Source organism: Magnetococcus sp. PR-3, assembly GCF_036689865.1.
Classification (GTDB): domain Bacteria; phylum Pseudomonadota; class Magnetococcia; order Magnetococcales; family Magnetococcaceae; genus Magnetococcus.
On sequence record NZ_JBAHUQ010000020.1, the window covers coordinates 1 to 110,689 of the forward strand.

Below are 110,689 nucleotides of genomic sequence, written 5' to 3' on the forward strand. Positions count from 1 at the left end.
ATGATCGCCATAGCGCTTAGTGGGGTGATATGCCGTAGGGTTGATCATGCTTTGCTCGGTTGATGGTCTCTCCCTTATCTTTATACAGATTACGGCATTCGGTGCTTGGGGACCAAACAGCCGCACACTGTCAAAGCACACAGAGGGGATGGTAAAACAGACAAGCAACCATGTTGGTTGGCTCTCTTAACCCGTGAGTGGGCAATTTTTAAACCGCTAAAAGTGGTGTGACAAGCTGAGGCACTTAAGGCTTATGTGGGGCAGGGTGATATCTTAAACCCTTTAATTAAGACAAAGATGCCATATGATTACATAGCCCCAAAGTTTGGGCATGAGGCATTGAGTTTGCAAGATGTCTCTATTACGGATGTAAAGGGAGGCTTTTTAGATCCTGATGGCGTGGTGGCTTGTCGTGCGGTGCAGAAGATCGATGGCTTGGTTTAACTGTTGAATATTAATGCCATTACATGCCATATGGGTGGCATATAAACCGTGTTATCTTAAGCTTGTTTTTTTAAGTGTATAGATGTTTAAGTTTTTAAAAAGCAGTGAGATATTAACAGAGTAAACTAAGTTATCGTGTTCTGGGTTTGTGTGGTTTGAACGGTGCTTATTGCCGTAGGTCGTATGCTGACGAGAATAATCAGATACCCTCATAATACGGATAGGGGTTGATATTTATCCCTCTCTAATTATGATGCAGATGTTGCTTCATCATCGGTCTGTTTTTAAGCAGCCGAAATGTATGGTTTATGCAAAAAGTGAAGGTTATTTATGAAATTGTCGATCATCGTTCCTTGCTATAATGAAGAAGCAACCATTCTGGAACTCATTCAAGCGGTGCGCCAAGCTGAGTATCCGGATAAAGAGATTATCGTGGTTGATGATGCTTCGACAGACTCAACACGTGCCATCCTTAAAGAAGCGGTTGCGCCTATTGTGGATCAAATTTTTTATCATGAGGTCAACCAAGGTAAAGGTGCTGCATTAAGAACCGGTTTTAAAGCCGCCACGGGTGATATGGTGATTGTGCAAGATGCCGATCTGGAATATGACCCCCAAGAGTATGGATTGCTGGCCAAACCGATTCTCGATGGTAAAGCAGATGTGGTTTATGGCTCCCGGTTTATGGGGGGGCAGGCCCATCGGGTGGTCTATTATTGGCACCGTGTAGGCAATGGTTTTTTAACCTTTTTATCCAATATGTTCACAAACTTGAACCTCACCGATATGGAAACCTGCTTTAAGATGTTTCGCAGGGAAATTATCCAGTCGATTGATATTGAAGAGAACCGGTTTGGTTTTGAACCAGAGGTGACGGCGAAGTTGGCTAAAACCCACTGCCGTATTTATGAAGTGGGTATCTCTTACTACGGCCGAACCTACGCTGAAGGTAAGAAGATTGGTTGGAAAGATGGTTTTAGGGCTATTTACTGTATTGTAAAATATAACCTGTTTAAGTGATTCTTGAGCTGTATGGTCCGAGTAGCTAGCCCGTTAAGTTTTTGCCTTGCCGTATTCGTGTATGAATCTGTTGAAGGGTGCTTAGTTGCTGACCAAAGTTGGTACAGCCGCGACACATCCAAAGGTGCACCTTTAGGTTGAGTTTTTCCCAACCCGACAGTGGCCGATCTTGCTTTTCGGACAGGAGTTGCGTTGTTGCTTTGCAGCTTAGCATGATGCTCTCTCCCCGCTGAACCAGCTTTCATCCAGGCAGCCACGTAATTTGACACGTGCGCGGTGCAGAACTACGTAACAATGGTTGGTGTTTAATCCTGTTTGCTGACAGATTTCATGGACATCCAGATCTAAAAACTCACGCATCATAAATACTCTGGAGGTATGGGGGGCAGGTTGTCTAAACAGGCGTTTAAGGCAGACCAAAACTGCTGTTGCTCCAAGCTCTCTTCCGGATTATGCCAGTGTTGTGGTTGGGTCTCTTCTCTCCAGTTGTTGGATGGGGTGAAATGTGCATTAAAATCAGCATCTAAAGCCTCCCCTTCCTTGGTTAATTCAGAAAATTGAATCTCCCTTTTTTTGCGGCGTAGTTGGTCACAAATTTTGTTTCTAAGAATACTGAACATCCATGTTTTAAGGGTTGCCTGGCCTGCGAAGCTGTGTTGATTGGCCAGTGCAGCAGATATGGCTTCCTGAACGATATCCTCCGCCAGGGTAGGGTCGTGTAGTTGCAGCAGGGTAAACCTCAGCATATCTTGATGAAAGGCACCCATTTGTTGTGCTTGATGCATCTCTTCTGTTGTTTGCTTTGCCACCATGCCACCTTTACAAAGGGTGTTGTACCCTATAAATAGACCCACCTTTATAAAGGTGGCATGTGCCTATAGAAAATACCACCTTCATCCATGCATGATGCTTAGACTCTGGTTAATCGCGGGTAAAAATCATGTCATCCCCCGCACCTTTATGGCAGGCAATGCACCCTTTATCAGACCCTTTGGCAATACGTCCGGCCAGCTTCATACCGGCCGGGTTTAGGTGTAGGGAGCCGTTGGGTTTAAATTTAGCCCAAAACCAATTTTTATGGTCTGTGTCATAGCCTTTTTCCCGCTTAAACATCACGGTGACGGCACCTAGATATTTGGCGCGGTTATCTTTAACGGCATCCATATCCACACCAGATGGTCCATAGTTTCTTTTAACAATCGCACGACCGGTATATCCGTTGATGGTGACCGTAGCATCCATGGTTTCTAAAATCGCACCATGCGGCTCCATGCCATCATATGGAGAGCCGTTAATCATCTCTTTGCCGACTAAGCGGTTCTGTTCCAAAGCCATCCATAAATCTTTTGCGTACTGAACGCTATCAGGTCCTGCAAAAGCTTTTTGATCTCCAGCTTGTGCCAATGAGGTCAGGCCAATAAAGCCTATGGCCAGTAGTGTGTGAGTCACTGTTTTTTTCATGAGATTAGCTCCTTGTAAGCACACCATTAAACAAGCTCAAGGCTTGGTTAGTGGCACTGTTTGCATTAAGCGCTCGTTTAAAAAGTCATGTAGATGTTTGGTGTCTGCTTGAGTGGGCACTCGGTTTAGTGTTTGCCAAACCGGTTGTGTTAACTGTTTCAGGAGTGCATAGGTGTCTAACCGGGAATCATCATTGTAATAAGAGAAAAAACTACTGGCCTGAACAGAGGCCTGTTGGCAGTGGAAAAAGCCAATATTCTGAACCAGGTGTTTGTGTTTTCCATCCATATTGAGTTTGATAATTCGGCCAAGTTGAGGAAACAGAGCTTGATTGTGTTGCTGTTTATAGCGGTCGGCTTGTTGATCAAGGTTCCAACGTAAGGGGTTAATCAACAGTAACCCGGCTATAAGCTTAGGTTGTTGAGTCGTTGCGAGCCTTGTGACTTGATTGGCCCCTCGACCAATGCCACCCAGGTAGATGTGACGTACACCTTGCTGTGTAAGCCATTGTATCCATCGTTGTAGCTGGGGTAAGGCATCTAAATGGTGGTGTTTATGTGTGTCCTGACATGGCGCAAGTCCTGTGCGATCTGGATCATTCAAGCGCAAATTGATACGCAGCACAGCAATGTCTGCTTGCTCTAGCTTCTCTGCCCACATTAAAACCTGTTGATCATGCATGGATCCCAGGGAGTCATGGAGCAGCAGGGCCAGTGCTTTTTTTTGTTCAAACTGTGTTGAAATCATTCCATAAAGAACGTCACCATCTCTGTGAAGTTTTATAGGGGTTTGAGTCCACCCCAAAGTGGTGTGAAAAAGTGTAAGGCTCAACACGATGGAAACAAGGTAGGGGAGAGATCGGTGTTGATCAGTATGCCGCATGGATATCCTCCCGTGTAACAGGACTATTTTTAATGAGTGATGATGCTCTTGTGAAATCGGTAAGGGCCTTTATTGTTTAGTCGTGATACATCCTGGTTTCTTACACAAACATGAAAAAAAAATTCTCATTTCGTTTCTTGGGTCTGTTGATGACCGTAAAGAATGAAAGAAAATGTAAGTAAATAGTTGTAAGTGTATGAATTTAAAGGGTGTGTGTTTAGTGGTGGCGTGTGAAGGTAGGGTTTCTCTTTTAGGGGGGCAATAGGATGGATGTCTGTGAAAAGGCTCAGCCAGCCTCTCTTATCTATGATTGGTAATCCTATTGAAAAGTAGGAAAGGTTGGAAAAAAGTGAAACCTAAAGCATGGCATGACTCCCTACTGGGATTTATAAAGCAGTTTGCGTATAATTTAATATTCACCTCTTTTCTTCGCTGTCAGTTAAAAGGGTTTATATGACGCATCTTATCCCAAAGATCGTGATCCTCTTCGTTTTGTTCCTCGGGACAACGGCACACGCAACTCCTTTGGTGCATGAGCCCATTCGGCCAATCCCCTTACACATGGGTGCGTTAGATCCGGAAATGGTGGCCTTGGGGGAACGGCTGTTTCATGACACCCGACTCTCCAAAGATGGCACCTTAAGTTGTGCATCCTGCCACCCTGTGGATGATGGGGGCATGGATGGAACGCAGGTATCTGTGGGGATAAACGGACAAAAAGGGGGGATTAATGCCCCGACTGTGCTCAACGCAGGGTACAACCTTGCGCAGTTTTGGGATGGACGGGCGGCTTCGTTAGAGGCGCAGGCCGTTGGTCCAGTGACTAACCCCATTGAGATGGGGGCAAGTTGGGAAGGGGTCTTCAAGCGTTTGGGCCAAGATAAAGCATTGGTCAAAACGTTCCGGGTCCTTTTTCCCAAACAGGGCATGACCAAAGCGTCCATCGCACAGGCTATTGCAACCTATGAGCGCACGCTGATTACCCCAAATGCTCCTTTTGACCAGTATCTTAGGGGAGATAAGAATGCGGTGACGCAAGATGTAAAAGAGGGGTATCAACTCTTCAAATCTTACGGTTGTGTGGCCTGCCATCAGGGCATTAATGTCGGTGGTAATATGTACCAGACCTTTGGCCTGTTTGGTGACTATTTTAAAACCCGTGATTTTCCTGTCTCAGTAAGCGATTTTGGGCGGTTTAATGTCACCGGGCAGGAAGAAGATCGCTATGCCTTTAAGGTGCCTTCATTACGTAACATAGGCTTAACAGCGCCCTATTTTCATGATGGCACGGTTAACTCCCTTGATCTGGCGGTACAGATCATGGCGCGTTACCAGTTGGGGCGTAGGCTCAATGAGGATCAAGTGCTCAAAATTGTCGCTTTTTTACATAGCTTGACAGGCACACAGCCGGAGGCACCTCAATGAGATTTTCCTCCAGCGGAGTATGGTTGGCCATCATGGTGGTGGCTGCTGGGGTGATTGTTATGATCACCATGCTGACCTTTACCCGGCAAATTGACCAGTCACAGCACCGTGCACTACAAAGTCGTTTACAGCAGCTGTATCGGTTGGATGCATCTATGGATCAGTCCTTAGGCTTGATCCAGCATGGCTTGCTTAATCATTACGATGAACTGGCGCAAATTACGCAGCAGGTGCAGAAGCACTTAGAGATGTTAAATCCCAGTTTGGCGCGCAGTGGGTTGAGCCAAAGTGATGAAATGAATGCGCTGTATCTGACGCTTAAAAAAAGCTGGCAGGATAAAATATGGATGGTGGAGCGGTTTAAATCGGATCAGGCCGTGCTACGGAACTCCTTACAATTTTTTCCGCAGGCGCTGATGGAGATATCCAATCAGTTGGAAAAAAACCGTTTGGAACATACAGGGTTTAAAAATGATGAAGCCACGGTTTTGGTTAAGTCTTTAACCCAGTTATTGCGTTATATCTTGATCGGAAGTCGTGCAAACCAAGAAAAAGATGTGCAATCGCTCGATCAGGAAAATGCCTTGATCACCAATCTTTTAAAAGGGCATGAATCTCCACTATCACAGCGTATTCAAAATTTAATGGAGCATGGGCGGTTAATTAAAAAGTATCAAGCGCGGGTGGACCGTTGGAGTATTGATGCGGTACGACAGCCCACAGAGCGACAGTTGGACCACTTGGCAGAGAGTTACTATGTCTCTTTTGAGGGCGATTTACGCCGGGCGGATCAATTGCGACTATGGATGTACTTGCTCACGGTGGTTCTATTGGGTGTGGGTGCATTGGTGGTGCGTAAGGCGATGTTGCTGCGTCAAGCCCACTCTCAGCAAGAGGCTTTGGTGGCACAACGTACCACAGAGCTGCGGCGGGAGCTTTTGGAAAGGCGTAAAGCGGAGGAGCGTTTTCGTTCGGTAGCTGAATCCGCTGGTGATGCCATTTTAGCCGTCGACCGTAATGGACGGATCTCCTTTTGGAACCGAAGTGCGGCTTCCATTTTTGGTTATAAGTTCAGTGAGGTTAAAGGGCGAAGTCTGGAGATGTTGATCCCTGAACATCAACAGGACTTTTATCACCGTTTTCTGGCGGAAGACCTAACCTATGAGACGCTTGTTAATCCTCATGATGTCCAGTTATTGGAAGCGCTAAAATCGGATGGAAGCGCATTTCCTGTGGAGGCCTCTCTGGCGAGCTGGAAAACGGGTGGTAAGCGCTCTTTTACCTTGGTTATTCGTGATATTACCGAGCGTAAAGCTATGGAAAACGAGCTCCATGCCACATTGAACTCGTTGGATGCCAAAGTTGCGGAACGTACCGCTGAGCTGCAAAACCGGATGGATGAGCTTAACCGAACACGTGATCAATTGGTCAGTAGTGAAAAAATGGCTTCTATCGGTCGTTTGGCGGCAGGTGTGGCCCATGAGATCAATACACCGATTGGTATTGCGGTTGGTGCGGCATCTCAAAATCGTGAAACGGCTGAACGTATTTTGACCATGTTGGAGCAAGAAGAGGTGGATGAAGCGCTCTTGGTCAAGGAACTCGAGAGTGTTGATGAGCTGGCAAACTTGATTACCGGTAGTATGGATAAAGCCGCTAAGCTGATCCGTGCCCTGCGCCGCTTTACGCATGCTTCTTCAGACCAGGGGCGTGAACACTTTGACATGGTGCAGACACTCCATGGTGTGGTTGAGCCTTTTTTACCTTCCTTAGAGCAACAGGGGGTCGAGCTGCGTTTGGAGATGCCTGATAAGCTGGAGGTGGTGAGCCGTAAAGATCTGGTGCAGGAAATTTTTACAGATCTACTCAGCAACAGTCTGGTTCATGGCTTCTCTGAGCAGCAGGGGGGGGTGGTGGAAATCCAAATTTCCTATAGGGATGGGGCTGTGCATCTCTGTTATAGGGATGATGGCGTGGGTATTGAAAAAGAGGTCCAGAACCATATCTTTGAACCCTTCTTTACAACGCGTCATCCTGAGGGCCGTTATGGGTTGGGGCTCTATTTTATACAGACCTTAGTGCAGGGACAGTTGCAGGGCCATATCCAATGTCACAGTACGCCAGGGGATGGCGTCATGTTTGACTTCTACTGGCCGTGTGATGAGCTTGCATAAGCGTTCTCGCGCATCCATCAAAAAAGCCCCCCAAAGCCTAAGTTTTGGGGGGCTTTTTTAATCTGCATTGCATTTTGCAATGCATGGGTCTAAATCCTGCCGGTATGTGTAAAAAATATGGCATACAAGAGAGGGGGCGGGGCTGAAACGGGTTAATATTTTCCTTATGGTGCACAGTTAATGTGAATTGAGTTCGAAAAAGAGCGACTTTTTGTTCAGAACTTCGACCTACTATGTAAAGGGTGTAAGTATCTGAGTTGGTGAAATCAGGTATCTATTGTTTCTCTGTATATGTATGTAAAGTCACAGATAAAACCAAGATAAATGCTGTGGATTTGTCATGTTTATGTAGCTTTTCGACCCATTTATCGAGAACAAAAACGTATGATGTGCTTTTGTTCGAACATTAATGGTATGCTGATTGCATAATAGTGTTGGTAAGCGCGTTGGTTCACCCGCGCTAGGAAGTCATTAAGAAAGGTTTGTATGACAACGTTATCAAGGAACGCACCCACTCTGGGGTGAAGGGGCCTATTGCAAGTAGGTCCCAGGTGCTCAGAGCATGCCGCGGAAGGGGTATGGTTCGGGTCAATGTTTGGCGCCTAGGGAGGCCTATTATGAAGTACGTCGTTGAGTTTTTTGATGGACATGATATCCGAGGCATGTTGGTAGAAAAAAACTTCATGCATGATATTATGGATCGCATCACGCACTGTGACCCTGAAGAGGGCATGATCGTTCTGGATGTGACACCTGAAGAGGTTTGGCGTGATCGTTTTGTGGCGCACCCACCTCATTTTGTGAATACACGAGTGCTACCTGTAGATCGTTTGATGGTGTAAATGTCAGACCTATAGGTTTTTCTTAAAAGATAAATATCCGTCCATTGGGGCATGATATGGTTATCTATGGTTAACCGGTCCACCGTTGAGGTGTGGCCGGTTTTCTGTTTTAAAAGGGTTCGATCCTCGGGGTTTTAAGCAGATACGTTTAAAAAATAGATAAAAACAGCATCGAGCGTCATTGTTAGCTTGCGCCAGCACGGGGAGTGGGTGAGAATGCGCTGCAACAAATCTCTTTCTCTTTTTTGTCATAGCCGTTGGTTATGCGTTTATATCGAGGAGAGATCGCCAGTCGTTCTCCTCTTTAGTTAGCTGGAAAGTGATGAAGAGAAATACTGGAATTCATAGAGATACACGTTTTCCCAAAACTCCTTCTCCCGGGTTGAAATTTTTATAGGAGAGGAGTGAGAGGTATGGGGTATGGAACTCACAAGAGTATACCATCATCGCTCCACCCACTCTCGGCATGAAGGGACTTCCCCTTGGCCATGCCTACTTCCCATGATCTTAGAAATATGTCCAATAAGTACATACCATAACGTTGCGAAACACAGCGACTTGTTGTGGATGGTAAAAGCAGCTTAAAATAGACCACAACCTAAGTGACACAGAGTTTTTCTGTGTCAGCCATTGTCTGTTAACGGAGCGGTTATGTCTGTCAACATTCTCATTGTCGAAGACGAGCGGGACCTGGCCAACACGCTGGAATATAGCCTTAAACAGGAAGGGTTTAATGCACGTGTCGCCCTGACTGGTGAGGAGGGTATGCGTATCGCCACAGTTGAACGCTGGCCAGATCTGGTTCTGTTAGATCTCATGTTACCTGGGGTCTCAGGAATTGAGGTTTGCCGCCGTATGCGTGAGGAGGAAGGTACCCGGACAATGCCGGTTATCATGCTTACCGCACGTGGAGAAGAAATTGATAAGGTAATGGGCTTTGAGGCTGGGGCGGATGATTATGTCGTCAAGCCTTTCAAGGTTAGGGAGCTGGTGCTGCGTATTCGCGCTATTTTACGCCGGGTACAGCCCGAACAAGAAGAGAGTGCATCGCTGGTCACCTTTGGCCGGTTAAAGGTGGATCTGGAAGGGCACCGTGTCTGGGTTGATGAGGAAGAGAGCAACCTTACAGCCATGGAGTTTAAGCTACTTACAACCTTCTTGGCGCGTAAGGGGCGGGTACAAAACCGAGATACCCTGCTGAACGATGTCTGGGGGGTTAATGCCTTTGTGCAAACCCGTACGGTGGATGCACACGTTAAACGATTGCGGGAAAAACTGGGTCCTGCGGGTAAGTATATGGAGACCATTCGGGGTGTCGGATATCGCTTCCGTGATCGGCCTGATGGAGATGAGATGTCGTGACCTTTGGTATTCGCGGCAAGCTGTTTTTAGTCTCTTTTGTCCTGATCCTACTGGTTGGTGCATCGGTAGGCCTGTTGTTGGAACTGGCTTTAGGTAACTGGTTGCAGGCGCAGATCCGTGGGGAGCTGGAAAATTATGCCCGGCTGGGTGTAACCGCAATGGCCGAAGACCGCCCTGACTATTCTATGACAGATCTGGATAGGCTGGCCGACAAGCTTGGGCGTTTGACCCGTGCCCGGGTTACGATTGTTGATATTGATGGTCGGGTCATGGGGGATGCCCGTGTGGCCCTGGCTGCTTTGCCGGGGTTGGATAACCATGGGGATCGTCCAGAAATTCTACAAGCCCATAAAGGGGGGCATGGCGCCTCTATTCGATACTCCAGTACTCTGAAAAAAGAGATGTTCTATGTGGCGCTGCCCTTTCAGTTAAAGGATGGGCAGATGGGGGTTGTGCGAATTGCAAAACCCATGGCACAGCTCAGCCCGATCCGTAATCGCCTGAGAATGATGTTGGGGTTTGCGGCTATTTTGGCTGTTTTGGCCGCGATGGGGGTGAGCGCCCTGGCTGCCCACTACAGTACCCGCCGGTTCCGAAAACTCATGGCTCAGGTGCATGCGATCTCTAGTGAAGCGCTGAGTAGCCCTAATTTAATTGAGTTGCAACCCGGTGATGAATTGGGCTTGTTGGGGGCCTCTTTCCGTAGCATGGCTATGGAGTTGCGCAGAAATGTTTCATCGGTTACGCGAGAGAGACGTTTGCTGCAGGGGGTGTTGCATGGCATGGCGGATGGCCTTTTAGTGGTGGATGATCAAGGTCATGTGGTCATGAGCAACCCCGTTGCTGAGACGTTGCTCGGGGTTGGTGATGAACATGTTGGAGAGTCACTACAACGTATTTTGAGTCGTGAAATTTATGAGCAGCTCACTCAGGTCTTGCAGATGGAGCTCTACATTCCTGGGAGTGTTGAGCTGGTTCTGACCAGTGATGATGAGAGTCGCTATATTCAAGCACAATGGACCCCTATGGATGAAGATCGGGGTTACATTTTGGTTTTTCACGATAATACGATTCTACGTAAACAGGAGCAGATCCGGCGAGATTTTGTGGCCAATGTTTCCCATGAGCTGCGTACACCCATTAGTATTCTGCAAGCCAATGCAGAGACCCTGTTAAATGGTGCACTGCATGATAAAGCCTATGGTGTGCAGTTGGTCACCGCGATCGAACGTCATGCGATCCGCCTATCTCAGATTATTTCCAAACTCTTAGATCTGGCCCGGTTGGAGTCCAACGAACTTATCTTTAAAAATGAACCGGTCAATATTAGCTCCATCGTTAATAACGTTCAGGAGCATATGCGTCCGTTGGCCAAAGAGAAGAACATCACCTTCTGGAGTATGGTTAAGCCTGAAGTGGTTTGCATTGGTGATCGAGAAGCCATTGAAGAGGTCTTAACCAATCTGGTTTCTAATGCGGTGAAGTATATTCCCGAAGGAGAGCAGATCTCTGTTGCCTGCCAAACCTTAGATGGTATCACTCGGATTGAGGTTAGTGACACAGGAACAGGCATTGACCCAAGCCATCATGCACGGGTTTTTGAGCGCTTTTATCGGGTGGATAAAGGGCGGTCGAGAGATATGGGGGGGACAGGCTTAGGGCTGTCCATTGTTAAGCAGATGGTCCGCAAAATGGGTGGGGATGTTGGGTTGGAGTCGGTAGAGCCCCATGGTAGTCGGTTTTGGTTTACTTTGCCTCAAATAGCGGAAGGGCGCACCAGTGAGCGACCATCAACAGGGCACCCCGCTATTTTGGCGGATAGCTCCCCTATGGATTTAGCTGGGCATGAAGTGCAGCAGGATTTTCATGTTGCCCGCTCTGATCGGTGATTTTTTCACAAGATGTGATGCATAAAAAAGCCCCTGTTGATAAACAGGGGCTTTTTTTTAGAGTCGCTGATCACTTTGCTCAGGAGGGTAGAGCGACTTTAGATCATAGAAAACAGATGTTTCCTTACACAGAGCTTTGATCCAGTCAATGCCTGCTTGTTCAAACTGTCGGTGCGGAACCGCCAGCACCACGGCATCATAATCCCCATGTTTTACCTCGGACAGGGTGGTTACCCCGTACTCTTCCTTGGCTTCTTCAGCATTAACCCAGGGATCGTAAATTTCGACTTCAGCCCCATAGTCACTCAGTTCACGGATGATGTCCACGACACGGGTGTTACGCAAGTCTGGGCAGTTCTCTTTGAATGTTAAGCCGAGAATTAAGATGGTTGAACTGGCCACACAGAGATTTTTGCGGGTCATGAGCTTAATGACCTCACTGGCCACATAGGTTCCCATACCATCATTTAGCCGACGACCTGCCAAAATCATTTCGGGATGGTAGCCGATCTCTTGGGCTTTATGGGTCAGATAATAAGGATCAACACCAATGCAGTGCCCACCAACCAAACCGGGGCGGAAGGGGAGAAAGTTCCATTTGGTTCCCGCTGCTTTTAGAACCTCTAGGGTATCAATCTCTAAGCGATTAAAAATCAACGCGAGCTCATTGATTAAGGCAATATTGACATCGCGCTGGGTATTTTCAATCACCTTAGCTGCTTCTGCCACCCGAATACTGGAGGTAAGGTGTGTTCCAGCTTCAATGATGGCACCATAAAGCTGATCAACCCACTGCGCCACTTCAGGTGTGGAGCCGGAGGTTACTTTAATGATGGTTTCAAGCCGGTGTGTTTTATCTCCGGGATTGATGCGTTCTGGACTATAACCGGCAAAGAATTCTGCATTGTAACTTAAACCGGACTGTCGAGCTAAAATAGGAACACAGACTTCTTCAGTTGCCCCAGGGTAAACGGTGGATTCATAAATGACCACATCCCCTTTATTCAGGACCTTCCCGACAGCCTCTGAGGCTGAAATTAAAGGGGAAAGATCTGGGCGCTGATAAATATCAATCGGGGTTGGGACTGTAATAATATAGGTGTTACAGTGCGCAATGTCCTGTAACTCGGCACTGTAGGTTAAGTGCTCAGATTGCGCCAACTCTTCTTGGCTGCACTCTAGCGTGCTGTCTTGCCCATTTTGCAGCTGGGCGACACGCTCTGTACGTATATCAAAACCTACCGTGGGGTATTTTTTTCCAAATGCCACAGCAAGGGGGAGGCCCACATAGCCCAGGCCAATAATGGCAATTTGTGGTGTATGATTCACAGTTCACCTGTTTTTTTTGTTAAAAAACGATACTTTGCGATCTTAATGCCGACCAGATTCATGTTATCCTATTTTCTAGGTAAAATAAGCTGGTCCTGTTGAGAAGGCATACTATGCAGGTTCCAAGCCTACCTGCACCAGTAGAAAAAAGTCTGTTCCAAAAATGTTATAAAAGCATCATTAAGCTGTAAAACCAGTTCGGCATGCTCACAGTAAAAGGTGTATCTCTTTATCTGCTACAGGTCTAAGGAGTGACAGCGATTATGACGATGGGTGTGGGTCTTATCGGTTTTGGTCCTTGGGGTGAGGTGCTCTTAAAAGAGGTCACCGCTCATCCTGCTTTTTCTATGGCTGCTGTACATGATCGCAATACGGCTCATCAGCAGAAGCTACAAGAGATGGGGCAGGCGGATTTATTGTTGGAGAGTGCCCAGGCATTAATTCAACACCCTAAGGTGGATTTAGTCCTGGTGGCCACCCAGGTTAGTGAGCATGCCAATCTGGTTTTTCAGGCTTTAGCTGCTGGTCGGCATGTGTGGGTAGAAAAGCCGATCTGTGAGCACAGAACAGAAGCCAAGGCGATGCGAATACAGGCAAAAAAAGAGCAACGGGTTCTTTTCGTTGATCATACCCAGCTCTACTGTCCTGGTTTTGATCGTGTACGCCAAATGGTGCGGGATGGTGCGTTGGGGCGTGTTCGGCAGGTACGTACTTGGCGGGCAAACTTTGGTCGCTTTGCCAAGGATTCGGATGTCCTGGGTGAGCTGTTATACCATGATATCTACTTGGTTCAGTCCTTATTTCCCAAGGTAGAGTTGCTGCGTCTGTCAAGTTCTGGCAGTGATTTGATGATTCATGGACAATGGGATACCGTGAATGTCTCTGTCATGCTGGCAAACGGCGTCATGGTGGATATGATGGCCAGCCAAACGCACCCAGAAAAATCGCGAAGTATGACTATTTTGGGTGAGAAGGGTGGCTTGGTCTGGGAAGATTCCCCCCATTCAGAGATCCGTGTTTACCGACATCAGGTTGAGCAGCTGGCGCATGGGGATCGTTTGCAGGTTCTTCGGGATAAGGAACCCCTTTGTATCGACCCGCCATCAACACCTTCCCCCATACAGCGGGCCCTTGATCATCTACTTACCTGTATCCAGCGTGGTGAGCAGCCTGATTCAGGCGTGCCAGAAGCTGTTGAGGTCCTAAACTGGATGCGTCGCATACGGGGTACCTGTGCTCATAGTGGCTTTTGATGTTGTATCATGGCATGCAGGTCATCATGGCGCTCTCTTTCTCTAAAAAAGAGACCTCTTTTTGTCTTATATTCAAAACAATCCTTTCCCGGCTAGAGCAGTTCCATTACGCTTGATCCTAATCAGGTGACAACCCCTCGCGAAGGGGTACCATGTGATGCTTATGATGTGGCATAAATCACTGCTTTAACAAGATTGGTCTGTATGGATAAGATACGTATTCAAAAAGAGGACTTTTCTGTCCAAAATGAGGTGGATGCCCTGTTAACCGCCAATCCAAAAATTGGTGGCGTGGTGACCTTTATAGGAACCGTTCGGGATTTTACTTCATCGGATGCCGTTACGGCGCTAGAGCTGGAGCACTATCCTGGAATGACCGAACGGGAGTTGGAGCGTATTGTCGCTGCAGCCCATACCCGTTTCCCTGTTGAAACCATTCAGGTGATTCACCGGGTGGGTTATCTGGAAGTTGGTCAGAATATTGTGTTGGTGGTTGCTGCAGGTTCACACCGTGCAGAAGCGTTTGATGCGTGTCGTTATGTCATAGACCATTTAAAAGTCCGCGCCACTTTATGGAAAAAAGAGATCACCCCTGACGGTGCCCATTGGGTCGAGAGCTGTCCTGGTTGTGAAGCTGCAGCCAGTCAATGGGAAGACCTTAAAAAAGAGACACACCACACCCATGCAGTTGAAGCAATAGCGGAACAAGCACATAGCCATGCTCACCATGGGCACAGCCATGACTCAGGCCATCATCACGCACATGACCATGCACATGATCATCGTGACCATGGTCCAGGGGTTGCCTCCTGGCCAGGTTTGCGGGTGGGGATTATCACACTCTCGGATAGCCGAACCTTGGCCAATGATAAAAGTGGCGATGCTTTGGAAGGGGCTGTGCTGAGCTATGGCGGACGTATGGTCAAACGGCATTTAATGGCGGATGACCAGGAGAAGCTGGCAAGCTGTTTGACCCAATGGGCTGACCATGAGGGTGTTGATGTCATTCTCACCACTGGTGGAACGGGGCCCAGCCCGAGAGATATCACACCGGAAGCCACACGTCAGGTGTGTGACCGGGAGCTTCCAGGGTTTGCTGAGCTTATTCGTATTGCAGGGTTGGAACAGACCCGAAATGCCGTTTTTACCCGTGGTGTTACGGCATATCGTGGTCTTACCTTGGTGGTCAACTTGCCAGGGAGTACCCGTGGAGCTCTACACAGTTTGGAAGCTATTGCTGATCTGGTACCCCATGCCTTGAGAATGGCTGCGGGTGCAGGCCACTAATTCAGTTAGAGGAACGTTGAATGATCCCCTTCGAAGAGGCTAGGGCTCGGGTTCTGGCAAGTATCACCCCCATAACAGCGACTGTTGTCATTCCCGTACACGACGCACTGGGACGGGTGATGGCGAAAGATGTACAAGCTTCTTTTCCCGTGCCCAACCATGATAACTCGGCCATGGATGGGTATGGCATTCGTCATGCGGATCTTAAGGATGAGGGTTCTGTCACCTTGCATGTGTGCGCAGACCTGCCTGCGGGTGACCGAATTACTGACCCTATTCAGTCTGGGCAGGCGGTGCGTATTATGACGGGCGCACCCATACCACCAGGTGTGGATTGTGTGGTTATGCAAGAGGTTGTGGCGCGGGATGGTGATCATGTTGCCATACCCGCTGGGCAAGCTTTGAAACAGAACATTCGCCCTGCTGGTGAAGATATTGCCCAGGGTAGCACCTATTTAAAGCAAGGGGTGCGGTTAACACCGGCCCACTTGGGGTTGCTCACATCCATGGGGCAGGCCAGTGTGGAAGTGATGGTACGGCCACGGGTTGCTGTATTGAGTACGGGCAATGAAGTGGTCCATGCGGGTAACCCCTTACTACCGGGTCAGGTCTACGATAGCAACCGAACAACACTGCTCACAGCCTTGCAAGCGTTGGGTGTGGAGGTCATTGATCTTGGGTTGGTGGGGGATGACCGGGATGCTATCCGATCTGCGCTGGAGCAAGGTGGTCAGCAGGCCGATGCGGTGATCAGCTCCGGGGGTGTTTCGGTTGGGGATTATGATCTGGTAAAAGCGGTACTTAAAGAGCTGGGGCAGATTGATTTTTGGAAAGTTAATATGAAGCCCGGTAAACCCCAAGCCTATGGTGCGCTGGGTGATGCGCGCTTTTTTGGTCTTCCGGGTAACCCTGTTTCTGCCTTAGCGGTCTTTCTTTTGATCGTACGTCCTGCTTTGTTGAAAATGATGGGGATTGAGAGCGATATACCGCCGCTGCTTAAATTACCCCTGAGTGGTGGCGGCTTAAAGAAAAAGAATGGCCGTATGGATTTCCAGCGTGGGGTTATCCAGTATGATGCTGATCGTCCTTCTGTCTGCTCTACTGGACGTCAGGGATCGGGCATTTTATCGAGCATGGCCGCGGCAGACAGTTTTATTATTTTGCCTGCCGAACCTGTTGATTATGCCGATGGTGACCTGGTTACTGTTCAACGCATCGACTACTGAGGATATGTCATGGGAAACTTAACCCATTTTGATGAAAATGGCGCCTCCTGCATGGTGGATGTGACAGAAAAAACGGCGACGGAACGTATTGCCTTAGCCGCGGGTCAAATTAGCATGCGCCCTGAGACGTTGGCCCGTATTCTCCGTAAGGGGTTTGAAAAGGGTGATGTGCTGGAAGTCGCACGCTTAGCAGGGATTATGGCCGCAAAAAAGGTAGATGGACTCATTCCGCTCTGCCATCAAATCAATTTAACCTCTGTCAAAATTGGTTTTGAACCAGATGAAACCAATAACTGTGTTGAGATCCAAGCACGGGTCAAGTGTACGGCACCAACTGGGGTTGAAATGGAGGCGTTAACCGCCGTTAGTGTGGCTGCCCTGACCATTTATGATATGTGTAAGGCCATGGATCGGGAGATGGAGATTGGTGCTGTTCGGCTACTTGAAAAGTCCGGTGGACGTAGTGGCCATTTTATTCGTGATGCTGAGGGTTAAAGGTAAAGATTATGCCGCTGGTGGATCGTTATAACCGCACCATCTCTTATCTACGGGTATCGGTCAGTGAGCAGTGCAACATGCGCTGTAACTACTGCCGCGTGCCTGATCAAGAGACTCAGGTGCGTGACCAGTGGCTTAGTTTTGCTGAGCTGACCCGGTTACTTGGCCGTTTTGCCCATTTAGGGATTGGGCGTTTTCGTCTGACCGGGGGGGAACCCTTGGTCCGTAAAGATCTTTCTCAACTGGTGGAAAACCTTAATCTTCTGCCCGGTATTGAAGAGATCTCGCTCTCGACCAATGGTTTACTGCTACCGCGCTTTGCAAAAGATCTTAAGCGTGCAGGTATTGGCCGTGTCAATATCTCTTTGGATAGTTTAGACCCCCAAGGGTTTCAGAAAATCTGTGGGGATGTGGGCACCCCAGATGAGGTTAAAGCAGGTATTTTAGCGGCTGTAGAGGCTGGGCTGACACCTGTTAAAGTCAACATGGTCGTGATGGGAGGGGTCAATGATCATGAGATCCCTAACATGGTCGCTTTTGCCAGAGAGTATGGGTTGGTTTTGCGTTTTATTGAGACCATGCCCATTGGTGAAGCGGGTCAGCAGGTCATGGGTAGCTATCTATCCAGTGAAGAGATATTAGAGCGGGTAGCTCTGGCCGTTGGTGCGAAGGACCTTATTCCCGTAACGGGCTTTAAAGGGCCTGGACCAGCCCGTTACTACCGTATTGGGGACGCTGAGGTTGGTGTTATTTCAGCGATGTCTCAGCATTTTTGTGAGACCTGTAACCGTATGCGTCTAACCGCAGATGGTCAATTGGTTCTCTGCTTGGGGCAGCATGATCGTGTGGATCTAAAAACACCTCTGCGTCAGGAGGTTAGCGATGAAGAGCTTGATCGTTTGATCTTGGCTGCAGTTGATGCCAAACCCAAAGCACATGATTTTATGGATTCAGCCTCTCCCCATGCCATGACCTCACTGGGGGGGTGAGGGCTAGCCTCCGCAGACCGGGCAGTCTTCGAGTGGGCGCATGCCGATGGTATGAAAACGCCAACTATGTAAGTCCACAAACGTAATTCTGTTAAGGTTCTCTTCTGAAATATCCGCCAGTTGGCGTATGACCTCTGCAGCCTGCATGGTTCCTACCATACCTGCGGCAGGTCCCAGTACCCCAGACCGTGCACACGGTTGTATTTCATCCATCGCCTCTGTTGGTGGGTAGAGACAGCGGTAACAGGGGAGACCTGATCGATACCCCGCAAAGGCTGCAACTTGCCCTTCCCACCCCATGACAGCACCGCTCACCAACTTTTTCTTGTGTATGACGCATAGCTCATTGATGGCATAGCGTGAGGCAAAGTTATCGGTTGCATCCACCACTAAATCAGCCGCTTCTATGGCATCAATCAGAGCTTGGCCCTCTAACCTATGGGGGAGGGGCGTGATCTTAATATCAGGGTTAAGGGCTTTAAGTGTTCGGCTGGCAGAGTGGCTTTTGTTCTCACCGCAAGCGCTGTTTGGGTGAATGATCTGACGTTGCAAGTTGGATAGCTCAACATGGTCGGCATCCGCAATCGTCAGGTGACCGATACCACTGGCTGCCAGATAAAGGGCGGCTGGAGCGCCTAAACCACCTGCGCCTACTATGAGGACATGAGCGTTTAACAGAGCTTGTTGCCCATTACCGCCAAGATCCTTAAGTAGAAAATTGCGCGCATAACGCTGGAGTTGATCATCACTAAACATGGTGTTTCCATTCCTGCTTTATCTACAAAAAAGCCACCATGTGATACACATGGTGGCTTTTCATCAGATACGCACCCTATCAACAACGGTCAGTTGCAAGGCTGTGTTTTTCATATCTGTTCACCCGTTAAAGGGTTACTCGTACTCTTTGTACTTACTGACCACCACACCACAGATTTTGGCTTCATCTTCCATGGGCATAATGGGGTAGCGAGGGTTGACTGGCTTTAGGTAACGACGTCCACCATCGACAGCAAGCTGTTTAAAGGTTACATCATTCTCCATAGGCAAGAAGACAACCACAAATTGATTGTTTTTGGGCTCAGCTTCAGGGTCAACAACAATGATATCGCCTTCAGAGAACTCTGTAGACATTGAGTCGCCCTGAACTTTCAGTGCGAAGGAGCGGTTGCTGGCAAAGTGAGGTACAGGCGCATGACCTAAGGGCGTGTCCGACTCCATAGCCTCTTTGTCTTCAGGCCAGAACTTAGCGTCACTCCATGAGATAACAGGTGCTTGAAGGAAATCCATAGCCCCTGTGTAATAGGGGGAGCCAAGATCAGAAGCTTGATGAGCGCCTCTGGATCCACCTAGTATCATGTCTCCTTCACCTGTTTCCAGCCAAATAGGATTAACCCCACAGGCTAGAGCAATGGCAACGGTGCGGCGTGAAGAACGAGAGCGTCCACACTCTAGTTTGTGAATGGCTGTTTGGCTGATGTCAACACGGTCAGCCAGTTCCTTTTGGGTAAAACCCGCATATTCACGGGCCGTGCGAATTCGATCTTTGAGTGTCATGGCTTTTACTACTGTACTAGAGTTAGTTTTCAAGAGCGTCTGCGAAAGAACACAGTTAAGGTTCAATAGTGTTCGCAGTTCTCAGGTTCTTTGCCTTGAACTACAAGGCGAACAGAGTAGATAAGGCCACTTTTTACGGTGATCGGTGTGGGCTTGCTCAGTTTTTTAAAATACCACACAGCCTGTATGTCTACTCTTCCCATGAAAATCGGTTGTTCTTACGCATCGTCCACAAAAATAAGCTTGGTTCATGTTGTAAGGCATCTCAACCTGATCATGTTGACCCTGTTTGAGAAAAACTAGCAATGCCGCTGCATAAACAGATTATATATAAAAAAGTCTAAAAAAAATAACAAGATAATGTTGCTTTAAGGATTCCATTGAAATTAGGAAGGGGGTGTTCCATTACTGCTATTAAAACATAGCATATATAGATTACACCTTTAGATTATTGCATATCTGGAATTATTGAAACAAAAAAAACGACTTAAAAAGTATTGCAGTAGCTAAGAATCAGAATATATGACTTTGTGTCATTTTTTGTCACAGTAGTCACGGTTTGTAAGTTTTTTTGGTGTCGGGTATCCCTTAACCCCATAGTTCATGCTCACAGGCATATAACCTTGTGTAAGCTCAACCTCTTACGTTCTTCCAAAAAGACTTCGTAATGGTTAAAAAAACAGGATTGTTCACCGAGCAAACAACGACTCTGCTTATTAATGTTCGTCTGCTGCTTATATGGTGAGCTTATGTCAATAATTGAAAGGTCAAGAATGAAGAGAAGTTTTCTTACATAACGTTTGAGCCTGACCGTAAAAAAAAATTCCCAACTTACGGTGTTTGCGCGGACGATGCAAAATGTGCATGGGGGGCGTGGTCTATTTATGCGGTTTGATAAAACAGTGCTAGCTTAAAGTAAAGGCTTGGATATATCTCAGTCTTATCAAACACGCATATGTTGCCTGAAATGACGCTGCCTGTCGAGATAAAAAAACAGAATAATGTTGAAAAAATAATAGCTTTGGAATTATTGCAAGACGATATGTTGGGTTTGGTGGGGTATGAATCGTGCGGGGTATGTCAAAACGTCATAAGATGTAGAAGACTCCTAAATGTAAGTCATTCATGAATGGCTGGTAAGGGCGAAAGGTGCATAAGACGATCTGTATAGGTAAAGGCTGGGTGAAGTAAGGGTAATCATAGGGTGTAGCGAATGACGGTTACTTTTTTACGTAAAGGTTTAGCCTTAGGATTATCCCTGTTTTCTCGTTAGACTAGGTCTATCTTTTTGGATGTGAATAGAGGTGAAGTTTGCAAGAGATATCGGATATTGAGATCTATATTGGTTTTACGGCATTAATAACTGGGTTATTGATCGGTGTTGTTATTGTCTTTTATACGTTGCGTACGGGGGCTCCGCCCATGCCGTCTTCGCCAGTTATGCGACGTACCTTGCGAATGGTGTTGCCCAAAAATCCTCAAGGGGATGTGGTGGAGCTAGGAAGTGGATGGGGGGGGTTGACACAGCAGCTTGGAGAAGCATATCCCAATCATACTATTATAGGTCTTGAACTCTCTCCTCTGCCATGGTTGATCAGTCGCCTTCGCAGTCTGTTAGTGGGGGCCCGTCATGTGCAGTATTTGCGTTGTGATTTTCGCGTACACCCTATCGATCGTGCCGGTTTGATCGTTTGCTATTTAAATCCAGAGGTCATGCAAAAAATTGAGCCTTGGCTATGGCAGGGGGTCGCTAAAGGGAGTTGGATTGTCTGTATTGGGTTTGCTTTGCCAGGGCATCAAGCCATCAAGCAAGTTCATGTTCCAGATATCCATGCCAGTCAAATTTTCCTTTATCAGCGTTAATCGTCCTTATGAGGACAGTGCTCGATAAAGGGCAAAGTGAGTTTTTCAGATGGTTGAGCAAGCTCCACGACCTTTATTCTGTCTGGGCCGTGGTAGTGAGCAGTGGTCTATTAGCTCTTCGTGCGAAGCTCTGCGAGTTTGCGTGTATCGTGAAGAAACCATGCTTCCTGACTAGAAGATGAAAGTAAGCTTTTGATGCATTGGCGTTTCCATTCTGAGAGATTTTGGTTAACAGAATAGTATATCCAGACACCCTGCCGCCGTCGGTCCAGCCAGTTATTTTTATAGAGAGCACCTAAGTGCCGAGAGACCGTGCTTTGTGGGTGTTCCGTCACTGTCATGCATTCATGAACACATATTTCCCCAGCGTGAAGCATAAGCATAAGCAAACGAACCCTTAGGGGCTCGGAGAGTGCCTTGAAGGTTTCTGCAAGGTGAGTTAAAGATGCTGGCATAGTCTCTCTCATAACCTCATTATCCCCCTTTTTATTCATGCTTGTAGCCTGTCTACAAAGTGGTAGTTGTTTTTTCAGGCGTGTGTTGTCAAATCTGCGAGCCTGAGCTTTGCAGTTTTTTGTGCGTGTCCCTTTTGGGCTTTAATAAAAGCGCTTAGGTTGAACTTGGCGATCGAGATGCCACCCCCTAAGTAACCTGGATTGGAGTTCTAGGCGCAAAAGAGAGTGTTCTTATCTCTTCTTGCGATTCGTAAGATAGGCACTCATTTCCGAGGAACTCTACAAATATAGGCATATAGTACGTGATCTTTATTGCAGATGCAAAAGGATGTATCATAAAAATGGTAGATGAATAGGTTCGAATATTATAAAAAGCCATAAACAGCATTTTGAATAGATTTTAAAGGGTACTGGAAAATGTATAAGGCAAGTTGTTGGAATTCTGTATGTTGTGTTTTCTGGGTGCTATATAATAAGGCATCGCCTCATTTTGGTTAGTTTCAAAAAATGTGCGAGTATGCAGAATTTTGTTGTAAAAGGGGATAGCAAGGTTTGTCTCGATTTTCATTTCGAGTGGGGCGATCCTGTTGTTGCTCGTAGGCCCATGTTAAACTATGCGTTACTCTGTTTTTTACCCTCCTTGTGGAATAGATCGTATTGCTGGGGGGGGTGGTGTAGAGCGATAAATTGAGCAGAAGTCTCAATGTCGAATCATGGGATGTTAGGAAAGCTAGGAAAGCGTGAAAATGTCTAGAGATCAGAAAAACAGCCGCCTCTCTGTAGAGCTTGTACCCCGAGATCCAGAAGTGTTGAAAGATGAACTGCTCCGCGTACATCAACACTTTCCCCAAATAACGGCCATTAATATTCCTGACTTGGTTCGTTACCCCATTCGTAGTTGGGACGGTTGTGTGCTGGCACGTCAACATTTTAAGACGGCAATTCCCCATATCCGTGCTATGGATATGCCTGAAGATGATACGCTGCCCATGCTTGATACATTAGATGCGCATGGTATTGATGAGGTTCTAGTCATCAGCGGGGATGAGCCTGAAGAGGGCCAAGAGCTTAAAGGTCCCAATGCGCTGCAAATTATCAAGCGGTTCAAAAAGCTGGCACCACATATTAAAGTTTATGCTGCTCTTGATCCCTACCGTACTAATATCCAGCATGAACTAGACTATGCGCAGCAAAAACGAGAAGCTGGCGCCGACGGTCTGTTTACACAGCCTTTTTTTGATATGCGGTTAATGCAGATCTATGCAGACCAACTGCAGGGATGTTCTGTTTGGTGGGGGTTGTCTCCTGTTGTGACGGAGCGTTCTAAAAGTTACTGGTCTCGTGTGAACCGTGTGGTATTTCCGGCATCATTTGAAGCCAGTTTAGACTGGAACCAGTCGTTTGCGCGTGATGTTTTGGCCATGGCTGAGCAGATGGAGCAGCATCTCTATTTTATGCCTATCCGAGTTCCTGTTGAAGATTATCTCTCTGGTGTTTTACCTGATCCTGAGTAGCATCTCCTTCATGGTGTTGCAGCGCACTCCTTTTGAGGGTGGTTTGCCGTGTGACCCATACGGATAAGGGTGACCTCATGCTCTGCTTGCTCAATAGTCTCTACCCACATGCTGGGCTTTTGTCGTCAAGGGTCGTGTAGGGTGGGAATGTGATTGTGGTAGGCGACCCGCTCTTTAGGGTTGGTGCGTCGTGTGACCTATGCGGATTAGGACGACCCCGTGCTCGACTTGCTCAACAGTCTCCACCCACATGCTGCGCTCTTGAAGTCGGGGGTAGAGTAGGGCAGGGATTCGATTGTGGTAGACAATCAGCTCCATATCTTTAGGGAGTAGGGCTGTGGCCTCCAATATTTTTTGCAATGGCTCTGGTGGTGGTAGTTCCCGAACATCAAGAACGGTATGTACTTTGGGGTTGTTGAGCCAAGCTGGATCGATGGGTGATAGGCCACTCGCTGGGGTCTCCATCGGTTTACACGGATGGCATGGAGCTTGGTCAGGAGCCGGTGAAAAGTTCTTGTCAGACATGGTTTCTCCCACAATAAAGGTGGGGGCATTATGCAAAATGTCCATTTATTGGACAAGGGAGCTTTTGTTAAGAGTCTGGATTTATGTATGAGTTTCACAGAATCTTTTCTGTTAATACCCGTTGTTTCAGGTGAATATCATGAGCGACCCTCTTGCGCCGTCACAGTGTGCCCCCCCCGTGCAACCCTTTTTTATGCAGCTAGCTGGACGTCGATGCCTTGTGGTGGGGTCAGAGGGTGAAGCCGTAGAAAAATGCGAGCAGTTGCTTGCTGCGGGTGCCCATGTGGTGTGGCAGTCAGAGTCATCCTCCGAACAGATGCAGTTATTACGACAGAAGTACCCTATCGAGTGGGTTCAGGGTCCTTTTGAACTTGAGCTGCTTGATGGTGTGTGGCTGGTGTTGTGTAGTGGTACAGAGCCTGCGCTTTTGCCGGAATTATATCGTGCCTGTGAAGAGAGACAGATTTTTCTCAATGTGGTTGATGTTCCAGCGTATTGTAGTTTGATTTGGCCCGCTCAAATACAGCGAGGTGTTGTCTCTATCGCCATTTCTACGGGGGGGAGTAGTCCCGCTTTGGCTCGATGGATCCGCCAGCAGATTGAAATGGTACTGCCTGAGCCTCTCGGAGCTTTAGCGCTGTGGTTAAAAGATCAAAGAGGGCGTGTAAAGCATCTGTTAACAGAAAGTTTTAAGCAGCGTGCTGGCTTTTGGTCGGGTTTGTTTAAGGCGGGCTTGGTGGAGTGTTATCTGCAAAATGGCCCTGAAGCAGCTCAAAAGCGAGTTGATACGGCTTTAGAAAAAGAGGAAGGGCGTCGTTGAGTTAAGATGACTCATCCTCAGTTAAGGCCACGCAAAAGCGGTTTCGGCCATCTTGCTTGGCGCGATACATGGCAGCATCGGCTGCGTTAAGTAGTGTCTTGTTGCGGGTGCCATGAATGGGGTAGAGGCTAACCCCAATACTGGTACCAACTTGGAAGGTGTGTTTACCAAAATTCACCGGTTTTTGGATGGCGTGAATTAATTTCTGGGCCACACCCATCACCAAGTGTTCCTCCCGTATCTCAGTGAGAATGGCAACAAACTCATCACCACCAACTCGAGCGGCCGTGTCAGATTGACGAAGTTCATGGCGCAGTCGAGCTGAAATTTCCCTTAAAACGGCATCCCCTGCTTCATGGCCATAATTATCATTAATCGGCTTGAAGTGGTCGAGGTCCATATAAAGAACAGCAATTTTGCCTTCATAACGGCGTGCTTTTGCGACAGCCTGTTCTAAACGGTCTTCAAGCAAAGAGCGGTTGGGGAGCCCGGTTAAAGGATCGTGGTGGGCTTGGTGTTTCAGTTTTTCTTCCGCAATTTTACGGGTCGTAATATCTGAAAACAGGCCAACGTAGTGGGTAATCTGAGCGTTGCTGTCTTTGATGGCGCTAATGGAGAGCCACTCAGGGAACTCCTCCCCATTTTTACGTTTCCGCCAGATTTCCCCCTGCCAACGCCCATCTTCGTCAACACTGGTCCAGATCTCTTCATAAAAGTGTTCATCATGACGATCTGAACGTAAAAGGTTGGGGCCTTTGCCAATAACCTCTTCTCTTGTATAGCCGGTTATATAGCTGAATGCAGGGTTTACATCAACAAAGTAACGATCAGGACCTAAGACAAGTAAACCTTCCTGGCTGTATTCAAAGATTTTTGCTGCCAGTTTTAGGTTTTCTTCTTTTTCACGCTTATCGCGAATGTCTCTAAAAGAGAGAACACCGCCTGAGAGAAAGTGCCCATCAAGAATGGGAGCGGCATTAAAAGAGATGGGGATTTTTTTTCCGCCACGGGTCCGAAACAGTGTTTCTCCACTAATCTGTTCGGTTTCACCACGTAGGGCTGAGAGCATGCGTCGTGCGTGCGCTTGGTCTGTGCTGCTCTCAAACCGGTCTGGTACCAGCATATCTGTTAATGTACTGTTAATCAGATTCTGTTCATTAAAGCCCAGCAGCTTCTCACCGGCTGGATTCAAAAAAACAATGCGTTGTGCATTGTCAACACTTAAAAGCCCTTCACCAAGTGAGGCGGTGAGATCTCTAAGGCGTTTTTCACTTCGGCGGACTTGTTGGTTGGCCATCTCCAGTTTAATGATGGAGCGTAGGCGTGCGAGGAGCTCGACCCGACGTATTGGTTTGGTGATGTAGTCGGTGGCGCCCTCTTCAAAGGCATCGGCCAAATCCCTGGCCCGGTCATTACCTGTTACCATAATAACAGGGATGTTCTGGGTTGTTGGGTTGGCTTTTAATTGCCGTAATACAGATAAACCATCCATATCCGGCATCATGACATCCATAAGGATAATGTCAGGAAGGCCCTGGTGTAGAGGGGGAGGTGGCGTTGTCACCTCCATGGCCGGAAGGCTTACGCCCAGTGAGCGCAGAAGTGTTTTGCCTGAGTCATGCAATTGCAGTTCGCCGTATCCTGCTTTGGTGAGGATGCGCTTGAGGAGAAGACGATCATCGGGGGAGTCGTCAACAATAGCAATATACACGTTAGCTCTTGACTTTAGTTAGGTGTTATTCGTAGCTAATTTCAACACGCTCAAGATAGTCAATTAACTCGGCCAACCCACTGGCGATCCCATCTTTGTTAGAGGATTTGGCTGAAGTTTCAATGCCACGCCCAATTTCAGTGATTTGATCAAAACCGTAACCTGCTCCGGAGCCTTTCATGCGGTGACCTAGGATGCTGGCATTGTCAAAATCATCTTCCTGCAGGCATTTATGAAGATCTTTGATATCTTTCTGCCGATTTTCCAGATAGCCAGGCACGATATCTTCAAGATCTTCGTCAATGACTACTTTAATTGGGTCGGCCATGTCATCTCCTCCTAAGACTGTGGCGCAAGGCACAGTACGACGTATATTTCATGGTGATAGACTGTAACCCTTTGTCAGATTTGGGTTTTTTTATCGTCCATGCACGCTAGGGTAAAGCCCATATAGGTAGTTTTGAAGGAAGACTCCTCTTCCCACCCCCACAGGATAGCCAAAAATTTAAGGCTTCGCTAAGAAAAACTTTTTCTAACTGTCATGACCTTAGCTGAGCTTTGCGTACCTAGCGTATGCGGGTCACCTGGATAAAAAGGCAGGGTATTAACGTTTGTGTATGTTCTGTGACGCGGGGTTGAAACCATCAAGGCAATTTAGGGACTATTTGCAACAGTGGAGGAAGATATAAATGCTTTAAATGGGTGGTGTTGATTAAGTCTACCTGTATGGGGCGCTATGCGACGTTGGCCTATGGGTATATGACACGTATTAGTTTTGTAACGGGTCGTAACGTTAGTCGAAGAATCCAGCTTTTAAGGCATTGATAGCACTGGTTAGTATAAAATTGTGGTGATAATCTATTCTTAATTCATTTTCAAGGCTGGAAAAACAAAATGAAAGGTGTATGATTTTACAATAGGGGCGGTCAAAATAAGGTATCATTGTTTAATTATGGGTTGAACCCAACGTGGGGTTCATGTGTTTTAGTTTAACCAACGGTAAACAATGGTACACTCAGTCTGACTGAAGGTTTGATTATCTTGTGTTACTTAAGAGGTCGATGAAGGGCTTATGTCGAGCGAAGGTCAAATTCTTGTCTGTGATGATGATCCGGATATCCTGCGCTTGGTAGGTGACTACCTAGAGCAAAGGGGGTTCCGTGTAAAGCTGGCAGACAATGGCAGAGAGATGAAGCAGATTCTGGAGCAAAGTCAAATTGACATTGTGGTCCTGGATCTTATTCTGCCAGATGAAGATGGTCTGGAGTTGTGCCGTGAGCTACGTGCACGATCCAATCTGCCGATCATTATCCTCAGTTCCAAGGGTGAGCAGATGGATCGCATTATCGGCCTGGAAATGGGTGCCGATGACTATGTGGCCAAACCCTTCCACCCCCGTGAACTTTTGGCGCGGATCAAAAGTGTTTTGCGCCGCGCGCGCTCATTACCAGAATCCATTCTGGATAATCCTGAACAGTATACCTACCACTTTTCTGGTTGGACGCTGGATGGTCCTTCGCGGACGCTTTATGCTCCTAGCGGTGATAAAGTTGTTCTAACAGGGGGTGAACATGCCCTGTTACGGGTGTTCTTGCATCACCCCAATCGTGTGTTAAGTCGGGACCAGATCTTGGACCTGACCTACGGCAAAGAACAAGAGCCCTTTGGGCGAACCATTGATATGCAGGTAAGTCGTCTTCGTCGGCGCTTGGTCGATAATGCTAAAAATCCTTCATTGATTAAAACGGTTCGCAATGCTGGTTATGTGTTCTGTTCCCGTGTCAGTATTGAACTTTCTAGTGAGGCTGTTGCGGCATCCAACTAAAGATGCAGTGATGGACTTAAGAAGCATAGAGCAGGGCCATCCGACACCGGGTGGCCCTGCTGCGTTATGGTTACGGAAAAAAGGTGGCGTTATGCGTGCTTTGGTACAGCGGGTTTCTGAAGCGTCTGTTGAAGTTGAGGGAAGTGTTGTCGGGGCTGTCGAGCAAGGGTTGTTGGTCTTGTTGGCCGTAGAAAAAGGTGATCAGGAAAAACAACTGGAAGGGATGATACGTAAAGTTGCTCGTCTTCGTATTTTTGCCGATGAGGCGGGGAAAATGAACCTCTCGGTTAAGGATATTAATGGTTCTGTGTTGGTTGTTTCTCAATTTACGCTTGCAGCAGATATGCGCAAAGGGTATCGCCCCTCTTTTGGTAATGCTGAACAACCGGATAAAGCCGAGCAGATGTATCTTGCGTATTGTGAGCGCCTGGAGAAGGATGAGGGCGTCCGTGTGGCCAGAGGGGTGTTTGCTGCGGATATGCAAGTGAAGTTGGTTAACGATGGTCCAGTCTCTATCTGGTTGGACCTACCTGCTGAGTCTCAGGGGTAACCATGTCGACCCCAAAGCAAGCCGACCGTCATATAACACAGTGGAAATTTGCTGTGGATCGTGGTGGAACTTTTACCGATGTTGTGGGGTTGGCACCGGATGGCCATGTGCGACCTGTTAAGCTGTTATCTGAATCTCCCTTATATCCCGATGCAGCCATTGAAGGCATACGGTTGTTGCTAAAGCTCAAAGCCGGTGAGGCTTTACCTGCACATGAAATTGCCTGGATTAGGTTGGGTACCACGGTGGCTACCAATGCGCTGTTGGAGCGACAAGGGGCAGAGGTTGGTTTGTTGATTACAGAGGGCTTCCGAGATCTGTTGGCGATTGGTGACCAGCGGCGTTCTGACCTCTTTGCCTTGGCCATTGAACAGCCTGAACAGGTCTATCAATGTGTGGCTCAGGTTTCTGAACGGATGACTGCAGAGGGGATTTCGCAAAAGGCACCAGATTTAACGGAGGTCACAAAGCAGCTTCACCGGTTTAAACAGCAGGGGATCACATCGGTTGCTGTGGTGTTGATGCATGGGTGGCGTAATCCGGCTCATGAGCAGCAGGTTGCTCAATGGGCTCAAGAGATGGGGTTTTCTCAAGTCACGACATCTCATCAAGCACTTTCCGTTATTCAGATGACAGGTCGTGGTCAAACCACTCTGGTTGATGCTTATCTCTCCCCCGTGCTGTTACGCTACGCGCGTCGTGTACAAAAGCATACAGGGCATATTCCTTTACATTTTATGAGTAGCGCAGGCTCGCTGTTGCCCCCAGATCACTTCACCGGTAAAGATGCCATTTTATCGGGACCTGCAGGTGGTGTATTAGGTGTGGCGACGGTTGCTGAGCTGAAAAAGGAACCTCAAGTCATTGGTTTTGATATGGGGGGTACATCCACCGATGTCTGTCACTATGCGGGTAGTTTGGAAAAAGTCTTGGAAGTTGAGACGGCCGGTATCCGCTACCAAACCCCGATGTTACATGTAGAAACTGTGGCTGCAGGTGGGGGCTCTGTTTTGCACTTTGATGGCCGCCAGTTAAAGGTAGGCCCTGACTCTGCGGGGGCTATGCCTGGGCCCGCCTGTTATGGGCGGGGTGGGCCGTTGGCCATTACCGATGCCAACGTGGTTCTAGGGCGCGTACATCCTCAATTTATGCCCAAACTCTTTGGGCCAGATGGTTGTGCCCCTTTGAATGTTCAAGCCGCTCGGCAGGGGTTTGTGCGCCTGATGAAAGAGATCCAGCAGGCTGGTGGCGAGGTCTCCTCCATCGAAGCTTTGGCCTTGGGCTTTATTCAGGTGGCCAATGAGACCATGTGCCAGCCTGTGCGTCGTTTGGCCATTGCTCAGGGGTTGGATCTCAAACAGCATGCCTTGGTCGCTTTTGGGGGGGCTGGCGGACAGCATGCGTGTGGTGTGGCCTCAGCTCTTGGTCTAAAACGGGTCCATCTACACCCTTTGGCCGGACTGCTCTCGGCTTTTGGTATCGCACACACACCACATCGCCGTCACCATGTAGAAAGCGTGCTTTTACCTCTAAATGAGGTGGGGTTGGAGCAAGCCATGCAACGTGGGCAAGATGTGGCTGAGGTGCTGAAAGAGCAGCTTCATAAAGATCCGGCATGTGGCCTGGGTGAGGTGGATGTTGAGCTGGTCGGGGCATTTCGTGTTGTGGGTGGCGATGCTACTTTGATGTTGCCAATAACCTCAGAGCTTGGCGATATGGTCCAAGCATTCCACCAGGCTTTTCAAGGTCGGTTTGGATTTGTGCAAGCCGATGTGGATTTGGAATTGGTGCATCTTGAAGTGACAGTTGAGCGGCCAACGAGAGCACCGCAGTTGCCAGTAGAGAAGGTTGATCAGGCAGCCTTAACGCCGATTGAGCAGGTTTCAGTTTGGTTTGATGACAAAGGCCCGCAGACAACCCCTGTTTATGCGCGGGATCTGCTACCCATCGATCAACAGGTCGAAGGGCCTGCACTGGTTGTAGAAGCTAACTCAGTCTTTATTCTGGAACCCGGTTTTACCATGGCGTGTGATGCTCAGCGGGTCCTCTCTTTTCAGGCGTGTGGTATCGCTGCCCAGCAACCAGAACATCAGCGTGGGCGAGATCCCGTTACGCTGGCACTGTATAATCACCGTTTTCAGTACATTGCAACCCGTATGGGCGAGACGCTGGCCCGCACGGCACACTCCGTCAATATTAAAGAACGTCGTGATTTTTCCTGTGCCATTTTTGATGGTAAAGGCCGGCTGGTTGCGAACGCACCCCATGTTCCGGTACACCTGGGGGCGATGGGGGAGAGTATACGGCATCTGACTCTGGGTGTTGGGGAGGGGCTGGAGCCTGGCGATATCTATGCCAGCAATGATCCAATGGGTGGCGGTTCTCATCTCCCCGATATCACAGTGATGGCCCCTTTGTTCTTACCAGGGTTACAAGCGCCCACTTTTTTTGTGGCTGCTCGGGGGCATCATGCAGATATCGGGGGGATTGTTCCGGGTTCCATGCCCCCTTTTGCCCGTCTGTTGGCTGAGGAGGGGGTGGTGCTTCGTCATCTTCTTTTGGTCCGTGCAGGTGTGTTTGATCAAGAAGGGGTGACCCAGGCATTGACACAAAGTGCCTATCCCGCACGTAACTTACCGGAACGGTTTGCGGATCTTCAAGCACAAGTCGCGGCATGTGTGGCAGGGGTAGAGAGTCTTCAAAGCTTATGTACCCAGTTTGGGGTGCAGCACGTTTGCTTTTATATGGACCAAATGCGTGAGAATGCGCGCTTTGCCATGGAACAGGCTTTGGAACCCTTTTTTAAAGGGGCCGCCGCCAAGCACTATGCCTTCCAAGATACCATGGATGATGGTGCTGTGATTGCGGTTCGTATGGATCTTTTTCGCCAAGAAGGCAAGCCACGGGCACGGATCGACTTCACCGGTACAGCCGGACACCATCCCGGTAACCTAAATGCACCGCCAGCTGTTGCTCGGGCCGCTGTTCTTTATGCCATGCGGCTGCTGATTGAAGAGGATATTCCTCTGAACGATGGATGCATGGAGCCCATTGATCTTATTTTACCCATAGGTTCTATGCTTAACCCCAATGAAGATGTCGCTGTATCTGGGGGTAATGTCGAGACCAGTCAAAGAGTGGTGGATGTTGTTTTGGGGGCTTTGGGTGTGGCTGCGGCCTCTCAAGGTACCATGAATAATGTGCTGTTCGGGCGGGTCGATGGGCAAGGTGGGCAATACTATGAGACCATCGCGGGGGGCAGTGGTGCCACAGCCTTTAAAAATGGGGCAACCGGTGTACAGGTGCATATGACCAATACACGGATCACAGATCCTGAAGTGATGGAAGTGCGCTTTCCCTGGGTCCAGGTTTTAGGGTTCCAGTGGCGTCATGGCTCTGGAGGGCAGGGGGCTTATTGTGGTGGAGATGGTGTGATCCGTGGTTTCCGTTTTTTAGAGCCTGTGACGCTCTCTTTGGTTTCTGAGCGGCGTTTGTGTGCACCTTTTGGTTTACAAGGTGGGGCCGATGGAAAGCCGGGGCAGCAATGGGTAGAAAACCGGGATGGTCAACGTTCTCACCTGCCAGGCCGTGCCCAGGTTGTGGTACAGGCTGGAGAGTCGGTGTGGATAGAGACGCCCGGTGGTGGCGGTTTTGGAACAAGATAGTCTGTTGGTTTGAACGAACAGACCACGGCTTACGCAAAAACCCCATGAAAAACTTTTCTTAGCTTTCATCAAGCCGTACACTTAGCCGGTTTGCGCCACATAGGGCAAATGGTGTTCTCTTTTTTTGCATGATTTTAAGGGGCTGTGATCGTGAGTCGATCTTCCATCCGGGTATGGCCGGGCAATCCATTTCCATTAGGTGCAACATGGGATGGCCGTGGTGTTAACTTTGCGATTTTCTCTGAGCATGCTGAACGGGTGGAGTTATGCCTGTTTGGGCCGGATGGTTTTCGTGAAACAGCCCGCATTCAACTGTTGGAGTATACCAACCAGGTATGGCATGGCTATCTGCCAGACATTCGGCCGGGCCAGCTCTATGGTTACCGGGTTTATGGTCCATATGATCCTGAAAACGGGCACCGCTTTAACCATAACAAGCTCTTGCTGGACCCTTATGCCAAGCAACTTAATGGTCAGTTGCAGTGGCACGAGGCTCTGTTTGGTTACCGTTATGACGATCCCTTGGGTGACCTGAGCTTTAGTGATCTGGACAGTGCCCCCTATATGCCCAAGTGTGTGGTGGTTGATACCGCCTTTACCTGGGGCGGGGAGCACACCCCTGGTACCGATTGGTTGGATACAGTTATCTATGAGATGCATGTGCGCGGTTTTACCATGCAGCATCCCAAGGTTCCACAAAATCAACGGGGTACCTTTGCAGGGCTCTGTTCTCCTGACGTTGTAAACTATCTTCAAGATCTGGGGGTAACCTCGGTTGAGCTGCTCCCTGTGCATGCCTCGGTTGATGAGTGGCACTTGGCACAGAAGGGGCTCTCAAACTACTGGGGCTACAACACCCTGGCCTTTTTTGTTGCCAACCCCCGTTTTGCCAGTGGCCCGGATGCGATCCGTGAGTTCAAAACCATGGTACAGGTGTTTCATGAAGCGGGGATCGAGGTGTTGCTGGATGTGGTCTATAACCATACCGCAGAAGGCAACCATGAAGGTCCAACCCTGAGTTTTAAAGGGATTGATAACAAGGCCTATTACAAGCTAGAGCCCGGTTATAACCGCTATTATCGGGATTTTACAGGGTGTGGTAACTCCTTTAACCTGCGTCACCCAAAGGTCTTGCAGCTGGTGATGGACTCCCTGCGTTATTGGGCCGGTGAGATGCATGTGGATGGTTTCCGTTTTGACTTAACCACCACTTTGGCCCGAGAAGCGGATGGCCATTTTGATCGTCATTCCGGTTTTTTGGATGCCATTGCGCAAGATCCACTGCTCTCCCGTAAAAAAATGATTGCAGAGGCCTGGGATATTGGTGATGGCGGTTACCAGGTTGGTAATTTCCCACCCGGCTGGGGGGAGTGGAATGATCGATATCGCGATGCAATACGTCGGTATTGGAAGGGAGACCAGGGCATGGCGGGGGAGGTAGCTTCCCGTTTGACTGGCTCGAGCGATATGTTTAATCACCATGGTCGTCGACCCTGGTCCAGCATCAATTTTGTGACGGCCCATGATGGTTTTACACTACGGGATCTGGTCTCCTACAGCCATAAACACAACACGGATAATCTAGAGGATAACCGTGATGGCCGCGATGCCAACGACAGTTGGAATTGTGGGGCTGAAGGGGAGAGTGATGATCTGCAAATACGCACATTGCGCATGCGCCAAATGCGTAATTTCTTGACGACCTTGATGCTCTCTCAAGGTGTACCCATGTTGGTCGCTGGGGATGAGCAGGGGCGTACGCAAAATGGTAACAACAACCCCTACTGCCAGGATAACGACATTAGCTGGGTGAGCTGGGATGAAGAGGATCATGAAGCTCAGGAGCTGTTGGCTTTCACCCGTTTTTTAATCAAGTTGCGCCGGGAGCATCCTGTCTTTAGAAGAAACAGCTATTTTGATGGTCAAAAAATCACAGGTTTGCAGGTCAAAGATGTGGTTTGGATGCGTCCTGATGGCCGTGAGATGGAGCAGCACGACTGGGATAATACCCATACCCTCTGTCTGGGTATGTTGCTTTCAGGCGAGGCGGGTGAAAAGTTCTTATCCCGTTATGGTGCTGCGCAGGTTGATGACACCTTCCTACTGTTGCTGAACAGTCATCATGAACCTTTGGATTTTCAACTGCCAGAGGTAGATGATGGCAGTGGATGGACCCGGCTGCTGGATACCATGGAGCAGGGGGCTGGTTTAGGAGATCGACAAGCTGGAACCATCAGCAAATATAAAGTGGGTGGACGTAGTGCCGTGCTGTTTACCCTAGCGCGGCGGGAGCGTGCGGTCTCCGTCAAGCCTAAACCAGCTGCCAGTGGAGATGAACATGAACTGCTGGCTAAGCTATCTGAGCAAGCAGGTATTGAAAAAGGCTACTGGACGGTCTTTGGCGAGTGGTTCAATTTACCCGATGCTTCACTGCGCAGCTTTTTGGCAGCTATGGGGCTGGCGGCGGATAACCGCGATCAGATCTTAGCCAGTTTCTCAAAGCTGGAAGAGGAGCCTTGGCGACGGGCTATGCCACCTGTGGTGATGAGCCGCTACCCCAGTGCCGGAGTGGATATTCCCATCGTTGTCAATACAGAGATGGTGGATGAAGCCCTGGAATGGGTGTTGGTGGATGAGCAGGGGAAGATCAAGCCGGGCAAGGTGGTACCCAATGATCTGGCTTTAGATGGTGAGCGGCTGATGGATGGTCACCGTCTGGAAAGACGCATCTTCCACCTTTATGAAAAGTTGGAAGTTGGCTACTACCGCTTTGAACTACATGGTGCAGGTTTACCGGATGGAGATTTTGCCAGTATGCGGTTGGTGGTGGCTCCAGAGCGTTGCTACCTCCCTGAAAAACTGGAGGAGAATGATGGCCGTATTTGGGGCTTTAGTCCTCAGCTCTACGCACTTCGTTCCAAACGGAACTGGGGTATTGGTGACTTTCAGGATCTGACCAAGCTGGTGGAGATGACCGCCAAACAGGGGGGTGGGGTTATTGGGTTGAACCCATTGCATACGCTGTTCTTAGAGCGTCCTGAGCAGATAAGTCCTTATTCACCCAACAGTCGGCACTATGTTAACCCGCTCTATATTGCCCCAGAGTTGGTCCCGGAGATGGCCAACTGCCCTGAGGCGAAGACACGGTTAAAATCTCCTGGTGTACGCAGGCTGCTGCATAAACTACGTGAAACCGAGATGGTGGACTATGCCGAAGTCGCGGTGCTTAAGCTCTCTATCATGCGGTTGCTATTTGATGTGTTCCGTCAAGCCCACCTTTCACCGGATGATGGGTGTGTTACCACCGAGCGAGGTCTGGCCTTTAAGCAGTTTGTTAAAGGTGGCGGTGAGTCGCTGTGCCGATTAGCGACCTTCAATGCATTGGCCGAGCATTTTGCCAAGAGTGGAGAAGATATGGGGGGGTGGCGTAGTTGGCCCAGCCCCTACCGACGTCCTGATTCTCCTGAGGTCAAGCGCTTTACCCAGAGCCATGAAGAGGAGATCTACTTCCAGCTCTACCTCTACTGGATTGCCGATGATCAGTTGCAAGCGGCAAAAGGTCGTGCGCAAGAGCTTGGCATGCCGGTAGGCCTTTATGCCGATATGGCGCTGGGTGTGGATCCTGATGGTGCTGATTTCTGGAATGAGCAGAGTGCCTATGCGGGAGATATGCGTATTGGGGCGCCTGCAGATCTGTTTAACCCTAAGGGCCAAAACTGGGGGTTGCCACCCTTTGATCCTCGCACTTTGCGGGAAGAGGGTTACCAACCGTTTATTGATGCGTTGCGAAACACCATGCGCCATGCAGGCGCGATCCGTCTGGACCATGTGATGAGTCTGGCCCGACTGTTCTGGGTGCCTGTTGGAGCACCTGCGACAGAAGGGGGTTATGTTCGCTACCCGGTAGAAGATCTGTTGGGGCTGGTCGCCTTGGAGAGTCAGCGGAATCAATGTTTGGTGATTGGTGAAGCTCTGGGTACAGTACCTGAAGGATTCCGAGAGAAGTTAGCGGATAACGGTATTCTCTCGTACCGACTACTCTATTTTGAACGGGCGGAGGAAGGTCGCTTCCTCCAACCACAAGAGTTTAATACCCGCTCATTGGTTGCAGCTACCACCCATGATCTGCCCACCTTTGCAGGGTTCTGGGAAGGGGTGGATCTTGGTGTTAAAGAAGAGTTGGAGCTCTACCCCCGTGCAGACATGGCCGAGGAGTTCAGAGGTCAACGCCACCATGATAAAATCAAACTCATGGAGGCTTTGCGAGAAGCTGGTATTCCCTTTGAGGCTCTGGAGGAAGATGCTGACGTGACCCCTGAGTTCATTCAGGCTGTTTACCATATGTTATCGCACACGCCTGCCCATCTACTTATGGTGCAGCTTGAAGATGTGCTTGAGCAGCGTGATCAGGTTAACTTGCCTGGTACTGTGAATGAGCACCCGAATTGGCAGCGGAAATTGACGGCAACCCTGGAGGAGATGGAGAAAGATGCCCGCTTTAAAGCTTTAACTAAGATGCTTAAACAAGCGCGGCCACCCCTTTCATAATCCTTGCAAACGACAGCTCTGACCCTTTTGGAAGTGTACAATAGAGGGAGCGTTTTGTGATGAAACGCTCCCTTTCATTTTTTTGGAAAGGTGCATTCAACAGAACCCTTTATGCAACTGTTGTGTGACAGCTTTTCGAAAAAACACTGTTAAGGCTATTGAACGCTTGTTTTCATCGCATTTTTAGCCTAAAAACGGTTAGAGGGGCTTAAACATTGGTTGAGCTTTCTACAGAATGAAAAGTGTTTATTACGGGGTTAAAGGTCACACGGTTTGATCTGGATCTGATCTGTCTGTTGACAAGCAGGTCTATAATCCCTGGTAAAATAAAGATGAATGCTTGGAGCTGGCAGGTTCCAAATCGCATGGCAGGTTGACGATCCAAGGTAGGGATCCATAAAGATAGTGGTTTCTATAGAATTGGAAAGCCACATAGTTTTAAGAAATCAAGGGAGTGACGATATGATGACTCAGCATAAATCCGGCAGTGTACAAGAGTTGGCTTACCAGATTTGGGAAGAGCGTGGCTGTCCCCAAGGTGAGGACATGGACCATTGGTTAGAGGCTGAGCGTCGTATGGATGCACAGCAACAACCCGCCAAGCCTGTAGCCAAAAAGCCGGCGACGCGTAAAACCACGACAGCAGCCAAAGCCGCAACTTCTGCAGCCAAGAAGCCTGCGGCTAAAAAGCGTACAGCTAAAACTGCCAGTACAGCAGCTAAGAAGCCAGCCGCCAAAGCCGCCAGTACAGCAGCTAAGAAGCCAGCCGCCAAAGCCGCCGCTTCTACAGCTAAAAAAACCACAGCAAAAACGACGACGACCAAGCGTACAGCAGCCGCTAAAAAGCCCACAACCAAGGCTGCACCCTCCGCCGGTTAAAATCAAAACAGTCGCTGTTTTTAAAAGCCCCTTCTTTTAAGGATAAAGAAGGGGCTTTTTAGTGGAAAGAGGGATTGTTACAGCGGGTTCACAAAAAACTTAACATGATCTCCGAGCTGTCAATGGTATGGGTTACCTTACGGGTTAACAGCTGCTACGCCCCTTCGAAAATGCAGACAGGTTATTAAAGGTTTGAATATGAATATCATCATGGTGGCGTCAGAGTGCGCACCAGTGGCCAAAGTCGGGGGGCTGGGTGATGTGGTGCACGGGTTAAGCCGTGAACTGCATTATCGTGGGCATGATGTCTCAATTATTCTCCCAAAATATGATTGTATGCGTTATGACCATGTATGGGATCTTGCCATCTATTATGAGAATTTAGCCGTACCATGGCATGGTGGTTTGGTCTCTTGTAACGTTTGGTTTGGTCATGTGGATGGCTTGAAATGTTACTTGATTGAGCCCCTAGGCAAGGAACAGTTTTTTAACCGTGGTACCTACTATGGCTTTTGGGATGATGCCCTGAGGTTTGGCTTTTTTTCACGGGCGGCGCTGGAGTTTTTATATAAAGCCAATCTACGTCCAGATATTATCCACACCCACGACTGGCAGACAGCACTACTGCCCGTCATGCTCTATGAGATTTATGAGCCTTTAGGGTTGGATCATCAAAGGGTATGCCACACCATTCATAATTTTAAACATCAAGGCACAACAGGGCATGACATCCTTTATGCCACAGGGTTAAACCGGCCTGACTATTATGGTCATATTGATCGTATGGGGGATGATTTTTCACCAGGTGCCATCAACCATACCAAGGGGGCTGTCACCTATGCCAACTTTGTTACGACGGTCTCTCCTCAGCATGCATTTGAAGCTCGGCATACAGAGCATGCCCATGGGTTAGGGCATACCTTACACCGTTTTCAAGATAAATTTGGGGGGGTGCTGAATGGTTTGGATTATCATACCTGGAACCCGCAGACAGATCCCTATATTCGGGCCCATTATGATGGCGGTCAGCTCGAGCGTAAGTCTGAGAATAAGCAGGCATTGCGTGAGCGGTTGATGTTACAGTCCACCCATAAACCAATGGTGGCCTATATTGGGCGATTGGATACCCAAAAAGGGGTGCATCTCATCCGCCATGCTCTGTTCCGAACCTTGGAAAAAGGGGGGCAGTTTGTGTTATTGGGCTCGGCATCTGAGCGGGGCATCAATGATGACTTCTGGAGCTTAAAGAACGATCTTAATGATAATCCCGATTGCCACCTGGAAATTGGGTTTGATGAAGGACTGGCCCACCTGATTTATGCTGGGGTGGATCTGCTTGTGGTGCCCAGCTTATTTGAACCGTGTGGCTTGACCCAAATGATCGCACTACGCTATGGAACCGTACCAGTTGTACGCCGTGTTGGAGGGTTGGCCGATACGGTGTTTGATTGGAACCATAGTGATCTTCCCCCGACCAAGCGTAATGGCTTTGTCTTTGATAATGCCGATTATGCTGGGTTGGAATCAGCCCTTGATCGGGCCATAGCGCTGTGGCAGCAAGATCCCATTCAGTTTCAAGCACTCATGCAGGCTGGTATGCGTTATGATCATTCGTGGAAGTTACCAGCTGAGCACTATTTGAACATCTATGACTACATTAGCTGTTGATCGGGCTTAGGCCCTGTTCTTTAGAAGGTAAATGCCATGACACAGCCTCTCACCGAATCCATGCAACGTTTGGCCGATGCCCGCCACCATGATCCCTTTGAGCTACTGGGAGGTCACGCTTTAGGTCATGGCAAGCTATTGGTGCGGGTCTTTTTACCCTATGCCGATCAGGTACGTATCCTGGCGCGGGATTCTCAATCTGTCTTGGAAATGACCCGTTTGGAAGGGAGTGATTTCTTTGAATGGCAGGGTAGCGATACGGATATTGATGAGAGTTACCGCCTGTTATGGAAAGATAAGTGGGGGTATGAGCACCTTAATCGGGATCCATATGCCCAAAAACCGATGATCAGTGAGTTTGACCTACATCTCTTTGGTGAAGGTAACCATACGCAAATTCAGAATTTTCTGGGTAGCCATGTCATGAGTAATGATGAGGGGGCAGGGGTTTGTTTTTCTGTCTGGGCACCCAATGCTGAGCGTGTCAGTGTGGTGGGGGATTTTAATCACTGGGATGGTCGTTGTCATCCCATGCGTGTTCTACCCGATAGTGGTGTGTGGGAGCTGTTTATCCCGGACATGGAGCCCGGTGGTTATTACAAGTTTGAAGTGCGGGATCGGGAAGGAGCCATACATTTAAAGACCGACCCCATGGCCCGTCAATTTCAGCTACGTCCAGAAACAGCCTCCGTTATTGTCCCGCCTTCTCCCTATGCATGGAGCGATGATGGGTGGATGCAAGCACGTAAAAAATGGGCATGGCAGGATGCCCCCGTTTCCATTTATGAACTGCATCCAGGCTCCTGGCAGCGGGGGTGTGAAGGGCAGTTTCTAAACTATAGAGAGATGGCCCACCGTCTGGTGGCTTATGTTCAGGAAATGGGTTTTACCCATGTGGAGTTAATGCCCATTACAGAACACCCTTTTGATCTTTCGTGGGGGTATCAAGCAACGGGTTATTTTGCACCAACCCGCCGCTTTGGGCGTGAAGATGATTTCCGCTATTTTGTGGATTATATGCATCGCCATGACATTGGTGTAATTTTAGATTGGGTGCCCGCTCATTTTCCCAAGGATGCCCACGGCTTAGCCCGCTTTGATGGTACCCCCCTCTATGAGCATGCAGATCCAAGGCTTGGTGAGCATTTGGATTGGAATACTTACATCTTCAATTTTGGTCGTAATGAAGTAAAGAGCTTTCTTATCTCCAGTGCGTTGTATTGGCTGAATGAATTCCACTTAGATGGCCTTCGGGTTGATGCTGTGGCCAGTATGCTCTATCTGGACTACTCCCGTGAGGAGTGGGTTCCAAACATCTATGGCGGGCGTGAGAATATTGAAGCGGTTGAATTTATGCGCCACCTTAACTCTGTGGTGGGTCAAGAGTGCCCTGGTGCTTTGATGATTGCTGAAGAGTCCACCAGTTGGCCCAGTGTCACCAAGCCACCAGAGGTGGGCGGCTTGGGGTTCCATATGAAATGGAACATGGGGTGGATGAACGACTCCCTGAGCTATATGGCAGAGGATCCTATTCACCGTAAATACCACCACGATAAATTGACCTTCAGTCTCTATTACGCTTTTAGTGAGAACTTCCTGCTACCTTTCTCCCATGATGAAGTGGTACATGGTAAAGGCTCCATGGTGGGAAAAATGCCAGGGGATGAGTGGCAGCGGTTTGCTAACTTGCGTGTGCTCTATCTTTATCAGTTTACCCACCCAGGAAAAAAGCTGTTATTTATGGGGACTGAGTTTGGCCATGGTAATGAGTGGGATTCGGCCGCGACGCTGGACTGGAGCTTGTTAGAACATGATTTTCATAGTGGGATGAAGGGGTTGGTTGCGGACTTAAACCACCTGTATGTACAGAGTGCTGCCTTACACAAAGCAGACTTTGGGTGGGAGGGGTTCCAATGGTTGGATGCCAATGATGGTGAGCAATCCATTGCTGCGTATGTGCGCCAAGATGGCGATGAACATGTGGTGGTGGTGATTAACTTTACCCCAGTTGTGCGCCGTAACTATCGCTTAGGTGTGCCGCAGAACGCGATTTATCATGAGGTGCTTAACAGTGACTCTGAATATTATGCCGGTTCCAATGTGGGTAATGGGCCCGATCCTTTACAGGCCCAAGAGCTGAGTTGGCATGACCAACCATACTCCATTGAGATCACGTTGCCCCCCCTGGCAGGGATTATCTTTAAACCAGAGAGCGGATGACGGTAGATTAGCCTCCCCCATACGTCACGAAAAAAGGCCCCCCGACAACTCGGGGGGCCTTTTTTCGTGACGTACCAAGGGTCGTTTCATGGAGTGGTGCAGGGTATTAACCGGGTCAGCTCTGTTGGTAGGGTTTTAACTTCTCAAGCAGTAGCGGCAAGACTGTTAAGTTTGCAATTAATGCAACCAGCATCGCACAGGCGGTCAAGAAGCCAAAGTAGATGGTTGGCACAAACTGAGACAGGGTGAGAACAGAAAAGCCAATGGCAATGGTTACAGTGGTGTAATACAGCGCCCGACCAATACTACTATGGGATCTTCTAACCGCCGCAGGGTAGTCGCCATCTTTTTGAATTTCATGACCAAACCGGTAAATATAGTGAATGGTGTCATCCACACCAATACCAATACTGATGGCGGCAATGGTAATGGTCATAATATCCAGTGGTATGCCCAGTGCGCCCATGCTACCCAGTATCAAGGGGATGGCAATTAAATTGGGAACGATGGCGATCAATGCTAACTTAACCGACCGGAAAAGGATCATAAACATAACGAGAATCGCCCCCATAACAGCACCTAATGTGGTGATCTGGGAGTGAAACAACGATTGCAGCATATTATTATAGAGTACCAGCATACCACTGACGTGGACTTGCTCTGGCTTTAACCCCACTTCATCAACCAACCCTTTGCGGATATCTTTTAACAGCAGATCACGTTTAAGGTTTGGATCGGATTCATAAACTCTGACAGAGTAGCGCAACTGGTTGCCATCATCTGACAGGTACGGTGTAAAGAGTGCGCTCTTTACTTCTGGCGTCAGTTTTTTATGGATGACCGACAGCGTAATATCATCCGGTAGCTCCCCCTCATTTAAATGAGAGAGTACCTCAAAGGTGGAGGATAAAGAGATAACCTTGCCACTCTCTTTCAGTCCATCTAACCATTGGTGGATTTTATCAACCTCAGGTGCCATGAAAGAGTTATACCAGTAACTACTCCCAGTGATACCTGCATCCTGGCTTAAGCCCGCTGCGCCCCAAAGTGAGTCTCCCGTACCATCCCCCCACAGTTCATCAACGCCCTCTTTAAAGACGTCACCTACGGCCTCAGCCGCATCGGTGACCATGTCTGGCACAAAAGATGAGGAGGGATCAGATCCCATAGGCTGATCCGTCTGCTGTTGTACCGGTGGGTCGATAATGACATCAACCGACATCGTACCACCCAGAGCCTGATCAATAAGCAGCATGCCCTGATGAATTTCCGTATCGGACTTAAAGTGATCGATAAAACGGTTTTCTACAGAGAGTTGGCTAATACCAACGACACCAAGACCAACTAAAGCTACGGCGCCAGCCATCATGCGCCATCCCAGCTTTTCAATCATGCTGGGAAAAAGCGCCATGACACCACCTGTGACATCAATACGCTTTTTAGGGGGCATTAATGGTAAGCGGGCAAGCAGGGCAGGGAAGAGGGTAAAATTCAGCACCAAGGCGACGGTTAAGCTCAGGCACATCATCCAGCCAAAATCGATGACTGGGCGTATACCACTGACCACCAAGGAGCCAAAAGCAACCATGGTGGTGATCACCATGTAAATGCAGGGGGTCGCTTTGCTGCGTATGGTTTGTTGAATTAACCAGCGTTGATCTTCTTCTGGGTTTTCTCGGTGAAGTTCCTGATAGCGTACAATCAGGTGAATGGTCAAAGAGAGGACAAAGATCAGCAGTAAGGCCAAAAAGTTGGAGGAGACGACGGTGATGGGCCAATCCAGCAGGGTCATAAAGCCGGTTGTTATCAAACCGGTTGCCGATGCTGTAATGACGGCAATGCCAACCCAGCGTAACCGCCCAAAAGCGATGGCCAAGATAAGACCCATGACGGCTAAAACGGCTACTCCAAAGATACGCAAATCACTCTGCACATAACGCATGATGTCGGTCACGATCATGGGTACGCCGCCCAAATACATCTGTGCAACCGTACGGTGTTCATCAAGTAGAGTACGGATATGATCAATATCCTGCTGCTCTTGTAGAACAACCTTCTCTTTGTGGGTTTTAAAGGCGGCCGTGACTTCAATCAGTTCTGCAGCCTCTTCGTCCGAAAGTGCCCCTTCCATTTTTTTCACACGCAGGCTTTTTCGCTGGGCATGAAGTCTCTGGTAGGTGGCATCCCGTAAAAAGTTGACTTGAATGGCGGTTGTTTGTCCGTCAGCGCCCACTAAACGATCTTTATAGAGCGGGCTGCTACGGAGCTCTTTTTCGGCCAGTTTAATGTCTGTACGGGTATCGTCCAGAGTACGGATACCCGTGTCCAGTTCAGCAAAACTGATGGGGGGGGATTGGATAAGAGGAACATCCAGGATCGAGACAACCGATTTGACCCGGTCCATGCTGTCTACATCGTTACGCAGTTTGCGTAAGTCAGCAAGCGTTGCTGGATGAAACAGAGGGCGATTTTTTGGGGTGTAGGTAATCACCAAAAAATCATCACCACTATAGCGGGCTGCCATGGCTTCGTAATAAGCCAGATCGGCATCATTCTCCAAAACCAGAGAGTCTGTAGAGATATCAATCTCAAGATCTTTGGCAAACCAACCCAAAACCACGGTCAGGCACAAAATAATGGCCAAGGTGATTGGGGTACGGTCAAGAACCGCTTTTTCGTAGAGTTTCAGCGCTGATGACATGCAGGGGCCCTCCCGACCCGATGCAATAAACCTATAATAGATTAAAACAGTGAATTATTGGCCATAATCCATAGCTATTGCAATGGTTGGCAATGTATCTAAAGCATAAAATTGAGTAATAATGGCTAAGTACCAATACCCACAAAAAAAGGGGTGGCATAGTCGCCACCCCTTTTTTTGTTTTATGTTGCCCGGTATCGCTTAGCGCTGCAGTTGCATGGGTTTGACTTTCCAAACATTTTCCGCATAAGTACGCACGGTCCGGTCAATGGAGAATTTCCCCATATTGGCCGTGTTTAGAATGGCCATACGGTTCCATTTGTCCTGATCTTTATAAGCCGTCTCTACTTGCTCTTGGCAAGCAATGTATGCTTCGTAATCGGCCATGAGTAGGAAATGGTCACCGCCAAACAGCAGGTTATTGTACAGATCGCTGTAACGGCCTGGATCATCCGGACAGAAGAAGCCGTCACGAATCATCTCCATAACCCGGCGCAGCTCAGCGCTCTTTTCATAGAAGGTGTTGGGATCGTAACCACCTGCTCGTAAGTCGTTGGCTTCATCCGCGGTCATGCCAAAGATGAAGATGTTGTCATCACCCACCTCTTCTTTGATCTCAATGTTGGCGCCATCTAGCGTACCGATGGTTAAAGCACCATTGAGGGCAAATTTCATATTACCCGTGCCAGAGGCTTCCATACCGGGTGTGGAGATCTGCTCTGAAAGCTCAGAGCCTGGCATGATGATCTCAGCCTTTGAAACATTGTAGTTGGGCAAAAATACCATCTTCAACATACCCTTAACCGCAGGGTCGTTGTTAATGGTGTTACCGACATCATTGATCAAACGAATAATCTGTTTGGCAATATGGTAACCAGGGGCTGCCTTACCACCAATGATGACCGAGCGAGGAACCAGATCTGTCTCTATGCCATCACGAATACGCATGTAGCGGGTGATCACATGCATGACGTTGAGTAGCTGGCGCTTGTACTCATGAATACGTTTAACCTGTACATCAAACATGGAGTCTGGGTTTAGATCGACACCTGTTTTATCGGCAATCAATTGGGTTAAACGAATTTTATTATCCCGTTTAATCTCGTGGAATTTACGGCGGAAGGCCGCATCATCAGCCAGGGGGGCGAGTTCCGTTAATGCTGGCAGGTCAGAGATCCATTTTTCACCAATGCTCTCCTTGATCAAAGCCGAGAGACCTGGGTTAGACATGTTTAACCAGCGGTGTTGGTCAATACCATTGGTGACATTGGTAAAGACATCCTGGCGCATCTCTTTAAAGTCTTTAAACATGCCTGCTTGCATCAGGCGCGAGTGCAGTTCAGCCACACCGTTGACAGAATAGCTGCCCACAATACAGACGTGTGCCATGCGTACACGTTTATTGACATCATCAATCAGTGACATGCGGCTTAGGATGTCGCTATCACCCGGGTAGCGGTGTTTAACTTCTTTAAGGTGCTGGTGGTTGATCTGATAAAGAAGCTGCAGATGGCGGGGCAGAACATGCTCCATAATCGCAATGGGCCATGTTTCCAGCGCTTCAGGCAAGAGGGTGTGGTTGGTATAGGTAAAGGTTCGACGGCACAGCTCCCATGCCTCATCAAAGCTCATGTGATAGTCATCACAAAAAATACGGAGAAGCTCAGGCACAGCCAAAGATGGGTGGGTATCATTCAGGTGGATAACCACCTTCTCCGGGAACTGTTGAATATCCCCATTTTCCAGTGTAAAGCGCTCCAGAATATCTTGTAGGGAGGCGCTGACAAAGAAATACTCCTGCTTCAAGCGCAGCTCTTGACCGCGAAGGGTGGAGTCGTTGGGGTAGAGAACTTTGGAGAGGTTTTCTGAAACCGCTTTATCCTTAACGGCCTCAACATAGTTACCCTCATTAAAGTAGCTCAGATCAAAGTCACGAGTGGCTCGAGCAGACCATAGGCGCAAGTTGGTGGTGCTTGGCGTTTTATGCCCAGATAAAGGTACATCAAAGGCCAGTGCGACAACATCTTCGGTATCAACCCATTGGCAGGTGTCATTACCCTCAGCATCTTTAAAGCAAAGGATCTTGCCGTTAAAACGTACCCGGTATTTGACGTTGGGCTGCTCAAACTCCCAAGGGTTACCATAGCGCAGCCAGTGCTCGGGATGCTCTACCTGCATACCCTCTTCAATGGATTGGCTGAACATACCGAACTCATAACGAATGCCATAGCCCATACCGGGATAGCTTTGGTTGGCAATGGAGTCCAAAATACACGCGGCTAGACGGCCTAAGCCTCCGTTCCCCAACGCGGCATCGACTTCGCAACCTAGTATCTCATCCATATTTTGGTCGAACTCTGCCAACGCTTCCCCTAATAACGTATGCAGGTCCAGGTCTAGAATGGTCCGCATTAAATTGCGGCCAATCAGGTACTCCATGGAGAGGTAATAGACGCGACGGCCTTTTTCATCACGCAAGTGACGGTTCTGGCGAATACCCCGCTCACTCAGTACCCCACGTACAAAATAGACCACGGCATAATACCAGTCGCGATCACTGGCAATTTCAGGGTCTTTGCCCACATCGTGGACCATGTAGTTAACCAGTTTTTCCTTGATGAAGGTGGCGTTCCAATCGGATCGGTCATGTTCATGTACCGAGGATTCGGAAAGTTGCTCGTCAAGTGTCATGAATTCTCTCTCAAACCGGGTTGCGGTTGTTATAACTATGGTTGGGTTTATTCTGATAATGATCCGTAGATCTTTATAGAATCGGGGGTGCCCCAGATTCATATAGGTGCATATAAGCGCGTGCGGCTTTGCGCCAGCCAAAATCCATATGCATGGCTCTTTGTTGGGCCTTTTTCCAGAGTGTTTTGTTGCGCATACAGCCCATAGCATGGAGCATGGTGGTAAGCAGGCTCATGCCATCAGCATGTTCAAATTGAAACCCAGTTCCATGCTCTTCAGAGTGGATGTTCTCTACGCTGTCTGCCAACCCCCCAGTCCGTCTTACGAGGGGTAATGTGCCATATCGCATGGCATAGAGCTGTGTTAGACCACATGGTTCAAAGCGCGAGGGAACCAGTAATATGTCCACGCCAGCTTGAATGCGATGGGCGTGGGTTTCGTCATAACCAATATGCACCGCAATTAAATGGGGATTTTGTGCAGCCAGTTCTCGCAAGCGATCTTCATAGGCCAGATCTCCACTACCCAGAACCACCAGTTGTGCGCCTGCACTGAGGGCGGCTGGTACCGCTTCTAAAACCAGATCAATCCCTTTTTGGTCGGTTAAACGACTGACCATTCCAAACAGTGGTCGATCATCTTCTTCAATCAAGCCCATCTCTTTTTGAAGTGCGCGTTTATTGTGGATTTTCTCATCCACCTTATCCGGGGCATAGTTATGGGCAATTAAAGGATCGGTTCTTGGGTCCCATGCGCCATAGTCGATGCCATTGAGGATGCCGTGCAATTGGTGTGCCCGGTCTTTAAGTAGGCCCTCCATCCCAAAGCTATAGGCAGGTGTGCAAATTTCATTGGCATAGGAGGGGCTGACCGTGGTTAGCCAATTGCTGTAAAAAAGACCCGCTTTCAAAAAACTAAAATTCCCATGAAATTCAGCACCATATACATGCATGGCGCTGGTCGGTATGCCAATTTCATGAATGACCTTAGCGGGGAAGTTACCCTGGAATTGTATATTATGGATGGTCTGGATTGTCTTGCAGTGGCGATTACCCGAAAAATGCAAATAAACGGAGGCCAGTCCAGCCTGCCAATCATGGGCATGAAGGACATCTGGCCGCCAGCCCAGAAAACCACCCGCTTCTGCAATTAAGGCAGCGACACGTGAGAGTGCGGCAAATCGAATGGCATTATCCCCCCAGTCCAGGCCATCATGACTTAAATAGGGGTTGCCCGGTCGATCATAGAGGGTCGGGATATCCAGCGCCCATATAAACACCTCACTATCGGGAAGATATCCTGGTACCAGCCGTACATCGCCATGCCCAAATAGTTCTCCAAGTACAATGGCTTGACCTTTATGACGCATGCCCTCTAGAACACTTGGATACCCAGGCACAAGCACGCGCATATCAACGCCATGTTCCATCAATGCCGCCGGTAGAGCAGCCGCGACATCACCAAGACCACCGGTCTTGATTAAAGGGTAGATTTCAGAGGTGACAAAAAGTACACGCATTACAAGGGTTCCATCGGCCATGTTAAAGAGCTAAGGGATTGATCATAAGGATCTTATGGCTTTGTCAAAATGAAGCCGAATCTTCGTCAAGTTTGCGCCATCTTAAACCCCGCTTGCAATGGTGTAAATGATTGAGCTTGAGCTGCTCATGCCGTTTATCGTAGGTGTCATATTGTGTCGCTGCTTATCTTTGTTGCGCAGTGCTTGAGAAATAGGCGTGGCTGCGGGTAGTGATGATTATCTTTTAGCCTCTTTTTGATGCCTGTTTGTAAGCGCGCATAGAATGAAAGAGGTGTAGTGATACGCTTTATGTATGAAACGCTTGTGACAAAGATTTTGCGGTATGGCAAAAATACGGTTGCCTAAGGTAATGATGATTGCTTTTCAGCAGTGATGAGGCGATAACTCATCTGTTACACTGTTCTTCGGGTATGATGGGTATGATCCCCAAAAAGCCGATTGGGTGTATGTGAGCTCGATGGTCTGATACCAATTTGGGTATTGGCTTTCTTTAGACTGTTTGGAGAGGTAAACATGGCAGAGCAACGCAGTGATGGTGGGGCAAACCTGAACGAAGCCATTCGTCAGAGTTTGATTCTTGTGCTGGCGGGTGGTCGTGGAAGCCGTTTAAAAAACCTCACTGATACAGAGGCTAAGCCTGCGGTGGCCTTTGCGGGTAAATTCCGTATTATTGATTTTGCTCTATCCAATTGTGTGAACTCAGGTATGCGTCGTGTAGGGGTGTTGACCCAATATCGTGCGCATAATCTTATTCAGCATGTTCAGCGTGGCTGGGGATCTTTTCGTGCGGAATTTGATGAATTTGTGGAGGTCTGGCCTGCTCAGCAACAGACGGCTGCTGAGTCTTGGTATTCAGGTACGGCTGATGCGGTGTATCAGAATATCGATCTTATAGAGAGTCATGATCCTAAATATGTGGTGATTTTAGGGGGTGACCATATCTATAAGCAGGACTACAGCAAAATGTTGGAGCACCATATTCGCAGTGAAGCTGCGGCGACGGTCGCCTGCTTGGAGGTCCCCGTGGATCAGGCTCGTGAATTTGGTGTTATGGATGTCGATGCCAATGATCAGATCATTAACTTTTTAGAGAAACCGGCTGAGCCACCCGAGCTACCAAGCCGTCCTGGCTGGTCACTGGCCAGTATGGGGATCTATATCTTTAATCGTGATCTTTTGGTTGAGCAGTTAAGAAGAGATGCTCTGCTTGAGGACTCTTCCCATGATTTCGGTAAAGATTTAATTCCCTATTTGGTGCCTAAGGTCAAAGTTATGGCCCATAGCTTTTCTAAAAGCTGTGTGGGGTTGGATACCAAAAATGAACCTTACTGGCGTGATGTTGGGACATTGGATGCCTATTGGGAAGCCAATATGGACCTGACCCATGTCACACCAGAACTGGATCTTTATGATCCAAATTGGCCAATTTGGACCTATCAGGTTCAGCGCCCTGCGGCTAAGTTTGTGTTTAATGATGATAAGCGCCGCGGATATGCCGTGGATAGTTTGGTCTCTGCCGGGTGTGTTGTGTCTGGATCAGCGGTGGAGCGTTCCTTGCTGTTTACCGATGTTCGTATCAACTCCTACTCTGTCGTGACCGACTCTGTCATTTTGCCCCGGGCGGATGTTGGGCGAAAATGCACTTTGATTAAATGTATCGTCGGACCTGATACGGTTATTCCTGATGGTTTGGAAATTGGTGTTGATCCTGAGTTGGATGCCAAACGTTTTTACCGTACAGAGGGCGGGGTAACCTTGGTCACTAAGGAACATATTGATAAGCTTACCTAAAAAGCTTTTGAGATCACGTGGTTTAAGGAAGAGCTCAGCAGAAATGCTGAGCTTTTTTATTAAGTGGTGAAAATGGGTGGTATTTTCATTGCTGTATAGTGATGAAAAAGGTGACGGGCTAACGACGAATTCTCTTTGAAACCACCCCTAGTATGGGGAATAATAAGGAAAGGGCTCACTTCGTAGCCCTTTTTGTGTGTCTTGAGCCAAGGTTTGCTCGGGCTTTCGGTTGCCGCAGATAGGCTGCGGTGGTGCTTGGCAGATGCGACTGCTTGTTGAGAGCAGGAGCGTTGTTGAAATAGAGCGGTCAGAAAACATGTCTAACGTTGTTATTGTCGGCACCCAATGGGGTGATGAGGGCAAAGGTAAAATTGTTGATCTGCTTACTGAGCAGGCCGACATGGTAGTGCGCTTCCAAGGGGGGCATAATGCGGGCCATACCCTGGTTGTGGAGGGCAAACAGTATATCTTGCATTTGATCCCTTCCGGCATTATTCGTCCCGGTAAGCAGTGCGCCATCGGCAACGGTGTTGTGCTTGATCCCGATGCTTTGCTGTCAGAAATGAGTAAGCTCAGTGATATGGGGGTGGCGATTTCTCCGGAAAATTTAAAAATTGCCGATCGCACCAATCTTATTCTTCCGTACCACAAGGCGCTGGATCTGGCTCGTGAGAAGAAGAAGGCTGCGGGTAAAAAAATTGGTACAACAGGGCGTGGTATTGGTCCTTGTTATGAAGATAAATCTGCCCGTCGCGGAATTCGTCTGATCGATCTGTATAATCAGCCTCTCTTTGAAGAAAAACTTAAAGAGAACCTAGACCTGGTTAACTTCATGCTTGAGAAGTATTACGATGAAGAGGGTTTCCAGATGGAGACCATTCGTGATGCTTATCTGCGCATGGGTGAGCAGATGGCTCCCTACTGTGAAGATCTGGCACCATGGCTTGAAAAAGCCCAGGCCGAGGGCAAGAATGTTCTCTTTGAAGGGGCGCAAGGTGCCTTGTTGGATGTTGATTTTGGTACCTACCCTTATGTGACCTCTTCGAATACCAGTTCAGCCGGTGCTTGCAGCGGTAGTGGTGTTGCTCCTGGCCAGCTGGATTATGTTTTGGGTATCGTAAAGGCGTATACGACACGTGTGGGTGGTGGTCCTTTCCCCACTGAGCTGCATGATGCTGATGGTAAATACCTGGCCACCAAAGGGCATGAGTTTGGTGCAACGACTGGCCGACCCCGTCGCTGCGGGTGGTTTGATGCTGTTGTGGTGCGCCATGCGGCCCGTGTAAGTGGCATTAATGGTATGTGTATTACCAAACTTGACGTGTTGGATGGTATGAAGGAGATTCGTCTCTGCACAGGGTACCGTATCGATGGTGAAGAGACCGGGTATGTCCCCGCAGATACCGTCAAGTTAGACCGGGTTGAACCGATCTATGAAACCATGCCCGGTTGGGATGGTTCTACCGTCGGTTGTAAAGATTGGAATAGCCTGCCCCAGGAAGCGAAGAACTACTTGGGTCGCTTGGCGGAAGTAGTCGGTATTCCTGTGAGTATTCTTTCCACAGGACCTGATCGTAATGAAACGCTGATTCTGGAAAATCCCTTCCATGCCTAGCATGTAAAACATTGAGCTAGATCAATGGTTTTTAGAAAGCCCACATGTGCGAACATGTGGGCTTTTTTGTGTGATAAATTGATAGAATAGCCCCAGTATATAGAGATGGGCTGATACGGAACAATCCGCCAAAATCCTGCATTAGTTGTAACAAGCTACGGGAATGGTTGAAGAAAAAAAGTTCATTTCTAAGTGGAATCATAAAGGCTTCTGGGATATGCTCATTCAAGGGAAAAATAGTTCCAAACGCGTATAATGCAAGGGGTATTCAATGATGCAACAGGTTGGTGTAAAGCAGTGGTTGGGTATGGCGGCGCTGGCTGTAGCTCTTATGGTGACGGCTCCTGTTCAAGCTGGTGGTAAGCCTGAGGTGCCTGGTTCACTGGCAGGTGTCAGTATTGTAGCTGCTGATGAAGTGCTGGCTGCTATGGAGGGTGGAGAAGCTTTTCTGCTCGACTGCCGTAAGGTTTCAGGCTTCGAGGGAGGCACAGTACCAGGCTCTGTAAATTGTCAGGTCTCTTCTGGCAAGGCCAGTTTGGATGATGCCAATGTGGATGCAACAGCCGCTAAGCTTAAGGGTGAATGTTCTGACCTTATGTCCATGGCTAAGGATAAAGAGATCATTACATTCTGTAACGGTCTAACTTGCTGGCGTAGTCCTAAAGCCGCATTGTCGTTGACCAAGCTGGGTTTTACCAATGTTAAATGGTATCGCTTGGGTATGAATGACTGGAAAGCTCAGGATCTTCCAATCGAATAATCCTGTCGTTTGCTGTCTTACAAGGAGGGAGTATTATGCTCCCTCCTTGTAACGGCTGTAATAGCACAATTTTTTTTCTAAATTATTCTTTTTTTTCTTTGATCACCTGTTAGGCCCTATTTTGCGGAATGGGGAGATTGGGTTGTGCTGTCTGCGATTGGTGCGTTGAAAGACGTATGGCCAATGGCTCGAATATCGTTGTGTCTGTTTTTCAAGGTTTGAGGTCTGGTACTCTATGCAATTCTTTAAGAATCTCTCGTTACGCATCAAGCTCTTGTTGACGATTCTCCTACCTCTTGTGGTGATTCTTCTCATCACCCTCTATTTCTTGCAGGATATGCAAGAGGACGCCATTGATCGTATGTTGCTCGGTAAGCAGGAGGCCTACGCCAAAAGCCTGCAAAGCTTGATAACAGCACGTGGCGATACCCTTATGCGTATTGCAGACCTCCCCCGAAAAGATAAGAAACTGATCCGATCTTTGAAAAAAGCGGTACCCGCTAAGGTTAAGCAGCAGGCCGATAGTGTCTGGAACCTGATGAAAAATGAAAAACGTGGCTCCATGTTTTTCTGGAACAGCAAGCGTTCTCCATCTGTCATTGCCAGTTACTATGAAAATAAAGGCACGAATGAGTCTTTAAATTTTTCGGCACCCTTGTTGGCGCAAATTGATCAGGCCAAGAAGAAAAAGAAGGTGGTCGGTATCGAGCAGTTCCCGGATGGCAAAGTTCGTTTAATGCAAATATCCCCTTATTATAATAAGAGAAATAAGGATAAAAATGACAAACGCGGCACCTATAACATGGTGGTGTTGGGTAGTGATTTAGAGTTGATACAAGCGGACTTAAAAGCGCTGTTAGGGGTCTCAAAAGTATCTCTGGTTAAAGTGGATGGTACGGGTCAGAAGGATTCAGCCGAGCTTCAAGGGCAGATGGCTGTGGTTGATTTGGTGCTAAAAAATGTCAATAACGCCTCTATTATTGCCATGCGGGTCGAAGAAGATGTCTCCCACTTTTTAAATGATTATCACCATGTGATGATCAAAATTAATGGGGTTATCTTCGCCATTGCCATTTTGGCTGCACTCATTGCCATATTCTTGACCAAAAGTCTTGTACAAAGAATCCGAGCTATTAATGCCCTTTTGCAACGGGTTGGGCAGGGACATGTGACAGGTTCTGTCCCTGTGAGTTGTGAAGATGAGGTCGATGCCATTGGGCGTGGTGTGAACCAGATGGTTGAAGGGTTGCGGGGCAGTATTGGTACGCTATCCGTTCAGGCCGATACCATTGCTGCTTGTGCTGATGGTTTGGTCACGCTTCGTGATCAATTAGAAAGTGATGCAGGTGCTCAGAGTGGCATGATGGGTGAGGTGGTCACCCATAACGGTGATTTGGTGGATGCCTTTGGGCGTATTGAGTCGGCGATGGAAACTGTTGAGCAGCGTGCCGAAGAGACTTCATCGGCCGCGGCAGCGTTGTCTGGAAATGTCCAGGATATTGCCCATACCTCAGATATGGTCAGTCAAAATATTAATACCGTTGCTGCCGCTTCTGAAGAGATGCACAGCAACATGACAGAGGTCAAAACCAACCTGGAGCTGGTCAACCAGTCTGTTGGTGAGACAGGGGATAATCTACACGGTATGGCCGAAGCCGTTTCGCAGGTGCGTCGTCTGTGTGATGAGGCTGGCAAACAGGCTAAAAATGCCAATACACGGGCACAGAACACCCATACCGTAGTCGATCAGCTCAACAGCTCTGCTGACGAGATTGGTAAGGTCGTTGGTATTATTAAGAATATTGCCGATCAAACCAATATGCTGGCATTGAATGCCTCCATTGAAGCTGCGGGTGCCGGTGAAGCGGGTAAAGGCTTTGCTGTGGTGGCCAATGAGGTTAAAGAGCTGGCCAGTCAAACGGCAGATGCAACGGCGATGATCTCCAAGCAGATTGGTACCATTCAAGACAACACGGGGCAAGCCTCAGAAGCTGTGATGGAAATTGCCAATGCTGTGAGTGAAATTGATCACTCCCTGAATAACGTGACCGAAGCGGTTGAAGAGCAAGAGGGACTAAGCCGTAACGTGGTTGACCACATGAAGCATCTCTCAGAAGCTTCTGATGCTGTGATGCGAAATACGGATGAGCTGGATATGGCGGCCCGTGAAATTGCCCGTTCCACAGCAGAAGCTGCAGCTGGGGCTTCGCAGATTGCCGTGACCTCTTCGCAGGCTGCTGAGTTTGCGCAAAATGTGGCCAGCCAGAGTGAAGATACCCAGCGGGTAACCAGTGAAGCCAAGACGGTGGTTTATCAGACCAATGAATCCTCCCGTTCTGTGGCTGAAGTGGTGGCCAGTGCGCTACGCCTTAACGGCTTTGTTTCGGCCTCTATTCACGGTTTTGCCAAGATGACAGGTGCCATTGAGGACTCTACCTCAACCCTCCATAAAGCTCAGTCACGGTTTGATCTGGGTCAGGTACCATTTGATCTTCGTCGTATTAAAAGTGGGTTAATGCGCTGGCAGTGTCAGGGGCAGACATTGAGTGAGGGCCGGATGAAGCAGGAGGATGCTGAACAGGCGGCTTCACGTTTCAAACAAGAATCTGTCGGAGATGTGTTGTTACCCCAAGTTAGAGATATGTTGGACAGTGGGGCCTTGCATGAGTTGGATCAGCAGGTGGGGCAGCTCTCAGAGATGTTAGATCAAGCCAGTAAGGGTTCGGAATCCAGTGATGACTTTATTGATGCGTATGATGAACATCGTGCTCAGCTGTTTAAGCAGGTAGATACCCTGTATCAGAATAAGATGGAAACATCATCAACATGAATACATGGTTCTGCACAGGCTTGAATGAGGCATAAAAAAGCACGCACTTGAAAGAGTGCGTGCTTTTTTTTGTGTTTATAATTTGTTCTTGAATGATTTTTTTATTCAAGAAGATCTTGCAATTGTTCGAATGAGTATTAAATAATCGTAGTTCCATTGTTTGGTTCTTTGCTGGATCACGACAATGCAAAAGATGGCATTTTGCCGTCACATCCTGATGTTTGTTTGGGCCAGGATGCATCTTTATGTGAGGGGGAGCGCTACATGGGTCTCAATGCCACCAAGGTTCTATTAATTACTGACACGCCCATGCTCAATAAAATCATCTCATCCGCTGTGGCGGATGATGAGCGGTTTAATGTTGAGGAACTCTCTTCGGATAGTGATGGTTTTTTTGAGCAGATTGTTGAAATTGTGCCGGATCTCGTGTTCTTACGCACAGAGTTGAAAGGTACCAATGGTATTCAGGTTTGTGAGTCCATTAAGCGCCATAAACTTCTTGGGAAATGCACGAAGGTTGTCTTTCTTTCCGGTAATCCTCAAATTCGTGAACAAGCCATTCAGCACCGCGCCGATCAATTTTTGACCTTACCCTTTCAAAAGGATGATGTGGTTCAGCTGGTTGACCTTTTGGTCCCACCTGTACCGACGGTGTTGTATGTGGAAGATAGTGACCTGTTCCACCGCGTGGTTGTACCACCTTTGCGTGAAGAGGGGTTTCATGTTGTTGAAGCCTGGGATGGTCGTGAAGCACTGACGTTGGTTGATACCGCAGACGTTGATATCATTGTGAGTGACGTGGAAATGCCGGAAATGGATGGGTTAACGCTTTGCCATAACGTGCGTTCGACAATGGTTCAAGATATCCCCATTCTGTTGCTTACCTCACAGACCTCTGAGGAGGCCATTGCCAAAGGGTTTGATGCCGGAGCAGATGATTATTTGGCTAAGCCTGTGGTGGTCCCTGAGTTGGTATCCCGTATTCGCAGGCTGTTGAGCTCTAGTGCGGAAGCGGAACGTCCCGAGCGTATCTTGGTTGTAGACGACTCAGAGATGATTCGTACCACCTTGCGTAATGCCCTAACGGCCCAGGGATTCCGGGTTGATGAAGCTGAAGATGGTTTGCAAGGTTTGGGGATGGTTATGAAAAATAACTATAGCCTTGTGATCTCTGACTATGAGATGCCCAATCTTGATGGACTTGAGATGTGTGTGCGGATCCGAGGTAGTGAAAACAAGCAGCGCGCTAATCTGCCCATTGTTTTTGTGACCACACGGGATTCAAAAGCAGACATGGTGAAAATCCGTTCCATTGGCATTCAGGCCTTTATCTCTAAGCCATTTGTTGGTGACCGGGTTGTCGCTGAAGTTGAGCGGGTTTTGGCCGATCGTCGTTTGGAGCAGCAGCGTGCTTCCTTCCGCAACTACCTCAGTCACCTCTCTCACCATAAAATTGTTGACCTTTATGACGATGAGGGTGGGGTTTCTGATGATCAGTTCCGTACGCTGCTCTATCTGGATATTGTTGGTTTTGGGCAGATTTGCCGTAGCCTCAATGCCAAAGATCTAGTCACGTTCTTAAACCGTTATTTTGATCTGGTTTGTGAAGTTATGGTTAAGCATAACGCAACAGTGGATAAGCTGATTAATGATGGTTTGTATGTGTCGTTTGATCGGCAAGATGATGGCGCGCATCGTGCGGTGACGGCTGCTTGTAAGTTGGTAGAAGCCTTGCCTAAGATCCATAGTGAAACAGGCCAGACCTTTAAAGTGCGTATTGGTATTAATGCAGGTCGGATTGTGTTGGGTAACATTGGTAGCCACTACCGTGATCGTAACTTTACGGTGATTGGGGATAATGTCGAGTTGGCCTACCAAGCTGCCCGCTCTGATAAAGAGGGCAACCAGGTTGTGATTACAGAATCTGTACGCAAACTACTGGATGAAAAGCTGGAAGTTCGTGAGTATGGCACCCAAGATATTCATGGTGAGAGTGCCATGCCGCTGTTTGTTGTGGATAAGCTAAACGAAGCATACAACGATTAGTGGGTAGCTGTTTTGGCGAGAGCATTGTATAAGGGCGTTGCTCAGCAGCGCCCTTATTTTATAGGGTATTGATGTCTGCTAAGGTTAAATGGCTGTATTTAAGAAGGAAACTGTTTGGTGATGAAAGAGGAAGAGGTTTTGGTATTGTGGAAGGCGCAGGTAGATCCGCCTATGGTGGATCGTTGCCCTATGGGGTGGAGGAAGCATCTGTTTATTGTCTTTCAGGATGTCTGTCATACGTTGCAACTGCCTAACTCTGAGTCCCATGCTTTTTTGAACCATTTGATTGTGGCGATCAACGCTTGGTGTGGTCCTTATCCAGACCCCTCTTTGTTACCTTGGGTCGTTGGGGTTCAGCGTTATCGTCCAGAGGTCTATCAAGCTTTCTCTCAAAACCGGCCCGACAGCTTAGATCCTGCTTGGTCTATTAACTGCAAAACCTATGGTTTAACCTGTGCCATTTATCATGGACTAACAGGGGATGCCAACCCCATGCGTATGCGTGAGCGGATGTGGGAGGCGGAAGATCTGATTGAGGAGTATTACGAAACCCACGGAGGGCGCTGTATTGGGCCGTTTGATGGGCGTAGTACCGAAGAGATCTACCAGATGTGTGGCCATATTGAAGATATGTTGCACTGTCTGGATGGTTTGGCTCTGCGTAAGCCTGAACTTGTTGTGCCTGTGGTGGCTGACCAAGTTTAAACAGATCGTGGTGGGAAGATTAAAGGGGGTGGGCATGTGCTCACCCCCTTTTTATATGTGCTTATTGTGTGAAGAGAGGGTCGACAAAGTTAACGATCTCTTCTGCCAAGGTATCCCCATCAAGGTCAGGGAAAAAATGCCCGGCTCCGTCAATAATGCTGAGTTTAAAGTTCTTAGAGAGCTTGCTGCTCTGTAATGTTGGGAGCAGGTCTGCAACGACACGATCTTCACTGCCCACAGCAATCAAGGTGGGTACGGCAATGTGTTTGAGTAGATTGGGGGTATCTTTGCGTGGATCAGCTTTGTAGTAGCTCACAAAGCTTCGCGGGGTGACTTTGGCATCCTTACAATAGATAAAGCCTGGGGGCTGTATGAGGGCGTCTCGGCTGACGCTCTGTTTGCTAAACAGCAGTGCTTTACCCAGCCAAGTCATTAAATCCCCATTGAACCGTTCCTTATAACTGAGCATGGCTTTTTTCATGCTCCAAGTGGATGGAGCAACCAAAACAGCGCCTCGAATAACGGGGTCAACCTGTTCTGTCAGATACCATGCCACTTGGCTTCCGCCACGGGAGTGCCCGAGTAGGACAATTTTACGAATGCCCTGATGCTTAAGCCACTGTACCCAAGCGCTAATTTCTCCGACGGCCTCTTCATGGGTATGCCGGTGAGGATGCTCACACTTATAGCTGCCATGGCGGTTGCTAATACCTAGGCTTAAATTAATCGCCAGGCTGTTCCATCCTGCCTCTTCCAATAGAGATTGGGTGGACGCAATCATCTCCATGCGGTTGTGCGCTAATGTACCGTGAACCATGAGAAAGGCGACATCTTTATGAGCGGTCTCAGGTGATTTAAGAAAGTGGGCATTGAGCTCAATTCCGTTATAGGAGAGTGAGACATCTTTGCCGGCTGTTTCTCCCCAGGAGGGAAGGAGCAGGACAACAAGAAGTGTTATAAGTTGGGACAGGGGCTGAAAGCGCATGGGAGTCCTCATCACAGTCAGATCAAGAGCCGTGCAAGCAAACGTGACTCAGGTAGGTTCGACTTTTTTAGTTTATCTACGATACATCATCAGTGCTGGGATAAAAATAGATGGCCGTATGTCACGTGGTTTTTTATCAGCGTCTGGCATAATTATCTATTCGACAGGGAGATTGAGAAACAGGCATTTCGCTATGAAAAAAGGTTCTGGTCCATTGAAAAACCGGTTACAGTAGGTAGACCTCAGATCAAAGAATATGGTCATTTGCTTCTGTAAAGTGGAAGCAGGTGAAATTGGGGTGTGTCACCTGCAAACCCGTTAAGTTAAGTCTTAGCTTGCTCTCTATCACGTTAAGGTAATACAGATGATTGCTTCGTCAGATGAAACTGGACATATCGAAGGACGTTCTACCACGCGCATCGATATCGAGGTGCCTGCGATTTTGATGCTCGGTAATAACCATCAAATGCAGGGTTTGACACAGAATGTCAGTTTTTCAAGTGTACGCCTTGAGTGCAGGCAGGAGCTAGAGAGTCGCCATATCGGGGAGGTGTGTCGTATTCAGTTGCAACTCCCTGCTGAAGAGGGGCAAGAGTGGGTTGAGTTAGAGGCTAGGATTACCCGGCAAGAAGAGGCCTCTATCGCCATTCAGTTTACCCATACAGATACCAGCAGTTACCGAAAGCTAAAAGGGTTGTTGACGCGACATGCCGAAAACCCAAACCAGCTTATTCGTGAGATGGGGCGTCATCCTGAACTCTCAATGAGTGTGGTTCATATTGGCTTTATGAAAGAGGAGTTGTCCGATTTTATTACGGATTCGGTCAATGAGATCTTTATCGCCTTTTTAGCGCAAGATGTGGATAAGGGTCCTACTGTCATCAAGCAGGACTTTGAGCAGTATGAGCCACCAGATGCTGAAGCAACGGCAGTGGTCAATTTTAATGGCGCACTTACAGGGGGTATTCATCTTTCAGCCCCCATGCATGTTGTAATTGAGCTGGCCAACACGTTTAGTGGTGAAGAGGCGACCAATATTCGTGACCCTATGGTTGGTGATGCCTTCGGTGAACTGGCCAATCTGATTACCGGAGGTGTGCAAACACGTCTTTCCTCTGAGTTTGAAAATATTAACCTGACCCCTCCGACCGTCGTGTTTGGTAAAGACTATGGCATTATTTACCAGAGTGATTTGCATAGTGTGAAGCAGTATTTCATGACACCAATTGGCCCCTTCTTCGTGGAGTGTTTTTTCGCTTCTACTTAAGGTTGTCCCCCGTCACTACTTAACGAGAGCAGGGTTCTGCATAGGCTTATTCTGTCCGGTCTATCTGCTCAAAGATGTATTGATAAAAACATCACTCAGGATTGTGACGCCTTGCATGGTGTTTGTATGTGAAACAGATTTTTATTCTGTAAACCAAGAGCTTTCCTGGATTGATATGCGTCAATGACAGATTCCCCCCATCTTGACAGGATGCTGCATCGAGTGACTGCATATGTCATATATTAGGTGTTGCACAGACTTCTGTATGGAAGCGTGTAAGATTCGGAATAAGCATGGAATGGATGCGGGGGGAAAGCATGCAAGCGTGGCGTCAACAGGTTTTTCAAGAGCCGGTTTTTTCACAAAGTCCGATCTTTACATCGTTGACCACCCAACAGCAGGCCTACCTAGAGCCCCATGTGGAACGCATTGCACTGGAGAAAAAAGGTGTGTTGTTTCATGAGGGGGGGCAAGCTAATAACTTTTACGTGTTGCGTAAAGGTTTAATCAAGCTTTTCCGTCTCTCAGAAAATGGCACAGAAAAAGTGCTAGAGATCATCCGTCCGGGTGAAAATATTGCACTTGCTCTGATGTTCCTCAACCGGCCGGCCTATCCTGTTACAGCGGAAGCGCTGCAAGCCAGTGAAGTTTATCAATTACCCAATGCGCCATTTATGGAGATGTTGCACCAATCTCAGGAGACCTGTTTCCGTATTATGGGTTCTCTATCTGTACGTATGCATATGTTGGTGGCAGAGATTGAAAGTCTGAGTTTAAAAAATGCCCCTCAGCGCTTTATTGATTATGTTATGAACCGCGTGGATGCTGAGATGCTGGCCCGCAACCAAGGAACAGTATCATTGGGTGTTCCCAAACATGTTCTAGCTTCCAAGCTCTCAATTAAGCCTGAGTCTCTTTCTCGTTTAATGCGCCGACTGAGTGATGAAGGGTTGATACGTGTGGAGCGTACAGATATTCATATTCTTGACTGTCGCTCTCTGCGAGATGCCTATTACAGCCTTGGCGATAACCGATAAGCTCTCTTCTCTTTAAGATCGTTTGGCGCTTCTAAGCCGATTCTATTCTGCTCTACCTCGCAAGATCGCGACGGTAGCGTACGCATATCTTCACGTGCATCAGCACTGACATCGTTTTACATAAGAAAATTGCATAGTTTGCGATCCCATCACTGGTGTTCATCGGTGATGTGCGTAACAATGCTATGTTGCTTTTTAGCTGAAGCTGCTTCAGCTAAATGTGTCGCTTTGGATTTTGCCAACAGGTGAATACCTGTGAGTGGTGTACCTGCGTCCCTGTGTGGGGAAAAAAAGGTAGGCCGGGCGATAGTAAAAGGTGGCAAGCCTGCCCGGCCTACCCGAAAGTAGGTACCTCGGTCGGGAGCAACTCCAAGGTACCGTCCTCCGGCTCAACCAGTCTGGCAGGACCGGTTCGTCACGGGAGCCGAAGGAATCTTCAACAGTACACCTGCCTTGAGCTGGGTACTGAGTCTGAGCTGTTTGCCGAGACGATGTATTAAAAGCAACAGCTGGGCCATAAATGTAAAAGACTGAAATCATGGAATATATAAGCAAAAATCCCCGTTTATCTTTTGTTGCCACCTGTTTTCGTCAAAACAGTGACGAGATCTCTGCGTTTTCTCCTGTTCTTCGGTCTTTTTTGGCTGTTTGTTTACTGGTGGGCTTGCTTGTGGGCGGCGCAAAGCCTGTTTTTGCGGAATCAACACTCCTAAAAGGAGACCGCATTGTTTTAGATGGAGCGGTTTCTAAAAAAAAGGGGGCTGTGCAAAAACTGTATAAAAACGCCCTTAAGTCCAGTAAAAATCAAGAGAAAGCAGCCTCTTTTATGCGCCTTGGGCATCTGGCTTGGCATGGTGTTGGGCAAAAATTAAATACCACCAAAGCGCTGGAATACTGGCAGAAGGCTTATCAGCTAGGTCGGTGGGATGCCGCTTATCTCATTGGCAAGCATTTTCATCGCCCACCCATTAAGCAGACTCCTGATCTTGAACGGGCTCATGTTTGGTATGAGCGTGCCGCTAGGGGAGGGCACGGGTTAGCTATGTATACCCTTTGGCTTTTAGACCGGGAGCGGCAGGGGGGGATGGCAGGAAGTGCCAAACAGTGGTTGATACAAAGTGGTAAAGCGGGTGAGCCTTTAGCGATAAGCAAGCTCTCTTCAATGGCAGATATGGCTTATGATGGAAAAATTGGCGGAAAAAGTGCCGTTGAATGGTTGATCTTGGGGGCTTCGGTTGGGGATCCTCTCTCGCGTATGGCATTGATTGCACGTCCTGAACGTGACAACTTGCCCTCACGTGTTGTCTTGGAATCATGGGCTGAAGAGGCTGTTCGCTTGGGAGAGTGGGGGGCTGTGGCCCTGCGCGACCGTTTTCGTCAATCACCACCCACGCTTGAGCCGAAGCCAACAAAAAAAGAAGATCCCAACCGCATGACGCGGGCCCAACTTGAGGCTGCGTTGGCGAACAACTCCAAGGCGCAACAAAAGAAGCGTGTCAAAGAGGCCGATACTTCCGTATCAAGAGTGAATAAGCCGCCGATGGCAACTTTGCCTAAAACACCACTAAACGATGTGGTCAAAAGCTCTGCACCTAAAAAAATAGAACCTAATGTTGCAGTGGAAGATGTTCAATCGACGGTCGTCACAACAGCACAACCTGCAGCGCCCACGCTCAAACCCAAGGTATCGGTTAAACCGCCACAACAAGCATCGGTCACACCAACCCCCAAACTGGTAACGGTGGATGGTAAATCCTATGAAGGTCTTTCATGGGCTCAGTTGATGCGGTTGGCAAGACGTGGGGATGCGGAAGCGCAATTCCGCTTGGGGCAGTCTTTACGGGATGAGTCAACGTCAGCCCGTAGTATTGATGATGGTTTTAAGTGGCTAAAGAAGTCGGCGAAGCAAGGTCATGTTCAGGCACAGAACAGTCTTGGTTATATGTACTCTCAAGGTATTGGAACCCGTGTTGACTTTCGTAAAGCTCTAAAATGGTATGGAGAAGCCGCCAAACGTGGTGATGCCCTAGCCCAGTTTAATGTGGGGCATATGCATTTTCGTGGCAAAGGTGTTAAAGCCAACGCAGGTAGTGCTTATGGTTGGTATGTCAGTTCGGCCAAACAGGGGTTTGCCCCCGCACAAACGGCCGTTGGCTATCTGTTAGAGAACGGTCTTGGTATCGATAAGAGCAGCGAACAAAGTATGAAGTGGTATACCCGGGCAGCCCGTCAGGGGTATGGCGCGGCCCATAATGCCATCGGTCGCTTTTTAATTGGGCGTGATGCAAACAATATGGAATCAAGGCGACGGGCCATTATGCATTTTCGTTTAGGTGCATGGGAAGGTGATGATGTGGCGCGAATTAACTACGACGCCTCCATTAAAGGGATGTCACGTGCACAGTTGGCACGTATTGATGCCCTGGCTAAGGTATGGAGAGACCAGTAAATACGGCTTGTATAAGCGCCTTTTACAATGGTGGATAAGAGGACTAAACTAGCGGTACCAAAGGCCATAAAACAGGATATACCGATCTTCTCTTGATTGGTGTGGATGTATGGAATCATGCCAGGGATGGAATTAGGCGCAGTTATGGATAAACGTAGAGATTGTTGGGCTTGGATTGGGCTGCTTCTAGGGCTTGTGCTTCTGTCTGGTCAGGGACATGCGGCACCGCCATCTGATAGGGCTCTGCAGCGTGAGACTGGGACACGCATGATGCTGTGGCCACACGGCGTCAAACTCCCTTCCGATCGCACGACTCTACTGCGGCTAGCCAACCAAGGCTTTCGTCGTGCTCAATTCTTTATGGGGCTTTATCTGGATTATGGTATCGGCGGCAAAGCTCAGCCCTTTGAGGCTTTTCAATGGTACAGCCGTGCGGCAGGACAGGGGAGCCTTTGGGCATCCATTAAACTAGGCGATCTCTATTTCCGGGGGCGTGGTACCGCTCGAGATAGCCAAAAGGCTCAGCAGTGGTACAAGCGAGCTGCCGATGCAGGGCAGCCTGTCGGGCACTTGGCCATGGCCATGGTGCAGATACGCGGTGTTGCGGATAAAAGTGATTGGGCCAAGGCCTTAAAACACCTCAATAAAGGGGTGGTTGCTGGTCTGCCGGAAGCCCATACAGCATTATGTCTACTGGGGGTGCGACATGTCGTCGCTTCTGAACTCCCTGCCTCTCAAACAGAAAATCACTGCCGACGTGCTGTGGACGCTGGCCAACCCTTTGCCGCTTTTTTAATGGCACAATGGCTAGAAGAACAGCTTACGGAAACCAATGCATCCCCCTTAAAGAAAAAAGTCGCTTATTGGTATGAGCGCGCGGCGTCAATGCCGGTCATAACCATTGACGCTAAGCCCCAGGCTCAGATGTTATGGCAAGAACGGTTCCCCATCTCCTGGATTGAAGTGATGGAGCCTTTGGTTAGTGCCAACCGGGCGAGTGTGCCCCGCGCCGCTTACCGTACTGGTTTATCGTTGGTAAACCATGGGCAGAGTACCCAAGCTAAAAGTCGTGGTGTCCGTTGGTTACAAAAAGCGGCTGAACATGGTGATGCAAACGCACAATTCCGCTTAGGGCTGGCCTATGCCCAAGGCCAAGGTGTTATCCGTAATCAGGAGCAGGCTATCTATTGGTACACCCTGGCTTCGGAGCAAGGGGAAGCGGCCGCTCAATTCAATCTGGCATTGCTCTATTACCAGGGTGATCGGATTGATCGTGATTTTCATAAGGCACGACAGTGGTTCGAAAAAGCATCGGAACAAGGGGATGGCCAAGCACGGGATCATCTTGGGGATATCTATCGGCATGGTCGAGGAACGCCCATTGATATAGCCCAAGCCATGAAGTGGTACCGTTATGCGGCAGAGCAAGAAAATGTCTACGCATTAACCTCTTTAGGTGATCTGTACCAGGGTGGAGAAGGGGTTAGTGCCAATGCCTCAGAGGCTGCTCGTTGGTACCGTAAAGCGGCGGATTTAAACCACGCACCTGCTCAAGGCAACTTGGCTGATCTACTTCGCCAAGGTCTTGGTGTGGAGAAAGATCTCTTCAAGGCAGCTATGTGGTATGAAAAAGCTGCCAAACAAGGCGATGTGGTTTCACAGAACTGGCTAGGGACCCTTTACCTGGAAGGGGATGGTGTTGATAAGAACCCTGAACAGGCTGTCTACTGGTATGGCAGGGCTGCTGATCAGGGTTATGCTTTTGCACAAAACAATTTGGCGGTCTTACTGCGTGATGGGCATGGAATAAAAAAAGACCTTAAACGTGCACGCAAACTCTTTCTCTTCGCTGCTAAGCAGAACAATGCAGATGCACAAAATAGTCTGGGTGTGTTGTATGAACAGGGGCTCGGTGGCAAAACGGATACAGTTGAAGCCGCGGCTTGGTACCGAAAAGCGATTCAAAATGGTAATAAAGGCGCACGTTTCAACTTAGGTATGCTCTATTACCGCAGCCGTCAATTTGGTAGCTTAGATGAAGCGCTAAAACTTCTTGAAGACGCGCGTGCATTGGGGTTAATGCAGGCTCAAACAGCATTGGCCAGGATCTACCTTACACAAAAAAGTGCGCGCTATAACGCCAGTTTAGGTAAGCGATACCTGCGAGAAGCTGCCGAGCAAGGTAGCGCAGATGCCCAGGCTCTACTGGGGGTGCTTTTAACCTTTAACACGCCCTTAAAGCAAAATTATCCCGAAGCGGTGCAATGGCTAAAAAAAGGTGCCGAGGGTGGTAGCTCTGAGGCACAGTTTCATCTTGGATATATGCTTCACCTAGGTATTGGTGTGGCTCCAAACACCCGTCGTGCTGTGTTTTGGTATAAAAAAGCAGCCGGACAGGGGTTTGCGGAAGCAGCCAATAACCTTGGGACACTCTATTTTCAGGGGAATGGTGTTGACCGGGATGTGTACAAGGCTGTGCAGTGGTACAAGCGTGGTGCCAAACTCGGACATGTGCCAGCTTGGCATAATCTAGGTAACCACTACCGGCATGGTATTGGTGTGGGCGTGGATGCACGGGTTGCCAGACGTTACTTTGAAAAAGCGCACCAGGCAGGATTTGTTCCTTCCAAGTTAGCACTGGGTGAAATGCTGGAAAAAGGTGAAGGTGGATCGGCCTCACTCAAACGTGCTGAAGGTCTGTTTGGGGTCGTGGCTCGTGCGGGCAATATGGATGGTAAATACCGCTTAGCCCGCCTGTATTTAACCCATGGTCCAAAGGCTAAACGAAGTTATGCCATGCGCCTACTTAAGAAAACAGCACGAATGGGGCATCCGACGGCCCAATATGGTTTGGCGGCCCATTACCTGAAAGAGTCTGATCTAGAGGCTGAGGTAACGGATAAAATTAAGCAAGCTTATACCCTATTGTTGGCCAGTCGACGTGGAGGCATTGCAGAAGCCGATGCACTTTTGCAAAAGCTGGATAACAAGCTGCCAGAGACGATTCGTAAGGGTTTGATCCACGCATTTGAAAGTGATAAAGCAGAATTATAAAATGGTACGTGTGCCCTATATAGACAAGCTTGATGTGTGTTGGCACAATAAGTGGATCTGCTTGTCGTTAAGTCTTGTGGGGTCTGCGTGACTCATAAAGGAGTGAAGGCAATGAAATGGCACTGCCCTATCTGTAGTTATGTTTATGATGAGGACGAAGGTATTCCGAGCATGGGTATTGCAGCAGGCACCAAGTTTAAGGATCTTCCTGATGACTGGGTGTGCCCTGAATGTCCAGCTGGTAAGGATCAATTTGTACCGTATGAAGATGATGACCTCTATGATGGTGAAGTCGTGGAGTTGGATGGAGATGATTGGTAAAGATCAATTAGCATCGTATGTTGTGTAATCGAGCACATCAATTGTATTTCATGGTCAAAGGGGTTATCGCGTGCGCGGACATAAACGTAAGCATATCTTAGTAACCGGTGGAGCTGGTTTTTTGGGGTCTCATCTGTGTGAACGGTTGCTTAATGAAGGTCATGAAGTGATCTGTGTGGATAATTTTTTCACAGGTGATCGTGATAACATTCTCCCCATCTCTGAACATCCAAGGTTTGAGTTTATTCGCCATGACATCACCTTGCCTATTTATTTAGAGGTTGATGAAATCTACAACTTGGCTTGCCCAGCGTCCCCCATTCACTATCAGGTTGATCCGGTGCAAACCACCAAAACCAGTGTTCATGGTGCGATCAATATGCTGGGATTGGCTAAACGGGTTGGGGCCAAAATCTTTCAAGCGTCAACCAGTGAAGTTTATGGCGATCCGTCGGTACATCCTCAAGTGGAATCCTATTGGGGAAATGTAAACCCCATTGGGCCACGTGCTTGTTATGATGAAGGTAAGCGGTGTGCTGAGACGCTCTTTTTTGATTACCACCGTCAACATAACCTCCGTATTCGTGTCGCACGAATTTTTAATACTTATGGTCCCCGTATGCACCCCAATGATGGACGGGTGGTATCCAACTTTATTGTTCAGGCTTTAAAGGGTGACCCTATTACGTTGTTTGGTGAAGGGCAGCAAACCCGATCTTTCTGCTATGTGGATGATTTGATCGAGGGTTTTGTGCGCTTTATGAATACGGATGATGATGTGGCTGGGCCCATTAACCTTGGTAACCCTAAAGAGTTTACCATTCAGCAGTTGGCTGAACTGGTGCTTGAGTTAACAGGCGCGAAGTCACAATTAATACATAAGCCTTTACCACAGGATGACCCTCAGCAGAGACAGCCCAATATCAGCTTAGCCAAACAACATTTGGATTGGCAGCCCAATATTGAGTTGCGTGAAGGTCTTACCCATACGATCCGCTATTTTGAAAGCTTGCTGAGTAAAGGTGATTTGTAAAAATGCGCTTTCAGCCCATGTGATAAGGATAGGCATGGGCTGAAAAATAACCTCACACAATCCCTGGGGGGGGTAGGAGAGGCGTCGAGGTGAATCCATTACTATTAAAAGCTAAAGCAGGTTTGCGCATGGTTACGCCGTTAACGGCTGTGGTGCTCACCCTGGCTCATGTGTGGCAGTCTTTCTTTGCCATGGGTGAGAGGGATCTGTGCTTCACCGCTCTGGCCGATTATGGTTCTGCTTCATACGTTCCTTGTCTCGCCTTACGGAATGGCTCAGTGACAGAAGTTGCTTGTCCCCCTGACTTCTCTTCTCAAGCTAAACCCGCAGATTGTTTTTATGCCTCTGAGCATGCTCTCCCCAATGTAGTACATGCAGCCCCCCATTCATCTCTTGTTCATCCCTTCAGATCTACACATAAATCTTTGGTGTCGACTTTATGGAGCATGATGTAATGCCAGATCAGATTGTACCCATCCATCCAGCAGGCGGTATTGATTCAGATTTTTTGGATGGTATGTCTGTTGGGACCCTTACGGTACAGCTTGTCGATCATGGCATGGATCTCCATATGACCCTGACAGGATGGAACCCGGCGTTCAAGAAACTGTTTTCCAATCACTTGATTGGAGAAGAGACGCAAGAGCCTGAGGAGATTCTACCGGGGATATGGAATCGCTATTTGCGTGATGCCGTTGTTCAACAATGGAAGCAGCAGTCAACAAAAGAAACGTCCGAATTTATTCAGTTGATTGAAGATAGGCGGTTACATTTTCAACTGTTCAATCTTAATCCGGCACATGTAGGTATAACCGTTGTTGATCTTTTAGAGATTGAGCAGACAGCGCTACAAAATCAAGCTCTGCTCCAAGCGCGTTTGGATCTACACCAACAAACAGAACGGGCCTTAAGATTAAAGATTGAAGAGGTCGAAAAAGGTCAGCGGCTTCAAGAGGTCATCTTCAATATTACCAAGTTGTCTTTGACGAGCAAGCCGTTAGAAGAGATCCTTAAGCAGTCGCTTAAGATGTTGTTAATGCTACCGGAGTTTAATGTCCTACCAAAGGGAGTGATCCTGCTTGCCAATGAAAAAGCCAAGCAGTTGGAGTTGGTAGCTTCGCAAGGTATTGAATCCACCCCCGTGGCACAAATATGTGCCACTGTACCTTATGGTAGCTGCTTATGTGGTCGTGTTGCTTTAGCGAAGGAAGATGTAAGTATTTCGACAGATAGTCGGCTAGAGAGTGGGCACGATGTACAGTTTGAAGGGATGGAGCTGCATGGTCATGTCCATATTAAAATTCTTGGTCAAGGTGGAAAAATGGTTGGGGTTATAACCCTGTATCTACAACCAGGCTACACACCCAGTGACCAGGAAATATCCATGCTGCGTACCATGGCCAATACCATGGCTGGTGTCGTGGAGCGTAAACATGCCGAGGAGGCTGCTGAAGCTGCTGCAGCCGCTAAGCAGGAGTTTTTGGCCAATATCGGTCATGAGTTACGTACTCCCCTGCATGGGATTTTGGGCTTTGCAGAGAGAGGCGTAAAACGGTTGGATCGGGGTGAATTGGCGGCCGATAAACTAACGCGTTATTACAAAAATATCCTTAAAGGGGGGCAGCGGCTTCTCTTACTGCTCAACGATTTATTAGACCTCTCCAAGTTGGAAGCAGGTCGTATGCAGTTTAATCTGGCATGGCATGATCTTAATCAGTTAATGTTAGATGTATGTGAGGAGTTTCAACCGCTTATTGAGGCTAAAAACATACAGGTCAAGTGCGGTTCTCAGCTGGAAGATGGCCAGGTTATGATGGACTCAATGCGTATTCAGCAGTTATTGAGTAATTTGCTCTCTAATGCCATTAAATTTACCCCGGAAGAGGGCTTGATCGAACTTAATCTACGTCACATAGAGATGCGCGGTGGACGTCGGGCCAATGATCCTGAGATGGTGCATGGAATTGAGTTGACGGTTGAAGATAGTGGAATGGGAATTCCTGACGGTGAGTTAGAGGCCATTTTTGATAAATTTGCACAATCCACACGAACAAATACTGGGGCAGGTGGAACGGGTTTAGGTCTAGCCATTTGTCGTGAAATTGCCACCAACCATGTCGGCACGATCCATGCTGAGAATCGTGATGGTGGTGGAGCTCGTCTTGTCTTTGCCCTGCCTAGAGGATCAGACAGACGTCATGACGAGCCTGTTACCCATGATATAGAGCGTGTTGAATAATCGAGTTTTGCGTATAGCGGATCGTTTTTGTGTGCGGGGGGCGGGGAATGTCTGAAAAAGGTGTCATATTGGCTGTGGATGATGATCCGCTGAACCTGGAGTTGATTGAAGAGCTCCTGGACGAAGATGGATATGCGGTACATTTGGCGGAAGATGGGCAACAGGCTTTAGACTGGCTTGCAAAAAATCCAGAGTTAGCCGATGTGGTGCTGCTTGATCGTATGATGCCAGGTATGGATGGTATTGAAGTACTCAGGCAGATGAAAGAGTCTGATCTTTTAGAACGCATACCGGTCATTTTCCAGACCGCAAAGTCCAGTGAGGAAGCTGTCCGTGAGGGTTTGGCGGCAGGTGCCTATTATTACATTACCAAACCTTTTGATGAAGAAGCTCTTTTGGCTGTGGTGGCGACAGCGTGTGAAGAGCATAGAGCCTATACACATCTTCAAGAAGAGGTGCGTAAGACCACTGGTGGATTAAAATTAATGCGCCATGGTCAGTTTGAATTGAAGACGCTGGATCACGTTGTGGACTTGACGGCTCTTCTTTCTAACCTCTGTCCTGACCCCGCTTCGGTTGTTGTTGGTCTCTCTGAGCTTTTGATCAATGCCGTTGAGCACGGTAATCTGGGTATTACTTACAAAGAAAAAAGTCAGTTAAATTTGCAAGGTCGCTGGCATGAAGAGGTTGAAGCGCGTTTAGAAATGCCAGAGTACAAAGAAAAAAAGGTCAATATTGAGTATGGACGGGATGAGACCCAATGCTACTTTTTGATTGAAGATGAAGGCCAGGGATTTAACTGGGAGCAGTATCTGGAGTTCAGTCCGGATCGTGCTTTTGATACCCATGGTCGAGGTATTGCCATGTCAAAGATGATGAGCTTCAGTAAGTTAACCTATCTGGGGAATGGTAACACCGTACGCGCAGAGATTATCTTTTAAGAGCCAACGCCTAGGACTGTCCGTTTGCGTTAAGACGGGCCGTTCTTTTAAGGGCCCTTTCTATATCTTTTCCCCGTAATACGCACTAGGTAGGATCCCCTCTCTCGCTAAATCCGAACAAAATATCACTTAAAATAATGAAATAATTAAAAATAAGAGTAAGGTTTGTATCATTCATCATGATAAATACATTATTGGGGTGGATTGATTGCTCTGCCGCAATCAAAGTAGGGGTAACGAGGATGTCGTATCACGCAAACAGGAAGTAATTGTTACGTTCCTGTCATTGAAGCTCCCTTTAAAACAGCATTTCGGTGGCTATGATTTGGCCGTTCTATGCTTTGACCTCTCTTGCTATCGCGTGAAGGGTCAGTATGGATCGGTTGTAAAGCGACGTGTTAACGCCCGCTTTTATAGGTATATCTTTGTCCACACGGAAAGGTCTAACGCCGTCATGATTCTTTCGGCATTAACCGTCATCATCGTACTACTGTTTATTGGGGTTATCATGGGGCGCCGTCGTGCGCATACCATGATCGAGGGTAGACACCCTAGTGAGTTGCATTCGCGGCCGAACTACCATGGTGTCTATGTGGGGATGTATGCAGCCCTGCCTGGTCTATTAATCCTGATTATTTGGCTGCTTTTTGAGCCTGATCTGGTTCAAACCATGGTGATGAGCAACTTCACCATACCTGAAGGGCCTACCATGGATGACCAGATCATGGTTATCATGAATAAGGTCAAAATCCTTGCAGGGGGTGGTCAGCTGATGGGGGGGGTGGATGCAGCCGTTATGTCTGCATCGGAGCATTATAATAGCCTAAAGAGCACCAGTTTATTTGTGCTTGTTGGCAGTTTATTCGTCGTGCTTACAGGGGCGATGAACTATGCCTATAAAAAGCTGGAGCCTCAATACCGTACGCGTAACCGAGTTGAGCATGTTGCCCGTCTCGTTTTAATCTCCAGTTCGACACTTTCTATCTTGGTCACCGTAGGAATTGTTCTTTCTCTACTCTTTGAAGCGACCATGTTTTTTAACAAAATTCCTGTTCAGGATTTTTTGTTTGGCTTGCACTGGAGCCCCCAAACAGCATTGCGTGCGGACCAAGTTGGGGGATCAGGTTCCTTTGGAGCGATTCCCCTCTTTGCCGGGACACTCATGGTGACCCTGATTGCTATGCTGGTAGCTGCTCCCATTGGCCTATTGGCCGCAGTCTATATGTCAGAGTATGCCACGCCTTTTATTCGTGCCTGGATAAAACCCATCTTGGAAATTCTCGCTGGTGTTCCAACGGTGGTTTATGGCTTTTTTGCCGCACTGACGGTGGCACCATTTCTCTCCCAAACAGGTCGTTCCATCGGCTTGGATGTCGCTTCAGAAAGTGCGTTGGCAGCAGGTTTGGTCATGGGCATTATGATCATTCCATTTGTCTCTTCTCTCTCTGATGATGTCATCAATGCGGTCCCTCAAGCGCTCCGTGATGGTTCTTATGGTTTAGGTGCGACCAAGGCTGAGACCATTAAACAGGTCATATTACCCGCAGCGCTGCCTGGGATTGTCGGTGCGCTTTTGTTGGCCATCTCCCGTGCCATTGGTGAGACCATGATTGTAGTTATGGCAGCTGGTGCTGCTGCCAAACTCTCTGCCAATCCCTTGGAGGCCATGACCACCGTGACGGTTCAAATTGTTACGCTGCTGGTTGGTGATCAGGAGTTTGATAGTGCTAAAACCCTTTCTGCCTTTGCGTTGGGTTTAACACTTTTTGTGGTGACCTTGTTCTTGAACTTTATCGCCCTGCGCGTCGTGCAGAAATACAGAGAGCAATATGACTGATCAACGTACATCTTTTTCAGACCCAAAAACCCAAGGTCTGCTTAAACAGCGTCATGCTGCTGAAAGGCGTTTTCAGTATATGGGCGTGGGTGGAATTTTAGTGGCGATGGCTGCGTTAATTCTGCTTTTAACCACCATGCTTGGTAACGGCTTTACAGCATTTCAACAGACCCAAATCAAGATGAAAATTCATTTTGATGAGCAGCTCATTGATCCAGAGGGTAAACGGGACCCGCAAGCTCTGCGTGAGGGGAACTATCGAAAACTGTATATCAATGGTCTTTATGCTCAGTTTCCTGAGGTAAAGGGAAGGTCTGCCAAGAAGGTTCTTAAAAAGACGCTTCTTAGTAGTAGTTCCCAATATGTTTTACGTGATCTGGTTATTGCCCAGCCAGAGTTAATGGGGACAACCCGTGAGCTATGGCTGGTTGCCACGGATGATGTGGATATGTACATCAAAGGGTACTTTAGCAAAGATGTGCCGGAGAGTGACCGCCCGATTAAAGATCTCACCATCGCTTGGCTAGAGCAATTGCAGGATGAAGGACGATTAGAGAAAAAATTCAATCATGATTTTTGGACAAACGGAAGCTCTCAGGATCCTGAACAAGCCGGTATTCTGGGGGCATTAGTGGGTTCGGGATTAACACTTTTGGTGACGTTTTTGGCTTCTTTTCCCGTTGGTTTGGCAACCGCTGTTTATCTTGAAGAGTTTGCCTCCAAAAACCGTTGGACCGACCTGATTGAAGTTAATATTAACAATCTCGCGGCGGTTCCTTCTATTGTCTTTGGTCTGTTAGGTTTGGCTGTTTTTCTTAATGTCATGCATATGCCCCGATCTGCCCCTGTTGTTGGTGGGCTGACCTTGGCCTTAATGACCCTGCCAACCATTATCATTGCAACACGTGCGGCCCTAAAGGCAGTTCCACCATCCTTACGGGATGCTGCACGAGGGTTGGGTGCGTCCCCCTTACAGGTCGTGATGCATCATGTGGTTCCTCTGGCCATGCCGGGTATTTTGACGGGGACCATCATTGGTATGGCTCAAGCGTTGGGTGAAACCGCGCCGCTGCTGATGATTGGTATGGTAGCCTTTTTGGTGGATATCCCTAGTGGTCCTTTAGATGCCGCGACAGTTATGCCTGTTCAAATATATCTGTGGGCAGACAGTGCTGAGCGTGGCTTTGTGGAAAAAACAGCCGCAGCGACTTTGGTCTTATTGGGCTTTTTGGTTTTGATGAATCTGCTGGCGGTATTGCTCCGTAAAAAGTTTGAGCGCCGTTGGTAGATATTGCGGCTTATACATGACAGATAACTGTGATTTCAACAGATAGGAAAGCGATAAACATGCTCGCAGAAGCGCTAAACAATAGTGAGGCTGAAATCCCCAAAATGCTGGCTCAAGATTGCGGAGTCTTTTATGGTGATAACAATGCCTTACGTGGGATTAATCTTAGTATCCCTCCACGACAAGTGACCTCGCTTATTGGTCCTTCTGGCTGTGGCAAAAGTACCTTTTTACGCTGTTTAAATCGTATGAATGACACCATTGAGGGGTGCCGTGTTGTCGGTAAAATAACCCTGGATCGTGATGATATTTACGACAAACATGTGGATGTTGTGCAGTTACGGGCACGGGTAGGTATGGTCTTCCAAAAACCAAATCCGTTTCCAAAGTCCATTTATGACAACGTCGCTTATGGCCCTCGTATTCATGGTTTGGCACAAAATAGCCAGGAGTTGGACCAGATTGTCATGGAGTCACTGGAGAAAGCTGGCTTGCTAAAAGAGGTGAAAGACCGTCTGGATTCACCTGGCACTGGGCTGTCTGGTGGACAACAACAACGGCTTTGTATTGCACGGGCCATTGCGGTGAGTCCAGAGGTCATCTTGATGGATGAACCCTGTTCTGCTTTGGACCCCATTGCCACAGCAAAAATTGAAGAGTTGATTGATGAGCTTCGTGATAACTACACCATTGTTATCGTGACGCACTCAATGCAGCAAGCGGCACGGGTTTCTCAGCATACCGCTTTCTTCCATTTAGGGGATTTGGTGGAAGTAGATGAAACGGAAAAAATCTTTACCAACCCCTCCGATGAGCGGACCCAGGGGTATATTACTGGTCGCTTTGGTTAAGTAGGGAAATCATGGAGGGAATTATGCGTAAACACACCATACAAGCTTTTGATGAAGAGTTGAAAGAGGTCAACGCACTGGTTATTAAAATGGCCAATGACGTACACACTCAGTTAAAGCTTGCCATTGAATCCGTTTCTACTTTGGAATCTGAAGATGCTCTGCATGTGATAGAAAAAGATCAAAATATTGATCAGTTAGAGTGGGATGTTGAAAATCAGGTTATTCGTATTCTTGCTTTGCGTCAGCCCAAAGCAGATGATCTACGGCGTGTCGTATCGATCATGAAAACGGCCACTGACTTGGAACGTATGGGGGACCTGAGTGCCAATATTAGCAAGCGTGCGTTAGCTTTGATTCAAAACCCTCCAGGATCAGGGATTAGTGCTTTAAATATGATGGTCCGTTCTGTCCAGGGCATGATCGAGATGGTCATGGAGGCTTTTGAGCGTGGTGATGCTGAACTGGCCATGAAAGTATGGCGTAAGGATATTGAGGTCGATGAGTTGTTTAATAGTGTTTTCCGGGAATATCTCACTTATATGATGGAGAACCCCCGTAACATCTCCCCCTATACCCACCTTCTATTCATTGCAAAAAATGTAGAGCGGATTGGTGATCATGTGACCAATATTGCGGAAAATGTGTACTACATTATTGAAGGGGAGCATATGCATGGTAAGCGCCCTAAAGGTGATGTCACCAGTTCAACGGTCGTTACCCCATGAGCTGAGTATGGCGTCTTGGTTTTTATGCCATAGCTAAGTTGATGCATGTATAAGAAAGACTGCTATCTCTAATAGGGAAGCAGTCTTTTTTGCTTTTTATAGTTTAAAATGGAGAGGTTGAATTAAGGAGATTTTTTAGTAAAAAACATTTGCGTTTGTAAAAATGGAAAGTGCATGATGGAGTGTGAAAGCTAAATAGCATGTATTCATCGTACAGTATGATGGTTTTTGCAGCTTTCAATTTTATTCTTAACCGTAAAGGACCGCACATCACTGGATGGGGGAAAGTCCTGTGTGTGCGGATAATATAGATCTGAGCTGAAGCTCAGGTCCTATCTGGGTGTCGATGAGGAGATGCAGATGTTGAAAAAGCTGACAGCACTGATTGCAGGTATGGGTATGGCCATGATGTCCATGAATGCCATGGCAGAAGGAGAGGGGGGCGGTCCTGCACCGGATACGGGTCTAGAGGTTAACATTACCCGATCAATCGGCTCTGTGGAGGTTAAACACGGTGCTGGTATGGTTAAAGTCTTGCGTAATCAGGATCAGGCTGCAGTTATTGATGCAGGCTTTGCGAAGACCTCACGGAAGTGCCCTCCTTTCTGTGCAATGCCTATGGATGTTGCGGATGGTGTGCGTACCATTGGTGAGGTTGAGGTGATCGAATTTATGACCTCATACGTTGCAGATGGAACCGGTTTATTGGTTGATGCACGTACCCCAGACTGGCACGCTAAAGGAACCATTCCTGGCTCCATCAACATCCCTTACACCGATGTTAGTCCTCAACTGGGCGCGGATGAAGTTGCTATTGAAGAAGCTTTAGCTGAGTTTGGGGTTGAGGATGGCAACTTTGCCAACGCTAAATATCTTGTTCTGTGGTGCAATGGCCCCTGGTGTGGCCAGTCCCCAACCGCCATTAGAGGTCTACTCGAAGTGGGCTACCCCAAAGAGAAGCTGATCTATTATCGTGGTGGTATGCAGATGTGGAAAATGTTTGGTTTGACCGTGGTTGCTCCTGCTGATGAGTAAGGCTTCATCCGTGGTTTAGGTTTTAAAAAGGCTTCCTTTCTGAGGAAGCCTTTTTTTATGGCCCCTTGGCTTTATATGGTTCTTAGGTTGGCTGATTCTACATCGATATCGTCTGTGCAGCTCTCCTTAGTCGGGTAAGGTTTAACGTGTCATTGTTGGGTTGCATGGATCAAACGGTAGGGGGCATCGCATCAGGGCAAGGTGTGGTGTTGAGGGGGGGGGAGATCAATAGGTCGGTCGTTGGTCCGTTTGAATAGGGTCGCAACAGAGGGCGCTTCGTGATGAATATCGATTGGCTAGATCGTTCCAGCTTTGCCGTTTGAAAAGGGCCCCTGCTTTTTTGTTTTCGTAATAAAGCGTTTTTTGTAGGAGCGTACTAAGTATGTGTATCCGGTTTGTCGTACCATATCTGTGCACTTGCCCTGGTGGGCTTGAATCATAAAATTAATATAGATTATGTGGTTAGCTGTATTTATCAAATCTCTTTAAGTGTGGTATGGAATAAGACTGACGGCTAGGCTGTGGTCTGAAAATGCTCATGCTGTTTGGGCGCCATAAGGTTACAAAAAAAGGGTGGCCTTGCATGGCCACCCTTTTTATTCATTCCGAACACCCTCTGAACTTACATCTTTAAGGGGTTCAAATTTTTAGCATCCATCATGAACTTTTTACGCTCAGCTGCTGGCATAGGGATAAGGCCTTTGTCAGCGAGGTAGCCTTCATCTCCCCAGGCTTGTTCACTGGAGAACGCTTTTAAGTACTCCTGAATACCTGGAACCAGCCCCACATGCTTCTTTTTGACGTAGAAGAAGAGAGAGCGGGAAACAGGGTATTTGCCATCGGCAATATTTTCAAAAGTAGGCGGGGTGTTTTTAATGAAACTTCCCTGCACCTTATCGGAGTTTTGCTCAAGGAAGCTATAGCCAAAGATGCCCAGTGCCATGGGGTTGGCTGACAGCTTTTGAACGATCAGGTTATCGTTCTCACCAGCCTCTACATAGGCACCATCTTCACGAACGCCGTGACACAAAGCTTTGTACTTCTTTTTATTCTTCTTCTTCATAGCTTTGATGCTTGGAAAAGTCTTACAGCCACCTTCCATTGCCAACTCGGCAAATGCATCACGTGTACCAGAGGTTGGGGGAGGGCCAAACACGACAATCGGGGTGTTGGGTAGCGTGTTGTTGACCTCTTTCCAGGTCTTATAGGGGTTAGCTATAAGATTTCCACTGGCATCTGGTACCATTTTAGCCAGGGCCAGAAAAATATCACGCAGGGTCACGTTCATCAAAGGAGAGGTTTTGGCATTGGAAAGCACAATCCCATCATAGCCAATTTTAACTTCGATGATCTCTTTGATATCGTTTTTGGCGCAACGCTCGATTTCAGACTTTTTGATCCGACGAGAAGCGTTGGTAATGTCAGGATGGTCAAAACCCAAACCAGAACAGAACAGTTTAAGGCCCCCACCAGAACCTGTTGATTCAATCACAGGGGTTTTAAAGGCGGTGGAACGACCAAACTGTTCCGCCACAGTGGTTGCAAAAGGAAAAACCGTGGAAGAGCCGACGATACGGATCTGGTCACGGGCTTCAGCTTGAGTAGCAGCCATGGCCATACTAACCATAGCAGCGGCAACAAACAGCTTTTTCATGTAGAACTCCCTAGTTCGAAAAAGGACGTAATGACGATTTTAACGTGCTATTGCAGCCACGGCTACAACTGCTGCTGAACATAGGGTAAGCGTGTGATATCGTAGCATAATCATTGTAACGTTTTGGTTAAGTAAGGTGGGACAGTGTGTGAATAAGAAGTGCTCTTCTTGTAAATGAAAATTGAATGAATATCGGGTATTAAATACAAGAACGCTCTGTGTCTGTTATTGGCATGCGGATAAGTTGACATCCAATAAGGTGGAGAGCACCGCTTTTTTACCAGGATGAATTGGCCTGTTATTCGAGAGAAATTCTTGTTGAACAGACAAAAAAAGAGCAGCCCATTGGGCTGCTCTTTTTGGTGCTGCTTGATCTTCGCTGTTGGATTAGACCTTTTTTGCGGCTCTTTTACGCTCATGCTCCAACAGAAAACGCTTACGTAGGCGAATGGTCTTAGGGGTTACTTCAACCAGCTCATCATCATCAATAAACTCCAGCGCTTCTTCCAAGGTAAACTTGATCGCTGGTGTCAGGTTGATGTTTTCATCACTACCAGCCGCGCGGATGTTGGTTAATTGTTTGGCTTTCATAGGGTTGACGACTAGATCTTGAGCACGGCTGTTTATGCCGATGATCATGCCTTCATACACTTTTTCACCAGGACCCGTGAACAAGCGTCCACGCTCTTGCAGGTTAAAGAGTGCAAAGGCGACCGTTTCTCCCAAATCTTTGGCAATCAACACGCCACGTGAGCGCTGACCAATGGACTCTGTCACATAAGGGCCAAAATGGTCAAACACGTGGTACATTAAACCATTACCTGAGGTCATGGTACGGAACTCAGTGAGGAAGCCAATTAAACCACGGGCAGGTATCATATAATCAATTCGTACCCGGCCACGGCCGTCTGGGACCATGTTGACCAAGTCACCCTTGCGTTCACCCAGGGCTTCCATCACTTTACCCTGGCTATCTTCATCGATATCCACGGTCAGCTGCTCGTAAGGCTCTTTTCTCTCACCATCAATCTCTTTGACGATGACCTCTGGGCGGGAAACCCCCAGTTCAAAGCCTTCACGACGCATATTTTCGATCAGAATACCCAGGTGCAGCTCACCACGCCCGGCGACCCTGAATTTGTCTGGGTCATCCAGCTCTTCAACACGCAGAGCAACATTGGTCTCCAGCTCACGAAGCAGACGGTCACGTAGCTGACGGCTGGTTACAAATTTACCTTCACGACCGGCTAAGGGGGAGTCATTCACCTGGAAGGTCATACTTACGGTTGGTTCATCAACCGACAGCTGAGGTAAAGGTTCCAAGGAGTCGGGATGGCAAATCGTTTCAGAAATGCGCAATTTCTCGATACCGGTAAAGGCGATAATATCCCCGGCTTTAGCTTCAGGGACCTCAACCTTATCCAGCCCAAGAAAGCCAAATAGTTGCAGCATGCGCCCATTACGTTGGCTGCCGTCGCCATCGATCAGGGTTACGGGGCTGTTGGTTTTAATGGTTCCGCGTTCAATACGGCCAATGCCGATAATGCCCACATAGCTGTTATAATCGAGGGCTGTGACCTGCATACGGAAGGGGCCATCAGGATCAACGTCTGGAGGAGAGACATTATCAACGATGGCTTGGAACAGCGCATCCATGTTGTCGGTCTCTTCTGTGGGATCTTCTGTGGCAAAGCCGCGCAAAGCAGAGGTGTAGATAATGGGAAAATCCAACTGCTCGTCGGTTGCTTCCAGCTTATCAAACAGATCAAAGGTTTGATCTTGAACCCAATCAGGACGGGCGCCATCACGGTCAATCTTGTTGACAACCACAATGGGCTTCAACCCTTGAGCAAAAGCCTTTTGGGTCACAAAGCGGGTTTGGGGCATGGGGCCTTCCACCGCATCTACCAGCAGTAGAACACAGTCTACCATGGAGAGTACCCGCTCAACCTCACCGCCAAAGTCGGCGTGTCCAGGGGTATCCACAATGTTAATACGGTAACCGTTCCAGTAGATGGCCGTATTCTTGGCCAAGATGGTAATGCCACGCTCTTTTTCAAGGTCATTAGAGTCCATGACCCGATCAGTGGCTTCACCGCGCTGTTGAAGGGTTCCAGATTGCTGCAGCAGTTTGTCCACCAGGGTGGTTTTGCCATGGTCCACGTGGGCGATGATGGCAATGTTGCGCAGTTTTTCGATGGGGTAGACGTCCTGGGACATGGGATGGGGCTCCGCTGCAGATAGCGTTATGGCGAAAAACCCACTCTTGTACTCTGATTTAAGCCATTGGTCAAAGAGAAAGCGCTTGAGGGTCTGTTTATTGTGCCAAACCCTTATGGATTGAGTAGGTGTGTATAAAGATCTTCCATTTGGGTTGCCATGGCATCCAGGCTTAACGGTTCGACTGTGGCACGGGCTGCCTTGCCCACGTTGGTGTTGCGGGTGGTATCACACATACTGAGTAAATGCTGTGCCATGGTTTCTATGTCCAGGGCATCACAGAGCCAGCCATTGTGACCGGACTCGATCAGATCCATAGCACCACTTTTGGTGGAGCTGAGCAGGGGTAATCCACACGCCATGGCTTCTAAGGCAACGTTGGGGAAGGGATCGTATAAAGTGGGCAGTGCAACACCATCCGCAGCACCATAAAAAGGGCGAACATCTTTTTGTGGGCCGCAAAAGCGTACTCTGGCAGATAGGCCAAGTTTTTTAGCCAGTGTTTGATAAGCAGACCTTTTTTTATCTTTACCAACAATAAGTAAGTAGGCCTGCTTCGGCATTTGAGCTAAGGCTTGGAGAAGGGGGCCAACCCCTTTGCGCTCAAAACCCGATCCAACAAAAAGAAAAAGAGGTACATCCTGAGGAATTTTCCACTGCTCTCGTACGGAGTGACGGTGTTCTTTTAGGTCTGGATGAAAGCGGTCACTGTCAATACCTGAATAGATGACATGGAGTTTATGGGATGGCATGTCAAAGTGATCCATCAACTCCTGCTTTACCATGGCGGAGTTACAGACAACGGCTTTAAGCTGTTGGCTATTAAAGAGTCGAGATTCAGCATCTAAGATATAACGATGATAGGGCATACGGTCTGCCCAAGCTGCTTTCCAGCCCATAAAGCGTTTTCGCTGTTTTAACCACTCTCTATGTACACCATCTCCTGCGCGGTAAAGATCACAACAAGGTATGCGCTCATGCGATTGCACCAGGTCGTATTTCTCATTCTTTAAATGGTTGCAGACAGCCTGTGCAAATCCACGATCCCGCCCGGTTCGGGTTATATATTTGGGGTTGATCAGGTGGCGATTCGCATGTTCTGGCCAGTCACGAGCCAGCATGGTGATATGCACTCCGCGCTGTGCTAGGGCATCTACTGCGCGTCCCAGGAAACGCTCAGCACCACCGAAGTCGGTATATCGCTGTCGTATAATGGCCACACGCATGATGAAATCCTTCAGTCAGGTATAAAAAGGTGTCTTAGCATACTCTTAAAGATCTGTAGGGGCTATATGCCACAACATCATAGGGTGTGAAAAGTGTGTGGTTATGTTTAGTTGCATAAAAAAAGTGCAAGCCATAATCTTTAAAAGATTGAAGCCGTTTTATTGTGAAAATAGGCTGGGGTAGGGGGTGTGTTCTCGTGTTGTTTCATCTCACCTGGCTCTCCTTTATCTATCAAAAAAGTGATGCGTAGGATGGATGCTTATTGTTCCTGAAATTGCGGAGACTTTTGAAGATACTTTTGTCTGACTATACGTGGTACATTGTTCCTGCTTTAAATAAATGTAGCGGAAAAATTGAGGCAGCTGTATGTAACAGTTGCATGACTTTTTTCCGATGCTGTGATGAAAAGCTTGGTGTCTTGTGGCTGTTTTTCATGTTATGATGCAGCGTTTTATGCTTGATTAGGGTTAATAATTACCCGGGGCTTTCATAGCCAAGGTCTGTTGAGCCTTCTTACCTTATGAGGGTCACATTCTTTAAGACGGGTATTGTTTCAACATTTAGATGTTGATTGAGAGTTGGAATGGGTCGCCAGTTAATCATACTCCGACATGCAAAATCTGCTTGGGATACGGATGCACCGACGGACTTTGAACGTCCGTTGGCTAAACGTGGCCGTCGAGATGCGCCACGTATGGGGCGTTGGGTCGAGAAACAGGGCATGACACCAGATCTGGTTATATGCTCTCCGGCTGAGCGTGCCAAACAGACGATGGTGGCGGTTGCCAAAGAGCTGGGCATAAAAAAGAAACAGCTTGTTTGGGATGATCGTGTCTACGGTGCATCCCTAGAAGATCTGATTGAAGTTCTCAGTGAGGTTGGTAAAGGCAGTAAGCGTGTCATGCTGGTGGGACATAACCCGGGCTTGGAACTGCTGCTCTCCTATCTGGTCGGTCCCAATAAACAGAGTGGCATGTTTGGCTTTGGCCTCATTAAAACGGCAACAGTCGTACAGTTAGAGATGCCAGAGCGGTGGGAAGAGATCAGTGCGGGTTGTGCCAAGCTTAAACAGATCATGAGCCCTAAAGAGCTTAAGGATAAGAAAGAGAAAAAGTGAGTGGAGTCCTTTTCTGTCCCCCCCTTTCCGGATGAAAAGCTCCGTCAGGAGCATCTTTCACGTCTGATCGACTATCTTAAGATCCCCTCCGTCTCTGCTGATCCAAGCTATGCTGAACATCTACAGCGCTGTGCGGCCTATACGGCAGACCAGTTGCGTTGGGCGGGCTTGTCTGAGGTTGAGCTTTTAAGCATTCCTGGTGCGCCCCCTTACGTGGTTGGGCGGCGTATGGTTGATGAGAGCCTCCCCACTGTTCTGATCTATGGTCACTATGATGTTCAGCCAGAAACACCAGTTGAGCTATGGACCACACCTCCTTTTGACCCTGAAATTCGGGATCAGCGGCTCTTTGCCCGTGGTGCAACAGATGATAAAGGGCAGCTGTTCATGCATGTTGCTGCCATTGCTCATTTGCTGCGTTGCGGTGTGGATATCCCCTACAACATTATTTTTCTGGTGGAGGGGGAGGAGGAGATTGTTAGCCCTAACCTGCAAAGGTTCCTCGCCAGTTACGGTGCCTCTCTTAAGTGTGATCTCTTGGTGCTTTCTGATACCGCGATGTGGGATGAGGGGCGTCCGGCCATCACCACCAGTTTGCGTGGTATGGCTTTAATGGAGCTGACGTTAAGTTCAGCAAAACGTGATCTGCACTCGGGCACCTTTGGTGGTGCTGTGGCCAACCCTCTGGAGATGATGAGCCGCCTGTTGACCTCGCTTAAAGATGACGAGGGGCGTGTGTTGGTTGAGGGGTTCTACCAGGGTGTTTTACCGGTTACCCCCACGATTGCCGATGAGTTGTCTCTCATCCCTTTCAATGAAGCCCTGTGGCGTCAGGAAATTGGAATAAGCGAGAGTTGGGGTGATCCTGATTATAGTTTGCTTGAACGGCTCTGGATGCGCCCAACCTTGGAGATCAATGGTCTGTGGGGTGGCTACAATGGTGATGGTGTTAAAACGGTCTTACCTGCTCAGGCCCATGCCAAGCTTTCCATGAGGCTGGTGCCCAATCAGGATCCTGCCCATGTTCTCTCTGTGGTTGAGCAGCACCTTTTGGCCCATCTGCCACCACATGCCCATTTAGAGGTAAAGCAACTGCCGGGTTCCGGGCGTGGTATCCGAGTAGATGGTTCACACCCTGTGCTGCAGACGGTCCGTCGTGGCTTGGAAGAGGCTTTTGGTGAAGCACCCTTACTGATGGGGGAGGGGGCCACCATCCCAGTTGTCGCAGCGTTGCATGAAGCCCTGGGAGCTTTACCTGTCCTCATCGGTTTTGCCTTGCCCGATGCGAAGTGCCATGCCCCGGATGAAAATATCCACTTGCCAACGTTGCATACAGGTATTGAAGCTTTAATACGCATCTATAGTTATTTTTCTGGCGATCTGGTGCAAAAATAGGCAGTTGAAGTGCGCCTGTTTTTGTTTATTAGAGCATTAGCATGATCAGATGAAGATCGAATCTTTTTATTGGCGGAAAAGCTTGATTTTTGCTAGTTTAAAGCTTGCTGAAAAACAAACAAACCAACAAAAAAAAACAGTGTTGTTGTATGGGATCTGTGCTTTTAGCTTGCATTGACCTATGAAATAATGGTAAAAATTTCACTGCAACAGCTTATAGCGGCACCCTGACAAAAATGTGGTTTAATAATAAAATCAAAGCTTAACCACAAAAATCAAAATACAGGGGCCGATAAAGAACCCGCCGAGAGAAACCGGGTCAGCAAGAGTCGCACATACTCTATTTTTAAGGCTTATAGGCCGGACAAAGGGTCTCCCATTTTTGGGAGGCCCTTTTTGTTTTCTATCTGCTCTCAAAAGCCTATGGTCTGTCTTTTAAGGTGAGGAAAAGCCCAAAAGCATACCAAGTAAGAATGATAATAAGTATAAGTACGAGTTGATTGGTTGTTTTAAGGATAATCTCATACTTTTTTTAGGGTGAATATGTAAGGTGTTGGTTTTTTTGGAGTATGCCCCCCCTTGCTTCATTTTTCTCTTGTCGAAGTGAAAGGGGGGGGGCGGATGATTTTTAGGTTTTTGGGTTATGTTCTAACTGAAAAACGGTCAATGTCTGATTTAGCCCAACACCAATATTTGCCATGTGGTCGGCATGGTTCTTAACGGATGAACTGATCTCCGAAAATTGCTCAGCTGTTTGTTCTACCATGGTAACCATGGTTTGTAGGTTTTTGGTGTTATCTGCAACGTGATTGACATTTTCTGTAATGGTGCCACTGCCGTGGGAAGCTTTGGCCACACCTTGCGTTACTTCAGATACCGCATGAGAAATTTCACTGACGTTACGGGTCACTTCGTTAATCCCCTGTGAAACCTCACTAAGGTTGGTGCTGGACTCTGTCATACGCTGCGCGGCCTCCTCCATGCGGTCTGCGACTTCATTGGTCTGTTGAGCAATGTTACCAATGGAGCTGCTCACACCATCCAAAGTGGTGTATTGCGTATCAATGGAGAATGCAATCTCATCATTACCATGACTTATGCGACGAATACGGCCCAACATTTCATTGCTGGCTTGGTAGGCCTCATTACTGCCTTGTTGTATGGCTTCAATATTCTGCGCAATGGTTTGGGTTGCATCTGAAGTTTGGCTGGCCAGCTCTTTGACCTCATTAGCGACCACAGCAAAGCCTTTACCGGCTTCTCCTGCACCAGCAGCTTCAATGGAAGCGTTAAGGGCGAGCATGTTCGTCTGGTCGGCAATGTCGTTAATAATAGCAATGACTTTGCCGATGTTTTGGGTGGAGTCCTTCAGGCCCTCTAAAATGTGCGCCGCTTTTTCTGCATGTTGTGCAGACTCTTGAGAATCACCAGCCGTGGTCTGACATTGGGCCCGGATATCGTTCAAGGTACCTCGGATCCCTTCAATGGCTGAGGCCACTTGATTAACCCCTTCTTTACTCTGGTTCATGGTGTCCTGCACAGCACGCATGGTGTTGTTGGCCTCTTCAGAGGCACCGGCAACCATGGTGAGGTTGGTTGAAGCTTCTTCCACAGCTGAGGTTATGGTGCTCATATTGACACTCATCTCCTCTGCTGCTGAAGCGATGGTGTTTAGATCCTGAGATGCGGTTTCACTACTGTGGACGATGCTTCCCACCCGGTCAAAGACCGAACGGGTGGCTTCAGAGGCCTCGTTAGAGCGATTGTTCAGGTGTGAAGAGCCATCGGTTAGCTCAAGGGATAGGTTCGATAGCTTAGAGGCATCCCCACCCAGCTCAGTGGCGTATGCCACCAATGTGTGCACCAGTTTGGCTAAGTTGTCTGTCATATGATCCAGTGCATCGGCTAACTCGCCGATTTCATCTTTTCTACCCAGCTTCATACTGCAGGTTAAATCGCCTTTAGCAATGCGGCTAGCGATGGATGCACAAGCCATAATGGGATCAACAACAGAGCGGGCAACCATAAAGGCAAGGGCTATGGCGATAGAGATGGCAACAACAGTCACCATGAAGAGGATTTTTTTGGCGGTTTGAATTTCAGCCTCAACACGGGCCATGCCTTCATCCATACTGCTGTGCACAAACTCTTCCGCTTGGTCGGCACTGTTTATAAAGGCCTCAAAGGTTGCATCAAACTTTTGGTCCATACTGCTGCCAGCACCCATTACAACCAAACTCTGCTTATACCGTGTATTGGCGGTGGTTTTAAGCATTTTGGCCGTCTGACTTAACTGAGCGTTTTTGGCTTCAGACCATGGTTGTTCGGTTTTTTGAAGTAACTGCTCGGCTTGGCTAAATTGAGCCAAGACCTCCTGTATCTTAACTGCTTCGTCCCCAGCCAGGAGCTCTTCCAAAAACAGGTGAGCATCTGCCAGATAGTATTTTGCCAGAGCCGCTTTTAGTTGTTGAGTTGGGTGCGTTGTGGCAGAGGGGTGTGAGATTAAAGCATCAATCCCTGTTTGTAAGGACTCATACTGAGCATCAAAGGATTGGTCCACGCCACTCCCTGTTACTTGGGTATTGGCCATGGCATCGAACCGTTCTTGTGCAATGGTTCTGAATGTGATGAGCTTTTTTTGGACCTCTTGCATCTTGGCAACAACGCGTGGATCTTCAGTTGGGTGAAAGTGCCCTTCATCATTCTTCCCGCCGTTAATGATGGCATTGGCATACCATGAACTGGCATCCAATAACGACCAAGCTTCGTCGATGTTTTCTGTTGTATCACCCGATAAAATTTCTTCGATCAACAAATGAGCTTCTGTCGCGGTTAGCTTGACCTCCATGGCGGCATCCCCCAAAGGGGCCAGTTTAATGCCAACTTCGGTACCATGATGGCCGACCAGGTCGGTGTAGTGAATGCCAGCCATGCCTGTGATGGCAGTGACAAAAGCCATGATAAGATAGGTGATCAGGAGCTTACGGCGTAACTGCATATGCGTTATGAACGATAGCATGACACTCTCCATCTGTTTGAATATGAAATTCAGGAGGGTCATGCTCTGAATCTCAATGATTTTTAGATGCTCTCCCCCCGCTCCCTGTTGATTTGACTAAAAAAAAAGAGAAAGAATCCTAGAAAAAATGGATGTTAACTCTGTCATTAGCCATAAAAACATCTATGAAGTGAGGATTTTAAAACGTGTATAATGTGAATTTAAGACGTATCAATCTCTTGCTGCTGTCTGGCGTAGGTTTTGGCATATTTCATAAAGCTATTAAAACAACCCACAGTAATATGGACCAACCCTGGTAGACCATCCTGAAAGCCGCGTCTGATCAGATAGAACTTAATGAATCGGAACAGAGGGCTGAGATAAATTTTATGTGCTGCGATCGGTTTGCCTTGGGCAAGCTGTTGGGCTTGGAGCGTTGTATAGCGATTCTGTTTGCTTAAATAGCTTTCCAAGCTCTCTTCAGAGTGGTGCAGGATATCCCCTTTGAGCCTTCCGACTTGGCCTTCTGTCTGTACATGTTCATGAACAGGGTCTTGGCTCCAGTGGGCTTGATCTTTGTGGAACAGTCGTAGGTTGGGGTCTGGGTACCCTTCTCCATGACGTAACCAGCGACCCATAAAGCGGTTGCAGCGGGGCATGTCATAGGCATGTAGGGGCGGCGGCAGCGAAGAAAAAAGCTGATCAATGCTGGTGTGTAGCTCGGTCGATATGCGCTCGTCAGCATCCAGGCATAGAACCCAATCTTGCGTGGCCTGTTGTGTTGCAAACTGTTTTTGAGCGCCAAACCCTAACCACTCTTGGTGAATGACCCGTGCGCCATAAGCTTCAGCCAATGCCTGTGTGCCATCTGTTGAACCGGAGTCAACCACCACGATCTCTGAGCATGAGGCTAAAGAGTGTAAGCAAGGTTCCAGTTGATGAGCCGCATTTAAGGTAATAATTACCCCACTAATCGGCCATTTATGCGTCATGGTTCGCCTCCATGGCCTGGGTTATGGCTTGTACAACCGCTTGGGGGGGAAGTGTTTCAAAACAGGGGGGAGGGTTGATCCCCTGTTGTTCAGCCGGTAGTGGACAAACACGTTTCATGCAGGGGGCACAGGTGCGTTTGGATCGTAAAAGTACCCCATCTTGCCCTGCTACTCCAGAGTAGTCAGGGTTTGTGGCGCCATAAAGAGTGACATGGGGGGTGTTCAAAGCCGCTGCCAGATGACCAAAACCTGAGTCCAAGCCGATCACTGCCGTCGCATCTGCAATGAGTGCCGCAACTTGCTGCATATCCATTTTGGGTAAAACACGACACCATTTTTCGGCTGCGGCAATACGTAGAGCGCGCTGTTTCTCTTCTGCACTACCCCAGGGAAGCAAAATAGGCATTTTATGCATCTGTCCAAGCTGTTTAGCTAGGTCCAACCAATAAGGTTCAGGCCAAGCCTTACTGGTCCAGCCGGCACCATGGAGAAAAATCAGATAGGGTGTTTCCTGTTTATCACCAGAGATAAGCCACCAAGCGGGTCTATCGGGTAGCCGATCACGGACAATCCCAAAGTCAGCAGCGCTCGTAGGCAGGCTATAGCCCAGAGTTAAGGCCATGAGCTGTCTGAGTTGAGTGATGACATGGTCTGGCTTAGTAACCGGGTGGGGCTGATGGTAAAGGTGGCAGGCTAAAGGTTCACGTGCCCAACTTTTAGAAGGACCGTGAAGGGGAGTGGCTGGGGCACATAAGCGGGCTGTTAAGGCCGATTTCATTAACCCTTGGGCATCCAAAACCGTGTCATAGGGGGTGTGTCGGACCTGTTTGATAAACGCACCGATCTCACGGCGGTGATCACGACGTAAAAGGGCTTTTTTCCAGCGTCTTAACCCAATGACATGGCAATGATTAACCCCAGGGTGCCAGCTTGGAATCGCTTGAAAGGCCTCCTCAACCACCCAGTCCAACTGTAGGTTGGGTATGGCATTTACCGCATCAGTCACGGCTGGTAAAGCATGAATCAGATCCCCCATAGAGGAGAATTTGACCAGCAAAAGGCGGCTCATCGAATGAGCTCCATCACCTGTTCAGTCGGTTCTAAAAAGGGGGTGGTGCGTTCCTTGAGAATCTCTTGAACAGGGGTGCTGCGGCTCCAAACGCGGCCATCGGGGCGGGCCCGCCAACGACCATGTAGCCAGTTGTATTGTTCCGCATGGTCCAGTAAGAAGGGCTCTAGTTGCTTGTATAGCCGGAGCATCAGCTCGCTGTCGCTCTCGTTCTTATCCGCAAATAGAGGGGGTTGAACACAAAGCTTGGCTTTGCCTGGTGCCGTGCGAATACACACCATTGGAACAATAGGTGCGCCATATTTACGCGCCATTTTCACTGTGCCAGGGTGAGATTGAGCCGGTAAACCGAGAAAAGGCGCTGTAATGCCGTGATGTAATGTGTTGATATCCACCATAAGGCCAATCATACGCTTTTCTTTAAGTGACTGAAGGATCGCCCGTGGCTGGTCTCTACGAACCAAATGAAGCTGATGCTTAATCCGAATTTGTCTAAAAATAGCTTCTACTTTTGGATTGTTAGCATGGCGATAGACCACGGTTAAGGGAATACCTTGTTGGGTAATCTCTACCATGGCAGGTTCCCAAGAGCCCAGGTGGAGGCTGCAGGCCAAAGCACCGCGCCCCATCGCCATGGCCTCATGCAAATGGGTGGGGTCCGTCTGCTCAAAGGTAATGTCAGCTGCACGGAATCCTTCAACATGGCTGACGAAAATATTTTCAAACACCAGCTGTACCAAGCGTTGACGCTGGGGGGCCGTTAAGTTGGGGCCGTAGACCAGTTGTAGGTTGGTGTCTGCCCAGTGATGGTTGTTTTTAAGGAGGGGCATAGCCCAGCGTGCCAGGTGGCGGGTGCGGGCTAAGGCTTGTTCAATGGGGCCGTGTTGGAGCAGGGTTAATAGCGCTTTGAGTAGGAACCACTCGCCCTGGTGGCGGAGTATACGCGTTCGGCTGTGTCGTTGCTTATGCGCCATGATCCATCTTGCCCAGTTGGTTGTGCCACACTGCCAAAACCTGTTGGGGTGTGATCTCTAACAGGCAGTTTAGATGACCTTCTGGGCACTCTCTCTTAAAACAAGGGGAGCAGGGCATGCCGAGCCACAATGTATCCGCTTGGTCAGACAGAGGAGGGGTGTGGCCAGGATCTGAAGAGCCGAATAGTGCAATGACATGGCTATCCACAGCTGTTGCAACATGCATTAAACCACTATCATTGGTGATAACCGTCTTGGCCACAGAGAGCAGGTCCACCGCTTCATTAAGGCTGGTTTTACCGGCCAGGGACAAGAGAGGGCCTGTTATCTCGGCTTGATTAAGGATCTCTTCACATATGGGGGCATCTTTTTGGGAGCCAAGCAGCATGACGCCATGCCCTTCTTTGAGAATCGCGCTTGCAGTTTGAGCAAAGTGGCTTGCTGGCCACTGCTTGGCTGGGCCATATTCTGCACCTGGGCAGAGGGCTACCCATGATTGTGTTTGGGCGTCTTCATCCAAAAAACGGTTGAGTACCGCATATCCGGCCTGATGATCATAGCTCAGTTCCAGGTTGGGTAGAGGAGGGGGCGTGAATGGCTGATCGGCTGGGGTTGCCAGGGCCATAAAGCGGTCCACCGTTCTTGGTAGGTGGGCTTTGGTTAAGCGACGAATATCATTAAGCAGGCCATAGCGGACCTCCCCTAAAAAACCTGTTCGTACAGGAATATCAGCGGCATAAGGTACTAGAGCCGCTTTCCAGGCTCGGGGTAAAATAATCGCTTGGCCGTAACTGCGGTCTCGTAGATCAATGCCAATACGCCAGCGTGTGCGTGGGGCAAAGGCGCCATGACCCAGAGGCATTTCAATCGCATCCCGCACATGGGGTAGGCGGCGTACAATGGGCAGGGTCCAAGCTGGGGCCAAAAGATCAATGGCCCGGTTTGGAAACTGCTGCGCCACATGGCAGGTCATGGCGCTTACCATGACCATGTCCCCCACCCAAGCGGGTGCAATGATCAATAAGGGTTCGTCTGTATTAACTTCGCTCACGCTTTTTCCTGGAGATGGTTCATATAGTGAGCAACCCCCTCTTCCAGCTCTGTAAAGGCATGGGTATAGCCGGTCTCTGCACGGAAGCGGGTCATATCTGCTTGTGTAAAGTTCTGGTATTTATCCTTTAAGCCTTCTGGCATGGGGAAGTAACTGATGCTGCCTTTGCCGAGGCTATCGATCACTGATTGTGCCACGGCATTAAAGCTACGGCTCTTACCGGTCCCTAAATTAAATACCCCTTTAATGGGCGTTTTGCTCTGGGCCAAATGCAAGTTGACCCGGGCGACATCTTCTACATAGATGAAGTCACGGGACTGCTCACCATTACCATAGCCATTGGTTCCTTCAAACAGGCGGGCTTCACCGTCGGCCAGGACTTTATTACGGAGCTGAAAAGCTTGGGAGGCCATTTTGCCTTTATGCCCTTCACGGGGGCCGTAGACATTAAAATAGCGCAGGCCAACAACCGTGGTATCAATTTCAGCCATGTTGCGTAACACATAGCGGTCGAAGAGTAGTTTGGAGTATCCGTAAACATTGAGTGGGCGTTCATTTTCTGGCGATTCAATAAAGATCTCACTATCGCCATAAGTGGCCGCGCTGGAGGCGTAGATGAACGGCACCTTCCACTCAACAGCTCGATGCAGCAGAACTTTGGAGTAGGTGAAGTTGTTATCCATCATATACTGGCCATTATACTCCATGGTGTCGGAGCAAGCCCCTTGATGGAAGATGGCCTGAATGGGCAGATTGGCAAACAGGTCATTTTCCAGATGTTCCCGGAACTCCCGTTTATCCATAAAGTCGGCAATTTCCAGATCGCGGATATTGAGGAACTTATCCGCTTTTTCCAGGTTATCTACCACCAGAATCTCGCTAATGCCTTGGGCATTAAGCTGGGCCACAATATTGGCCCCGATAAAACCGGCTCCACCTGTTACGATATACATGGCCTAAATGCCTCTCTATTTCTGCGCGGAGATGCGCTGCACAATACCCGTGGTGCTTTTACCCTGCACCAGCTTAACCAGGGAGACGCAGCCTCCCCAGCTTTTAACCAGATCACCACCCACCACTTGATCTTCCCGATAATCCGCACCTTTGGCCAGAATATCAGGACGCAGCTGTTCAATAAGCTCCAGTGGGGTATCCTGATCAAACAGTACCACCAAATCCACAGCAGCCAAAGCGGCCAGCACCCTGGCGCGATCCTGCTCTTGAATCAATGGTCGTTCAGGTCCTTTTAGTCGGCTTACAGAAGCATCTGTATTCAGGCCTAAAACCAGCCGTTGTCCCAGGCGCCGGGCATGTTCTATATACGATACATGCCCTGCGTGCAAAAGATCAAAGCAGCCATTGGTAAAGACAACCTGCTCCCCCTGTTCATGCCAGTGGGCAATCTTCTGCTTGGCATGTTGCCAGTCACAGATTTTATCGGATTGCTCATAGGCTTCTTCAGTGACCAGTGCTTCGCGCAGTTCGGAGAGATTAATGGGGGCTGTACCTACTTTTCCCACCACCACACCGGCTGCCAAATTGGCCAAGTGGAGAGCATCCAACCGGCTTAAACCCACCGCTAAGCCTGCTCCAAGAGTTGCAATGACGGTATCACCAGCGCCAGAGACATCATACACCTCTTGGGCCATGGCTGGGATACGTCGGGCTTGTTCCGCACCATCCACAAGCGCAATGCCTTGCTCAGACAACGTGACGGTAAGGAAGGCCACGTCTAAGGATTGCCGTAAGGATTCGCCAGCATCCAGTAAGGTATTAAGATCAGCCCCATCCACACTCGTGACGGCGGTTAACTCACTGCGGTTGGGTGAGAGCGCTGTTGCATGGCGGTAACGGGCGTAGTCCCGACCTTTGGGGTCAACCAGTACAGGAATACCTAAATTACGGGCCCTGACGATTAAGGTTTGGCAAAGCTCAAAAGAGAGAACCCCTTTGGCATAGTCCGAGAGAATGATGACATCGGGTCGGTCATCTCCCTCCAGCAGGGGCATAATACAGCTGGAGAGTTGCTGGGTGGCTTCTGTCGGGTCGGGTAAGGGGGACTCCCTATCCAGGCGCAACATCTGTTGGTGACCGCCGACGACTCGGGTTTTGGTAATGGTTGGCCAGTTTTCAAGGGGCAAAATACCATGGGTACCAATGCCGCTCTCTTGCAGGGCGTGGGTTAGAACCTTCCCATCGGCATCCTGCCCAGTAAAGCCAGCTACCGTGGTGCGGAGCCCCAGTTTAGCCAGGTTGCTGGCCACGTTGGCTGCCCCCCCGCAACGGTGGCTCTCCCGCTGCATATGGACCACAGGTACAGGGGCTTCAGGTGAAATACGGCTGACATTCCCCCAGAGATAGCGGTCCAACATCAGATCACCCACCACCAGGGCGTGCTTGTTTTCAAAAGCCGCCTCGACGGCGTTCAGCACATTGCTACGGTTTTCAAACATGCTGGACTATTCCTTATGGGTGGTGTTCAGCTTTTGGTCAAGGTAAGCCTTTACAAAAGCGGATAAATCCTCAAAACAGGGTAGGTCTGGTCGCTTAAGGACCGACTCCTGACCGTGGCCTGTCTGCACAAGTGCGCAGGGTTGCCCTGCAGCTTCTGCAGCTTGCATATCTGTTATAGAGTCGCCCACCATCCAAGTTTCAGCCGGGTTGAATTGCATGTTCTCTTGGGCTTGTTGCAGCATCCCTGGTTTGGGTTTGCGGCAGTTGCAGGCTTCATGCTTATCATGGGGGCAATGGTACAGTTCGTCAATATGAGCGCTGTGTTCGGCCAGTAGGTGATGCAAGCGCTGATGAATGTTATCCAGGCCTTTGGCGGTAAGCATGCCACGTCCAACACAGCGTTGGTTGGTAATAACCACAACCTTGATGTGGGCACGATTTAAGGCCGCAATGGCTTCGCCCGAGCCAGGAAGAAGCTTTAGTTGCTCAGGCTCCAGCACATAGTATAGATTTTCATCACTGTTGATCACGCCATCACGATCCAGACAGATGGTGTGCATACAGAGCTCCTATCATAGTGGGATTTAGACCTTGTTAGTATGCACAAGCTCTGCAAAACTTATTAGGTCTTACATGTGCTGTTTCTTTACCATGCTCATGGCTTAAAGACAATGCTTTCTCCTTGTTTTCTCTAACGTGGTTTCCCTATATGACTGTTCGTTTATACCGTGTATCTCTGTGGGTTGGGTTGTTGTGCCTGTTGGTCAGTGCTCCGGCCAAGGCTGAGCCGCGCCTGGGGGCCGCTATGGGCGAGTGGCTACAGTATAATATCCACTGGACGGGTATGCCGGGGGGGCGATCGACGCTCTCTTTGACGGAACAGGGGAAGGGGTACCAAATAGATGTCGGTCTGCAATCCATTGGTATGGTGGATTTTTTCTATGCGGTGAATGATTTCGTTCAAGTTAAAGGGCGGTTGCGTGGCCGCCATTTTCTGGCTGATAGCTACCTGAAAAAACAGGATGAAGGTGGACGCAAACGCACCACATTGGTGACCTTTGAACGGGCCAAACATCAAGCAACACAAAAGAGAAACCGAGAGAAACCTAAAACCATAAAAAAATTGGCACAGGGGGTGACGGATCCTCTATCCGCTTTTTATACTTTCCGGACCATTCCCCAGTTAAAGGTGGGGGCGCACCATCTTATCCCTGTTTTGGATAGTAAAAAAAGTTATCAAGCGCGTATTGATGTGATCAAAAAGGTTAAGTTGAACACGCCGCTTGGGTGGTTTGATACCGTGTTGGTGCACACACATTTAAAAAGCTCAGATATTTTTCGCCAAAAAGCGCCCATTAAAATTTGGTTTACCGATGACCAGCGACGCCTGCCAGTACGGGTAGAAACCAGTATTCCTATCGGCTTTGTGGCTGCGGATCTGGTGGCTTACCGTGATGGTATGGGTGGGCAGCAGCAGATGGATGATTGATGGGCATAAGTTGTTTTATGGTGATCTTGCTGCGACTTTTTGTATATTTTTCGAATGAGAATAGCTGTAGTTTTCTAGATGCTTTCTGTTGTCCCAAGAACAGGATGGCGTAATACCGTAAAAATATGTTCTGATGGTCAAGCAAAGCTTTGGGTTGGGCTGGGGAATCATGTATGATGCCGCGGTTCTTTCCTTAAGTTCGAGGTTTCCTTCCTCGTTTATTCCAGAATTTTGTGACGGTTTAATCCGTAAGGATTAGATGGTCAATAAGGCGTGACGGCTGAATCAACATGGCAAAATATGTCTTTATCACTGGTGGTGTGGTTTCATCTTTAGGCAAGGGTTTGGCTGCGGCCTCCCTGGCGGCGCTGTTACAAGCGCGGGGCTATCGGGTGACCATGCAAAAGCTGGATCCATATATCAATGTGGATCCCGGTACCATGAGCCCTTTTCAACACGGTGAAGTGTTCGTGACCGATGATGGTGCCGAAACCGATCTGGATTTGGGGCACTATGAGCGGTTTTTGGGTTTGCCGATGGGAAAAGCCAATAACTGGACAACCGGCCGCATCTATCAACATGTGATCAAGCGTGAGCGCCGTGGGGATTACTTGGGGGCAACGGTTCAGGTGATCCCACACATTACCGATGCCATTAAAAATGCCGTGCGTAGTGTGGGCAACGATGTAGATATTGCCCTGATTGAAGTGGGTGGTACGGTGGGTGATATTGAATCACTCCCTTTTCTGGAGGCCATTCGTCAGCTGCGTAATGACCTGGGTAAGCAGGAGACCATGTTTGTGCATCTGACCCTGCTGCCCTACATTCCCACCTCAGGGGAGTTGAAGACCAAACCCACGCAGCACTCTGTTAAAGAGCTGCTTGCCATTGGTATTCAGCCTGACATATTGGTCTGTCGCTCAGACCGTGAAATTCCTGAAACCGAAAAACGTAAAATCGCCCAGTTCTGCAACGTGGACCAGCAGCACGTCATTTCCTGTGTGGATCAGGACACCATTTATAAGGTGCCTTTTGCACTCTACCGTGAAGGTTTTGCCCGTAAGGTGCTTGATCACCTGGGTATGGCTGTGCGGGAGCCGGATCTGAGTGCCTGGGAATCGGTATTGGAGTCTGTGGTTAACCCCGCCCATAAAACCACCATTGCCATTATTGGTAAATATGTTGAGCTGAAAGATGCTTACATGTCCTTGGCGGAGGCGCTTTCCCATGGTGGAATTGCCAATAACTCCAAGGTTTCGATCCGCTGGGTCGATGCCGAAGAGGTCAAGGAAGAAGATCCTGAGTCTATGCTCAGTGGGGTTGATGGTATTTTGGTTCCGGGTGGCTTCGGGGAGCGTGGCACCAGTGGTAAGCTGGCGGCGATCCGTTATGCCCGTGAAAATTTGATTCCCTATTTTGGTATCTGCTTAGGTATGCAGATGGCCGTGGTGGAGTTTGCCCGAAATGTGGCAAACCTTGACGGTGCCCACTCCAGCGAGTTGGATGAAGAGACGGCATATCCTGTGATCGGCTTGATGACAGAGTGGAGTGATGGCGAGAGCGTCCAAAAACGCGAGAAGGATAGCGACAAAGGTGGCACCATGCGACTCGGGGTATACCCCTGTGTGCTGAAGCCTGACTCTTTGGCTGCATGGATCTATCCTCAGTCCGAAATTATGGAACGTCACCGTCACCGTTATGAGTTCAATACCCGTTATCGTGAGCCGTTGGAAGAGGCCGGATTGGTCTTTTCTGGCACCAGCCCGGATAATGAGCTGATGGAGGTGGTGGAGATCCCTGATCACCCCTTCTTTATTGCCTGTCAGTACCACCCTGAGTTTATGTCCCGCCCACGGGAGCCCCACCCACTCTTTACAGCATTTGTGCGGGCTGCGTTGGAGCATCGGAAGTTGCGGAAGGGTAAGGAGTCTTAAGTCATGACAGCTCGTACGGTACACGTCGGTTCCCGCGCTTTTAGCAATACGCGCCCCATGACCCTTATTGCGGGCCCTTGTGTAATTGAAGGGCTAGATTTTGCGCTACGGACGGCCGAAGCTCTAAAGCAGATTTGTGAAGAGGTTGGGATCGACCTGGTCTATAAATCTTCTTTTGATAAAGCCAACCGTACCTCGGTGACCAGTTATCGTGGACCCGGGCTGGAAGAGGGCTTAAAGATCCTTCAGCAGGTGCAACGAGAGGTTGATGTTCCGGTTATTACCGATGTTCATGAGCCTGCACAGTGCCAGGCTGTTGCTGACGTTGCCGATATGCTGCAAACTCCCGCTTTTTTATGTCGCCAGACCGACTTTATCCAAGCGGCTGCCCGTCCGGGTAAACCGGTGAATATCAAAAAAGGTCAGTTTCTGGCCCCTGGCGATATGGCGCAGGTTGCCGCCAAAGCAGCTGATACCGGTAATGAGAATATTCTTCTGTGTGAACGCGGCTTTAGTTTTGGCTATCAAAATCTTGTTGTTGATATGCGGAGCCTCTCCATCATGGCTGAGACAGGCCATCCTGTCATCTTTGATGCCACCCACTCCGTACAACAACCTGGTGCCCTTGGCGGCTCCTCAGGGGGCGATCGTCGTTTTGTGACAGATCTGGCCCGTGCCGCCGTAGCTGTTGGTGTTGCAGGGGTCTTTATGGAAGTTCATCCTGACCCTGACCATGCCCCCTGTGATGGCCCTAATATGGTTCCGATGGATCAACTTTCACCACTGCTTCGTCAGTTGAAAGCTATCGATCAGGTTCGCAAAGAGGTTGTCTAACCTCTTTTTTCCTTTTTAGGAGCGTAACATGTCTCATCAAACAACCCTCTATGCGCGTCACGTGGCCGCTGGGGCCAAAATGGTTGATTTCGCAGGCTGGAGCATGCCTGTTAACTATGGTTCCCAGGTACAAGAGCACCATCTCGTCCGTACGGCTGTGGGCATGTTTGATGTCTGCCATATGGGGCATGTCTTGATCCAGGGTGAGCAAGCAACAGCCTATTTGCAGTTTCTGTTAGCCAATGATGTCACCAAACTCAAGCAGTCGGGGCAGGCCATCTATACTGCCATGCTGAATAGCTCTGGTGGCGTGATTGATGATCTGATTGTCTACCGTGATAGCCCGACGCAGTACCATATTGTGGTCAATGCGGCTAATCGGCAGGGTGATCTACGCTGGATGCAGGACCGTGTAATCGACTTTGAGGGGGTCACTGTCTCACTGGATGAAACCCTGGGTATGATCGCGGTTCAAGGTCCTGAGGCCGCTGCAAAGGTTGCACAGGTTTTTGAGGATGACGCGGTTAAAGGGCTTAAACCTTTTAACTCGATCTCCCAGCAAAATGGGCGCATTGCCCGTACGGGTTATACCGGAGAAGATGGTTTTGAGTTGATCTTTGATCAGCAGACCATTGGTATCTTGTGGGACAAGCTGGTTGCACTGGGTGTTGCCCCCATTGGCTTGGGTGCACGCGATACCTTACGCCTGGAGGCTGGTCTCAATCTTTACGGCTCAGATATGGATCATAAAATTGATCCCCTTGCTTGTGGTATGGCTTGGACCATCGCCTGGGATCCAACCACGCGTATGTTCTTGGGCAGAGATTATTTGGAGCTGTTGCGGGAATCTGGTGGTTCTCCACAGCAACGGGTGGGTTTGATCCTGGAGAATAAAGGGGTCTTAAGAGCGGGACAGCCGGTTCTTTACCGCGGTCGCCCCAGTGGTCACATCACCAGTGGAACCTGGTCGCCAACCTTGGAAAAAGGGATTGCCATGGCACGCCTGGATGCAGCTATTGAGATCGGCCAGACGGTGGATGTGGTGATCCGCAATCGTAGTATGCCAGCCCGTGTCGTGGGGCTGCCCTTTGTACGTCGTGGTCAAGCGGTTTACAAAGAGTCCTAAACCTAGCTTTTAACCCCTAGATGAGGTGCCCACTCGTGCCCTTCATTCCCCATACAAAAGATGATGTACGGCTTATGCTGGATGCCATTGGTGTTCAGGATATTGAGGATCTGTTTGATGAAATTCCAACAGAGCTCAATACACGCCCGTTACTGGAGAGTGTGCCTAAACCTCAAAGTGAAGCGGCAACTCTGCGCCTGCAGAGCGCCCGTGCACGTGAAGGGGATGGGCGGTTGAACTTTATTGGTGCTGGTGCGTATGAGCATCATATTCCCGCAGCGGTATGGGAGCTGGTTACCCGCGGTGAGTTTTACTCGGCCTACACCCCATACCAACCGGAAGCGAGTCAGGGCATCCTGCAGACCATCTATGAATTTCAAACCATGATGGCAGGTTTGACGGGTATGGATGTCTCAAACGCCTCACTATACGACGGGGCAACCGCGTTGGCAGAAGCGGTCTTAATGGCGGTTCGTGCCAACCCTGGTAAGCGTGGAGCCTCTCCTCGGGTGATCTTGCCAGCGACCATTCATCCTGCCTATCGTGAAGTGGTGCAGACCATGGTCAAGCACCAGGGTATTGAGCTGGTGCAGCCCACCTTCTGTGCCACAAAGGGCGGTATTTCAAAAAATGCCCTGAATCTCTATGAAGATGAGTTCTTCAATGTTCTGGTCATTCCGCAGCCCAACTTTTTTGGTCAGCTCGAAGAGGTGGATTTTCTAACTGACTGGGCCCATAAACGAGGGGCTCTGGTCATTGGTGTGGTCAACCCGGTTGCTATGGCCTTGCTCAAACCACCGGGTCAATGGGGTGAAAAAGGGGCTGATATCGCCTGTGGTGAAGGTCAACCTTTGGGGGTGCCACTCTCCTTTGGTGGCCCCTATTTTGGTTTTTTGACCTGCCGTAAAAAACTCTCGAGACAGATGCCTGGACGCATTGTTGGGCGTACGGTGGATGTTGAAGGTAAAGAGGGGTTTGTTTTAACCCTGCAGGCGCGGGAGCAACATATTCGACGGGCCAAAGCGACCTCAAATATCTGCACCAATCAGGGCTTGCTCTCCATCGCGGCTACCATTCATATGGCTATGATGGGGCCTGAGGGCTTGCGGAATGTCGCGCTGGCCAGTCATCGACGGACCCAACAGCTGTGGCAACGTCTGGAGCCTTTGGAGGGGGTGGAGAGGCTCTTTAGTGGACCTTTCTTCCATGAAATAGCGATCAAACTCTCCAAGCCGGCTGAGGAGGTTCTAAGCTGCCTTTCAGGGGTGAACTTAGCGGGTGGGTATGCGGTTGGCCGTCGTTATCCGGGGATGGAGGATGTGCTGTTGGTCTGCTGTACTGAGACCAAAGAGCGGGCTGACCTAGACCACTTTGCCGATGCCTTGGGGCTGATCATGAGTGAGCAGGGGAGTGCCGCATGAGTGTTATTTTTGAAAGCAGTGCACCTGGCCGGATTAATCCTCAGCATGCTCCGCAGCTCTCTGAGGGGGAAGCCTCGGCTGCTCTGGCAGATCTGCCAGCCGAGTTGTTGCGCGAGACCCCCACAAATCTACCAGAAGTTTCTGAGCTGGAGGTGGTGCGGCACTATACTAACCTTTCACAAAAGAACTTTGGTATCGACACACACTTCTACCCTCTGGGTTCCTGTACGATGAAGTACAACCCAAGGGCGGCCAATAAAGTGGCCATGTTGCCAGGTTTTTTAGGGCGTCATCCTCTGGATGATCCCCAGTATGCTACGGGTTTGCTACATTCCCTGTATGAGCTGCAAGAGATGTTGCGTGAAATTACAGGTATGGCGGCCATGTCTTTGGCTCCCATGGCTGGGGCACAAGGTGAGTTTGCCGGCGTTGCCATGATGCGGGCTTACCATGAGTCCCGGGGGGATGAGGCCCGTAAGGAGATTCTGGTTCCCGATGCCTCACACGGTACCAACCCTGCGACGGCTACCATGTGTGGGTATGTGACCCGTGAAGTGCCCACCAATGCCGAAGGGGATGTGGACATTGAAGCCCTAAAAGGGATGGTGGGTCCACAAACCGCTGGGTTAATGTTGACCAACCCCTCAACCCTAGGGGTGTTTGAACGTTCGGTTGGTGTAATCGCCCGCATTGTGCACGATGCAGGGGGCCTGCTTTACTATGATGGTGCCAATTTAAATGCCATTGCAGGTCGTGTCCGACCTGGTGAAATGGGGTTTGATGCCATCCATATCAATGTGCATAAAACCTTTGCGACCCCTCATGGTGGGGGGGGTCCTGGGGCTGGCCCGGTTGGTGTGAGTGCTCGACTAAAACCTTTTCTCCCCACCCCGCGTATTGTCAAACAGGGGGCCAAGTATGCGTTGTTGGAGTCAGATAATTGCCCAGACTCTATCGGCCGTATGGGCACGTTTGGTGGGAATATTGGGGTGTTGTTACGGGCCCACGCCTACCTGTATATGATTGGTCGGGAAGGGGTGCGACGTTTGGGCGACTACGCCACCTTAAATGCCAACTATCTGATGGCCAAATTGAAGGCAGCAGGGTTTAAACCCGCCTATGATGGGCGCCGAGCCACCCATGAGTTTATTATTACGCTTAAAGAGGAAGCCGATGCCTACAGTTTAACGGCTTTAAATATGGCGAAGCGTTTGCTCGATTATGGTTTTTACGCCCCAACCATCTATTTTCCACTGATGGTGCCCGAATGTCTGCTTATTGAACCGACTGAGACGGAGAGCCACGAAGAGTTGGACCGTTTTGTAGAAGCGATGGTGGCCATACGCAAAGAAGCGCAGGAAAGTCCCGATCTTGTCAAAAACGCACCTTATAATACCCCCGTTCGTCGGTTGGATGAGACCCGAGCGGCGCGTAAACCTGATCTCATTTGGACAGGCCCCCAAGAACTTTAATGGGGTGAGGGCTTTTTTTCTATTGAATGGTCCTGAGAACCTGTTTAGAACACTGAGCAGTATTTGATGTTGTGTTAATCAACCAGCCAACCACTAATCCGCTTACCCGGAGACGGAGTACGAAGATGAGCAGTATCGTAGAGATCCACGGTCGTGAAGTCATCGATTCCCGAGGCAACCCCACTGTTGAAGTGGACGTATACACAGAAGATGGTGGTTTTGGCCGTGCCGCTGTGCCATCAGGGGCCTCCACAGGTTCTCGTGAAGCTGTGGAATTACGCGATGGTGATAAAAGCCGCTACCTGGGTAAAGGTGTGCTGAAAGCTGTAGAGGCGGTAAATACCGTTTTGGCTGAGGCCATTCTGGGTATGGAAGTTGCCGATCAAAAAGGTATTGATACTGCGATGATCGCAGTAGATGGTACTGAGAATAAGAGCAAGCTTGGTGCAAATGCCATTTTGGGTGTCTCTATGGCGGTAGCCAAAGCGGCTGCGGATGAGTGTGATCTGCCACTTTACCGTTATCTGGGAGGGACCAATACATCCCTGTTACCTCTACCGATGATGAACATCATCAATGGTGGCGCCCATGCTGACAACAATGTGGATATTCAGGAATTCATGGTCATGCCCGTTTCGGCCAGCTCCTGTACCGAAGCCATCCGTATGGGGGCTGAGATCTTTCATAGCCTGAAAAAAGTGCTTAAGGGTAAAGGCTTGAACACCGCTGTGGGTGATGAGGGTGGTTTTGCCCCTGACTTGGGTTCCAATGAAGAAGCTTTGAAAGTCATTATGGAAGCCATTGAGGCTGCAGGTTTCAAGGCGGGTGAAGATATTCAACTGGCTTTGGATTGTGCCTCTTCTGAGTTCTACAATAAAGAGACTGGTAACTACGATCTGACCGGTGAAGGTCGTGTTTTAACTAAAGAGCAGCTGGTGAGCTTCTACGAAGAGCTGGTCTCCAAGTACCCCATTATCTCCATTGAAGATGGATTTGATGAGAGTGACTGGGACGGTTGGAAGTTGATGACCGATGCACTGGGTAGCAAGATTCAGTTGGTTGGTGATGACCTGTTTGTAACCAACTCAAAAATCTTGGCAGAGGGCATTGAGAAGAGTATTGGTAACTCCATTCTGGTTAAGGTTAACCAAATTGGTACCCTAACTGAGACCTTTGAAGCTGTTGAGATGGCTCAGCGTGCTGGTTATACCGCTGTGATCTCTCATCGTTCCGGTGAAACCGAAGATGCCACCATTGCGGATATCTCGGTTGCGCTCAATGCTGGTCAGATCAAAACAGGCTCTATGAGCCGTTCAGACCGTATTGCCAAATACAATCAGCTGATCCGTATTGAGGAAGAGCTGGGTGATATGGCCCGTTTTGAAGGGATGAAAGTGTTCTACAACCTACGCTAATGTGGGTAGTGGAAATTAAAAAGCAGGGTATTACCCGGCTAAGAAATGAAAAAAGGGTCCCTATTGGGACCCTTTTTTTGTGTAAAACTGGTTGTCATTGGAAAAGGTGTTACAAAAAAAGTTTGTTACAGTTCTGTTGATGGATGGCATAGATGGTGTGTATGAAGAATCGTAACCTGTTGGTATCAATATGTCTTAAAACAGATTTACTGAACTTTCTGCAAAACTAAGCAAAGCTTTAAAATATAGGCACCTTCTAATAATGAAGAGAATGTTAAAATTTATATTGAAGCGGCAAATTGATATTGTTACGGTGAACTATAAATTGTTTTACAAATTTTACAATTGAAGTACCTAAAGAAACAAAACGTCCGTGTTGGCTCTTGTTCGTTGGGGGAAGCCAGTAGGTCGTTTTGACTCAATGTCTGTTGGGGAATAGATCTTGGGGTTAGGGCGTCAGCCCGTCACCAGTGTAGAAAGGGTTGGAGGGAAAATTATCATGCTAAATCACTATACCACTGCTGTAGATTCGACGGATGAGCGTATTCCACCGGATCAGATGGTAAAAATTGGGGTGGTGGCTAAACGGTTGGGGGTTTCCATCCGTACCATCCATATGTATGAGCGCGAAGGGCTTTTTATTGCCTATAAAAATAATGCAGGGACACGTTATTTTACGGAGCGGGATGTTGAATGGTTAATTGAAATTCGCAAGCTTATTAAATCCGGTATCAGTATTGCGGGGATCCGCCGGTTGATGTCGCTGATCCCTTGTTGGGAGAGCAAAAAATGCTCGTTCCATAACAAGCATAACTGTCCGGTGATTGAAGACAATCAACTGCCATGCTGGGCCAACAAAGATAATCTTTGTGATCACTCGGGGCAGGAGTGCCGTGATTGTGAAGTGTATGAAATGCGTTTCTGCATCAGTAAACTTAAAAATTATATCGATATCCGCTTTAAAGAGGACTCCGCAGCAGAGCTGATCAAGGGTGGTCTTCCACAGTAGGGGCTATGAGTGTGGATAGAAAAAAGCACGTGAGCCTTCAAGGTTCGCGTGCTTTTTTTTTGTCGCTACAGGTCGGGCTCCATACAACTTAATTGATGTAGGGGTTGAGTTTGGTAGGGATGATATGCGGGGTTGGTGTGCATTAAATATGGGGAAAAGCTGTGTGGGAAGACGGTTTCCCTTAAGCTACTCTAGGCTCTTTAGGTCCCTTATTTGATGGCATATGAATGGTGCGTCAGTAATAAAGAAGGTGCTGAAGCGCCAGCTGGGTGGGTGAGTGTGGGTCTGGCTGTTTCAGAAGGCCGGTACATTAAATAATTTTTTAAATGCATCATAAAAAAGAAGATGATCGAAAAAAAGCCTGTAAAGGCAAAGAGTAGTGACAGGGAAGGGTAAGGGCAACCGTGGGGGCGGATGGTTCTTCCTTGGAAAATAGTAGATTAACAGCATATTCTAATGATTTAGGATTCATGATGAAATGGCTTAAAGCCGTTTTCTGTCTATCTCAAACCGTGTACACTGCATGCGGTTTGGCTCATTCCACCATAAACAAAATGTATGGGTGATTATGTCTGATTGGCATGAACCATCGCTAGAAGATAAAGCGGAACCTCCAAAGCCCGCTGTTTCAGAATCTGAAACACAGCTGCGACGTGTGTTGAGTGCGATGGAGGAGAGTCGCTTTGCTGAACGGACTATGCTGGAGAGCTTGGTCAAAGAGGGCATGACAGAGCAGAAAAAGCAGAGACGAGGGAAAAACCTCTTTCGGCTTTTTATTGCGCTATACCTAATCGCGACCATGGTTCTGCTGAATGCAGATGGGTTTGAAGAGAGTAGCGCATCGTTAGGGGATGAACCTCATGTGGCAGTGGTTACCCTGGCTGGGGCGATCATGCCAGAGTCAGAGGTCGATGCTGAAACCGTGATGAAAACCCTGCGGGAAGCCTTTGAGGATAAAAATACCAAGGCTGTCATTCTTCGCATCAACAGCCCAGGTGGTAGCCCTGTGCAGGCTGGTATGATCTTTGATGAGATCAAACGGCTTCGTGCCAAGTATAAAGAGATTAAACTCTATGCTGCTCTGGAGGATCTGTGTGCCTCGGGTGGTTACTATGTGGCAGCAGCTGCCGATGAGATTTATGCCGATAAAGCGACCCTTGTCGGGTCTATCGGGGTCATCATGAAAGGCTTTGGCCTGGAAAAGTTGGCTGAGAATGTTGGCTTGGAAAATCGAACATTGACAGCCGGTAGCCATAAGGCCTTTTTGGACCCCCTAGCACCGGTGGATGATCAAGAGAAAGCCCACGCCCAAGGGCTGCTTAACCAAATTCATAAGCAGTTTATTCAGGTGGTTAAGAAAGGGCGAGGTGATCGCTTAAAAGCTGATGATCAGGCGCTGTTCAACGGTTTGATCTGGACGGGTGAGGAGGCTCTGGAGCTTGGCTTGGTTGATGGGTTAGGCTCTGTAGAGTGGCTAGCTAGAGAGAAAATTAAGATTACGGATCTTATGGAGTTTGAGCGGGATCAAGATTGGTCCGACCGTTTTTTTAAGGAGCTCTCTAGCGGTACAGCCAGCATGTTGATGCAGGTGCAACAACGTGCCCCCTATATGGGTATGTGAGTGAAAAAAGACCGTTGAAAGTGCACCGAGGGGTCTTGTGAAAAGGAAGAAAAGCATCCTTTTTACCAACGGAGACTTTACTTCCGGGCTCAAGTTGCCTATATAACTTGCTACCGGAGCGAAATCCCCACCATTTATCCCAGTGATGGATTTAGGGTGGGGCAAAACGGGCTACACCCTGTAGCCCAAAGCCAGTGTCCGGCGCGTAAGGGCGCGCCACAATGGAGGTTTTCAATGCTTGAAGCTTATCGCCAACATGTCGCCGAACGTGAAGCTGAAGGGGTGCCCCCGCTTCCCTTGAACGCCCAGCAGACCGCGGATCTGGTGGAACTGCTTAAAAATCCCCCCGCAGGTGAGGCAGACACACTGCTGGACTTGATCAAAAATCAAGTACCACCAGGTGTGGATGACGCCTCCAAGGTGAAGGCAGAATTTTTGGGTGAGGTGGCCAAAGGAACTGTGGCCTGCTCCCTAATCGACCGTGCTGAGGCAACAAAACTACTTGGTACCATGGTGGGTGGCTATAATGTTCAGTCCCTCATCGATTTACTGGATGATGCAGAAATGGCTGCTGGTGCTGTTGATGCGCTTTCTGCAACACTGCTGGTCTATGATGCCTTTGCTGAAGTGGCTGAAAAATCAAAGAGTAATGCCAGTGCAAAACAGGTCATGGAAAACTGGGCCAACGCCACTTGGTTTACCAGCCGTCCTGAGATGCCAGAAGAGGTAACGGTTACGGTCTTTAAGGTTGAGGGCGAGACCAACACTGACGATCTCTCCCCTGCCTCTGAAGCTTGGAGTCGTCCTGACATTCCCGTGCACGCCAAAGCTATGTTGGTTAACCGCATGGAAGGTGGCCTTGAGCAGCTGATTGAGCTTAAAGGCAAGGGACACCCTGTAGCGTATGTTGGTGATGTGGTCGGTACGGGTTCTTCCCGTAAATCGGCAGCCAACTCTGTAATTTGGCACACAGGTAACGACATTCCTTACGTACCCGGTAAGCGTACCGGTGGTGTGGTAATCGGTGGAACCATTGCCCCAATCTTCTTCAATACGGCTGAAGATTCAGGCATGTTACCCATTCAGTGTGATGTAACGGCACTGAATACGGGTGATGTGGTTACCATCAATACCAAATCTGGTGAAATCACCCGTGATGGTGCGGTTGTTACCTCCTTTGATCTTAAGCCCAACACACTGGCTGACGAAGTACGTGCCGGTGGCCGTGTGAACCTGATTATTGGTCGTAAGTTGACCACTCAGGCTCGCGAAGCCCTGGGTCTGGGTGAGATTGACCTATTCACCGATCCTGTGCAGCCCGAAGATACGGGTAAGGGCTTTACCCTGGCACAGAAAATGGTGGGTAAGGCTGTGGGTAAAACCGGTGTTCGCCCTGGCGAGTACTGTGAACCTAAGATGACCACGGTTGGTTCTCAGGATACCACTGGTCCGATGACCCGTGATGAGATCAAAGAGCTGGCTTGCCTGAAGTACTCTGCTGACTTCACGGTTCAATCCTTCTGCCACACGGCGGCTTATCCCAAGTCAGTCGATATCACCACACACAACACGCTGGGTCAGTTCTTTGAAGACCGTGATGGTGTTGCGCTGCGTGTGGGTGATGGTGTGATCCACAGCTGGCTGAACCGCTTCTGCATGCCTGATACCGTCGGTACGGGTGGTGATAGCCACACCCGTTTCCCCATCGGTATCTCTTTCCCTGCAGGGTCTGGTTTGGTGGCTTTTGCCGCAGCCACAGGTTCTATGCCTTTGGTGATGCCTGAATCTGTTCTGGTGCGCTTTAAAGGTGACCTGCAGCCTGGTATTACCCTGCGTGATGTCGTGAACGTCATCCCCTGGGCTGCGATCCAGAACGGTATGTTGACGGTTGAGAAAAAGGGTAAGAAGAACGTCTATGCTGGCCGTGTTCTGGAAATTGAAGGTCTGCCTAATCTCAAAGTAGAGCAAGCTTTTGAGTTGGCGGATGCTTCGGCCGAGCGTTCCGCAGCTGCTTGTACCGTTCATCTGGACAAAGAGCCTGTTATTGAATACATGAGCTCCAACGTCACCTTGATGAAGAACATGCTTAACCGTGGTTACGGTCATGCGGACACCATCCAAGCACGTGTGGATGCCATGGAAGCTTGGTTGGCCAATCCTGAACTGCTCCAGCCCGATGCCGATGCCGAGTATGCAGAGATCATCGAAATTGATCTTTCTGAGATCAAAGAGCCTATCGTCTGCTGCCCCAACGATCCAGACGATGTAAAGCTGCTCAGCGAAGTTGCTGGTAACCCCATTGATGAGATCTTCTTGGGTTCCTGCATGACCAACATCGGTCACTTCCGTGCAGCGGCTAAGGTGCTGGATGGTCAGCCCCAGGTACCTGGTCGTATGTGGGTTGCTCCACCGACCCGTATGGATGAGCAGCAGCTGATTGAAGAGGGTGTTTACAGCATCTTTGGTAAAGCTGGTGCCCGTATGGAAATGCCGGGTTGTTCCCTGTGCATGGGTAACCAAGCTCGGGTACGGGATAATGCGGTTGTCTTCTCAACCTCTACCCGTAACTTTGATAACCGACTGGGTAAGGGTGCCCAAGTTTACCTGGGTAGCGCAGAGCTGGCAGCGGTGACGGCGTTGAAGGGTAAAATTCCAACACCCGCTGAGTACCTTGAGATCTCTAAGGATCGTATTGATCCTCATGCAGATGATCTCTACCGCTACCTCAACTTCCATGAAATTGAGGACTATGAGAACAATGGTGTGATCCCTATCACAGCAGCTTGATCTCACGTGGTTAGCGTGACTTGATAAAAACCCGGTAATCTTTGGTTACCGGGTTTTTTTTGCGATAGCTAAGCTGCTTATATAAAAAAATAGTGGATTGGTCCCATTTTTTAAGGCACCTTTAATTCGGAAGAAAGACCCCCTGTACAATCTGAGGCTGTTTGAGACTAAGAGCAGTCCAGGTACTGTACCTTTGTTGGAGTCAAAAAATGGGTATCTATGAGTATACCGGTGTCCACCATGTGGCGTTTGCCACACCTGACATCGATGCAACTGTTCGTTTCTGGCGGGACCTGTTAGGCATGCGTTTGGTTTATGCCTATGGTCGGCCAGGTTATCGGCAGTACTTTTTTGAAGTCTCTGGTGATTCACGCATCTCGTTCTTTGAGTGGCCAGAGGTGGAAAAAATACCGTTACGCCGTCATGGTGACCCTGTTAACGGTGCTTTTGCTTTTGATCATATCTCCATTGGTGTGGAGAATGATAATAAGCTGTGGGATATGATGGGTCGCTTAGAAGGGGCGGAAATCCCTTGTAGTGATGTTATCGATCATGGCTATTTCCACTCCATCTATTCTTACGATCCCAATGGTATCCCCATTGAGTTTACCTGTAATGCCCCAGGATTGAATATTCTGGACCGCCCTGACTTACGGGATGAACAGCCAGAAGAGTCGATTCTCTGCCGTTCTGAGCCCGTTCCTGGGCGTTGGCCGAAGCCAGACCCTATTCCTGACGATGAACGTATTATCGTCCCGGGAGAGGGGAGTGATCATTTTCAGCTCATCACCTGAGCCGGTCACCACCT

81 protein-coding genes and 1 pseudogene are annotated in these 110,689 nt (G+C 48.7%); 55 read left to right on the plus strand and 27 right to left on the minus strand.

Annotated elements, in window-relative coordinates; translation table 11 throughout:
- Positions 1–297 precede the first annotated feature (297 nt).
- Positions 298–444 (plus strand): hypothetical protein, encoded by a 147-nt coding sequence (locus tag V5T57_RS12320; RefSeq protein ID WP_332891522.1) that lies wholly within the window; start codon positions 298–300, stop codon positions 442–444.
- Between the two features lie 330 nt (positions 445–774).
- On the plus strand, positions 775–1,464 hold the full coding sequence (locus V5T57_RS12325; protein WP_332891523.1) for a glycosyltransferase family 2 protein: 690 nt from the start codon (positions 775–777) through the stop codon (positions 1,462–1,464).
- Between the two features lie 25 nt (positions 1,465–1,489).
- On the opposite strand, the gene V5T57_RS20950 is transcribed toward V5T57_RS12325, so the two are convergent.
- The 5 genes from V5T57_RS20950 to V5T57_RS12340 all read right to left on the minus strand — a co-directional run bounded on the left by V5T57_RS20950 (position 1,490) and on the right by V5T57_RS12340 (position 3,807).
- On the minus strand, positions 1,490–1,678 hold the full coding sequence (locus V5T57_RS20950; protein WP_442918207.1) for a zf-HC2 domain-containing protein: 189 nt from the start codon (positions 1,676–1,678) through the stop codon (positions 1,490–1,492).
- Entirely contained in the window at positions 1,672–1,827 is a 156-nt protein-coding gene (locus V5T57_RS20955) for a hypothetical protein (protein WP_442918208.1), read from the minus strand. Before V5T57_RS20955 ends, V5T57_RS20950 begins: the two co-directional genes overlap by 7 nt.
- Entirely contained in the window at positions 1,824–2,273 is a 450-nt protein-coding gene (locus tag V5T57_RS12330; RefSeq protein ID WP_332891524.1) for a sigma-70 family RNA polymerase sigma factor, read from the minus strand. The genes V5T57_RS20955 and V5T57_RS12330 overlap by 4 nt, the downstream gene beginning before the upstream one ends.
- 112 nt (positions 2,274–2,385) lie before the next feature.
- Positions 2,386–2,925, minus strand: coding sequence for a cytochrome P460 family protein (locus V5T57_RS12335; RefSeq protein ID WP_332891525.1), 540 nt, complete (start codon positions 2,923–2,925; stop codon positions 2,386–2,388).
- A 36-nt stretch (positions 2,926–2,961) separates the two neighbouring features.
- Positions 2,962–3,807 (minus strand): alpha/beta fold hydrolase, encoded by an 846-nt coding sequence (locus V5T57_RS12340; RefSeq protein WP_332891526.1) that lies wholly within the window; start codon positions 3,805–3,807, stop codon positions 2,962–2,964.
- A 453-nt stretch (positions 3,808–4,260) separates the two neighbouring features.
- Here V5T57_RS12340 and V5T57_RS12345 point away from each other — a divergent pair, with 453 nt between their 5' ends.
- From V5T57_RS12345 to V5T57_RS12365, 5 genes are all read left to right on the plus strand, one after another.
- Entirely contained in the window at positions 4,261–5,232 is a 972-nt protein-coding gene (locus V5T57_RS12345; RefSeq protein WP_332891527.1) for a cytochrome-c peroxidase, read from the plus strand.
- Positions 5,229–7,406 carry a DAHL domain-containing protein gene (locus V5T57_RS12350; RefSeq protein ID WP_332891528.1) on the plus strand — a complete coding sequence of 726 codons (2,178 nt, stop codon included), beginning with the start codon at positions 5,229–5,231 and terminating at the stop codon, positions 7,404–7,406. The genes V5T57_RS12345 and V5T57_RS12350 overlap by 4 nt, the downstream gene beginning before the upstream one ends.
- A gap of 617 nt (positions 7,407–8,023) precedes the next feature.
- A complete protein-coding gene (locus tag V5T57_RS12355; RefSeq protein WP_332891529.1) occupies positions 8,024–8,248 on the plus strand; it encodes a hypothetical protein in 225 nt (74 codons plus the stop codon).
- A gap of 651 nt (positions 8,249–8,899) precedes the next feature.
- A complete protein-coding gene (locus tag V5T57_RS12360; RefSeq protein WP_332891530.1) occupies positions 8,900–9,610 on the plus strand; it encodes a response regulator in 711 nt (236 codons plus the stop codon).
- Complete coding sequence (locus tag V5T57_RS12365; RefSeq protein ID WP_332891531.1) at positions 9,607–11,499, plus strand: ATP-binding protein; 1,893 nt, start codon at positions 9,607–9,609, stop codon at positions 11,497–11,499. Before V5T57_RS12360 ends, V5T57_RS12365 begins: the two co-directional genes overlap by 4 nt.
- A gap of 57 nt (positions 11,500–11,556) precedes the next feature.
- Here the strand turns inward: V5T57_RS12365 and tviB are convergent, their stop codons facing one another.
- Positions 11,557–12,828: a Vi polysaccharide biosynthesis UDP-N-acetylglucosamine C-6 dehydrogenase TviB gene (gene tviB, locus V5T57_RS12370; protein WP_332891532.1), complete on the minus strand. Its 1,272-nt coding sequence runs from the start codon at positions 12,826–12,828 to the stop codon at positions 11,557–11,559.
- A 263-nt stretch (positions 12,829–13,091) separates the two neighbouring features.
- Here tviB and V5T57_RS12375 point away from each other — a divergent pair, with 263 nt between their 5' ends.
- The 5 genes from V5T57_RS12375 (at position 13,092) to moaA (ending at position 18,081) form a co-directional block, all read left to right on the plus strand.
- On the plus strand, positions 13,092–14,081 hold the full coding sequence (locus V5T57_RS12375; RefSeq protein WP_332891533.1) for a Gfo/Idh/MocA family protein: 990 nt from the start codon (positions 13,092–13,094) through the stop codon (positions 14,079–14,081).
- Between the two features lie 204 nt (positions 14,082–14,285).
- Positions 14,286–15,368 (plus strand): molybdenum cofactor biosynthesis protein MoaE, encoded by a 1,083-nt coding sequence (locus V5T57_RS12380; protein WP_332891534.1) that lies wholly within the window; start codon positions 14,286–14,288, stop codon positions 15,366–15,368.
- A 20-nt stretch (positions 15,369–15,388) separates the two neighbouring features.
- On the plus strand, positions 15,389–16,594 hold the full coding sequence (gene moeA / locus V5T57_RS12385) for a molybdopterin molybdotransferase MoeA (RefSeq protein WP_332891535.1): 1,206 nt from the start codon (positions 15,389–15,391) through the stop codon (positions 16,592–16,594).
- Positions 16,595–16,603: 9 nt separating this feature from the next.
- Positions 16,604–17,089, plus strand: coding sequence for a cyclic pyranopterin monophosphate synthase MoaC (gene moaC, locus V5T57_RS12390; RefSeq protein WP_332891536.1), 486 nt, complete (start codon positions 16,604–16,606; stop codon positions 17,087–17,089).
- An 11-nt stretch (positions 17,090–17,100) separates the two neighbouring features.
- A complete protein-coding gene (gene moaA / locus V5T57_RS12395; RefSeq protein ID WP_332891537.1) occupies positions 17,101–18,081 on the plus strand; it encodes a GTP 3',8-cyclase MoaA in 981 nt (326 codons plus the stop codon).
- A 3-nt stretch (positions 18,082–18,084) separates the two neighbouring features.
- Here the strand turns inward: moaA and V5T57_RS12400 are convergent, their stop codons facing one another.
- Both V5T57_RS12400 and V5T57_RS12405 read right to left on the minus strand, forming a co-directional pair.
- Complete coding sequence (locus V5T57_RS12400; protein WP_332891538.1) at positions 18,085–18,837, minus strand: HesA/MoeB/ThiF family protein; 753 nt, start codon at positions 18,835–18,837, stop codon at positions 18,085–18,087.
- 135 nt (positions 18,838–18,972) lie between these two features.
- On the minus strand, positions 18,973–19,635 hold the full coding sequence (locus tag V5T57_RS12405) for a LexA family protein (RefSeq protein WP_332891539.1): 663 nt from the start codon (positions 19,633–19,635) through the stop codon (positions 18,973–18,975).
- Positions 19,636–20,946: 1,311 nt separating this feature from the next.
- Between V5T57_RS12405 and V5T57_RS12410 the strand changes: the two genes are divergently transcribed.
- Positions 20,947–21,498 (plus strand): class I SAM-dependent methyltransferase, encoded by a 552-nt coding sequence (locus tag V5T57_RS12410; protein WP_332891540.1) that lies wholly within the window; start codon positions 20,947–20,949, stop codon positions 21,496–21,498.
- A gap of 110 nt (positions 21,499–21,608) precedes the next feature.
- Here the strand turns inward: V5T57_RS12410 and V5T57_RS20960 are convergent, their stop codons facing one another.
- Positions 21,609–21,992 (minus strand): ArsR/SmtB family transcription factor, encoded by a 384-nt coding sequence (locus tag V5T57_RS20960; RefSeq protein ID WP_442918210.1) that lies wholly within the window; start codon positions 21,990–21,992, stop codon positions 21,609–21,611.
- Positions 21,993–22,699: 707 nt separating this feature from the next.
- Here V5T57_RS20960 and V5T57_RS12415 point away from each other — a divergent pair.
- The gene (locus V5T57_RS12415; RefSeq protein WP_332891541.1) at positions 22,700–23,467 is read left to right on the plus strand and encodes a methylenetetrahydrofolate reductase; all 768 of its coding nucleotides are present in this window, start codon (positions 22,700–22,702) and stop codon (positions 23,465–23,467) included.
- A 174-nt stretch (positions 23,468–23,641) separates the two neighbouring features.
- Here V5T57_RS12415 and V5T57_RS12420 read toward each other — a convergent pair whose 3' ends face one another.
- Positions 23,642–23,992, minus strand: a complete 351-nt coding sequence (locus V5T57_RS12420; protein WP_332891542.1) for a DUF2249 domain-containing protein — start codon at positions 23,990–23,992, stop codon at positions 23,642–23,644.
- Positions 23,993–24,131: 139 nt separating this feature from the next.
- Here V5T57_RS12420 and V5T57_RS12425 point away from each other — a divergent pair, with 139 nt between their 5' ends.
- A complete protein-coding gene (locus V5T57_RS12425) occupies positions 24,132–24,812 on the plus strand; it encodes a precorrin-2 dehydrogenase/sirohydrochlorin ferrochelatase family protein (protein WP_332891543.1) in 681 nt (226 codons plus the stop codon).
- Between the two features lies 1 nt (position 24,813).
- Here V5T57_RS12425 and V5T57_RS12430 read toward each other — a convergent pair whose 3' ends face one another.
- Together V5T57_RS12430 and V5T57_RS12435 are read right to left on the minus strand one after the other, a co-directional pair.
- Positions 24,814–26,523: a two-component system response regulator gene (locus tag V5T57_RS12430; RefSeq protein WP_332891544.1), complete on the minus strand. Its 1,710-nt coding sequence runs from the start codon at positions 26,521–26,523 to the stop codon at positions 24,814–24,816.
- Between the two features lie 25 nt (positions 26,524–26,548).
- Positions 26,549–26,851, minus strand: coding sequence for an Hpt domain-containing protein (locus tag V5T57_RS12435; protein WP_332891545.1), 303 nt, complete (start codon positions 26,849–26,851; stop codon positions 26,549–26,551).
- A 744-nt stretch (positions 26,852–27,595) separates the two neighbouring features.
- Here V5T57_RS12435 and V5T57_RS12440 point away from each other — a divergent pair.
- The 7 genes from V5T57_RS12440 (at position 27,596) to glgB (ending at position 41,878) form a co-directional block, all read left to right on the plus strand.
- A complete protein-coding gene (locus V5T57_RS12440; RefSeq protein ID WP_332891546.1) occupies positions 27,596–28,348 on the plus strand; it encodes a response regulator in 753 nt (250 codons plus the stop codon).
- A gap of 91 nt (positions 28,349–28,439) precedes the next feature.
- On the plus strand, positions 28,440–28,898 hold the full coding sequence (gene dtd, locus V5T57_RS12445) for a D-aminoacyl-tRNA deacylase (RefSeq protein WP_332891547.1): 459 nt from the start codon (positions 28,440–28,442) through the stop codon (positions 28,896–28,898).
- A gap of 2 nt (positions 28,899–28,900) precedes the next feature.
- Complete coding sequence (locus V5T57_RS12450) at positions 28,901–32,563, plus strand: hydantoinase B/oxoprolinase family protein (protein WP_332891548.1); 3,663 nt, start codon at positions 28,901–28,903, stop codon at positions 32,561–32,563.
- A gap of 150 nt (positions 32,564–32,713) precedes the next feature.
- The gene (gene glgX / locus V5T57_RS12455) at positions 32,714–37,111 is read left to right on the plus strand and encodes a glycogen debranching protein GlgX (protein ID WP_332891549.1); all 4,398 of its coding nucleotides are present in this window, start codon (positions 32,714–32,716) and stop codon (positions 37,109–37,111) included.
- Positions 37,112–37,573: 462 nt separating this feature from the next.
- Positions 37,574–37,990, plus strand: a complete 417-nt coding sequence (locus V5T57_RS12460; protein ID WP_332891550.1) for a DUF2934 domain-containing protein — start codon at positions 37,574–37,576, stop codon at positions 37,988–37,990.
- A 198-nt stretch (positions 37,991–38,188) separates the two neighbouring features.
- Positions 38,189–39,658 (plus strand): glycogen synthase, encoded by a 1,470-nt coding sequence (locus V5T57_RS12465; protein WP_332891551.1) that lies wholly within the window; start codon positions 38,189–38,191, stop codon positions 39,656–39,658.
- Positions 39,659–39,694: 36 nt separating this feature from the next.
- Positions 39,695–41,878: a 1,4-alpha-glucan branching protein GlgB gene (gene glgB, locus V5T57_RS12470; RefSeq protein WP_332891552.1), complete on the plus strand. Its 2,184-nt coding sequence runs from the start codon at positions 39,695–39,697 to the stop codon at positions 41,876–41,878.
- 115 nt (positions 41,879–41,993) lie between these two features.
- Here glgB and V5T57_RS12475 read toward each other — a convergent pair whose 3' ends face one another.
- The 3 genes from V5T57_RS12475 to glgA all read right to left on the minus strand — a co-directional run bounded on the left by V5T57_RS12475 (position 41,994) and on the right by glgA (position 48,789).
- On the minus strand, positions 41,994–44,579 hold the full coding sequence (locus V5T57_RS12475) for an efflux RND transporter permease subunit (protein WP_332891553.1): 2,586 nt from the start codon (positions 44,577–44,579) through the stop codon (positions 41,994–41,996).
- A 201-nt stretch (positions 44,580–44,780) separates the two neighbouring features.
- Entirely contained in the window at positions 44,781–47,270 is a 2,490-nt protein-coding gene (locus V5T57_RS12480; protein ID WP_332891554.1) for a glycogen/starch/alpha-glucan phosphorylase, read from the minus strand.
- 73 nt (positions 47,271–47,343) lie between these two features.
- Positions 47,344–48,789: a glycogen synthase GlgA gene (gene glgA / locus V5T57_RS12485; RefSeq protein ID WP_332891555.1), complete on the minus strand. Its 1,446-nt coding sequence runs from the start codon at positions 48,787–48,789 to the stop codon at positions 47,344–47,346.
- Positions 48,790–49,323: 534 nt separating this feature from the next.
- Here glgA and glgC point away from each other — a divergent pair.
- The 6 genes from glgC (at position 49,324) to V5T57_RS12515 (ending at position 58,557) form a co-directional block, all read left to right on the plus strand.
- On the plus strand, positions 49,324–50,601 hold the full coding sequence (glgC, locus tag V5T57_RS12490; protein WP_332891556.1) for a glucose-1-phosphate adenylyltransferase: 1,278 nt from the start codon (positions 49,324–49,326) through the stop codon (positions 50,599–50,601).
- 316 nt (positions 50,602–50,917) lie between these two features.
- Positions 50,918–52,216 (plus strand): adenylosuccinate synthase, encoded by a 1,299-nt coding sequence (locus V5T57_RS12495; RefSeq protein ID WP_332891557.1) that lies wholly within the window; start codon positions 50,918–50,920, stop codon positions 52,214–52,216.
- A 271-nt stretch (positions 52,217–52,487) separates the two neighbouring features.
- On the plus strand, positions 52,488–52,976 hold the full coding sequence (locus V5T57_RS12500) for a rhodanese-like domain-containing protein (protein WP_332891558.1): 489 nt from the start codon (positions 52,488–52,490) through the stop codon (positions 52,974–52,976).
- A gap of 235 nt (positions 52,977–53,211) precedes the next feature.
- Positions 53,212–55,806 carry a methyl-accepting chemotaxis protein gene (locus tag V5T57_RS12505; RefSeq protein WP_332891559.1) on the plus strand — a complete coding sequence of 865 codons (2,595 nt, stop codon included), beginning with the start codon at positions 53,212–53,214 and terminating at the stop codon, positions 55,804–55,806.
- Positions 55,807–56,070: 264 nt separating this feature from the next.
- Positions 56,071–57,852: a response regulator gene (locus tag V5T57_RS12510; RefSeq protein ID WP_332891560.1), complete on the plus strand. Its 1,782-nt coding sequence runs from the start codon at positions 56,071–56,073 to the stop codon at positions 57,850–57,852.
- Between the two features lie 120 nt (positions 57,853–57,972).
- Positions 57,973–58,557, plus strand: coding sequence for a hypothetical protein (locus V5T57_RS12515; RefSeq protein WP_332891561.1), 585 nt, complete (start codon positions 57,973–57,975; stop codon positions 58,555–58,557).
- Positions 58,558–58,618: 61 nt separating this feature from the next.
- Here V5T57_RS12515 and V5T57_RS12520 read toward each other — a convergent pair whose 3' ends face one another.
- Complete coding sequence (locus tag V5T57_RS12520) at positions 58,619–59,542, minus strand: alpha/beta hydrolase (RefSeq protein ID WP_332891562.1); 924 nt, start codon at positions 59,540–59,542, stop codon at positions 58,619–58,621.
- A 364-nt stretch (positions 59,543–59,906) separates the two neighbouring features.
- Here V5T57_RS12520 and V5T57_RS12525 point away from each other — a divergent pair, with 364 nt between their 5' ends.
- From V5T57_RS12525 to V5T57_RS12590, 14 genes and pseudogenes are all read left to right on the plus strand, one after another.
- A complete protein-coding gene (locus tag V5T57_RS12525; RefSeq protein ID WP_332891563.1) occupies positions 59,907–60,809 on the plus strand; it encodes a chemotaxis protein CheX in 903 nt (300 codons plus the stop codon).
- Between the two features lie 317 nt (positions 60,810–61,126).
- Entirely contained in the window at positions 61,127–61,846 is a 720-nt protein-coding gene (locus V5T57_RS12530) for a Crp/Fnr family transcriptional regulator (RefSeq protein WP_332891564.1), read from the plus strand.
- 670 nt (positions 61,847–62,516) lie between these two features.
- Positions 62,517–64,295, plus strand: coding sequence for a tetratricopeptide repeat protein (locus tag V5T57_RS12535; protein WP_332891565.1), 1,779 nt, complete (start codon positions 62,517–62,519; stop codon positions 64,293–64,295).
- A gap of 267 nt (positions 64,296–64,562) precedes the next feature.
- Complete coding sequence (locus V5T57_RS12540; RefSeq protein ID WP_332891566.1) at positions 64,563–67,349, plus strand: SEL1-like repeat protein; 2,787 nt, start codon at positions 64,563–64,565, stop codon at positions 67,347–67,349.
- Positions 67,350–67,460: 111 nt separating this feature from the next.
- Positions 67,461–67,616: pseudogene (locus V5T57_RS12545) on the plus strand (rubredoxin); the annotation flags it as partial.
- 124 nt (positions 67,617–67,740) lie between these two features.
- Positions 67,741–68,703, plus strand: coding sequence for a UDP-glucuronic acid decarboxylase family protein (locus V5T57_RS12550; protein ID WP_332891568.1), 963 nt, complete (start codon positions 67,741–67,743; stop codon positions 68,701–68,703).
- 89 nt (positions 68,704–68,792) lie between these two features.
- Positions 68,793–69,158 (plus strand): hypothetical protein, encoded by a 366-nt coding sequence (locus V5T57_RS12555; RefSeq protein WP_332891569.1) that lies wholly within the window; start codon positions 68,793–68,795, stop codon positions 69,156–69,158.
- A complete protein-coding gene (locus V5T57_RS12560; protein ID WP_332891570.1) occupies positions 69,158–70,942 on the plus strand; it encodes a GAF domain-containing sensor histidine kinase in 1,785 nt (594 codons plus the stop codon). Before V5T57_RS12555 ends, V5T57_RS12560 begins: the two co-directional genes overlap by 1 nt.
- A gap of 47 nt (positions 70,943–70,989) precedes the next feature.
- Positions 70,990–71,883: a response regulator gene (locus tag V5T57_RS12565; RefSeq protein ID WP_332891571.1), complete on the plus strand. Its 894-nt coding sequence runs from the start codon at positions 70,990–70,992 to the stop codon at positions 71,881–71,883.
- Between the two features lie 454 nt (positions 71,884–72,337).
- Positions 72,338–73,720, plus strand: a complete 1,383-nt coding sequence (pstC, locus tag V5T57_RS12570; RefSeq protein WP_332891572.1) for a phosphate ABC transporter permease subunit PstC — start codon at positions 72,338–72,340, stop codon at positions 73,718–73,720.
- Complete coding sequence (gene pstA / locus V5T57_RS12575; protein WP_332891573.1) at positions 73,713–75,008, plus strand: phosphate ABC transporter permease PstA; 1,296 nt, start codon at positions 73,713–73,715, stop codon at positions 75,006–75,008. The genes pstC and pstA overlap by 8 nt, the downstream gene beginning before the upstream one ends.
- A 104-nt stretch (positions 75,009–75,112) precedes the next feature.
- Positions 75,113–75,859 (plus strand): phosphate ABC transporter ATP-binding protein PstB, encoded by a 747-nt coding sequence (gene pstB / locus V5T57_RS12580; RefSeq protein WP_332891600.1) that lies wholly within the window; start codon positions 75,113–75,115, stop codon positions 75,857–75,859.
- 23 nt (positions 75,860–75,882) lie between these two features.
- On the plus strand, positions 75,883–76,587 hold the full coding sequence (gene phoU / locus V5T57_RS12585; protein ID WP_332891574.1) for a phosphate signaling complex protein PhoU: 705 nt from the start codon (positions 75,883–75,885) through the stop codon (positions 76,585–76,587).
- Between the two features lie 360 nt (positions 76,588–76,947).
- Complete coding sequence (locus tag V5T57_RS12590) at positions 76,948–77,622, plus strand: rhodanese-like domain-containing protein (protein ID WP_332891575.1); 675 nt, start codon at positions 76,948–76,950, stop codon at positions 77,620–77,622.
- Between the two features lie 622 nt (positions 77,623–78,244).
- Here V5T57_RS12590 and V5T57_RS12595 read toward each other — a convergent pair.
- The 3 genes from V5T57_RS12595 to V5T57_RS12605 all read right to left on the minus strand — a co-directional run bounded on the left by V5T57_RS12595 (position 78,245) and on the right by V5T57_RS12605 (position 82,722).
- The gene (locus tag V5T57_RS12595; RefSeq protein WP_332891576.1) at positions 78,245–79,276 is read right to left on the minus strand and encodes a PstS family phosphate ABC transporter substrate-binding protein; all 1,032 of its coding nucleotides are present in this window, start codon (positions 79,274–79,276) and stop codon (positions 78,245–78,247) included.
- A gap of 387 nt (positions 79,277–79,663) precedes the next feature.
- Positions 79,664–81,496, minus strand: coding sequence for a translational GTPase TypA (gene typA, locus V5T57_RS12600; RefSeq protein ID WP_332891577.1), 1,833 nt, complete (start codon positions 81,494–81,496; stop codon positions 79,664–79,666).
- A 113-nt stretch (positions 81,497–81,609) separates the two neighbouring features.
- Complete coding sequence (locus tag V5T57_RS12605) at positions 81,610–82,722, minus strand: glycosyltransferase family 4 protein (protein WP_332891578.1); 1,113 nt, start codon at positions 82,720–82,722, stop codon at positions 81,610–81,612.
- 584 nt (positions 82,723–83,306) lie between these two features.
- On the opposite strand from V5T57_RS12605, the gene V5T57_RS12610 reads away from it, so the two are divergent.
- Positions 83,307–83,840, plus strand: coding sequence for a SixA phosphatase family protein (locus tag V5T57_RS12610; protein WP_332891579.1), 534 nt, complete (start codon positions 83,307–83,309; stop codon positions 83,838–83,840).
- Complete coding sequence (locus V5T57_RS12615; protein ID WP_332891580.1) at positions 83,841–85,235, plus strand: dipeptidase; 1,395 nt, start codon at positions 83,841–83,843, stop codon at positions 85,233–85,235.
- 628 nt (positions 85,236–85,863) lie between these two features.
- Here the strand turns inward: V5T57_RS12615 and V5T57_RS12620 are convergent.
- The 8 genes from V5T57_RS12620 to gmhB form a co-directional block, all read right to left on the minus strand.
- Positions 85,864–88,254: a methyl-accepting chemotaxis protein gene (locus V5T57_RS12620; protein WP_332891581.1), complete on the minus strand. Its 2,391-nt coding sequence runs from the start codon at positions 88,252–88,254 to the stop codon at positions 85,864–85,866.
- Positions 88,255–88,454: 200 nt separating this feature from the next.
- Complete coding sequence (locus tag V5T57_RS12625) at positions 88,455–89,225, minus strand: glycosyltransferase family 2 protein (RefSeq protein WP_332891582.1); 771 nt, start codon at positions 89,223–89,225, stop codon at positions 88,455–88,457.
- Positions 89,215–90,294, minus strand: coding sequence for a lipopolysaccharide heptosyltransferase I (gene waaC, locus V5T57_RS12630; RefSeq protein WP_332891583.1), 1,080 nt, complete (start codon positions 90,292–90,294; stop codon positions 89,215–89,217). The genes V5T57_RS12625 and waaC overlap by 11 nt, the downstream gene beginning before the upstream one ends.
- Positions 90,291–91,268, minus strand: coding sequence for a lysophospholipid acyltransferase family protein (locus V5T57_RS12635; RefSeq protein WP_332891584.1), 978 nt, complete (start codon positions 91,266–91,268; stop codon positions 90,291–90,293). Before V5T57_RS12635 ends, waaC begins: the two co-directional genes overlap by 4 nt.
- Positions 91,258–92,319, minus strand: coding sequence for a lipopolysaccharide heptosyltransferase II (gene waaF, locus V5T57_RS12640; RefSeq protein WP_332891585.1), 1,062 nt, complete (start codon positions 92,317–92,319; stop codon positions 91,258–91,260). The genes V5T57_RS12635 and waaF overlap by 11 nt, the downstream gene beginning before the upstream one ends.
- Positions 92,316–93,272 (minus strand): ADP-glyceromanno-heptose 6-epimerase, encoded by a 957-nt coding sequence (gene rfaD / locus V5T57_RS12645; RefSeq protein ID WP_332891586.1) that lies wholly within the window; start codon positions 93,270–93,272, stop codon positions 92,316–92,318. The genes waaF and rfaD overlap by 4 nt, the downstream gene beginning before the upstream one ends.
- Before the next feature lie 15 nt (positions 93,273–93,287).
- Positions 93,288–94,772 carry a D-glycero-beta-D-manno-heptose-7-phosphate kinase gene (gene rfaE1 / locus V5T57_RS12650; RefSeq protein ID WP_332891587.1) on the minus strand — a complete coding sequence of 495 codons (1,485 nt, stop codon included), beginning with the start codon at positions 94,770–94,772 and terminating at the stop codon, positions 93,288–93,290.
- A gap of 6 nt (positions 94,773–94,778) precedes the next feature.
- The gene (gmhB, locus tag V5T57_RS12655; protein ID WP_332891588.1) at positions 94,779–95,333 is read right to left on the minus strand and encodes a D-glycero-beta-D-manno-heptose 1,7-bisphosphate 7-phosphatase; all 555 of its coding nucleotides are present in this window, start codon (positions 95,331–95,333) and stop codon (positions 94,779–94,781) included.
- A 149-nt stretch (positions 95,334–95,482) separates the two neighbouring features.
- Here gmhB and V5T57_RS12660 point away from each other — a divergent pair, with 149 nt between their 5' ends.
- From V5T57_RS12660 to V5T57_RS12710, 11 genes are all read left to right on the plus strand, one after another.
- Positions 95,483–96,262, plus strand: coding sequence for a DUF3108 domain-containing protein (locus tag V5T57_RS12660; protein ID WP_332891589.1), 780 nt, complete (start codon positions 95,483–95,485; stop codon positions 96,260–96,262).
- Between the two features lie 290 nt (positions 96,263–96,552).
- Positions 96,553–98,196, plus strand: a complete 1,644-nt coding sequence (pyrG, locus tag V5T57_RS12665; RefSeq protein ID WP_332891590.1) for a CTP synthase — start codon at positions 96,553–96,555, stop codon at positions 98,194–98,196.
- Positions 98,197–98,199: 3 nt separating this feature from the next.
- Positions 98,200–99,030: a 3-deoxy-8-phosphooctulonate synthase gene (kdsA, locus tag V5T57_RS12670; protein ID WP_332891591.1), complete on the plus strand. Its 831-nt coding sequence runs from the start codon at positions 98,200–98,202 to the stop codon at positions 99,028–99,030.
- Between the two features lie 28 nt (positions 99,031–99,058).
- Complete coding sequence (gene gcvT, locus V5T57_RS12675; RefSeq protein ID WP_332891592.1) at positions 99,059–100,156, plus strand: glycine cleavage system aminomethyltransferase GcvT; 1,098 nt, start codon at positions 99,059–99,061, stop codon at positions 100,154–100,156.
- Positions 100,157–100,191: 35 nt separating this feature from the next.
- Positions 100,192–101,577: an aminomethyl-transferring glycine dehydrogenase subunit GcvPA gene (gene gcvPA, locus V5T57_RS12680; RefSeq protein ID WP_332891593.1), complete on the plus strand. Its 1,386-nt coding sequence runs from the start codon at positions 100,192–100,194 to the stop codon at positions 101,575–101,577.
- Positions 101,574–103,049 (plus strand): aminomethyl-transferring glycine dehydrogenase subunit GcvPB, encoded by a 1,476-nt coding sequence (gene gcvPB, locus V5T57_RS12685; protein ID WP_332891594.1) that lies wholly within the window; start codon positions 101,574–101,576, stop codon positions 103,047–103,049. The genes gcvPA and gcvPB overlap by 4 nt, the downstream gene beginning before the upstream one ends.
- A gap of 125 nt (positions 103,050–103,174) precedes the next feature.
- Complete coding sequence (eno, locus tag V5T57_RS12690; protein ID WP_332891595.1) at positions 103,175–104,464, plus strand: phosphopyruvate hydratase; 1,290 nt, start codon at positions 103,175–103,177, stop codon at positions 104,462–104,464.
- Between the two features lie 499 nt (positions 104,465–104,963).
- Complete coding sequence (locus tag V5T57_RS12695) at positions 104,964–105,473, plus strand: MerR family transcriptional regulator (protein ID WP_332891596.1); 510 nt, start codon at positions 104,964–104,966, stop codon at positions 105,471–105,473.
- A gap of 568 nt (positions 105,474–106,041) precedes the next feature.
- The gene (gene sppA / locus V5T57_RS12700) at positions 106,042–107,094 is read left to right on the plus strand and encodes a signal peptide peptidase SppA (protein ID WP_332891597.1); all 1,053 of its coding nucleotides are present in this window, start codon (positions 106,042–106,044) and stop codon (positions 107,092–107,094) included.
- A gap of 234 nt (positions 107,095–107,328) precedes the next feature.
- Positions 107,329–109,881, plus strand: a complete 2,553-nt coding sequence (gene acnB, locus V5T57_RS12705) for a bifunctional aconitate hydratase 2/2-methylisocitrate dehydratase (protein ID WP_332891598.1) — start codon at positions 107,329–107,331, stop codon at positions 109,879–109,881.
- A 209-nt stretch (positions 109,882–110,090) separates the two neighbouring features.
- Positions 110,091–110,675 (plus strand): VOC family protein, encoded by a 585-nt coding sequence (locus V5T57_RS12710; RefSeq protein WP_332891599.1) that lies wholly within the window; start codon positions 110,091–110,093, stop codon positions 110,673–110,675.
- Positions 110,676–110,689 lie beyond the last annotated feature (14 nt).

Excerpts from the sequence above, each read along its gene's own strand:
- V5T57_RS12610 (WP_332891579.1), top strand. The coding sequence starts at position 83,307 with ATGGGTCGCCAGTTAATCATACTCCGACATGCAAAATCTGCTTGGGAT.
- V5T57_RS12525 (WP_332891563.1), top strand. The coding sequence starts at position 59,907 with ATGATTGCTTCGTCAGATGAAACTGGACATATCGAAGGACGTTCTACC.
- V5T57_RS12320 (WP_332891522.1), top strand. The coding sequence starts at position 298 with ATGCCATATGATTACATAGCCCCAAAGTTTGGGCATGAGGCATTGAGT.
- V5T57_RS12595 (WP_332891576.1), bottom strand. The coding sequence starts at position 79,276 with ATGAAAAAGCTGTTTGTTGCCGCTGCTATGGTTAGTATGGCCATGGCT.
- typA (WP_332891577.1), bottom strand. The coding sequence starts at position 81,496 with ATGTCCCAGGACGTCTACCCCATCGAAAAACTGCGCAACATTGCCATC.
- rfaE1 (WP_332891587.1), bottom strand. The coding sequence starts at position 94,772 with ATGTTTGAAAACCGTAGCAATGTGCTGAACGCCGTCGAGGCGGCTTTT.
- eno (WP_332891595.1), top strand. The coding sequence starts at position 103,175 with ATGAGCAGTATCGTAGAGATCCACGGTCGTGAAGTCATCGATTCCCGA.
- V5T57_RS12350 (WP_332891528.1), top strand. The coding sequence starts at position 5,229 with ATGAGATTTTCCTCCAGCGGAGTATGGTTGGCCATCATGGTGGTGGCT.
- V5T57_RS12510 (WP_332891560.1), top strand. The coding sequence starts at position 56,071 with ATGGGTCTCAATGCCACCAAGGTTCTATTAATTACTGACACGCCCATG.
- V5T57_RS12380 (WP_332891534.1), top strand. The coding sequence starts at position 14,286 with ATGGATAAGATACGTATTCAAAAAGAGGACTTTTCTGTCCAAAATGAG.
- V5T57_RS12625 (WP_332891582.1), bottom strand. The coding sequence starts at position 89,225 with ATGACGCATAAATGGCCGATTAGTGGGGTAATTATTACCTTAAATGCG.
- V5T57_RS12515 (WP_332891561.1), top strand. The coding sequence starts at position 57,973 with ATGAAAGAGGAAGAGGTTTTGGTATTGTGGAAGGCGCAGGTAGATCCG.
- V5T57_RS12360 (WP_332891530.1), top strand. The coding sequence starts at position 8,900 with ATGTCTGTCAACATTCTCATTGTCGAAGACGAGCGGGACCTGGCCAAC.
- V5T57_RS12375 (WP_332891533.1), top strand. The coding sequence starts at position 13,092 with ATGACGATGGGTGTGGGTCTTATCGGTTTTGGTCCTTGGGGTGAGGTG.
- rfaD (WP_332891586.1), bottom strand. The coding sequence starts at position 93,272 with ATGTATATCGTAACAGGTGGAGCCGGTTTTATCGGGGCCAATATTGTG.
- gcvPB (WP_332891594.1), top strand. The coding sequence starts at position 101,574 with ATGAGTGTTATTTTTGAAAGCAGTGCACCTGGCCGGATTAATCCTCAG.
- glgC (WP_332891556.1), top strand. The coding sequence starts at position 49,324 with ATGGCAGAGCAACGCAGTGATGGTGGGGCAAACCTGAACGAAGCCATT.
- V5T57_RS12480 (WP_332891554.1), bottom strand. The coding sequence starts at position 47,270 with ATGACACTTGACGAGCAACTTTCCGAATCCTCGGTACATGAACATGAC.
- V5T57_RS12400 (WP_332891538.1), bottom strand. The coding sequence starts at position 18,837 with ATGTTTAGTGATGATCAACTCCAGCGTTATGCGCGCAATTTTCTACTT.
- moeA (WP_332891535.1), top strand. The coding sequence starts at position 15,389 with ATGATCCCCTTCGAAGAGGCTAGGGCTCGGGTTCTGGCAAGTATCACC.
- V5T57_RS12420 (WP_332891542.1), bottom strand. The coding sequence starts at position 23,992 with ATGTCTGACAAGAACTTTTCACCGGCTCCTGACCAAGCTCCATGCCAT.
- acnB (WP_332891598.1), top strand. The coding sequence starts at position 107,329 with ATGCTTGAAGCTTATCGCCAACATGTCGCCGAACGTGAAGCTGAAGGG.
- V5T57_RS20960 (WP_442918210.1), bottom strand. The coding sequence starts at position 21,992 with ATGAATAAAAAGGGGGATAATGAGGTTATGAGAGAGACTATGCCAGCA.
- pstC (WP_332891572.1), top strand. The coding sequence starts at position 72,338 with ATGATTCTTTCGGCATTAACCGTCATCATCGTACTACTGTTTATTGGG.
- V5T57_RS12460 (WP_332891550.1), top strand. The coding sequence starts at position 37,574 with ATGATGACTCAGCATAAATCCGGCAGTGTACAAGAGTTGGCTTACCAG.
- V5T57_RS12450 (WP_332891548.1), top strand. The coding sequence starts at position 28,901 with ATGTCGACCCCAAAGCAAGCCGACCGTCATATAACACAGTGGAAATTT.
- gmhB (WP_332891588.1), bottom strand. The coding sequence starts at position 95,333 with ATGCACACCATCTGTCTGGATCGTGATGGCGTGATCAACAGTGATGAA.
- V5T57_RS12325 (WP_332891523.1), top strand. The coding sequence starts at position 775 with ATGAAATTGTCGATCATCGTTCCTTGCTATAATGAAGAAGCAACCATT.
- V5T57_RS12520 (WP_332891562.1), bottom strand. The coding sequence starts at position 59,542 with ATGCGCTTTCAGCCCCTGTCCCAACTTATAACACTTCTTGTTGTCCTG.
- V5T57_RS20950 (WP_442918207.1), bottom strand. The coding sequence starts at position 1,678 with ATGCTAAGCTGCAAAGCAACAACGCAACTCCTGTCCGAAAAGCAAGAT.
- moaC (WP_332891536.1), top strand. The coding sequence starts at position 16,604 with ATGGGAAACTTAACCCATTTTGATGAAAATGGCGCCTCCTGCATGGTG.
- V5T57_RS12495 (WP_332891557.1), top strand. The coding sequence starts at position 50,918 with ATGTCTAACGTTGTTATTGTCGGCACCCAATGGGGTGATGAGGGCAAA.
- V5T57_RS20955 (WP_442918208.1), bottom strand. The coding sequence starts at position 1,827 with ATGATGCGTGAGTTTTTAGATCTGGATGTCCATGAAATCTGTCAGCAA.
- V5T57_RS12440 (WP_332891546.1), top strand. The coding sequence starts at position 27,596 with ATGTCGAGCGAAGGTCAAATTCTTGTCTGTGATGATGATCCGGATATC.
- pyrG (WP_332891590.1), top strand. The coding sequence starts at position 96,553 with ATGGCAAAATATGTCTTTATCACTGGTGGTGTGGTTTCATCTTTAGGC.
- V5T57_RS12660 (WP_332891589.1), top strand. The coding sequence starts at position 95,483 with ATGACTGTTCGTTTATACCGTGTATCTCTGTGGGTTGGGTTGTTGTGC.
- glgA (WP_332891555.1), bottom strand. The coding sequence starts at position 48,789 with ATGCGTGTACTTTTTGTCACCTCTGAAATCTACCCTTTAATCAAGACC.
- V5T57_RS12425 (WP_332891543.1), top strand. The coding sequence starts at position 24,132 with ATGAGCGACCCTCTTGCGCCGTCACAGTGTGCCCCCCCCGTGCAACCC.
- moaA (WP_332891537.1), top strand. The coding sequence starts at position 17,101 with ATGCCGCTGGTGGATCGTTATAACCGCACCATCTCTTATCTACGGGTA.
- pstB (WP_332891600.1), top strand. The coding sequence starts at position 75,113 with ATGCTGGCTCAAGATTGCGGAGTCTTTTATGGTGATAACAATGCCTTA.
- V5T57_RS12415 (WP_332891541.1), top strand. The coding sequence starts at position 22,700 with ATGTCTAGAGATCAGAAAAACAGCCGCCTCTCTGTAGAGCTTGTACCC.
- dtd (WP_332891547.1), top strand. The coding sequence starts at position 28,440 with ATGCGTGCTTTGGTACAGCGGGTTTCTGAAGCGTCTGTTGAAGTTGAG.
- V5T57_RS12590 (WP_332891575.1), top strand. The coding sequence starts at position 76,948 with ATGTTGAAAAAGCTGACAGCACTGATTGCAGGTATGGGTATGGCCATG.
- V5T57_RS12500 (WP_332891558.1), top strand. The coding sequence starts at position 52,488 with ATGATGCAACAGGTTGGTGTAAAGCAGTGGTTGGGTATGGCGGCGCTG.
- waaC (WP_332891583.1), bottom strand. The coding sequence starts at position 90,294 with ATGAGCCGCCTTTTGCTGGTCAAATTCTCCTCTATGGGGGATCTGATT.
- V5T57_RS12475 (WP_332891553.1), bottom strand. The coding sequence starts at position 44,579 with ATGTCATCAGCGCTGAAACTCTACGAAAAAGCGGTTCTTGACCGTACC.
- V5T57_RS12345 (WP_332891527.1), top strand. The coding sequence starts at position 4,261 with ATGACGCATCTTATCCCAAAGATCGTGATCCTCTTCGTTTTGTTCCTC.
- V5T57_RS12530 (WP_332891564.1), top strand. The coding sequence starts at position 61,127 with ATGCAAGCGTGGCGTCAACAGGTTTTTCAAGAGCCGGTTTTTTCACAA.
- glgB (WP_332891552.1), top strand. The coding sequence starts at position 39,695 with ATGACACAGCCTCTCACCGAATCCATGCAACGTTTGGCCGATGCCCGC.
- V5T57_RS12340 (WP_332891526.1), bottom strand. The coding sequence starts at position 3,807 with ATGCGGCATACTGATCAACACCGATCTCTCCCCTACCTTGTTTCCATC.
- V5T57_RS12335 (WP_332891525.1), bottom strand. The coding sequence starts at position 2,925 with ATGAAAAAAACAGTGACTCACACACTACTGGCCATAGGCTTTATTGGC.
- V5T57_RS12540 (WP_332891566.1), top strand. The coding sequence starts at position 64,563 with ATGATGCTGTGGCCACACGGCGTCAAACTCCCTTCCGATCGCACGACT.
- V5T57_RS12620 (WP_332891581.1), bottom strand. The coding sequence starts at position 88,254 with ATGCTATCGTTCATAACGCATATGCAGTTACGCCGTAAGCTCCTGATC.
- V5T57_RS12560 (WP_332891570.1), top strand. The coding sequence starts at position 69,158 with ATGCCAGATCAGATTGTACCCATCCATCCAGCAGGCGGTATTGATTCA.
- V5T57_RS12505 (WP_332891559.1), top strand. The coding sequence starts at position 53,212 with ATGCAATTCTTTAAGAATCTCTCGTTACGCATCAAGCTCTTGTTGACG.
- phoU (WP_332891574.1), top strand. The coding sequence starts at position 75,883 with ATGCGTAAACACACCATACAAGCTTTTGATGAAGAGTTGAAAGAGGTC.
- V5T57_RS12405 (WP_332891539.1), bottom strand. The coding sequence starts at position 19,635 with ATGACACTCAAAGATCGAATTCGCACGGCCCGTGAATATGCGGGTTTT.
- V5T57_RS12465 (WP_332891551.1), top strand. The coding sequence starts at position 38,189 with ATGAATATCATCATGGTGGCGTCAGAGTGCGCACCAGTGGCCAAAGTC.
- pstA (WP_332891573.1), top strand. The coding sequence starts at position 73,713 with ATGACTGATCAACGTACATCTTTTTCAGACCCAAAAACCCAAGGTCTG.
- V5T57_RS12695 (WP_332891596.1), top strand. The coding sequence starts at position 104,964 with ATGCTAAATCACTATACCACTGCTGTAGATTCGACGGATGAGCGTATT.
- V5T57_RS12635 (WP_332891584.1), bottom strand. The coding sequence starts at position 91,268 with ATGGCGCATAAGCAACGACACAGCCGAACGCGTATACTCCGCCACCAG.
- V5T57_RS12605 (WP_332891578.1), bottom strand. The coding sequence starts at position 82,722 with ATGCGTGTGGCCATTATACGACAGCGATATACCGACTTCGGTGGTGCT.
- kdsA (WP_332891591.1), top strand. The coding sequence starts at position 98,200 with ATGACAGCTCGTACGGTACACGTCGGTTCCCGCGCTTTTAGCAATACG.
- gcvT (WP_332891592.1), top strand. The coding sequence starts at position 99,059 with ATGTCTCATCAAACAACCCTCTATGCGCGTCACGTGGCCGCTGGGGCC.
- V5T57_RS12565 (WP_332891571.1), top strand. The coding sequence starts at position 70,990 with ATGTCTGAAAAAGGTGTCATATTGGCTGTGGATGATGATCCGCTGAAC.
- V5T57_RS12435 (WP_332891545.1), bottom strand. The coding sequence starts at position 26,851 with ATGGCCGACCCAATTAAAGTAGTCATTGACGAAGATCTTGAAGATATC.
- V5T57_RS12355 (WP_332891529.1), top strand. The coding sequence starts at position 8,024 with ATGAAGTACGTCGTTGAGTTTTTTGATGGACATGATATCCGAGGCATG.
- V5T57_RS12710 (WP_332891599.1), top strand. The coding sequence starts at position 110,091 with ATGGGTATCTATGAGTATACCGGTGTCCACCATGTGGCGTTTGCCACA.
- sppA (WP_332891597.1), top strand. The coding sequence starts at position 106,042 with ATGTCTGATTGGCATGAACCATCGCTAGAAGATAAAGCGGAACCTCCA.